Origin of the sequence: Desulfuribacillus alkaliarsenatis (assembly GCF_001730225.1) — a bacterium.
Lineage (GTDB): Bacteria > Bacillota > Bacilli > Desulfuribacillales > Desulfuribacillaceae > Desulfuribacillus > Desulfuribacillus alkaliarsenatis.
The window spans coordinates 1-115,343 of record NZ_MIJE01000011.1 but is presented as its reverse complement, the minus strand read 5'-3'; the positions used below and the strand labels follow the sequence as shown (position 1 = coordinate 115,343).

General features: G+C 37.3%; 108 protein-coding genes, 2 tRNA genes and 1 rRNA gene (1 of these 111 running past the window's edge). 22 read left to right on the top strand and 89 right to left on the bottom strand.

What is annotated here, in order from left to right:
* The 23 genes from BHF68_RS06315 to msrB form a co-directional block, all read right to left on the bottom strand.
* Positions 1-837, bottom strand: partial view of a FecCD family ABC transporter permease gene (locus tag BHF68_RS06315; RefSeq protein ID WP_069642795.1) — the 5' portion only. 210 nt of this gene lie to the left of the window's left edge; only the first 837 of its 1,047 coding nucleotides appear in the window; its start codon is at positions 835-837; the stop codon falls past the left edge of the window.
* Complete coding sequence (locus BHF68_RS06310) at positions 834-1,838, bottom strand: FecCD family ABC transporter permease (protein WP_069642794.1); 1,005 nt, start codon at positions 1,836-1,838, stop codon at positions 834-836. Before BHF68_RS06310 ends, BHF68_RS06315 begins: the two co-directional genes overlap by 4 nt.
* Before the next feature lie 33 nt (positions 1,839-1,871).
* Positions 1,872-2,873 (bottom strand): ABC transporter substrate-binding protein, encoded by a 1,002-nt coding sequence (locus tag BHF68_RS06305; RefSeq protein ID WP_176719891.1) that lies wholly within the window; start codon positions 2,871-2,873, stop codon positions 1,872-1,874.
* A 317-nt stretch (positions 2,874-3,190) separates the two neighbouring features.
* Complete coding sequence (locus BHF68_RS06300) at positions 3,191-3,631, bottom strand: MarR family winged helix-turn-helix transcriptional regulator (RefSeq protein WP_069642792.1); 441 nt, start codon at positions 3,629-3,631, stop codon at positions 3,191-3,193.
* Positions 3,632-3,759: 128 nt separating this feature from the next.
* Positions 3,760-5,952 carry a catalase/peroxidase HPI gene (katG, locus tag BHF68_RS06295; RefSeq protein WP_069642791.1) on the bottom strand — a complete coding sequence of 731 codons (2,193 nt, stop codon included), beginning with the start codon at positions 5,950-5,952 and terminating at the stop codon, positions 3,760-3,762.
* 128 nt (positions 5,953-6,080) lie between these two features.
* Positions 6,081-6,614, bottom strand: coding sequence for a ferritin-like domain-containing protein (locus BHF68_RS06290; protein ID WP_069642790.1), 534 nt, complete (start codon positions 6,612-6,614; stop codon positions 6,081-6,083).
* An 83-nt stretch (positions 6,615-6,697) separates the two neighbouring features.
* The gene (locus BHF68_RS06285; protein ID WP_069642789.1) at positions 6,698-9,871 is read right to left on the bottom strand and encodes an AAA family ATPase; all 3,174 of its coding nucleotides are present in this window, start codon (positions 9,869-9,871) and stop codon (positions 6,698-6,700) included.
* The gene (locus BHF68_RS06280) at positions 9,872-11,044 is read right to left on the bottom strand and encodes an exonuclease SbcCD subunit D (protein WP_069642788.1); all 1,173 of its coding nucleotides are present in this window, start codon (positions 11,042-11,044) and stop codon (positions 9,872-9,874) included.
* 160 nt (positions 11,045-11,204) lie between these two features.
* Positions 11,205-11,942 (bottom strand): DUF421 domain-containing protein, encoded by a 738-nt coding sequence (locus BHF68_RS06275; protein WP_069642787.1) that lies wholly within the window; start codon positions 11,940-11,942, stop codon positions 11,205-11,207.
* 103 nt (positions 11,943-12,045) lie between these two features.
* The gene (locus BHF68_RS06270; RefSeq protein WP_069642786.1) at positions 12,046-12,831 is read right to left on the bottom strand and encodes an ABC transporter permease; all 786 of its coding nucleotides are present in this window, start codon (positions 12,829-12,831) and stop codon (positions 12,046-12,048) included.
* Between the two features lie 13 nt (positions 12,832-12,844).
* Complete coding sequence (locus tag BHF68_RS06265; RefSeq protein ID WP_069642785.1) at positions 12,845-13,750, bottom strand: ABC transporter ATP-binding protein; 906 nt, start codon at positions 13,748-13,750, stop codon at positions 12,845-12,847.
* Positions 13,751-13,809: 59 nt separating this feature from the next.
* Positions 13,810-15,315, bottom strand: coding sequence for a sensor histidine kinase (locus BHF68_RS06260; RefSeq protein WP_069642784.1), 1,506 nt, complete (start codon positions 15,313-15,315; stop codon positions 13,810-13,812).
* Positions 15,308-15,991, bottom strand: coding sequence for a response regulator transcription factor (locus BHF68_RS06255; protein ID WP_069642783.1), 684 nt, complete (start codon positions 15,989-15,991; stop codon positions 15,308-15,310). Before BHF68_RS06255 ends, BHF68_RS06260 begins: the two co-directional genes overlap by 8 nt.
* A gap of 2 nt (positions 15,992-15,993) precedes the next feature.
* Positions 15,994-16,563, bottom strand: a complete 570-nt coding sequence (locus BHF68_RS06250; RefSeq protein WP_069642782.1) for a DUF4342 domain-containing protein — start codon at positions 16,561-16,563, stop codon at positions 15,994-15,996.
* Between the two features lie 189 nt (positions 16,564-16,752).
* Positions 16,753-17,625: a DegV family protein gene (locus BHF68_RS06245; RefSeq protein ID WP_069642781.1), complete on the bottom strand. Its 873-nt coding sequence runs from the start codon at positions 17,623-17,625 to the stop codon at positions 16,753-16,755.
* A gap of 100 nt (positions 17,626-17,725) precedes the next feature.
* Positions 17,726-18,991 (bottom strand): DNA (cytosine-5-)-methyltransferase, encoded by a 1,266-nt coding sequence (gene dcm / locus BHF68_RS06240; RefSeq protein WP_069642780.1) that lies wholly within the window; start codon positions 18,989-18,991, stop codon positions 17,726-17,728.
* A gap of 122 nt (positions 18,992-19,113) precedes the next feature.
* Entirely contained in the window at positions 19,114-20,526 is a 1,413-nt protein-coding gene (locus tag BHF68_RS06235) for a Sau3AI family type II restriction endonuclease (protein WP_069642779.1), read from the bottom strand.
* The gene (locus tag BHF68_RS06230) at positions 20,513-21,178 is read right to left on the bottom strand and encodes an oxidoreductase (protein WP_069642778.1); all 666 of its coding nucleotides are present in this window, start codon (positions 21,176-21,178) and stop codon (positions 20,513-20,515) included. Before BHF68_RS06230 ends, BHF68_RS06235 begins: the two co-directional genes overlap by 14 nt.
* A gap of 83 nt (positions 21,179-21,261) precedes the next feature.
* Positions 21,262-21,393: a hypothetical protein gene (locus BHF68_RS15695; protein WP_301553606.1), complete on the bottom strand. Its 132-nt coding sequence runs from the start codon at positions 21,391-21,393 to the stop codon at positions 21,262-21,264.
* A gap of 183 nt (positions 21,394-21,576) precedes the next feature.
* The gene (locus BHF68_RS15555; protein ID WP_176719890.1) at positions 21,577-23,058 is read right to left on the bottom strand and encodes a LuxR C-terminal-related transcriptional regulator; all 1,482 of its coding nucleotides are present in this window, start codon (positions 23,056-23,058) and stop codon (positions 21,577-21,579) included.
* Positions 23,059-23,168: 110 nt separating this feature from the next.
* The gene (locus tag BHF68_RS06220; RefSeq protein WP_069642776.1) at positions 23,169-23,774 is read right to left on the bottom strand and encodes a hypothetical protein; all 606 of its coding nucleotides are present in this window, start codon (positions 23,772-23,774) and stop codon (positions 23,169-23,171) included.
* Positions 23,764-25,002 carry an S-layer homology domain-containing protein gene (locus BHF68_RS06215; RefSeq protein ID WP_069642775.1) on the bottom strand — a complete coding sequence of 413 codons (1,239 nt, stop codon included), beginning with the start codon at positions 25,000-25,002 and terminating at the stop codon, positions 23,764-23,766. Before BHF68_RS06215 ends, BHF68_RS06220 begins: the two co-directional genes overlap by 11 nt.
* A gap of 180 nt (positions 25,003-25,182) precedes the next feature.
* Positions 25,183-25,665, bottom strand: a complete 483-nt coding sequence (gene msrB / locus BHF68_RS06210) for a peptide-methionine (R)-S-oxide reductase MsrB (protein WP_069642774.1) — start codon at positions 25,663-25,665, stop codon at positions 25,183-25,185.
* A gap of 155 nt (positions 25,666-25,820) precedes the next feature.
* On the opposite strand from msrB, the gene BHF68_RS06205 reads away from it, so the two are divergent.
* Positions 25,821-27,104 carry an L-lactate MFS transporter gene (locus BHF68_RS06205; protein ID WP_069642773.1) on the top strand — a complete coding sequence of 428 codons (1,284 nt, stop codon included), beginning with the start codon at positions 25,821-25,823 and terminating at the stop codon, positions 27,102-27,104.
* A 7-nt stretch (positions 27,105-27,111) separates the two neighbouring features.
* Here BHF68_RS06205 and BHF68_RS06200 read toward each other — a convergent pair whose 3' ends face one another.
* The 4 genes from BHF68_RS06200 to BHF68_RS06185 all read right to left on the bottom strand — a co-directional run bounded on the left by BHF68_RS06200 (position 27,112) and on the right by BHF68_RS06185 (position 33,200).
* Positions 27,112-28,929 (bottom strand): SLC13 family permease, encoded by a 1,818-nt coding sequence (locus tag BHF68_RS06200; RefSeq protein WP_084019250.1) that lies wholly within the window; start codon positions 28,927-28,929, stop codon positions 27,112-27,114.
* Positions 28,930-28,978: 49 nt separating this feature from the next.
* Positions 28,979-30,325 carry an aspartate aminotransferase family protein gene (locus tag BHF68_RS06195; RefSeq protein ID WP_069642969.1) on the bottom strand — a complete coding sequence of 449 codons (1,347 nt, stop codon included), beginning with the start codon at positions 30,323-30,325 and terminating at the stop codon, positions 28,979-28,981.
* A 133-nt stretch (positions 30,326-30,458) separates the two neighbouring features.
* Entirely contained in the window at positions 30,459-32,231 is a 1,773-nt protein-coding gene (locus tag BHF68_RS06190) for a glycerophosphoryl diester phosphodiesterase membrane domain-containing protein (RefSeq protein WP_069642772.1), read from the bottom strand.
* Positions 32,232-32,363: 132 nt separating this feature from the next.
* The gene (locus BHF68_RS06185; protein ID WP_069642771.1) at positions 32,364-33,200 is read right to left on the bottom strand and encodes an ion transporter; all 837 of its coding nucleotides are present in this window, start codon (positions 33,198-33,200) and stop codon (positions 32,364-32,366) included.
* 242 nt (positions 33,201-33,442) lie between these two features.
* On the opposite strand from BHF68_RS06185, the gene BHF68_RS06180 reads away from it, so the two are divergent.
* Positions 33,443-34,633 carry a coenzyme F420-0:L-glutamate ligase gene (locus tag BHF68_RS06180; RefSeq protein ID WP_069642770.1) on the top strand — a complete coding sequence of 397 codons (1,191 nt, stop codon included), beginning with the start codon at positions 33,443-33,445 and terminating at the stop codon, positions 34,631-34,633.
* 79 nt (positions 34,634-34,712) lie between these two features.
* On the opposite strand, the gene BHF68_RS06175 is transcribed toward BHF68_RS06180, so the two are convergent.
* Both BHF68_RS06175 and BHF68_RS06170 read right to left on the bottom strand, forming a co-directional pair.
* Positions 34,713-36,050, bottom strand: a complete 1,338-nt coding sequence (locus BHF68_RS06175) for a methyl-accepting chemotaxis protein (protein ID WP_069642769.1) — start codon at positions 36,048-36,050, stop codon at positions 34,713-34,715.
* Positions 36,051-36,209: 159 nt separating this feature from the next.
* On the bottom strand, positions 36,210-38,162 hold the full coding sequence (locus BHF68_RS06170) for an ATP-dependent DNA helicase (protein ID WP_084019248.1): 1,953 nt from the start codon (positions 38,160-38,162) through the stop codon (positions 36,210-36,212).
* A 200-nt stretch (positions 38,163-38,362) separates the two neighbouring features.
* Between BHF68_RS06170 and BHF68_RS06165 the strand changes: the two genes are divergently transcribed.
* Positions 38,363-38,863 carry an FAD-binding oxidoreductase/lyase gene (locus tag BHF68_RS06165; RefSeq protein ID WP_069642768.1) on the top strand — a complete coding sequence of 167 codons (501 nt, stop codon included), beginning with the start codon at positions 38,363-38,365 and terminating at the stop codon, positions 38,861-38,863.
* A 70-nt stretch (positions 38,864-38,933) separates the two neighbouring features.
* Here the strand turns inward: BHF68_RS06165 and BHF68_RS15225 are convergent, their stop codons facing one another.
* Both BHF68_RS15225 and BHF68_RS06155 read right to left on the bottom strand, forming a co-directional pair.
* Positions 38,934-39,116, bottom strand: coding sequence for a hypothetical protein (locus BHF68_RS15225; protein ID WP_141706240.1), 183 nt, complete (start codon positions 39,114-39,116; stop codon positions 38,934-38,936).
* A gap of 355 nt (positions 39,117-39,471) precedes the next feature.
* Positions 39,472-40,896, bottom strand: coding sequence for a hypothetical protein (locus BHF68_RS06155; protein WP_069642766.1), 1,425 nt, complete (start codon positions 40,894-40,896; stop codon positions 39,472-39,474).
* A gap of 133 nt (positions 40,897-41,029) precedes the next feature.
* Between BHF68_RS06155 and BHF68_RS06150 the strand changes: the two genes are divergently transcribed.
* The gene (locus BHF68_RS06150; protein WP_069642765.1) at positions 41,030-41,479 is read left to right on the top strand and encodes a hypothetical protein; all 450 of its coding nucleotides are present in this window, start codon (positions 41,030-41,032) and stop codon (positions 41,477-41,479) included.
* Between the two features lie 48 nt (positions 41,480-41,527).
* The gene (locus BHF68_RS06145; RefSeq protein ID WP_069642764.1) at positions 41,528-42,256 is read left to right on the top strand and encodes a hypothetical protein; all 729 of its coding nucleotides are present in this window, start codon (positions 41,528-41,530) and stop codon (positions 42,254-42,256) included.
* 61 nt (positions 42,257-42,317) lie between these two features.
* On the opposite strand, the gene BHF68_RS06140 is transcribed toward BHF68_RS06145, so the two are convergent.
* The 13 genes from BHF68_RS06140 to BHF68_RS06080 form a co-directional block, all read right to left on the bottom strand.
* Positions 42,318-42,671, bottom strand: coding sequence for a DUF2200 domain-containing protein (locus BHF68_RS06140; protein ID WP_069642763.1), 354 nt, complete (start codon positions 42,669-42,671; stop codon positions 42,318-42,320).
* An 18-nt stretch (positions 42,672-42,689) separates the two neighbouring features.
* Complete coding sequence (locus BHF68_RS06135) at positions 42,690-44,744, bottom strand: M56 family metallopeptidase (RefSeq protein ID WP_069642762.1); 2,055 nt, start codon at positions 44,742-44,744, stop codon at positions 42,690-42,692.
* Positions 44,745-44,746: 2 nt separating this feature from the next.
* Positions 44,747-45,106 carry a BlaI/MecI/CopY family transcriptional regulator gene (locus BHF68_RS06130; protein WP_069642761.1) on the bottom strand — a complete coding sequence of 120 codons (360 nt, stop codon included), beginning with the start codon at positions 45,104-45,106 and terminating at the stop codon, positions 44,747-44,749.
* Between the two features lie 120 nt (positions 45,107-45,226).
* Positions 45,227-45,955 carry a M48 family metallopeptidase gene (locus tag BHF68_RS06125; protein WP_069642967.1) on the bottom strand — a complete coding sequence of 243 codons (729 nt, stop codon included), beginning with the start codon at positions 45,953-45,955 and terminating at the stop codon, positions 45,227-45,229.
* A gap of 9 nt (positions 45,956-45,964) precedes the next feature.
* A complete protein-coding gene (locus tag BHF68_RS06120) occupies positions 45,965-49,120 on the bottom strand; it encodes a type I restriction endonuclease subunit R (RefSeq protein WP_069642760.1) in 3,156 nt (1,051 codons plus the stop codon).
* Between the two features lie 9 nt (positions 49,121-49,129).
* Positions 49,130-49,972, bottom strand: coding sequence for a DNA damage-inducible protein D (dinD, locus tag BHF68_RS06115; RefSeq protein WP_069642759.1), 843 nt, complete (start codon positions 49,970-49,972; stop codon positions 49,130-49,132).
* Positions 49,973-50,008: 36 nt separating this feature from the next.
* A complete protein-coding gene (locus BHF68_RS06110; protein WP_084019247.1) occupies positions 50,009-51,283 on the bottom strand; it encodes a restriction endonuclease subunit S in 1,275 nt (424 codons plus the stop codon).
* Positions 51,284-51,295: 12 nt separating this feature from the next.
* On the bottom strand, positions 51,296-52,825 hold the full coding sequence (locus BHF68_RS06105) for a type I restriction-modification system subunit M (protein WP_069642758.1): 1,530 nt from the start codon (positions 52,823-52,825) through the stop codon (positions 51,296-51,298).
* Positions 52,815-53,411 carry a restriction endonuclease subunit S domain-containing protein gene (locus tag BHF68_RS06100; RefSeq protein ID WP_069642757.1) on the bottom strand — a complete coding sequence of 199 codons (597 nt, stop codon included), beginning with the start codon at positions 53,409-53,411 and terminating at the stop codon, positions 52,815-52,817. Before BHF68_RS06100 ends, BHF68_RS06105 begins: the two co-directional genes overlap by 11 nt.
* A 635-nt stretch (positions 53,412-54,046) precedes the next feature.
* Complete coding sequence (locus BHF68_RS06095; protein WP_069642756.1) at positions 54,047-55,489, bottom strand: FecR domain-containing protein; 1,443 nt, start codon at positions 55,487-55,489, stop codon at positions 54,047-54,049.
* 41 nt (positions 55,490-55,530) lie between these two features.
* Positions 55,531-56,199 carry a hypothetical protein gene (locus BHF68_RS06090; protein ID WP_069642755.1) on the bottom strand — a complete coding sequence of 223 codons (669 nt, stop codon included), beginning with the start codon at positions 56,197-56,199 and terminating at the stop codon, positions 55,531-55,533.
* 212 nt (positions 56,200-56,411) lie between these two features.
* On the bottom strand, positions 56,412-56,831 hold the full coding sequence (locus BHF68_RS06085; protein ID WP_069642754.1) for a universal stress protein: 420 nt from the start codon (positions 56,829-56,831) through the stop codon (positions 56,412-56,414).
* Positions 56,832-56,872: 41 nt separating this feature from the next.
* Positions 56,873-58,333, bottom strand: a complete 1,461-nt coding sequence (locus BHF68_RS06080; protein ID WP_069642753.1) for a SulP family inorganic anion transporter — start codon at positions 58,331-58,333, stop codon at positions 56,873-56,875.
* A 302-nt stretch (positions 58,334-58,635) separates the two neighbouring features.
* Here BHF68_RS06080 and BHF68_RS06075 point away from each other — a divergent pair, with 302 nt between their 5' ends.
* Entirely contained in the window at positions 58,636-59,055 is a 420-nt protein-coding gene (locus tag BHF68_RS06075) for a universal stress protein (protein ID WP_069642752.1), read from the top strand.
* A gap of 105 nt (positions 59,056-59,160) precedes the next feature.
* Here BHF68_RS06075 and BHF68_RS06070 read toward each other — a convergent pair whose 3' ends face one another.
* The 4 genes from BHF68_RS06070 to rlmH form a co-directional block, all read right to left on the bottom strand.
* A complete protein-coding gene (locus BHF68_RS06070; RefSeq protein ID WP_069642751.1) occupies positions 59,161-59,871 on the bottom strand; it encodes a LutC/YkgG family protein in 711 nt (236 codons plus the stop codon).
* A complete protein-coding gene (locus tag BHF68_RS06065) occupies positions 59,871-61,298 on the bottom strand; it encodes a LutB/LldF family L-lactate oxidation iron-sulfur protein (protein ID WP_069642750.1) in 1,428 nt (475 codons plus the stop codon). Before BHF68_RS06065 ends, BHF68_RS06070 begins: the two co-directional genes overlap by 1 nt.
* A gap of 14 nt (positions 61,299-61,312) precedes the next feature.
* Positions 61,313-62,029 (bottom strand): (Fe-S)-binding protein, encoded by a 717-nt coding sequence (locus BHF68_RS06060; protein ID WP_069642749.1) that lies wholly within the window; start codon positions 62,027-62,029, stop codon positions 61,313-61,315.
* Positions 62,030-62,181: 152 nt separating this feature from the next.
* Complete coding sequence (gene rlmH, locus BHF68_RS06055) at positions 62,182-62,661, bottom strand: 23S rRNA (pseudouridine(1915)-N(3))-methyltransferase RlmH (protein WP_069642748.1); 480 nt, start codon at positions 62,659-62,661, stop codon at positions 62,182-62,184.
* 140 nt (positions 62,662-62,801) lie between these two features.
* Between rlmH and BHF68_RS06050 the strand changes: the two genes are divergently transcribed.
* Positions 62,802-64,772, top strand: coding sequence for an LTA synthase family protein (locus BHF68_RS06050; protein ID WP_069642747.1), 1,971 nt, complete (start codon positions 62,802-62,804; stop codon positions 64,770-64,772).
* A gap of 63 nt (positions 64,773-64,835) precedes the next feature.
* Here the strand turns inward: BHF68_RS06050 and BHF68_RS06045 are convergent, their stop codons facing one another.
* A complete protein-coding gene (locus BHF68_RS06045) occupies positions 64,836-66,044 on the bottom strand; it encodes a S1C family serine protease (RefSeq protein ID WP_069642746.1) in 1,209 nt (402 codons plus the stop codon).
* Positions 66,045-66,364: 320 nt separating this feature from the next.
* Between BHF68_RS06045 and BHF68_RS06040 the strand changes: the two genes are divergently transcribed.
* Entirely contained in the window at positions 66,365-66,583 is a 219-nt protein-coding gene (locus BHF68_RS06040; protein WP_069642745.1) for a hypothetical protein, read from the top strand.
* A 2-nt stretch (positions 66,584-66,585) separates the two neighbouring features.
* Here the strand turns inward: BHF68_RS06040 and BHF68_RS06035 are convergent, their stop codons facing one another.
* The 22 genes from BHF68_RS06035 to BHF68_RS05930 form a co-directional block, all read right to left on the bottom strand.
* Positions 66,586-67,386 (bottom strand): MBL fold metallo-hydrolase, encoded by an 801-nt coding sequence (locus BHF68_RS06035; protein ID WP_069642744.1) that lies wholly within the window; start codon positions 67,384-67,386, stop codon positions 66,586-66,588.
* A gap of 30 nt (positions 67,387-67,416) precedes the next feature.
* Complete coding sequence (locus BHF68_RS06030; RefSeq protein ID WP_069642743.1) at positions 67,417-68,052, bottom strand: histidine phosphatase family protein; 636 nt, start codon at positions 68,050-68,052, stop codon at positions 67,417-67,419.
* Between the two features lie 163 nt (positions 68,053-68,215).
* Entirely contained in the window at positions 68,216-69,028 is an 813-nt protein-coding gene (gene yycI / locus BHF68_RS06025) for a two-component system regulatory protein YycI (protein WP_069642742.1), read from the bottom strand.
* A gap of 13 nt (positions 69,029-69,041) precedes the next feature.
* On the bottom strand, positions 69,042-70,301 hold the full coding sequence (gene yycH, locus BHF68_RS06020) for a two-component system activity regulator YycH (RefSeq protein WP_069642741.1): 1,260 nt from the start codon (positions 70,299-70,301) through the stop codon (positions 69,042-69,044).
* Positions 70,285-72,084, bottom strand: coding sequence for an ATP-binding protein (locus tag BHF68_RS06015; RefSeq protein WP_069642740.1), 1,800 nt, complete (start codon positions 72,082-72,084; stop codon positions 70,285-70,287). Before BHF68_RS06015 ends, yycH begins: the two co-directional genes overlap by 17 nt.
* 9 nt (positions 72,085-72,093) lie before the next feature.
* Entirely contained in the window at positions 72,094-72,807 is a 714-nt protein-coding gene (yycF, locus tag BHF68_RS06010; RefSeq protein ID WP_069642965.1) for a response regulator YycF, read from the bottom strand.
* 150 nt (positions 72,808-72,957) lie between these two features.
* Positions 72,958-73,827, bottom strand: coding sequence for a peptidase MA family metallohydrolase (locus BHF68_RS06005; RefSeq protein ID WP_069642739.1), 870 nt, complete (start codon positions 73,825-73,827; stop codon positions 72,958-72,960).
* A 180-nt stretch (positions 73,828-74,007) separates the two neighbouring features.
* Positions 74,008-74,084, bottom strand: a tRNA-Asp gene (locus BHF68_RS06000).
* A 5-nt stretch (positions 74,085-74,089) separates the two neighbouring features.
* Positions 74,090-74,165, bottom strand: a tRNA-Lys gene (locus tag BHF68_RS05995).
* A gap of 151 nt (positions 74,166-74,316) precedes the next feature.
* Positions 74,317-75,600, bottom strand: a complete 1,284-nt coding sequence (locus BHF68_RS05990; protein WP_069642738.1) for an adenylosuccinate synthase — start codon at positions 75,598-75,600, stop codon at positions 74,317-74,319.
* Between the two features lie 211 nt (positions 75,601-75,811).
* Positions 75,812-77,146: a replicative DNA helicase gene (dnaB, locus tag BHF68_RS05985; protein ID WP_069642737.1), complete on the bottom strand. Its 1,335-nt coding sequence runs from the start codon at positions 77,144-77,146 to the stop codon at positions 75,812-75,814.
* Positions 77,147-77,175: 29 nt separating this feature from the next.
* The gene (rplI, locus tag BHF68_RS05980) at positions 77,176-77,619 is read right to left on the bottom strand and encodes a 50S ribosomal protein L9 (protein WP_069642736.1); all 444 of its coding nucleotides are present in this window, start codon (positions 77,617-77,619) and stop codon (positions 77,176-77,178) included.
* 2 nt (positions 77,620-77,621) lie between these two features.
* Positions 77,622-79,592 carry a DHH family phosphoesterase gene (locus tag BHF68_RS05975; protein ID WP_084019244.1) on the bottom strand — a complete coding sequence of 657 codons (1,971 nt, stop codon included), beginning with the start codon at positions 79,590-79,592 and terminating at the stop codon, positions 77,622-77,624.
* Positions 79,593-79,603: 11 nt separating this feature from the next.
* On the bottom strand, positions 79,604-80,557 hold the full coding sequence (locus BHF68_RS05970; protein ID WP_069642735.1) for a YybS family protein: 954 nt from the start codon (positions 80,555-80,557) through the stop codon (positions 79,604-79,606).
* 3 nt (positions 80,558-80,560) lie between these two features.
* Positions 80,561-80,869 carry a MazG-like family protein gene (locus BHF68_RS05965; protein WP_069642734.1) on the bottom strand — a complete coding sequence of 103 codons (309 nt, stop codon included), beginning with the start codon at positions 80,867-80,869 and terminating at the stop codon, positions 80,561-80,563.
* Positions 80,870-80,976: 107 nt separating this feature from the next.
* On the bottom strand, positions 80,977-81,213 hold the full coding sequence (rpsR, locus tag BHF68_RS05960; RefSeq protein WP_254006222.1) for a 30S ribosomal protein S18: 237 nt from the start codon (positions 81,211-81,213) through the stop codon (positions 80,977-80,979).
* Between the two features lie 17 nt (positions 81,214-81,230).
* On the bottom strand, positions 81,231-81,689 hold the full coding sequence (locus BHF68_RS05955) for a single-stranded DNA-binding protein (protein WP_069642732.1): 459 nt from the start codon (positions 81,687-81,689) through the stop codon (positions 81,231-81,233).
* 24 nt (positions 81,690-81,713) lie between these two features.
* Positions 81,714-82,001 carry a 30S ribosomal protein S6 gene (rpsF, locus tag BHF68_RS05950; protein ID WP_069642731.1) on the bottom strand — a complete coding sequence of 96 codons (288 nt, stop codon included), beginning with the start codon at positions 81,999-82,001 and terminating at the stop codon, positions 81,714-81,716.
* Between the two features lie 159 nt (positions 82,002-82,160).
* Entirely contained in the window at positions 82,161-83,261 is a 1,101-nt protein-coding gene (gene ychF / locus BHF68_RS05945) for a redox-regulated ATPase YchF (RefSeq protein WP_069642730.1), read from the bottom strand.
* Between the two features lie 79 nt (positions 83,262-83,340).
* Positions 83,341-83,550, bottom strand: coding sequence for a DUF951 domain-containing protein (locus BHF68_RS05940; protein WP_069642729.1), 210 nt, complete (start codon positions 83,548-83,550; stop codon positions 83,341-83,343).
* A 13-nt stretch (positions 83,551-83,563) separates the two neighbouring features.
* A complete protein-coding gene (locus BHF68_RS05935) occupies positions 83,564-83,815 on the bottom strand; it encodes a putative Se/S carrier protein (RefSeq protein ID WP_069642728.1) in 252 nt (83 codons plus the stop codon).
* Positions 83,816-83,827: 12 nt separating this feature from the next.
* Positions 83,828-84,322 (bottom strand): hypothetical protein, encoded by a 495-nt coding sequence (locus tag BHF68_RS05930; protein WP_069642727.1) that lies wholly within the window; start codon positions 84,320-84,322, stop codon positions 83,828-83,830.
* 137 nt (positions 84,323-84,459) lie between these two features.
* Between BHF68_RS05930 and yyaC the strand changes: the two genes are divergently transcribed.
* Positions 84,460-85,113 (top strand): spore protease YyaC, encoded by a 654-nt coding sequence (gene yyaC, locus BHF68_RS05925; protein ID WP_084019243.1) that lies wholly within the window; start codon positions 84,460-84,462, stop codon positions 85,111-85,113.
* A 93-nt stretch (positions 85,114-85,206) separates the two neighbouring features.
* Here the strand turns inward: yyaC and BHF68_RS05920 are convergent, their stop codons facing one another.
* The 4 genes from BHF68_RS05920 to BHF68_RS05905 all read right to left on the bottom strand — a co-directional run bounded on the left by BHF68_RS05920 (position 85,207) and on the right by BHF68_RS05905 (position 88,286).
* Positions 85,207-85,617, bottom strand: a complete 411-nt coding sequence (locus tag BHF68_RS05920) for a bactofilin family protein (RefSeq protein WP_069642726.1) — start codon at positions 85,615-85,617, stop codon at positions 85,207-85,209.
* Positions 85,618-85,634: 17 nt separating this feature from the next.
* Positions 85,635-86,546 (bottom strand): M23 family metallopeptidase, encoded by a 912-nt coding sequence (locus BHF68_RS05915; protein ID WP_069642725.1) that lies wholly within the window; start codon positions 86,544-86,546, stop codon positions 85,635-85,637.
* Between the two features lie 258 nt (positions 86,547-86,804).
* Entirely contained in the window at positions 86,805-87,680 is an 876-nt protein-coding gene (locus BHF68_RS05910; protein WP_069642724.1) for a DUF6612 family protein, read from the bottom strand.
* A 126-nt stretch (positions 87,681-87,806) separates the two neighbouring features.
* Positions 87,807-88,286 carry a DUF4446 family protein gene (locus BHF68_RS05905; RefSeq protein ID WP_069642723.1) on the bottom strand — a complete coding sequence of 160 codons (480 nt, stop codon included), beginning with the start codon at positions 88,284-88,286 and terminating at the stop codon, positions 87,807-87,809.
* 69 nt (positions 88,287-88,355) lie between these two features.
* On the opposite strand from BHF68_RS05905, the gene larE reads away from it, so the two are divergent.
* From larE to larC, 3 genes are read left to right on the top strand one after another with little or no spacing between them, the layout of a single operon-like run.
* Positions 88,356-89,174, top strand: coding sequence for an ATP-dependent sacrificial sulfur transferase LarE (larE, locus tag BHF68_RS05900; protein ID WP_069642722.1), 819 nt, complete (start codon positions 88,356-88,358; stop codon positions 89,172-89,174).
* A gap of 48 nt (positions 89,175-89,222) precedes the next feature.
* Positions 89,223-89,996 carry a nickel pincer cofactor biosynthesis protein LarB gene (gene larB, locus BHF68_RS05895; protein ID WP_069642721.1) on the top strand — a complete coding sequence of 258 codons (774 nt, stop codon included), beginning with the start codon at positions 89,223-89,225 and terminating at the stop codon, positions 89,994-89,996.
* A complete protein-coding gene (larC, locus tag BHF68_RS05890) occupies positions 89,989-91,251 on the top strand; it encodes a nickel pincer cofactor biosynthesis protein LarC (RefSeq protein WP_084019242.1) in 1,263 nt (420 codons plus the stop codon). The genes larB and larC overlap by 8 nt, the downstream gene beginning before the upstream one ends.
* 65 nt (positions 91,252-91,316) lie before the next feature.
* Here the strand turns inward: larC and BHF68_RS05885 are convergent, their stop codons facing one another.
* From BHF68_RS05885 to rpmH, 14 genes are all read right to left on the bottom strand, one after another.
* A complete protein-coding gene (locus tag BHF68_RS05885) occupies positions 91,317-92,045 on the bottom strand; it encodes a DUF3784 domain-containing protein (protein WP_084019241.1) in 729 nt (242 codons plus the stop codon).
* 51 nt (positions 92,046-92,096) lie between these two features.
* Positions 92,097-92,810 carry a DUF554 domain-containing protein gene (locus BHF68_RS05880; protein WP_254006221.1) on the bottom strand — a complete coding sequence of 238 codons (714 nt, stop codon included), beginning with the start codon at positions 92,808-92,810 and terminating at the stop codon, positions 92,097-92,099.
* 14 nt (positions 92,811-92,824) lie between these two features.
* Positions 92,825-93,985, bottom strand: a complete 1,161-nt coding sequence (locus tag BHF68_RS05875) for an aminotransferase class V-fold PLP-dependent enzyme (protein ID WP_069642720.1) — start codon at positions 93,983-93,985, stop codon at positions 92,825-92,827.
* A gap of 86 nt (positions 93,986-94,071) precedes the next feature.
* On the bottom strand, positions 94,072-94,932 hold the full coding sequence (locus tag BHF68_RS05870; protein WP_069642719.1) for a ParB/RepB/Spo0J family partition protein: 861 nt from the start codon (positions 94,930-94,932) through the stop codon (positions 94,072-94,074).
* A complete protein-coding gene (locus BHF68_RS05865) occupies positions 94,925-95,689 on the bottom strand; it encodes a ParA family protein (RefSeq protein WP_069642718.1) in 765 nt (254 codons plus the stop codon). Before BHF68_RS05865 ends, BHF68_RS05870 begins: the two co-directional genes overlap by 8 nt.
* A gap of 131 nt (positions 95,690-95,820) precedes the next feature.
* Positions 95,821-96,645 carry a nucleoid occlusion protein gene (noc, locus tag BHF68_RS05860; RefSeq protein ID WP_069642717.1) on the bottom strand — a complete coding sequence of 275 codons (825 nt, stop codon included), beginning with the start codon at positions 96,643-96,645 and terminating at the stop codon, positions 95,821-95,823.
* A gap of 82 nt (positions 96,646-96,727) precedes the next feature.
* The gene (gene rsmG / locus BHF68_RS05855; protein WP_084019240.1) at positions 96,728-97,492 is read right to left on the bottom strand and encodes a 16S rRNA (guanine(527)-N(7))-methyltransferase RsmG; all 765 of its coding nucleotides are present in this window, start codon (positions 97,490-97,492) and stop codon (positions 96,728-96,730) included.
* The gene (mnmG, locus tag BHF68_RS05850) at positions 97,476-99,377 is read right to left on the bottom strand and encodes a tRNA uridine-5-carboxymethylaminomethyl(34) synthesis enzyme MnmG (RefSeq protein WP_069642716.1); all 1,902 of its coding nucleotides are present in this window, start codon (positions 99,375-99,377) and stop codon (positions 97,476-97,478) included. The genes rsmG and mnmG overlap by 17 nt, the downstream gene beginning before the upstream one ends.
* Before the next feature lie 136 nt (positions 99,378-99,513).
* On the bottom strand, positions 99,514-100,887 hold the full coding sequence (gene mnmE, locus BHF68_RS05845) for a tRNA uridine-5-carboxymethylaminomethyl(34) synthesis GTPase MnmE (protein WP_069642715.1): 1,374 nt from the start codon (positions 100,885-100,887) through the stop codon (positions 99,514-99,516).
* A gap of 93 nt (positions 100,888-100,980) precedes the next feature.
* Positions 100,981-101,616 (bottom strand): RNA-binding cell elongation regulator Jag/EloR, encoded by a 636-nt coding sequence (gene jag, locus BHF68_RS05840; protein WP_069642714.1) that lies wholly within the window; start codon positions 101,614-101,616, stop codon positions 100,981-100,983.
* Complete coding sequence (locus BHF68_RS05835; RefSeq protein WP_069642959.1) at positions 101,616-102,356, bottom strand: YidC/Oxa1 family membrane protein insertase; 741 nt, start codon at positions 102,354-102,356, stop codon at positions 101,616-101,618. Before BHF68_RS05835 ends, jag begins: the two co-directional genes overlap by 1 nt.
* 51 nt (positions 102,357-102,407) lie before the next feature.
* Complete coding sequence (yidD, locus tag BHF68_RS15095; RefSeq protein ID WP_084019239.1) at positions 102,408-102,617, bottom strand: membrane protein insertion efficiency factor YidD; 210 nt, start codon at positions 102,615-102,617, stop codon at positions 102,408-102,410.
* A gap of 2 nt (positions 102,618-102,619) precedes the next feature.
* On the bottom strand, positions 102,620-102,967 hold the full coding sequence (gene rnpA / locus BHF68_RS05830) for a ribonuclease P protein component (protein ID WP_069642713.1): 348 nt from the start codon (positions 102,965-102,967) through the stop codon (positions 102,620-102,622).
* A 97-nt stretch (positions 102,968-103,064) separates the two neighbouring features.
* Positions 103,065-103,199 carry a 50S ribosomal protein L34 gene (gene rpmH, locus BHF68_RS05825; protein WP_069642712.1) on the bottom strand — a complete coding sequence of 45 codons (135 nt, stop codon included), beginning with the start codon at positions 103,197-103,199 and terminating at the stop codon, positions 103,065-103,067.
* A 540-nt stretch (positions 103,200-103,739) separates the two neighbouring features.
* On the opposite strand from rpmH, the gene dnaA reads away from it, so the two are divergent.
* From dnaA to BHF68_RS05775, 10 genes are all read left to right on the top strand, one after another.
* On the top strand, positions 103,740-105,089 hold the full coding sequence (gene dnaA, locus BHF68_RS05820) for a chromosomal replication initiator protein DnaA (protein ID WP_069642711.1): 1,350 nt from the start codon (positions 103,740-103,742) through the stop codon (positions 105,087-105,089).
* 176 nt (positions 105,090-105,265) lie between these two features.
* Entirely contained in the window at positions 105,266-106,402 is a 1,137-nt protein-coding gene (dnaN, locus tag BHF68_RS05815) for a DNA polymerase III subunit beta (protein ID WP_069642710.1), read from the top strand.
* 43 nt (positions 106,403-106,445) lie between these two features.
* Positions 106,446-106,661 (top strand): RNA-binding S4 domain-containing protein, encoded by a 216-nt coding sequence (locus BHF68_RS05810; RefSeq protein ID WP_069642958.1) that lies wholly within the window; start codon positions 106,446-106,448, stop codon positions 106,659-106,661.
* Between the two features lie 10 nt (positions 106,662-106,671).
* Positions 106,672-107,754, top strand: coding sequence for a DNA replication/repair protein RecF (recF, locus tag BHF68_RS05805; RefSeq protein ID WP_069642709.1), 1,083 nt, complete (start codon positions 106,672-106,674; stop codon positions 107,752-107,754).
* A gap of 4 nt (positions 107,755-107,758) precedes the next feature.
* Entirely contained in the window at positions 107,759-108,007 is a 249-nt protein-coding gene (gene remB / locus BHF68_RS05800) for an extracellular matrix regulator RemB (protein WP_069642708.1), read from the top strand.
* A 60-nt stretch (positions 108,008-108,067) separates the two neighbouring features.
* Positions 108,068-109,975, top strand: a complete 1,908-nt coding sequence (gene gyrB, locus BHF68_RS05795; RefSeq protein WP_069642707.1) for a DNA topoisomerase (ATP-hydrolyzing) subunit B — start codon at positions 108,068-108,070, stop codon at positions 109,973-109,975.
* A gap of 93 nt (positions 109,976-110,068) precedes the next feature.
* A complete protein-coding gene (gene gyrA, locus BHF68_RS05790) occupies positions 110,069-112,513 on the top strand; it encodes a DNA gyrase subunit A (protein ID WP_069642706.1) in 2,445 nt (814 codons plus the stop codon).
* Positions 112,514-112,685: 172 nt separating this feature from the next.
* A complete protein-coding gene (gene ablB / locus BHF68_RS05785; RefSeq protein ID WP_084019237.1) occupies positions 112,686-113,618 on the top strand; it encodes a putative beta-lysine N-acetyltransferase in 933 nt (310 codons plus the stop codon).
* Positions 113,619-113,697: 79 nt separating this feature from the next.
* A complete protein-coding gene (locus BHF68_RS05780) occupies positions 113,698-114,813 on the top strand; it encodes an HD-GYP domain-containing protein (protein ID WP_069642705.1) in 1,116 nt (371 codons plus the stop codon).
* 352 nt (positions 114,814-115,165) lie between these two features.
* A 16S ribosomal RNA gene (locus BHF68_RS05775) occupies positions 115,166-115,343 on the top strand; the annotation flags it as partial.

Genomic DNA, 115,343 nt, shown 5'->3' with positions numbered 1-115,343 from the left:
AAGACCTATAAAACCAATCCCCCCTGCAAAGGCTACTGAAATCCCTGCTAAGCAGGCAGCAATACCAATCGTTCCAAAACGAATAAACTGTAACCTCCCGCCAAGACTAACTGTAATATCGTCACTCACTTGCTGTAAATTCAATGATGAGACAAGGAATATTAGCGCCGGAATGAGAACTAGCATCCAACCAAATACAATCTGAACCTCATACCATTTCGTCGCATGCAAGCTACCCGTAAGCCATGTATAAGCGCTTGCTGATCGAGCAATATCACTCGAAATCATCAAAATTGTTTGGATAGCCCCTAGCATCGCCGTAATTCCAAATCCGACTAGAATTAAACGAAAAGGGGTGACGCCATTTTTCCATGCCAATGCATAGAGAGTCGCTACTACTAAGAGTGCACCAGCAAATGCAAACAATGGTAAAAAATGAATGTTAAGACGATCATACAATAGCGTTATAAAGATAACAGCCATCAACGACGCGCCACTGTTAACCCCAATCACATCAGGAGAAGCAAGGGGATTTCGTATCATCCCTTGTAATATCGCACCAGCCAAAGCTAGCCCGACTCCAACTAAAACCCCTAATAATATCCGTGGCAATCGCAGTGTTAATACCGAAAAATTCTCTACGGAGTTTCCATGCCCTAGTAAGATCCAAACTAACCGTTCGAAAGAGACATCTGTCGTGCCTGACTTCAAGCTAACAGTCATCAATCCTAGGAGAAATAGTGAAAGCGCAATCATAATCCATAGGGCTTTCGTTTGTACTTGAAAAGAAACTAACAGTCGTTTTAGCCGTAGTGTAGTGTATGTTGACTGACTCATCCTTTCATCACCCCTCTACGAACTAAATACATAAAGAATGGGGCTCCCAGGGCTGCAGTAGCAACGCCCACTGGAACTTCTGTAGGATACATTACAAATCGTGCGAATATATCGGCTGCTAAAAGAAGACTCGCACCGAACACAGCACAATATGGTAATACCCAGCGATAATCAATGCCTACCAGCCCTCTCACAACGTGAGGAACAATCAAACCAACAAATCCGATTGGGCCAGCCATAGCAACCGCACTTCCCGATAGAAAAACAACAACGATTAGACCCATCGCTTTTACAAGCCATGTTTTCTGACCTAAGCCTTTTGCCGCCTCTTCACCTATGAGCAGGGCGTTGATCTTCCCGCTAATAGCAAAAGATATAAACAGACCCACGGCGATAAATGGTAGTACAGGCATAACCATATCCAATTTCCTGCCTTCTACTGATCCTGCGAGCCAAAATATAATATTCTCCAAGCGACCTTCATTGATAATTAACAACCCCGTCGTAATGGATGAAAACAGGAATCCAAGTACAACTCCAGCCATCGTCAGCTTTAACGGAATCAATCCACTACTTCCCGTAGATCCTATAAAAAATACAGCTACAGCAGCCAAAAAGGCTCCAAGAAAGGCCATCCACATAAATCCTTGTAAGGAATAAATCGAGAACACCGTCATCCCAACAACTACACTCAAGCTCGCCCCTGCATTAATGCCGAGAATCCCAGGCGACGCCATTGGGTTCCTCGTTAATGCTTGCATAATTGCCCCCGATACAGCCAAGCTAGCACCTGCCAGAGCCGCAATTACGGCTCTTGGCATCCTCATCGTTTTAATAACTGTTTGTGCAGATGATCCATCGTATGCGAAGTACGCTTGATAGACTGTATGAACGTTCGTATTTGTATAACCATAAGCTAGGCTCATCAAAAACAGAAATGCTACAACCGCTAAAGAGATGAGAATACCTATGCTTTTGCCAATATGCTGTTGAATTACCATTCCCTTAGCTCCTTCTAAGCACTTTGTACTTTTCTACTCACCTAGCAGCATTCTTTCAATATCATCAAGTACATAGTCTGCTGATATAATTCCATAAGTCATATTCCAATACGCATCATCCACTTCATAAACTTGACCTTTTTGAGCCGCACGCAACCCTTGGAATAATTGATGACTCATCCATTCATCCGCAAATTTCAATCCTTCTCCATCTCCACTATCTAATACGAAATAGAATAGGATATCGGCATCCATCTCTGGAATACGCTCTTGGGTAATGTTTTCAGTCCAAGCATCATAAGAATCGTGGTTAGCAGGTCTAGCAAAATTAAGTTCTTTTAAAATACTACCGCTATAACTGTTATTATAGAAAAAGCGTCCCTGCCCTGCTGTAAAGCGAAGAACTCCAACTTCTTCATTAAGCTTGTCGGCAGCACCTAGTCTAATAGAAAGATTAGCCGCTCGTGCTTCCCAATCTTCTAGAATTTTTTTGCCTTCTTCAAGCTTTCCTACTGATTCAACATATAGTAGAAAGTCGTTTTTCCATTCACCATCTGTATGTGCCTCGTTAAAAATCGTCGGTGCGATCATGCTCAACAAATCGTAAGAACTCTCTGTTCTCGTCTTAGTACCAAGAATTAAGTCTGGCTCCAATTGCATTACCGCTTCTAAATCTGGCTCCGACATCGTTCCTACATTCGTCACACCATCCATATATTCTTCAAGGTGTGGATACCAAATGCGGTCACCCATTGCTTGTGTCGCTCCCACTGGCGTAATTCCCACTGCTAATAATGCTTCTAGTGCATCACCGTTCATTACAACAATTCTATGCGGGTTCGCTGGAACCTCTGTAGTACCCATTGCATGTTCTATAATTCGAGTACCTGGTTCTACAGCTTCGTTATTACCTTCATTTTCTCTCCCGACTCCGTTCTGATTTCCTTGATCGGATGAAGATTGGGTAGCTGAACCTCCGCATGCTGTCAAAACTAATAAAAGTGCAACAATACTAAATAACCATATTTTTTTCATTTGAATTCCTCCCATTATGTAGATAGTGTAAAACAATATTCTATTTGATAACGATTATCAACCGTAGTTGTAATTATAGTTTAATTGATAATGATTGTCAATATTAATTACAATTATATTTGTGCCGACACTTATATTTAATATAAAGCTCTTAACACATAAGTATTGTTAATTAAGGGGTTTTGTTTGCTTTTAAATCTCTGTATTTTTTATTTTTATCATTATTATTGTTTAGACAATCATTAAATCCGTTATAACTATATAAAAAAACACCAGATGAGTACTAATACTCACCTGGTGTTTTTTATTCATAATATCTAATTCAGGTTTTCATTTATCTTTTCTAATACATTTAAAAAAATTCTCATTTCTTCCTCATCAATTCCAGCAGAAATATCATCAATCGTTTTTTGCGCTTGTTCTATCAACCCAATTTGCAACTTTTTCCCTTGATTTGTTAGAAAAATCAGATTCGTTCTCTTGTCAACTGGATGAGGTACTCGTGTAACTAAATCCTTCTTCTCCATATTATTAATAAGTCTAGATACACTCGGCGAATCTTTTCCCGTCAATTCAGCTATTTTATTCTGAGTTAATCCATCCTCTTCCCATAAGCGTATCATAATAGACCATTGTTCATGGGTTACAGGATATTTTCTTCTTTTAAAATTCTGATTTAATCGGTTTGTAACCAATCTTGCAGTAGTTACAATTTTATATCCTATCGATTCTTCTAGAACGTATTTCTTGTTTGTCATAGCCCACCACTTCGCATCAAAATGGATTTACCTACCGCTATAACTATAACACGAAAATGATTAAGATTAAACTTCTTTTACATATTTTATGTTATTTTGTCTACTTTGGCCATTTACCCGAAACGACCTTAGCGTACATCATACCGATCCGCGTTCATAACTTTATTCCATGCGGCCACAAAGTCTTTAATAAATTTATCTCGAGAATCGTCGCACGCGTAAACTTCAGCAAGAGCGCGAAGCTGAGAGTTCGAGCCAAAGACTAAGTCCACTCTCGTTCCTGTCCATTTCAGTTCTCCTGAATTACGATCCCGCCCTTCAAACACTGCTTTGTCGTCTGTTGTTACTTTCCAAACCGTACCCATATCAAGCAAATTAACAAAGAAATCATTTGTTAGAGTTTCTGGTCTGTTAGTTAAAACACCATGCTGAGATTGTCCATAATTGATATTTAAAACACGTAATCCTCCAAGAAGTACTGTCATTTCTGGAGCTGTTAAAGTCAATAATTGCGCCCGATCAATTAGCATTGCTTCAGCCTTTGCAGAGCTGTTTCCTTTTAAATAATTACGGAACCCATCAGCTCTTGGCTCCATTACCTTGAAGGACTGGATATCTGTTTGCTCCTGAGTTGCATCAGTACGGCCAGGTGTAAAGGGAACAGTAATATCGTAGCCTGCATTTTTGGCAGCTTGTTCAATTCCCACATTCCCGCCTAAGACAATTAAATCAGCAATAGACACGCGCTTTTGACCAGCTTGTGATTTATTAAAGTTTGCTTGAATCTTCTCTAATTCTGCTAGCACTGTTGCTAATTGCTCTGGCTGATTAACCTCCCAATCCTTCTGTGGTTCTAGGCGTATACGTGCTCCATTGGCACCCCCACGCTTATCTGATCCACGGAACGTAGATGCAGAAGCCCAAGCCGTACTAACTAATTGCGGCACAGTTAGCCCAGATGCAATAATCTTCCCCTTAAGTTCACTAATATCTTGCTCATCGATTAACTCATGGTCAACAGCCGGTACCGGATCTTGCCAGGTCAATTCTTCTGATGGTACTTCAGGTCCAAGATAAAGGGCACGTGGTCCCATATCGCGGTGTGTTAATTTGAACCATGCACGTGCAAAAGCATCAGCAAATTCTTCTGGATTTTCAAGATAACGTTTAGCAATCGGTGCATACTTCTCATCATAACGTAGGGATAAATCTGCCGTAGTCATCATCGGACGGTGCTTCTTAGTTGGATCAAAGGCGTCTACAACCATATCTTCTTCCTCTACATCTTTTGCTAGCCACTGATGCGCACCTGCTGGACTCTTAACTAATTCCCACTCATACTTGAACAATACTTTTAAATAACCAGTATCCCATTTTATCGGATTTGGTTTCCAAGCACCTTCAATACCACTACTAATTGTATCGGCGCCTTTACCACTACCGTAGCTACTAATCCAACCTAGCCCTTGTTCTTCGATATCTGCTGCTTCAGGCTCAGGACCTACGTGTGATGCATCTCCTGCACCGTGACATTTACCAAAGGTATGACCACCAGCGACCAGAGCAACAGTTTCTTCATCGTTCATTGCCATTCTTGCGAAGGTATCTCTAACATCACGACCAGAAGCAACTGGATCTGGATTGCCGTTCGGTCCTTCTGGATTTACGTATATAAGCCCCATCTGCACTGCTGCTAGTGGGTTTTCTAGCTCACGATCACCAGAGTAACGCTGGTCATCTAGCCACTCACCTTCTGAGCCCCAATAAATGTCTTCTTCTGGTTCCCAAACGTCTACACGTCCACCAGCGAAGCCAAATGTTTGTAGCCCCATTGACTCAATAGCGCAGTTACCTGCAAGAATCATTAAATCGGCCCAAGATATTTTATTGCCATATTTCTGTTTTATTGGCCATAGCAACCGACGCGCTTTATCTAAATTAATGTTGTCTGGCCAGCTATTTAGCGGGGCAAATCGTTGCGTTCCGTTCACACCACCGCCGCGTCCATCAGCTAAACGATATGTACCTGCACTGTGCCATGCCATGCGAATGAAGAGTGGACCATAATGACCATAATCAGCTGGCCACCAATCCTGTGAGTCAGTCATCAATGCATGTAGATCTTTCTTAATCGCTTCTAGGTCAAGTTTTTTAAATTCTTCTGCATAGTTAAATTCTGCATCCATAGGGTTACTTAAATTTGAGTTTTGGTGAAGAATTTTTAGATTTAACTGGTTTGGCCACCAGTCTTTGTTAGAGGTACCCCCACCTGCATGTTGACTTTTAGAATGACCTGTTACTGGACAACGCTTTTCTTCCATAATTTAGTTCCTCCTTCAATAAAGTTTCTTTTTAGCATTTTCTTGAATCATCTATTATTTTGATTGAAAAGGACCTCACTATTGTGAAGCCCTTTGGTTTTTCTCAAATACCTTATTGCATAGTCTTATTAAGCGTTCCCTTTATTGATGAAACTTTTGCTTACACCACCAGTATCTGCAGACGTGCCTGCTTTTTGTGCCAAGAATGTTTTTCCAAGGTTGCTAATGTGTTCGTTGATGCTGTCGAAGTAATTAAAATGTTCTTGCTCTTCATCTATCATTTGCTCAAAAATCTTCATCGAAGTGCTGTCACCATTTTCTCGACAGACTAACAGGAATTGATTGTACGCATCAACTGCATCATCTTCTTCGCCAGCAGCATGCTCAAATATTTCTTCAGCACTTTGACCTTTGACGATTTTACCTGCCAATTCTGAGGTTGGTTCACCACCTAACTCTTTAACACGCTCAGCAAGCATCTCTGCATGACGCATTTCATCAATTGCTATTAGCTTCATGTTTGCAGCTAATTCACCGTAATCCATGTCATCTAAACTATAGTGTTGGTTCATATATTGGTGAATCGCTTGTAGCTCCATTGAGCGAGCTTTGTTCAATACCTCAATTACATTTTGTCTTCTTTCTTCCCTAGATTTCCCCATTATTAAGAGCTCCCTTCAAACTGTGTTTTCAAGAATTTCTGACTCTGTCCATAGAATAACAAAGGAGATAAATATCTTCCAGTTTAAATATGCAAATCGGTGAATTTAGCTTTACTTCCTTCCTTAGCTGGGGTAATTTCTAACCTTACATCAATGCGCTCCTTAAGCTCTGGCACATGGGAGATTACCCCGACAAGCCTTCCGCCCTTTTGCAGGTCAATCAAGCATTCAATAGCATAATCCAATGATTCTGGATCTAGTGTTCCAAAGCCTTCATCGACAAACATCGTGTCAATGCTGATACCACCAGCATAGGATTGAACAACATCCGCTAGCCCAAGGGCTAGCGCTAGGGATGCTTTAAAACTCTCACCACCTGATAGTGTTTTTACATGGCGTGCTTTTCCCGTATAGTTATCAAACACTTCTAGTTCTAAGCCTTCTTGTTTCCTGCCTTTGCCCCGTTCTTCCTTCCGTTGCAGTACATATCTGCCACCTGTCATTTTCATCAATCTGGTATTAGAAGCCGCAATAATTTCATCAAAATACGCTGCTAGCACATAGCGCTCAAAGGTGATTCGCTCTTCGTTGTCACCGTTTGCAATCTTCGATAAGTCTGCCACCAACCCATATTGCTGCTCATCTTCCTGAAATGCTTCGTTGATTATACCTATCCTGCTAAGGGCTTTTTTGTTGGTAGTAATCCGTGCGTAAAAATTCTTCGCATCGGCTTCCACTGTTGCTTTCTGTTTTTTTATCTCACTGATACATTCACTAATTTGTTCGACATCTACTGCTTGTAAATCCTTTGTATCGTCAATTGCTTTCGCAAGCTGGTCTTTAACAGATTTCAAATCCTGAAAATATGCTTCTATATCAGCATCTAGCCTGTGGATTTGTTCCTCTGACATTTTCATCTGTGCATAATGTGTATAGTCAGCAAAGCCCGATTCCTTGATTTTCATTGCTAGCTGCTGCTGCAATTCTTCTAACTCCTGCTGCTCCTGCTGAACCTGTTTTGTCAATTGTATGTGACTGGCATTTGCTGAGGATTGTTCAGATATTGAGCGATTGTACGCTTCCTGTACCTGCTTGTGGGCTTGTACAAGCTGTTCATAAGCAGATGTAAGCTCAGTGATTTTTCCATTAAGCTTTTGAAGTGAACGTAGCTCCTCTGGAACTTCCTGCTCCAAGCTGGCCACTAGCTCCTGCTCCGCTATTACAGTTCCATAGCTAGCTGTATATGATTTTTCTAGTTGCTCTATCGTTTCCTCACCTGTCATTATCTCATGCTGGCATTTCTTTAATTCTACTTCCAATGTGGACTTTGTTTTTGCTAATACAGCAGCTTGCTTTACTTGTTTCTGCAACTGAGCCGCTTCATTTTGCAATGAGTCTTTCAACTCTTTTAGGATTATTATTTCATTTTCTGGATCAATTTCGATTCCTTCTGCTTCTGAAAAGGTGGCTGCTACAAGCTTTGCACTCGTGTTGTTAATTGAATTGCGTAGCTTCACCGTCTCTTGTTCAGTGCTTATAAGCTTATTCTGTATGTTTACTAGCTCCTTAAAAACGACTTCCCTCTTAGCTTCAATTCCTGTAAAAGCTTGTTTTGCCGCTTTTAATTGTTCTTCCGTTGGTACACCGTCTACAATCACCGCTGGCTTTGGATGTTCAGTAGAGCCACACACTGGGCATTCTAATCCCACATGCAGCTGACTTGCCAGTAGTCCCGCCTGCCCTCTGCGAAAGCTATCATCCATTTGTTCATAGCTAGATTTTGCTTGCTTGTACTTCTGATCAATTGTTTCGTATTCTATTGTTATAGTAGCTTTATTTCTTTCGATTTCTATATATGCTTGTATACTTTCTACAAGAGCGTTTACTTCTTGAAACAATTGCTGCTGTTTAGTATAGGCTGCTGAGAGCTTTTGCTCTTCTACTTCAGCTTCCTGAGCTTTGTTTATATTGCTGATGATTTGTTCTTGCATTTGCTTGTTTTTTTTCAGTTGCTCTTTGACAGCAGCAAGTGTTTTTTCCTGTTTTTGCAGTTTTCCTTGCAGCTCTTGAAGCTGTTTATTTTTTTGTTCATAGGCTGCTACCTTTTGCTTCTGATTCTTTAGAGTTGTAATTTGCTCAGCTAGCCGTTTACGTTCATCCTCTTTTGCTTCTTGTTCCTGGAGCTGCTTTTGTAAGCTTTTAACCGCTTTCTCCGCTGCTTCCAAGTGCTGGGTCGCTTCTTGTAGTGCTTGCTGCTGCTTATCTAATGTAAGCTGTTGTTTATTACATGTGCTTTCACGTTCGATAATTGGTAATGTTTTGCGAGCGCTGTTTAGATGCTGGCGTCTATCTTCATAGTCGTTTTGTTTTTTTGCCAGCTCCTGATAACGCTCTTCTAGCAGACTTTTTGTTGTGAGCTTTTTGTTAATCTCTTGTCCTTCGATAAAATGTCCTTGTAATTTCTCCTGTTCCGAAGAGAGTTTATTTAACTGCTGTTCTATTTGTTGTAGGTGGGCGTAATCCTGTTGAACCTGACTATTTGTTTCACTGACAATTGCCGCTATATTTAATTGCTCGGTATGAATCAATTGCATTAAAAGCGTGCCTTCACGGGCTTCAATGCTCCTTGCAATAGTTTCCCTTTTAGTTTGCTTTTCGCCAATAATTCTAGCAGCAGACTTCTTTTGCTCCTCTAGCTTTTTCTGAATGGCTGCAAAGGCTTCCGTGCCAAATATCTTTCTAAAAATAGCTTCACGTTCGATACTGTCCGCTTCTAAAAGCTTTCGGAACTCTCCCTGGGGTAGCATAACAATCTGCCGAAATTGTTCTTTCGTTATCCCTAGTATTTCATTTATTTTCTTGTCTACGGTGTTTACCTTTGTGATGAGACTCCCGTTAGGCAGGTACAATTCAGCTTCAGCGTTCTGATTCATAGTCCCTTCTCCGCGAGCTTTTTTGCGCTCTTGCTGAGGAACTCGCTTAATCTTGTATTCTTTGCCTCTTAACTCAAACTCTAGTTCAACATATGTTAGTGTATCGATGGACGCAAAGTCACTTCTCAGACTATCCTTGCTCCGACTACTACCAGAGGCCTCGCCAAAGAGGGCATAGCTTATCGCATCGAATATTGTGGTTTTCCCTGCGCCAGTCGGTCCAGTGATTAAAAATATATTTTTACCTTTTAGCTCTAAGAAGTTGATTGTTTGCTGCTTTGCATAGGGTCCAAAGGCACTGATTTCTAGCTTTAGTGGCTTCATCTATTGTGCCTCCCTTTCAACTTGCTCTATTACAGCTTTTGCGATAATAAGTTTTTCACTGTCCAATGGCTTGCTAGAAATGGATTGGTAGAATTCCTGAAAGAGTTCAAGCTTCGACTTGTTTTTATGTCCCCCTACCGCTGCGGTACGGCTTTCCCCACGTATCGTTGTTGACTCTCTACTTAAGCCCATAATGTTAGGATATACGGCCCTGAGCTTTGATATAGGGTCGATAAGCTCTTGCTCGTCCGTTAAGATGGCATACACATAATCCTCTTGATTAGCCGTTTCATACACCTTAGGGTCAATTAGCTGATGCAAAGGCCCCTTGATAATGCGCATATCTCTACTGGGTAGAAGCTCTCTAAGCTCTATTGATACTTCACCATTTGCATCTATATCTACTATTGTAAAGCCCTTCTTCTGATTCACTTCTGAGAAGGAGTATTTCAGCAATGAGCCAGCATATCTCATTCTGTCACTACCTACCTTTTGTGGACTATGCAGATGACCTAATGCCGTATAGTGGAAGCAATCAAAATGCTTGCTATTAACTATCTCTGTTCCCCCTATGCTTAATGGTCGTTCAGAGTCGGAGATAACTAGCTTACACTGGTCTAGCTCCCTCATATGTGATACGTATCCATGGGCAATTAAGACATGCTTGTGATTTGCCTCAATATCTTTCTTAATCCGCCCTATCATTTTTTCCATGGCTGAATCATGATTTGTTATCTCTTCATCTTTAAGAATGTGGCGAATCTCCTTTGGATCGGCGTATGGGAGCATATAAAATGTCACTGGGCTATGTTCGCTATTGAACGTTACTTTTTTAATTTCCTTATCTAGGCTTCCAGCGATGTGAAGTCCGTTGCGAGTCAATAGTTTGCTGGCAAAAGACAGCCGTTCTCTACCGTCATGATTTCCAGCAATTGCAATAATCGGTGTTTTTAAATCTATTAAAATAGTATTAAACACCCTGTCCAGCAATTCCACAGCCTCAACTGGTGGAATGCTTCGATCATAAATGTCACCAGCTATGATAACTACATCAGGCTTCTCTTTTTCTATTACTGCGATTAATTGCTCTAGTGCAAACTCCTGGTCCTCTAGCATGCTAAATTCATTTACAATCTTTCCTATGTGCCAATCTCCCGTATGTAAGATTTTCATCAGACCAACCCCTTTGCCTTTTTTCATATAACCATTATACCTTTTTTCAGGGCATATGTTCGCTCCAATTTCACACAAAAATAAAAAAACACCGCAATTGTTATAACTGCTCTAACAAATGCGGTGCTCTATCAACGAATACTCCTGTATAGTTATTTAATTATATTCCGGTTGAATCGTCATCCTCAGTCCTCTTTACATCCTTTAGCTTATCGTCACGCAAATCAATATAAAGCTTCCCGTCGGCAGAGAATGTCGCTAAAAACACATCCTCTACCTTGGTAACGCCCTTCTCCATCAACTGATTGTACAGCCACTCATAGTTTTTGTTAAGTCCCTGGAGATTCAGCTTTTGAATTCTACCATCCCTTATAAGCTCGGTGGTAATTCCTTTATATTCCCGCGGAAGCTCTAGGTCCTTTCGTGCAACGGCTCTATACTCACTTTTTTTAATTATGCTTAAACGGCCATATGGCTCTAATATTGCATGCTCTACTTCGCTTATGTCAAAAACGCCCTTCTCGCGAAGTTGCATCAATAACTCGTCCTCATTATAGCGATTATCTGACATATTCTTTTCTAATATCTTTCCGTTTTGCACTACTATAACAGGCTCGCCTTCTAACAACTTTCTCGCTGTTACGTTCTTGAGGGTTATATAGCCAATCAGCATTACCATCAGACTAAACACTACGGCACTTAGTAGCACAAAATTTCCTTCCACCTCTGTCGTGACAAAGGCTCCACCAATTGTACCAAGTGTAATCCCTGAGACAAAATCAAAAAAGGTTAGCTGTCCAATTAGTTTCTTGCCAATTAACCTCGCTAGAATTATTAACACGAAAAAAACAATAATAGGGTTTATTATGGCCTGTCCTAATTCATGCAAATCAATCATCGGATGTCCTCCTGCAAATACATAGCTATACATGCTATAAACAGTATTTGATAGAAGTCCTATTTTTATGAAAATTCCTAGCGCTTACATTATAATGATTATTTTAATCGACTTTAATACCTACGCCGTTTTTCAATGTATACCAGGCAAATGCAAAAGCACCTACCAACAATACACCTGCAATCCCAGTGTGTATCAAGATATTTCCTTCACTAGCACCTAAGTACATGTAACGTGATAAATTAACCAGAGGATAAATCGGATTTAGGAACCTACTTAATGACAATACCCCTTCGAGCTTACTAATTTCAAAGAACACACCACCAAGAAACGTTAGTGGTGTAATAACAATTGCCAATACAAAGTTCATTTTCTCAAAATTGTTTAAATATAGCCCCGTTATTAAGCCAATGGACGCGAAAATACAGGATATTGCAAATATAGCTACAAAGAAAAGAATCGGATATTCAATTGTATATCCAACAAAAAAGATTGTCGCAACATAGGTTAGAACACCCACTAATACCCCGCGGAACGCTCCGCCAAGTACATATGCTAAGGTTTTCTCTGTATCTGAAATTGGGTAACTATTCAAATCCTGAATAGTATTTTGAAACTTTTGCGCTACGATTGAAAACGAAGGATTCTGAAATGATGCAAAAATTGCACCCATGGTCACAAGGCCTGGTACAAGAAACTGCAGATAGCCAACCCCTTCTAGCCCAATGTCCCTCGATTGCAATATGCCACCAAAAATCCCTAAAAACAAAATATTTGAAAGCAGCGGGGCGAGTATCGTCTGTATATATACTTTCATAAACCGGTGCACTTCTCGATTTAACAGTGTAAAAAAGCCTGTACGGTTATAAAATATAGCTCCTTTTCTCATTACAATCTCCCCCCTATTGCTTGATAAGCTGTAGATAAACATCTTCAAGCTTTTGTCGCTCTACGTTTAGATCCAAGATTTTCATATCGTTTTCAATAAGTAATTGCAATATGTTTGTTAATTCCGCCTTATCTATTAGCAAAACAATAGTGTCTAGGTCTTTAATTGTCGGATTGAATGCCTGCAAAAAGCCGATATTCTCTTGCTCTATTTTCCCGTCCAGTTTAATTTCTACATTTATTTCCTGGGAAAAGTCTTTTAACAATTTATCCTTAGGCTCATCAGCGACAAGCATACCATTATTTATTACAACCACTCGCTCACACAGCCGCTCTGCTTCCTCTAGGTAATGGGTCGTTAATATGATTGTCGTTCCCGCTTTATGTAGCTGCTCTAGAAACTCATACAGGGTGTGTCGAAGGCCAATATCTACACCAGCTGTAGGCTCATCTAGAACTAATATTTTTGGTTTGTGCACAAGAGCTTTAGCAATTAGTAGTCGACGCTTCATCCCACCAGAAAGCTCCCTTGCCAGGGATTTCTTTTTGTCTTTTAGGGCTAGGGACTCAAGTAACCAATCAATATATTCTTTGTTATCCGTGATTCCGAAATATCCTGATTGCTGTATTAGGATATCTTCCACAGAAAAGGTGAAATCAATCGCTACTTCCTGGGGAACGATACCGAGAATCCATTTAGTATCTAATTCATTAGTGTCTAAATCATAGCCCGCAATCGTTACTTTGCCACTACTCTTTTTCACATTTCCTGCTAGTATATTGATGAGCGTTGTTTTGCCAGCGCCATTTTGACCTAAGAGCGCTGTAAACTCTCCCTCTTTAATCTCTAAATTTATATTTTTCAATGCTTGTTTTTGGTCTCTACTGTATATCTTTGAAACGTCCTCCAGCTTAAGCATATACTTCCCTCTTTTCAATATTTAGCTGCGCATAAGAATATATTAAGAACCTACCATTGTCAAATTTCAATGGTAGGTTTATTTTCAAGCGGTAAAACAATTGTTGTCCGTGTTCCAATTTCTTGACGACTGATTACTTCGAAGTGTCCATCATGCTGCTCTACAATTATTCTTGCAATCGCTAGACCTAAGCCCGAGCCTCCTGTTTTCCTGGCGCGAGACTCATCCGAACGATAAAAGCGATCGAAAATACGTGGAACATCCTCTGGCGGTATACCAATCCCATTATCCTGTACGACTATGTGTAATTTATTATTCTCTGAATAGGTCTTTAAGGATATAACCTCACCTGCTGGAGTGTACTTTATACTGTTATCTAGCAAAATGCGAATTGCTTGCTTCATTAACTGGCGATCTGCTTTTATCGCTATCACGGTATTACATTTCGTTTTAAATACATGGGCTGAATCTATCATTTGTGCTTCTCGAACAATTTCGTCTATTAAAGCCTGTACGTCAAAAGATTGTTTGTTAAGCTGCATAGTGCTATTATCTCCCCGGGCTAAAAAAAGTAATTGCTCGACAAGGGTTTTCATGCTCTCTGTCTCGTCTTTGATTGCGTCTATTGACTCTTGTAGTGTTTTTTCATCTTTTTTTCCCCATCGGTCAAGTAGGTTTACATAGCCTTGGATGACGGAAATCGGTGTGCGCAATTCATGGGAGGCATCAGAAACAAACCGCACCTGTGATTGATAAGAAGCATTAATTCTGTTCAACATATGATTAATGGCCTGTGCCAGCTCCTTGAGCTCCTTCTGCGATTCATCGACTGCTATGCGCTTGTCAAGCTGGCTAGCGTCAATACTACTAATGGCGCCAGCTAGCGATGTGATATCTTTTCCTCCAGCACCTATATTCGCGACTTGTTCATTGAGTGCTTTTGCCGTTTCTGCCATTTCAGAAATAGGCTTTAAGGTTTTACGGATGGCTGTTGAACCTTTGAATAAGCTGCTTATTAGTAACAGCAGCTCCACCGCTAGAACAATTATCGCAATAACCGTTATGCGCGCAAGATCCTCACCTATATTATACACAACCAGAAAGGTTTGATTCTCAACAGTAAATCTAAGCTCGTAATCTATTTGACGTATCCACTCGGCAACCATCATATCTTCTTGCCAATTAACTGTTAGTATATTTCTTGTCGTGCTTGCATCTTTAATTGGTGTTCTTTTTTGGATTGCCCATGGCAATTGATAACCTTCGCCTTCTGTTTCCTGTCCAGTAAGCACATCCAATCCCGTAATTCGATATCCTAGGACTTCATAAGATTCTACTGCTATAGCGTTTTCAGTAGCTACGACATCTTGAGCTAGTTGTATCGCGCCTTTTTCAATTTGATAGATAGTGCTTGTCGACACTATAATTAACAACAATGTATTAATAGACATAAAAGCAGACAGCAAAATAGCAAGCATCCGCAGATTTAACTTTATAACTAGCGATGAGCGTATCTTATCAGATATACTTACTCCCTTTGCTTTATTGCTTTGCTGTTCATTCATCTCTAATCACGTACCCTACACCCCTTACGGTATGTATAAGCTTTAGGCTAAAAGGCTCCTCAACCTTAGCACGCAGGTAGCGTATATACACATCAACTGCATTAGAGCCTCCGTCAAAATCATAACCCCATATTTTCTCTAAAAGTACTTCCCTCTGTAATACTATGTTTTTGTTCTCTAATAAACATTGAAGTAAATCAAACTCCCGTTTTGTCAAATCAAGTACAGTATCATATACGCAAGCCCTTCTACGACTTGCATCTAATTCTAGCGGCCCTGCCCTTAATACGTGCGATGTCACTGCAGTATTATTTGCTGAAGCCTTCCTTAGAGTTGCGCGAATCCTTGCTAGCAATTCTTCAATTGCAAATGGCTTAGTAATGTAATCATCAGCTCCGCCGTCCAGTCCTGTCACTTTATCCATTACGGAGTCACGTGCCGTTAGCAGGATTACTGGTTGATTGGAGAATTGTCGAATCCGACGCAGCACCTCTATGCCATTAAGGCCTGGTAGCATTAAATCTAGCAGAACGAGGTCAAAGGGCTGAGCCTTAACCATCTCAAGCCCATCCCTTCCATTTAAAGCTTTTTCTACTTGATAACCCTCGTATTCTAGCTCAAGCTGAATAAAACGGGCAATCTTTTCTTCATCTTCAATAATTAGTATTTTCTCCATTTTTACTCACCTTTTTTGTCGTTCATTCCGTTAGTGAAGTCTTTTTTTAAGCTTTCAGCAGCGTCTGCCACTGAATCCATAGCTCGATTGACTGATGGATTACTCACCTCTGGTCCTTCAAACCAATATCTATAGCCGAAGAACAGCCCAATAATCACCAATGGAATGACAAGCCAGAATGCAAAAATAAGCAGTAGCACCATAGCCGTTAATGGTATGGCCATAATTTTTTCGTTATCTTTCATTACTTTAAAACTGTTAGTATTTCCTTTGTGTACAATTTTCCCAAACCATCTGAAAAAGCGTCCAATCATTTCTCCAAAGCTCGTTGAATTAGAGTTGCTTTGATTTTCATCGCTAGTTTCATTAATCTTACTATCACTATTCTGTTGTTGCCCTGAGCTGGATTGATATTGTCCTCCTTCATTAGGCGGTTTAATCCGATTTTGCTTCTCTAAATTAATGACCGCCTCTAAGACATCACCGTTCGTCTCCTCTAACGCCTTTTTCGCTTCTTCATAAGATACTCCCGTATGCTTTCGTAGCTTTTCTACTTGTTCTATTGTAACCATAATATCTCCTCCTTTAACTTTCATTATGGTTAGTATAAATAGAAATCCTTTATATGCCATTGGTAAAACATTAGAAATACATTAGAAATTCTTAAATTTCTTTTAATCCGTTCTCATTTCAACCTTAAATCTATTTAAAGGGACATCTAGCGATGTCCCTCCAATACGTTGTATTCTAAATTAGATTATTTAGTTGCGATTCTTTTCAATAAAAAACAGAGAAATCGCCCCAGGTCCTACATGGGTACTAACGGCAACCCCCATCTGCATAATAAATATCTCACCATTATAGCCCGCTTCTTGAATTAACTTCTCTTTTAATACTTCAGCTACTCCGATTTCATTCGAGTAGCCAATGATAATGAAATCCGTAAGCTCAGGATTGTTTCTTTTTAAGAATTCACTCACATAGTGGTTTAGAACCTTTTTGCGGCCTCTTTCCTTAGCAACTATGGCGCCTTTACCGTCTTTCATGGACATTATCGGCTTTAACTTAAGTAACTTCCCAATAAAGGCACTTGTATTAGTCAAACGACCACTGCGAATTAAATGATCTAGATCATCTACGGATAAATAGTGCTTAACATTCTTCTTATAAGCTTCGTTAAACTTAACTAGCTCATCAAAGCTAGCACCTTCATCCCTTAGTCTAGCGCTTTTTAGTATTAGCCAGCCACTACCATGACTCATGCTTTTAGAGTCTACAACGTGTATTTTAATTTCTGAATTAGGATTTTCATCATAAAAAGTATCTTTAGCTATTTCTGCAGCCTGATAGGAAGCACTTGTCCCACTAGACATACATATACACAATATAGATGTATGTCCTTTGTCTACGGCCTCTTTCATAATGCTTAGAAATTCTGTAGGACTTGGCATCGACGTTGTAGGGTGCTTTTCTATATTTGGAAGCAATTCAAATAATTCATCTGTTTTAATATCTATTTTGTCACTGTAGGTTTTTCCATCGATATTAATTTTCAGTGGTGCAACGCCTATGTCGTACTTTTCTAATATATCCTGTGATAAATCGCAGGTAGAGTCTGCCATTATTTTTATCATCATTTCCCTCTTCCCTAAGGCTATAATAACCTCTGTAGTAGGTTTATTATACACTAAACAAATTAGATGCTGCGTTTTTATAAATATTAATTATTACAACTTAGGATACTGCTGTTAGTTGATCTTCCTTTTCGCTACTAGAGCTGGTTTCGCCATCGATAATTTCACTTAATGTAATTCCCATTTTTTCAATTAAGCCTACTACTAAGGCATTGCCCATGCAAAAATATCTAAATCGCTCTGACATACCCGTGTTTGTCCAGTTATCTGGAAAGCCGTTTAGCCTTTCACACTCAATAGGTGTTAGCTTTCTTTTTCTGCCAGTTAGCGGGTCTTCTATTATGTGTGTGCTTCTATTCTTCGACGACTCACTAGTTAGCATTGTTCTAGCAGGCTTGTCTACAGGGTCAGGAAAGGCTATTCCACCCTCTGCAAAAATGTATTTATGTCCATTCTTGTTAGTGCGTTCAATCCGCTTCGGACCTTTCATGTAAAGCCAATCATCCAGTTCGCCATTTAAGTAATATCTTTCATCAACATTACTTTCTAAAATATCCTTAAGCGTCTGTTGTTCAACTGTATAACATTCTGAAGCACATAATTGTTGTGTATGTATTTCATTTCCTCTCATAATGCCTGCATTTGAAAACTCTAATGTGAAGTTATCTGATACTTCTATTAAATCTTCAAAAATAAAATCAAATGTGCTCTTACTCTTATTGCTTAACTCTAATGATATTGGCTCAGCTGGAAATCCCTGCTGAAAGAAGCCTGTGTGTTCAATTATTTCATTAAGATTATATTCTTTTAATCCTTTGGCATAGCTTGTATTATTTTTATAAGCGAAAATAAAAATTCTTCTTCTTCGCTGAGGGAATCCATAATCTGCTGCATTTATAACACGCCATTCTACTGAGTAATCTAATTCCTTAAAACACCCTAAGATGACACCAAAATCCTTCCCCCTTTGAGAACTTGGAGACTTTAGTAATCTATCGACGTTTTCTAATATCACAAATGGCGGGGTTTTAGCCTTTAGTATTTCATAGATGTCCCACCACAATACACCTTTTTTCCCCTTAATGCCTTGGGCGCCAGTTCTTGCCACACTGTAGTCCTGACAAGGAAAGCCCCCAACTAATACAGAGTGCTGTGGTATGTCGTTTTTATCAACCTTATTTATATCTTCATTGCTATGTATATCTGAATTTCCGAAGTGGCTAATATAGCATTCGTAGGCATCCTGCGCCTTTCTACTAGGCTCCCATTGGTTTGCCCAAACGAATTTGAACTCTTCCGAAGCCTGTCCGAGCCCTAGACGAAATCCCCCAACACCCGCAAATAATTCAACTACTGACTTTTCCATATGTACCTCCAGGTATCTAGCTTGTACATATTATATCAAACTAATGCTCCCATAATAAGTACTAATCCCATTTTTAATTAAAGTACTAACCGTATTTTTTATTAAATAGGAATCCCAATTTTTCATTTAACTCTACTTACATGTTTCTCGATTTGATTAGCTATATAGCGCGCATTTAACCAAAAAGCTTTTTTAGGAACTAGCACACCATTAAATATATCTTTATCCTTAGAGTTTTTTGCTTTTGGTCTTATATGGCCTACTGGATTATCTTTTGACGTTAAGAAGCTATCAAAATCATTTTCCCTTATTTTTTGTACAGTATCCTCCCATAGTGCTTTATAATCCACCTCGAGGTCTTTAGCTGGCATGTTCCAAAACATGCACTGATCAAATATTATATCTTTAAAGCTCAAATCCTTTTGTTTCTTGTAATGTATCTGCGCTTTAAAGACTATCCATAAATGCTTTTTGGACTCAAAGCGACTTCTAATATTTGAGTCATCCCAGCTTTCATTGATTATTTCACTATAATTAATTTGTTCAAATGACATTCCTTCCTTTGGGATGCCATTAATCTGTAAGCATATAGTTTTTAGCTCTATTCCCGCTTTCTTAATCTGACCAAAGGATTCAAATGTATCGCCTAATTCTGCTAAAAGTAATTTTCTGCAAATAAGATTTAACCAGTTTTTAGCCGTTGATACTTCTATATTTAGCTTTTCTATAATTTCAGCAACAGTCTGTCCTTTATAGCGCGTCATAATCTCATGAATTATTACATCGATAGGTTTTTCTGCTACATTTTCTTCAGATTGATTAGTAATTAATTCTTCAAAAATGTTTTCTACATAACTTCTTTTTAGCGAAAAAGCCCTTTGCATGGCTTGCACCGGGGAGCATGGCTGTGCTCGTAATGATTTTGACGATGCCCCCTTTGTAGCTGCACCCAAGTAAAAAGTATCTCCTTCTGATAATTCATGTGCTAACCCATTTTTAATTTTATCGATAATGGTATTCCAATCTTTTTTAATAATTGCTAAATCTGTAGCTGATGGCTCCCATTTATCTACTAATTCAAAGGTGTAATCTAATAAATTAACGTCTTTTTCATAAATATAAAAAATCAATAATATTTTTGACAGCTTACTTGCTAATGAGTTTGTTTCCCAATCTTCGTTAACAATTGTCATATAATCTATTATTGATAGCACCATGCGTTCTTTGACTGCTAAGCCTCGCTGCTTGCAGACTAATTTACTGCTTTTCACGGGTCTAACCCTTTTCAGCGGCACAACTTTAAGCTCCATATTCACATCATGGAAGTCGGCTTGTTTTGCAGAATTGATTTTATAACCAAAAACTAGTTCTTCAACAAGCTGCCCCAGTGACCCTTTACCTGAATTAAAAGCAGAGCTTTTTCTCACAATCACTGTAGGATTTAGGTTTTCATCTAAATACTGTTTAAGCGTCTTAGATTCAAGCTTTTTCCCATGCTTAATTATTGATTCCTCACAATATTTATCGTATAGCATACGCCATCACCGCACTAGCAGAATAAACTGCCACTCTTTCTTTTTTTTGTGTTTGTGCAATCCGATGCATTGCTTCGGCTACAACGCTGGCTTCTATGGCAAGCTTCGGCATTGGCTTCCTGAAGATTATATTTATAGCTTTATATAGCTTCGTAGCCAACTCTTCACCAAATCTATGCTCCTTGCGGTTTCCTAACAATAGTGATGGGCGTAATATAGAAATTCTTTCATAAGGAATTCTTTGTAATAGTTCTTCTAGCTGTCCTTTTATACGGGAATAGAATATTCGCGAATTCGGGTTAGCATTCATAGAGCTTACAAGCAAAAAGTGCTTAGCGCCGCATAATTCTGCTAGCCTTGCAATCTCCAGTGGATACTCTACATCGATTTTGTACATCTTTTCCTGGGTTTTGGCTTTCTTAATTGTTGTTCCCAAGCAACAGAATACGTCGTCTACAGCAAAGTAATCCTTCTCAGCTTCAAGATTTTCAAAGTCACTAACTATTTCTCTGAGCTTGGGATGGTTTATAGTTAGTGGTCGTCTGACTATGGCAATCACCATTCCGTATTCGCTAGAATTTAAAAGAATCTTTAATAATTCATTTCCCACTAAGCCAGTAGCTCCTAAAATGAGTGCTTTTTTCTTTTCCATTTTGCCGCCCCTTTCTCTAACTAGATAAAACACCCCCATTTGGAGGTGCCTTCCACCATCTACTTCATTCCTATTCGTAGTGATTAAATTCTGTTTGACTTTCTCAATTTTCTCCACTTTGACCAGGCCACTAATTGGTAAACATTCTTTTTATTAGGTACAATCGTGACCGTTTCTTTGATTTCTTGCTTAGGTAACTTTTCGCTTTGCTGCATTAGGTTGCCTCCATTATATATGATTAACGACTTATACTAATTTTATTGCGTGCTTATAGTTACAATATCTATTTTTAATCAATTCCAACACACACAAAAAGGGTGGGATTTTAATAAAACCATCCCACCCATATAAATATATTGCTAATACCATTAGCTTTTCTTTTGTAGGCCTGCTAAACGCTACTGCTTATTCTCGCTGTTACTGTTTCTTGATAATAATCTAATTAACTCCATTTTGCTTTTTACGTTTAATTTTTGATAAATATTTTTCGCATGATATTTCATTGTGTTTTCACTAATGAACAGGGTCTTAGCAATTGCTTTATATGTATATCCACGAACTAGTAATTCAGTAATCTCCATTTCTCTGTCTGTTAATTTGTAGTCCTGTTTGAAATCTAGCATATTACTTTCCTGTAATATCTCTTTTTCATTAGTTAGCGCCATTTCCTTAGTTAGCGCTATTTCTTTAGCCATTTCCCTATCTGGTGCAAAATCATAAAGAAACACATGTCCTTTTAAAGTATTTGCAAGCTGATTGTTTAAGATAGGGAGTATCAATATCGCTGTACAAATTACAGCTAAGGCTACAATGGAAGCATGAATATATTCGCCCTCTCCTACATATACAGCACCAACATATCCACCTATTAAAATCCCAAGCACATTCATCGACAAACCAATTCCCCACACTTTAATTGGGTTCTTATAGTGCTCTAGGAATTTTCCTAAAATACTCCACCAAAACAAATCAAAAACTCCAAATGCGCCTAACATGAACGTGTTAATCAAAAGATAGCTTGCAATAGAAATATCTAAAACCATAAATAAAATATACGATATGCCCAGCATTGCTAGTGCAACATATAGAATGTACGCCATATTTGTCTTAGGGGCTATATTTCTGATAATAAGGATTACTAATATGTACGGAAGTGCCCAGAAATAGCTTGTAAGCAGCGTAAAGTGTGAGAATGCTGGATTTACTACTTGATACATTAACCCAGAATTAATTGTTATTATAAATATAAATAACCCTAATATTACAATTGGCTTTAACCCTATTGTAGATTTGTTTTGGTTAATATTGTCGAAATCAATATTAACCTTTTCCGAGCTCCGCTCCTGATCATCCAAACTAAATGTTACTAGCAATGCCATAAGTAATCCAACTATCGCGACCGATAAAGCTAAAACTGCTGACACATTGTTAGCTATAACGTTGATAAATATCATCATTACATTTGACCAAATTAATACCTCAGCAGCAATTGCTAACCGTTGTCCTGGACGGGTGTAATATTTGAAAAACCAGCCCCAACAAGCAACAAACATCCCTGAAAAAAATGCAACATTAATCAAAGCTAAATTCCATAGCATAGAAAATGATAGGAAAAAAACTAAACTGCCTAAAATACAAATAACAGTAGCAATAACCATAGTCATTTTAGCGACATATTGTCTGTTAATTAAAAATCCGCTGACAATTAAGCCTAAAAAGTGTGCAAAAACTGCTATCACAGTGTGCATAGACCCTTCAATGTCAGAAAGTTCTAATAGCCGATACAAAACCTGCCCCTCAAATGGAACAGCCAATAACCAACCGAAGAACAAAGAAAAGCTAATTAATTTAATCCGATCATTTCGCAGGAGAGCTATCAAGTTAAGCACCCCTTTCATTTCGTCGTTCGTTATCTAAGTGTGTATATTATACACATTATTTTTATGCTTTTGTATGTTTTTACAGAAAAAATAGCAATACATGCCTTATTTTATTGGCATGTATTGCTATTTTTTGTTAACCAACTGCTATTTTCCACTAATAATTCTTTAATTCTAGCATAACTATCTTTCTGACAGAACAGGGCAACTGACTCAGTCCAGCCACCTCTAATGATAATTGTATGTTGCTTGGGATAGTAACGAATTGAACGTATCCTCCTCCATGGTATATAGGTTTTCTCACGTGTCTGTGCTAATACTGCAATACCTACAGCCGTTGGATTCAGATTGATTATCCCTAAAAAAGCTAACAATCCTTGCATTTTTCTGTTTGTTTTTGCTTGTTTATCCTGTGTTAAAGAATAAACTCCTTTTCTATCTATTCTAAACTTAACTGAGTATTTATCACGATAAGCTACTAATATCAACACTACTGCTAGAAAAAACGCCAATCCAATAATCCCAAACGCATATTTTGCATCCTGGAAATTGTTCGTTTTCCAAGCCAAAACTAGTAAAGCTGCGAAAACTATTATAAAAGGTAGACCCACTGCTAGAACTAGTTGTTTTAATATTAACCGATTTTTAAAAATCGGAACTTCCATTTTCCATTCTATTGGCAGTATCTCTTTACATTGCTTGTCTTTACATTGCAACTTTTTCTCTATCTCCTGCCTCTTTAATAATCCGTGAAAGTAATGCACAGGCTTCTGCCCTTGTTAGCGCCTTCTGCGGTTCAAAGCCTATGTTTGTTCCTCGCATATATCCATACTCTACAGCTATAGCTACATGATTTCGTAATGCTGGTGAAATCTGCCCTTGATCAGAAAATTGGTTTAATAGAGTTAGATTTGGATTGACATTTCCTACCCCTTGAGCTTTTACCATTGCAACGGCAACATCTTCACGGACGGCAACACTATTCGGCTCAAATGTTAACTGTCCTGTTCGTCCATCTCGATAACCCGTCAGATATTCCTTAGCTGCTTCTACTACTCCATGCGCCCAATGGCCTGCTGGTACATCTGCAAATGTAACTGTTCTTACTGGGGCTTGGTTCAGATCTAATGCCCTTACCATAATGGTAGCAAATTCAGCTCTCGTAACTGTGTTGTTTGGGCGGAATGTACCATCTGGATATCCGCTGAGGATACCTAGCTCTACCATTTCCATAATAGTCTCATACGCCCAATGACTTGGAGCTAAGTCTGAAAACCGATCAGTAGCTCTTACTGACCTTGATTCATAAACATAACGCTCTTGTACGAGTTCATTGCCATTAGATACTTCAACAGTAATTGCACGTCTTGTACCCTCACTTGCAACAGCCCATACTTCTGTAGAGAATGTTACAGAGCCAGATCCTTGCATTTCATAAGTCGGGTGCGCAGATGGTCCACCAAAGCTTACGGTACGATATTCTTTGCCTTGCAAATCAGCTGGTCCTGATAGATATACATGTCCCGTTGAAGTAGGATAATTAATCATAACGCGCATTGAAAATCTTGTGTTATAAAAGCCTGGTACATTACTAACTACATTCTGATTAGCTGTAATTGAAAATGTCCCGCTCGGTTGTATTTGTGATTGCGGAGCACCCCAGGTATATATCCCACGCATATCCATAGCCGGCTGCCCACTTCGAGCAGGCCCTGAAGCGCGTATTTCAACTTTCCTAGGCTCTTGATTTGCGTATCTGCTAAACCCTGAAGGTACATTTGTTGGGTTATAGCTACCCAAAGGTGAGTTCTCCCACTGCCCTCCAATTCTGTACTGGGTTTCGACTAGTACCCACGCATATTGATCACTAGCTATGCTCGCCGAAGGTGGTACCACTTGAAATAGCATTATCACAACAATAAACAAAGCTATCTTTTTTCTCATAGTTCACATCCCCTTCTTTGCAATATTTCAATTCAATAATAGATAATGTCATATTAAGGTGCCTGTAAAAATTTAACCACACACAAAAAGGGTAGTACTTAGGCTGTTGAGCATAAAAAAACCTACACAAAATGGGTAGGTTTGTCAGTATAATATTTATTTCTGCTACTTATTTCTAACTTATTCGAATAACGACTTATATTCTCCGTACCCTTCCTCTTCCAGCTTATCATTCGGGATAAAGCGTAATGCTGCAGAATTTATACAGTATCGTAGACCCGTGGGCTGTGGCCCATCGGCAAATACATGCCCTAAGTGCGAATCTCCTACTTTACTTCGAACCTCTGTCCTTGGCTGGATTAGCTTATTGTCTTTATGCTCCGTTATATTATCTGGCGATAATGGCCCCCAAAAACTTGGCCAGCCAGTACCAGAATCATATTTCTGTACCGAGCTAAACAATGGTTCCCCTGAAACAATATCCACATATATTCCCTCTTGTTTATTATTCCAATACTCGTTGTTAAAAGGCTGTTCCGTCCCATCTTCTTGCGTAACACAATACTGAATTGGTGTCAGTCTGTGTTTTAGAATTTCTTTATTTTCTTTATTTTCTTTATTTTCTTTATTTTCTTTATTTTCTTCAGTTTGTTTTTTATCCATAATGCTACCTCCCTAAATAATTACTCACAATTTTTTCAAATTTTCTGTTTATTTATTATGAGCTTTACGTTATAATTGTTTACTATAACAGTTTTTGTTTTTATGCTACTGACTTATAACAGTATGTTAAATTTTCTAGCTGAAGGAGCGTTTACATGGAAACCAATAAGAACAGATGGCTTATAGCCCTGTCTGCTATATCAATCCATATATCTATCGGTGGTGCTTATGCTTATAGTGTTTATACTAATCCCATTCGTGATGCAATGGGCTGGTCAGTGACTGGTATCACATTGTCTTTTACAATTATGATGGCACTTGCTGGGTTCTCAGCTGCTTTCTTTGGTAGGTTCGTCGAATACAGTGGCCCTCGCAAGTCAGCAATTATTGCGGCTTTACTGTTCGGTGCTGGTCAGGCTGGATCTGGAGTTGCGATTGCTATTGATTCTTTACCATTATTTATCTTTATGTACGGGATAGCAAGTGGCCTAGGTTTAGGAATTGGTTATATATCTCCTGTGTCTACCCTAGTTAAGTGGTTCCCCGACAGAAGAGGTTTAGCTACAGGAATGGCCGTTCTCGGTTTTGGTATGGGTGCTTTGTTAACTGGTCCAGCAGCTGCACGCTTAATGGATGTTGTCGGCATATCCAGTACCTTTTATATTCTCGGTGCTTGTTATCTAGTATTAATGATTCTTGGTGCTTCATACATTGCTCCGCCACCTAAGGATTGGATGCCAGAGGGAATGCGTCAGGATATCGCATCTGGCAAAAGGGCTGTCATCAAGGACTTATCTCAATTAACAGCAAGGGAAGCCGTGAAAACACGACGCTTCTGGATGCTCTGGACAATTATGTTTATCAATACGACGGCAGGAATAATGATGATATCAGTAGCATCGCCAATGTCGCAAGAGGTCGTTGGATTATCTGCAGCCGCTGCTGCTACAATGGTTGGTCTTATGGGTATTTTCAACGGAGGTGGCCGACTGCTGTGGGCTGCTGTTTCAGATTACATCGGCCGCCCTACAGTATATATAATCTTCTTTACCTTACAGTTAATCGCGTTTATATCGATGCCGAACATTACTAGCGTTTTAATGTTCCAAGCATTCATCTTTATCATTGTTAGTTGCTATGGTGGCGGCTTCTCAAATTTACCTGCATTCATTGGTGACATGTTTGGTGTAAAACAGCTTGGCGCTATCCATGGATACCTATTAACCACTTGGTCACTAGGTGGGATTTTTGGACCTCTGTTAGTTTCACGAGTATTCGAAAGTACAGGTAGCTATATACCAGTATTTTATATCTTTACTGGTATGATTATGCTCGCCTTTGTGGTCGCGATTTTATTACAGCTTGATATTAAACGTATTGAAAAAGAGAACCAACAAACACAAAAAGTAGAAGCTGAAGTAGCCTATTCATCTAATTAGATTCTACTTAGAACGGGAAAAACACCGGTATCAATAACACAGCAATAATAGCAATTGTAATTTGGAGCGGAACTCCTACACGTACAAAATCTAAAAACGTATACTTCCCTGCTGCCATTACCATTGCATTTGGCGGCGTAGCTACCGGGGTAGCAAAGGCCATGCTTGCAGAATACGCAACTGCCATAACCATCGGCATTGGGCTTACGCCCATCTGCTGCGCCGTTAAAATAGCAACAGGGAATAGTAATACGGCCGTCGCGGTATTGCTTATGAACTGACTAAATATTGAAGTAACTACATATAAACCTGCTAGTACTGCCAATGGACCATATATACCCAGTGAGCCAATAAGGGTTTCAGATAAAAATTCGATACCACCTGTTTTCTCTAAGGCTGTAGCCATCGGTAGCATACTGGCTATCAAGACAACGGTTTGCCAGTTGATTGACCTATAAGCTTGATCTGTATGTCTAACACAGCCCGTAAGAACCATAATCATTGCCGCAATAACAACCGTAATAACAACAGGAAATACTTCAAACACCATTAATACTAACATTCCTAATATGATTAAACCTGCAATCGTAGACTTGTCAGGTTTTTTCTTTTCTACGGCTGGTTCAGAAGCATTTTTAAGCACTACCATATCGCTTTTTTCTTTCGATAATAAATCAATATCATCCCACTTACCATACACCAGTAAAGCGTCACCGTATTTAAGCTTCTCCTCATAACTATGCCTTCTGGCTTCTTCATACTGGTGCCTTAACGCTAAGACTGTAAGGCCGTACTTCTCTCGAAAACTAATATCTTTAAGGGATTGATTTGTAAGCCTTGATGTTGGGGTTAATATTACCTCTGCCAGGTTTGCCCCTTCTAACAAGTGTCCATCCAGTGTGTTATGTGACAACTTCTCCAAATTAATACCTTCTACAAACCTTGCAACTGCCTGTTCATCTGCATAAATAATCAACACATCGTTAGCTTCAATTGTGTAACTCGGCCCTACCGGTAGCCTGCGTTTTTTTGACTTTATAACTTCTAGTACGGTTACATCATATTTACTAGGCCACTGTAATTCTTTAATAACCTTGCCAACACTTTCATTTTCTGCTGGAACTCTTATTGGATGAATATATTTTATCGCTTGATATTGCTCAAGTAACTCTTCTACATTAAAAGGCTCAGCCCCGCCCGTCTCTTGCTCATGTGGTTTATCTAAGCGCTTTCTGCCAAAAAACCATAGAAATGCAATTCCAGTAAAAAGAAAAATTAATCCTAGTGGTGTAAATGAGAAAAAGTGCAGTCCTTCAAACCCGCTATCAATTAAACTTTGTCTAGCTATTAGGTTTGGTGCAGTACCTATTAATGTTAATGCTCCACCCATACTACTGGCAAAGGCCAACGGCATTAATAACCTACTAGGGTGAATTTGTAACTGCTGACATAGGCTAACGACAACAGGAAGTAAAATTGCAACCGTGCCTGTATTACTTATGAAGCCGCTAAGTACGGCTACTAAAACCATCATGAAAATCGTTAACCGAAATTCACTGTTACCTGTGCCTTTCAAAAGTGTGGTACCAGCTTTCTGAGCTAAACCCGTCTGAAATACACCTTCCCCCACAATAAACAACGCAGCAATCATTATGACAACACTATTAGCAAAGCCTGCAAATGCTTCTGGCACAGTTAAGAGCCCTGTCAAATAGAGGGCCAACAATGATGATAAGGCTACTAAATCCGCTCTAAACCTCGGGATTAAAAACCCGACAATTGTAGCTGCTAATATAAGAAACACTAGTTGCATATCTGTTAGCATTGTAACAACCCCACTTCCAAGCTACTTCTCAATTGAATTATATTCCAGCTTAGTTTGTCCAACCTTTCGCTACATTAAGCACATCATCAGGTATACTTCCTGCAATATATTCTTGAATCGATGCTTCAATACCATCTAGGGCAGTGTCTATTTGTTCTTTCGTTATTACTAGTGGAGGTTGAATTCGTAAAACTCCACCAGCAATAAACGCAATGATTACACCTTTCTCCCAGCTTCGATAACATATTTTAGCTGCTGCTTCTTTGTTTGGCTCTTTAGTATTTCTGTTCTTTACTAGATCAACACCAACAGACATGCCTTTGCCACGCACATCTCCTATTATTTCATACTTTTCTCGCATTTGTTCAAAGCGCTTTTTCATATACGCCCCTAACTCTTCAGCCTGCTTAATTAACTCTTCATTTTTGATTACATTTATAGTTGCCAATGCCGCCTTGCAACAAACTGGATTGCCCATAGTTGTAAATAAATGCGCAGGGGCTTCTAAAGAATGCATAATCTCTTCCCTCGCAACAATCGCACTCATTGGCATTCCCGATGCTATCGCTTTACCCATTACAATAATATCTGGCTCTATGCCAAAGTGTTCGATACTGAACCACTTTCCAGTCCTTCCGAAACCTTGTTGTATTTCATCTACAGCAAATAGCACTCCATTTTCTTTGCATAGATTATATAGCTTGTCTAAATACCTTTGTGGAGGCTCATTAACTCCGCTATCTCCAGCAATAGGTTCTATCAATATTGCTGCCACGTTATCTATAGGTATATAATTACTCAATGCTTCCTCTAGTTCTTTAAAACACTCTAGGTCACAGGTGGTATTATCAAGATTATATTTGCATCGATAACAATTAGGATAATTAATGTGATGCATATCTGGAACAATCGGCCCTATTTTCCTACGCATATTTAGGCTTATAGCTGAAAGCGACAACGACCCATAGGTTGCACCGTGGTAAGCGCCTACGAACGATATAATAATACTTCTACCCGTATAAGCCCTTGCGTGTTTAATCATACCGTCAATGGCGTCTGATCCAGAAAGGCCAAACACGACCCTTTTTTCAAAACTGCCTGGCGTTATATCTATTAGCTCTTGAGCGAGCTCAACTAATGGCTCGTGAAACATATATGCAGGTGTATAGTGTATGAACTTCTGTGCTTGTTGAGTGATTTCAGCAACTATATGAGGATGGGCGTGGCCCGTGTTTAAAGCTGCAGCGCTGGCTAACATGTCTATATATTGATTACCATCTACATCCTCTACTAAAGCACCCTGCCCCTTAGCTATTACTAACGGATAGTACGGCATTCTACCTGCCGACGAATATACTAGCTTGTCCTTCTCAACTATATCATTACATTTATCAATGGTTTTTTTCACATAATCACTTCCCGAAAGGTTTTCTAGTAGTTGAAATCTACGATTTCATTATATAGTCATACCTTTCTGATTGCCAGACCAATTTTGTCTCATTATAGCTAGACACCATAACCTCATCGACTTATATATTAGGTTCGATTAGTGCTCTAACTCGCTCTGGATAATCAGTTATAATCCCATCTATGTCATATCTAAGTACTTCTTTAATGTCTTGTTCGTGGTTGACAGTCCACACCCATATATCTCTGCCATCCCTACGGGCATTTTTGACAAATTGATTTGACAGCATACTTTGTTCTATAGCATAGTAGTCGACGTCTAGGGCTGACAAATTTCCTATTGCAAAAAACATAATTTGCCCCACTATAATATCTTGATTTAGGCTTCTCACATGCTGCAATACCTCATATTGAAATGATTGAACATAGGCTTCCCCTACCATGTTATGTCGCTCAATTTGTTCAACAATCCCTTCTGCTAATGCTCTGTTGGGACCATAAGGTTTTACATCTACTATGAGCTTCGCTTTTCCCTTAACCTCTAAAATTGCTTCTTCTAAGGTCGGTATCTTCTCCCCAGAGAATTCTTGTGAAAACCAGCTTCCAACCTCTAATCTGGTTAGCTGTTCATATGTCAAATCAGCTACCCGATACGGAACTCCAGCTACCCTTGTGAGGGTATAATCATGGTGCAATACGACAACTCCATCTCTCGTAATCTGCACGTCAATTTCAACAAAATCTACATCTTGATCTAGAGCCGCTCGGATACTACTAATTGAATTCTCTGGTGCATTAATAGGGTCTCCCCTATGGGCCGCTATCTCCACGCTTCTTCCTAAGTTTATAACGTCGCTACTGACATGATAATTCAACACAAAGGTTCCTACTAAATTAAAGATAACAATGAATATGAGCAGTTGCTTCCTCTTGCCGAAGAACCTGAACATTCTTTCTTCCATATTTGCAAGTCTAGTACTCTCGTATGTTTGCACGCTGCTATAAATCATAGGTGCTTGATTAATCGTTTTAGCTTGATAGAAGAGTCTCGTAATTACAATAATGTTGATTGGCGTCAGCAAGAGCGCAAGGATAAATGTTAAAAAACTCGATAGGGTAATTAAGTAGTTCTCTATAAAATAGTTCCTATCAATCACCCCTATTAGAGATGGCGCGAAACTTAATACAGCTATTAATAATATACCCAGAGCAGAAATAATGACGTTTAATGCCAATAGCGCAAATAGGATTCGTGTTTTATTGCTACGAGTTAGCTTATGGCTGGCTTTTATTGCATCAACAGTTGATTTGTTCTCAATAATGATGAAGTGCAGCGTAAAGAGCCACCTTATGAAAAAGTAGATTATAAGTATAAACCCAACAACATATAAGGACAATAACAGATAGGAGTCTACAATTTGATCCATTAAAAATGCTGGCATTTCTATACCTTCCATTAGCGTAGGAGAGAGTGACAAATCTATAAAAGGGATTAAGATTACTAAGAACAGTATCAATTGTAAAACACTAATCCTTAGAATTTTAGGAATGTATTTAACAGTAGTGATAACTGCTTCAATAATAGATACGCTCTTTTTAAGATATTGCTGATTGGCAATTACAATCAATACACCAAACTCTATAAATATTACAGTTACTGCTATCAACCCTATCACAAGCAACCCTATAACGCCTTCAATACTTAATACTATTTTGAAAACATCACTGTTTAACAGTGAGCTTGAACCCATAGCTATTAATGCTCTATTAAAGATATATGCTATTAATGGAACAAACAAAAAACTCGTTAATAGTAAGTATATAAATTCAAAAACTATATATTTTTTATATGTATATTTAAAGTCCTTATAGCTACTAGCCAGCAAACTTAGCATACATTAACCCCCTCATATACAAAGTATGCATGTACATTATTAATTTGCTTGCGTTTTTCCAAATAAAAAAGGATGCCTAGTTTTACCTTAGCATCCCTTAGATTATGTCTCAATTTTAAAAGTACTTTCACCTTACATATTGCGCTTGTTGTTATTCAAAAGTATTTGTTTTATTTCTTTGATATCATTCCTAAGTTCCAGGTTCTCTTTATAGAGCCGCTCCATATGAATCTCACGATTAGCCTCATCTTCCTGACCTAAGTAGCTAAGAATAACAGCTATTACAAGATTCAAAATAACGAGTCCTCCAATAACAATAAATGATACGAAGTACATCCATGCCCAAGGTATCTCGTTAATAACTGGTCTAGCGACCTGGCTAGCCCATGATTCGAAGGTTACAACTTGCATCAACGTAAAGAGCGATGTATGAAAGCTACCAAAAAACTCATACGGTAAAATATTCTTAAAATATGTTGTGCCAATAATTGCATAAATCGAGAAAATTAATGCCGACAACCCTACAATTCCGCCTAATGCTGGCAGGGACTTAAGCAAAGCGTCAATGATTTTACGTAGTGCAGGTATTGCAGGTATCATTCTTAATAAGCGTAGCACCCTTAATAGTCGGAGCGCACTGATGAACGGAGTTGTGTAAAAAATTATACTTCCTGATACAACGAAGAAATCAAAGACATTCCAGCCGTTTTTCGCATACCTTTTAACTCCGAGACCATATACTTTAACTACTAGCTCGACTACAAATATCCAGACAATGATTCGATCTAAATAGAGTAGGAATCGATTCCCCGTTAAATATGTCTCGGTAATAATAATCAGCCCATTAAGCACTATTATTGCTATTACTATTTTTTGAAATACTTCGTTTTCAACTAACTCTCTTATTCTATTTTTAAGATTAGGATTACTACTATTGCTATCTACTTGTGTAGATTTCTCTGTCTCCATATAGTTATTCACCAGTCCCCGCACGTCAATTATAACTATTTTAATAATTCTATTCTACCAGCATCCTAGCTTTCTGTCATTATTTTTTCTTATTTATCACATAGGAAAAGTTAGCATTAACCAATAATGTCTTAGAAGTTTAATAAAAATTATTTTTTTCTTATATAAGTGCACAAAGTATAGTAAAATAAGACTTAAAATTGTACATACATAATTATGTATACTCGTAAGGAGAGATAATATTGGACAGAGTAGTTGGAACAGTGGTACGCGGCCTCCGCGGACCCATAATTAACAGAGGAGATAACATTGAGCAAATAGTAGTTGATACAGTTTTAAATGCAGCCAAAATCGAAGGCTTTTCTATTGATGACCGTGATATTGTAACTATTACTGAATCAGTTGTAGCCCGTGCACAAGAAAACTATGCGACGATTGACGACATTTCAGATGATATTAAATCCAAGTTTGCAGATGATACTATAGGTGTGATTTTCCCGATTCTAAGTCGTAACCGATTTGCAACCTGTCTACGAGGTATTGCTAGAGGGGCAAAGAGTATAACCTTAATGCTCAGCTATCCATCTGATGAAGTAGGTAATCACCTAGTTGACATCGATGAGTTAGATATAAAAGGTGTAAACCCATGGACTGATGTTTTAACAGAAGCTGAATTTCGTGAGCATTTTGGTTATAAAAAACACACTTTCACTGGTGTGGACTATATCGAATATTATAAAAGCTTAATTGAAGCTGAAGGCGCCACCTGCCAAATCATCTTCTCAAATAATCCGAAAACAATACTTGATTATACGAAAAGCGTGTTAGCCTGTGATATTCACACACGCTTTAGAACAAAACGAGTTTTAAATGCTAATGGTGCTGAGAAAGTATTTGACCTTGCAGATATTCTTTCCGAATCAATCAACGGCTGTGGCTGTAATTATGCATATGGTTTGCTCGGTTCAAATAAAGCAACAGAGGATAGTGTAAAACTATTCCCAAATGACTGTCAGCCTTTAGTTGATAATATTCAAGCCAAAATCAAAAAAGCAACTGGTAAAACAGTTGAAGTCATGATTTATGGAGACGGTGCATTTAAAGATCCTGTCGGAAAGATATGGGAGCTGGCTGATCCTGTGGTATCACCTGGCTACACTGCAGGCCTTGACGGAACTCCCAATGAAGTAAAACTAAAGTATTTAGCAGATAATAACTTCTCTCACCTTCGTGGAGACGAGCTAAAACAAGCAATTTCTGCTTATATTGGCAACAAAGAGGATGATTTAGTCGGGAAAATGGAAGCCCAGGGTACCACACCTCGTAAATTAACTGATTTAATTGGCTCTTTATCTGATTTAACATCAGGTAGTGGAGATAAAGGTACTCCGATGATTTATATTAAAGGATATTTTGATAATTATACTAAGTAGAGCTATTCATGCAAAAGGATGCCTCCCAAATATTAGGGGCATCCTTTTATGTTTACATTAGCAAAATATAAACTATATTTTAAGTTTTCACCTGTACAAGACCTTCTATTGCAATTACTTTTCCTTTATCATCAAATACGGGAAACTCTGTTATTTCCGCCATGCACTTTGTATCATCTTTCTTAAGCAGTTCTAAATTATATTTAGGTTGTTGGACGCCCTTTATTGATAGCTCCGTATGTTCCAGGCCTTTCGCATTAATTGGATTATCGGTTATAAAATCTTCAAAATTCTTCATGAATTCTTGAACAGTATAACCAAGTACACCTTCAACAGATTTTGTTACGTATTCAAAAACTCCTTCAACATTATGTTTGTAGAAAATGTACCCATATTCACCGCTAGTACCAGCAATATTTTTCATTTGAGTTACTATATGCGTTGCAGCATTGTTTGATTGTTTAGACAAACGTTCGGCGTTATCTGAAACCATCTTACTGTTATCCAGAGTTCTTAACGCCATAACGTCAACACTTTCTGATGCTGCTAAAATCTCTTCCGATCCTGCCAACTGTTCTTCTGTAATACTAGCAATATCATGTGTAAATTCATTAACTGATTTTATTTCATTTACAATTACATTCAGTTGTTGTTGCACTTCATTTATAGAAATTATCATCTCTTCAAAAACAGTATCTGTTTCCTTTACCGATGTTTGAACGTGCTGCATACTTTGTTTGTTTGATACTGTATCATTTAATGCTTTTTTTGTAGTAACTTCTACATCTAGTATTAACTTTTCTATATTTTGTGTCGCTTTTGTAACATCTTCAGCTAATTTTCTAATTTCTTGAGCTACTACCGAAAAACCTTTTCCATATTCTCCTGCTCTTGCTGCTTCAATTGACGCGTTTAAGGCTAGTAAGTTTGTTTGCCTTGCTATGTTTTCTATTACTTGTATTATACTCTTAATCTCTGCTGTAGAGGCATCCACCTCTTTCATAGATTCTGATAGCTGAGCAATTGATTTCATAACAACGCTAACATAGTTATCCGTATTTTCCATTGATTTTTGACCTTGTTGAGATATATTTACCATATGAGTTGTTTTACTTCTAACAATCTCACTTTTTTCTGAAGTGCTAGCTATATTATCAGAGAGCTTCATTATACTAGTAGTAATTTCTTCAGTTCCTTTAGTAAATTCCTTTATCGTAGCTAGCAATTCCGCCATAGCTGTAGATTGATTTCGAGCAGTTTCACCCATTTCTTCCGTAGATTCTATTGTGGAATTTACTATTTGATTGATTTCTACTATTATTAGTGTCATTTGATCTAATAATTCTTTAATCCTAGTATCTTTTTCCTTTATCACTAGTTTTTCTTCGGCTTTATTTCCCTTAATAAACTGTATCATTAGCCACCTCTTTTCTTTCATTTTGCCTACATATCATGCTTGTAGACATAGGCTTGTCTACTATACATTTAGTTTGTTAATTATACTATATTTATCGTTTATTATAGTAGTAATATTAGGCAGCGTACAGTAATTGTCTGCCAATTTTATGAGTAGAGTTTAAATACCACTTAATTTTTCAATTTTAGCTCCTGGGGGTAAAGCACCTAGAACAACTTTTTCCCATGGTGTTCCGATAACTGGTTCCATAATAACTATTGAACCTCGATCATCCTTTGTTCTAATAAGTCTGCCGCAGCCTTGTTTAAGTTTAAGCCCCATTTCAGGATAGTCTACTGAAATCAGTGGATTCAATCCTTCTTCTACTGCATCTTTACGTTGAGCCTCAACCAAAGGATCTAATGACGGAAATGGGAGCTGCCATACTACGACTAAAGATAATGATTCACCAGGTACGTCTATTCCTTCCCACAAGTTAGCACCAATCAGTACTGATGATACTTCCTCTCGAAATTTTCGAACTATGTATCCCCGTTCTCCTTTATCCTCCCAAAAAACTTCAAAAGGCAACTCATAACACTTTAATGCTTTCCTAATTTTCCGAACTTCTTTTATGGAATTGGTTAGTACTAAGGCTCGTCCTCCATTTTGTTTCAGCAAAGATACTAACTGTTCTATGCCACGAGTAAACCTAACATCTTCAGAGGTCTCTGACATTGCATCAGATAAATAGACAACAACCTGTTCTTTGAGGTTAAACGAGCTTCCAACAGTTGAACTTGATGGATTTTTCAAACCAAGTGTACGTGAAAAGTAACTAAAATCCCCTTCATTACTTAAAGTTGCCGAAGTAAATACTACAGGTATTTTCTTTTGAAACAAGTGTATATCTAGCAACTCACTTAAATTACGGGGAACTACCCAAAAACTTTCATCAAGTTGATCTACCCATGTGATTACATCTCTACTATCATTTTCGCCAAACCAATCTAATGCCATCATTGCCTTTTCTATTTGATTTTCATATGTTTGCAACATCCTTATTGTTAGTGATTCTGTATATAGTTCTAGTTCAACTTGTAGCTCCATTAGCAATCGATCTAATAGCTTATGGAAAGCACCTGCTGCTTTAAGCAGTTTATTGTCTACTTTAATTGGCAAACGATGTGAAAGGTCATCTTCAACTACACAGCTATTAAGTGCTTCGAAAAAATCTATTGAAACATTCTCTAAAGCAACTACAGTCGAAATTAAAGAATCTCTTGCTCCCTGTATTTGTTCTAACGAATAGATAATATTATCGATTACTTCTTTATTAATTTGTTGTCCTGCCATCATCGCTGCAGGAAGTATAACTTTATGCCCCTCATCAAAAATAACTAAAGAATAATTGGGGAGTAGCGGTAATTTGCCATCTGCAATACGATCGTCTCGAGTCCATAAATCTTCAAAGAAGATCCCACGGTCAGCAATAATCAAATCCCTAGCTGGCCGATATTTTTCTCTAGCCTTTACAAGCTTGCAAAACCCGCTGCTAGAGCACGTGTCACACGCTACATTTTCATCCCATGCGATCTGCTTCCAAACTCGGTCAGGTATAGAAGGTATCTCTGTACGTTCACCAGTTTTTGTTTTCGCTATCCATTGGTTAATCTCATTAGAGTACTTATTATCTACAATAATATTTTTAGAGTCATTAAATCGCTCATCACAAATATATTGACGTTGGTCTTTTGCCATTCGCACATCAACATCTAACTCTAGTGCGTTTGAAAGTGTAAAAATATCACCATTTGGTCCTGCCAGTTGTTCTTGAAGAGCTGCTGAAGCACTTACAATAACTGCCGGTTTTCCGCTAAAACGAGCATAGGCTATTGCTGATAGTAAGTAAGCGTATGTCTTCCCTGTGCCTAGTCCAGCTTCCGCTAAGTGAACTTTTTTATTACTAACTGCATCTGCAATTTGAAAAGCAGTATATATCTGTTCTTCACGCACTTCGTATCCGTGGTCTGGGAGAATATCATAAAAAACATCCCCAATCCAATTGGCCAATTCAGTTGGAAAATCTTCTTTGCCCCGATATGCAAAAGGTACTTTCATTCTTACAGACAAACTTTATTCCTCCTACTGTAACTAAATATATTAACGATCTCCTAAGAGTGCTGTTCTATCATACTATAGAATAACCATTTAGTAGCCATTTATTTTCTAGGATCTTGATTTGGCCAATGTACTTTTTTGAATTCTAAATAACGGATTGGAAATATTATTAGTATGTAACTTAAGACTAGGGGGACTCAAATGGCGAGAAAATGTTTACAAAATTGATCAATAGTTTTGGGAAAGATTATATCGATCGACATTTGCAGTTACTTAGTGGAGCCATTAATGAAATCGAGTCAGCCTCAACGACCGTAGAAATCGATTACGAATTCTCTCGACGGGATACTCTCTATTCCGCTAGCTGTGAAGAGGATGTCGCAAGCTTACTAGCAGAGTATAATTTATTAAAGCAACATGGCTTTGAACTATCTTTTTTAACTAAAAAAGACATCGAGTCTAAATATCCATTTAGTAGACCTGCAGCAACCTATGGGCTTCCTATCATCGGTATTTACGATGAATATCCTAATTGTTATTTCCTGTTTGGATTTGGCGACAACGGGACTGTATATAGCCAACTGCTGTCAAAAATAATTGTTGAGGATATAGTCGAGGGTAGCAGTCCTGACATAGTTCTGTATTTGCAGGACCGCCCATTACTTGCGAAAAAATTTAAGATGCAACCTTATTTGAGCCAAGTGTTTGGATAATCAATCCATACTGGTAGCTTTGTATTAGCAGTCAGTCCATTTCTTTATTATAATACGAAGATTATTATTTCTAATGAATTCCATTACATTCGCGATAAACTTCAAGTACGGCCTTATTCACAATAGTCCCGAAATACGCTGTAAAAACACTAGCTATGAAAATACCTACTATACCAATCTGTACAAGCATGGAAATGCCAAAACTAATTAGAGAAAATAGTAGCCCAAAGAAGAAAGCCATTTTTATCGTCAATCCTAGATGCTCCCAGAGGAACTCATGCCCTTTTTTAAAGTTTTGCAGGATACTCCCTTTATCAAGGATTATCGAAAATTTCACATAAAATAAGAGAACTGTCAAAAAAGATAGATAGTACAGACCTTTTTGAACAAACATTAATACAAAGGGAATCATCAATACACACTGTAGAACAAAAAATTTGAACCAATAGCGGTTGCCCAATACAAAGAAGTCTCGAATCGTAGCTTCTGCGGAATCTACTTTACTTAGTGCGCCAAGATACCCCCCCCACGAACAAAGCTAACAAGTAGAATGACTGATATCGTTAGGAATATAGTAAAGGGATTCATAATTTATATAATGTATGAACCTATGAGCTATTAATTAACACTGATTTAACCGTAATAACTACTCGATATTCCTCGCTTAAAGGCTGGTTTAAATTAATTGCTTTAGTAATTCCTTGTACTATATTATCTCCACTGCTACTAATGGCTATCTCCGTATTCTTATAGTCACCAACATTACCAATAAGCTGTTGCTGTTGATTATACACTTCGGCAAAATAATGGAATGTTACAGTTTGCGTGCTATCGACAAAACGTGTAGTTAGCAGGTCAAAATAAATTTGTAATTGATTATTCGCACTGGAGTACCCCACCACTTGAATATAAGTTGGATAAGACTTTTCTAAGGAAGTATAGCTTCCATGTCCATCAATCTTAGGTGTGGCTTTTATCATTAATGAATTGCTGGTTGCACTAGATGCGCTCTTAATGCCCGATGATAATACAGTTACCGAAAAGAATACATCGCCATCTAGTGAGTAGTTATCGTTATTAAAACTCAGAATAGCTCGCGCCTGAGTAGGTGTATCCCTTACCACTGTTCCTATAGATACACCATGCGGCGCATTGTTTAACTGTATGTCGTATGAATTTAAAGTAGATTGAAAAAATCCTTCATTAATAGTTAAGTTGATGACAGAGCCTTGAAGGTTTTTCTCATACAACAGACTTGGATTTGTTGTAGCATAGATATTTATATTACCATCAACTAGATAAAAAATAGGGATTGCATTACTATTCAAATCGAGACTTCCCCTAGTGGCTTCTTTTAGTACTGTAATCGTAAAGTCTAGATAATGCTTATCAATTTCTCCTGTAAAGGCTAACTCGAGAAAACCCATATTTCTATATGAGTTATTCCTGTTGAAGCCAACAACCGTTAAAACTGGGGGCGCATTATTTAATATGAATGAGTTGAGTGAAGCATTTGGGACAAACTCTTCGTTAGTTAAAGTGAGTCTAAGCATGGCACCATGAATGTTGTTTTGGGTCAAGGGCGAGTCAATAGCTTCTGCTGATAAAGTGATGTCTGAGCCAAGTGTCTGCTCGTCTACAGTCTCAGTATCCTCATATTCTTTATTTTCTTCAGGTTCTTCCATCACCTGTATATCCTCTTTCTCGATGTTCTCCGCTTCTTTTGTACCCTCAACATCTTCGACATTCTCCGCTTCGTCTATTCCCCCATTGTCTTCAGTACCACCAGTGTATTCAGCATCCTCGTTGTTCTCGATTTCATCAGTGTAACCTGTGCCTTCGCTACCTCCACTATTTCCATCATCACTATTATATCCATTATCTTCATATGCTTCAGTAGTTACAGTTTTTCCTTCGTCAATATAGGTAGTATCTGGTGAGTCTGCACTTCCTGTAGGTGCTTTAATAGCATGCAGCGGTATAGCTAAAAAGATAATTATTATATAGATAATTACTCGTCTTTTCCATAGCATAGCAAGCATTCCTTTCTTAAAAACTCTTATTAGTAATATATTGTGCGGATTTTACGTGGCAACTGACAAACAAACAGTCAACATAATAATTCATGAATAAGCTATTAGAAAGAAAGATTGGGAGGTGAAAGCGGTGAAGAGAACATATAAGCTTTGCATAGCTGCTTTGATAGGAATCGTCGTTTTTGCAACCGTATTTGGTCAAACATATACTAAGGCGACACCATTTAATGAAACAGTAGAAGGAGCAGGTAACTACTTTATACTGGGGACATCTTATCCTACTAGCATACAAATTGCAGGCTATGATGCTAGAGCTGACATGATATATTTGAATTTCCGCTTGGAAACGACAAAATCAATAGGTATCAATGAAACACCGACATTCTATTATTTTGTAGAAATATTTGATAATGAGAGTAGATTGCTAGCTAATTTAGGTAGCTTTTCTGATTTAGAAGAAGCACCTGCTTATGAAGCAGGCAATGACTTTGTAAGCTTAGAACATATCAATTTACAGCTATCTAGTCCATTGACGACTTCCTATAGAGTTGTTGTAACAGTAGAGAGTATAGCAACATAGTAGCGGTATATTTAGAGTGATTAGATATAGCTAGAGTTGGAGGATTGTATGTATACACAAAAAACTTTAATAATGCTAGTGATTGGCTTGAGCCTAGCCTTGTTAGTATTAGCTTGCGTTGGGTGGTTGTTAGAGCTTAGGGCGATTCCAGAGCCTGTAGTTTACTTTAGTGACGAGTTCCAATCACTGGATAATTGGACCGTAATTGACACCACATGGCTGACAGAGTTCTCTGAGCGTCAAGGAGTAGCGGCATTAAGCAGACATCTATATGTTGCTCCGAATATACATCGTGATATCCAGCTAGAAGAATCGCCACCAGACAATGTGGTGTGGCACTTTTCAACTAGGATAGATTCGTTTACAGAAGAAGCATTCACACTTGGTGGAATTTACTTTCCTACGGAATCGGTAGTGATAGTGATGGATAGAAAAGGGAAGATTGGAGTTGCCGGAAATATATTTGAAATACCAAAGTACACTAGTACTAGAAGACATGTTATATCGAAAGAAAAATGGCACGAGGTATATGTGCATATAAATAACAGCGACAAAGCAATTAATATTTACCTTGATAATGCTATAGTTTATAGAGGGGAGTGGAATAGCCCGAGCTATCCTGTGAAAGAGCTAAGGCTAGGAACTGTATGGTTAAAAGGGGCAGGTGAATACGGAGCGCCAACAAGCGTTTATTACGACCAAGTGAGTATTGCTAACGAGGGGATTCTGCCACGTCCGACACTAGCTAGTTATATACGCAGCCTACTAAACGGATAGTCATAAAGAAACACCGCCCTTCTAATTTTTTATCTTAGAGGTCGGTGTTTCTTTGTTATTCTTATCGTTTTCTCAAAATCTTCTCCATCGCTTTTCCCTTTGCTAACTCATCAATCAGCTTATCTAGATAGCGAATTTCCTGCATTGTTGGCTCTTCGATGTCTTCCACTCGGACACCACAGACAACACCTTTAATCATAGTTCGAGAAGGATTTAACTGAGGAGCTTGTGCAAAGAAAGTCTCAAAGTCTGTCTGATTCTCCAGTTGCTTTTCCAACTCTTCCCGACTATAGCCTGTCAACCAATAGATAATTTCATCAACTTCTGCCTTCGTGCGTCCTTTTTTCTCAGCCTTCGCAATATACATTGGATAGACTTTTGCGAAACTCATTGTATAGATGTGATGTTTGGTCATAATATCCTCCTTAGCTTATTAGGGTACATATACCTCTGTAATACTTATAACATATCCATCCTTAGTAACAACTGTATATGGAGGTGCATAATTCGAATATTGTTCTAGACTCTCGATGAACTGCTCCATATTAACAGATTTATGATAAATCTCTGCACCCCAGTCTATAATCTTGTATTCCGTTTCCTCTGTTACCTGATGAAACATTGGATAGCTGTTAGGGTTTTGGTAGATGTAGAAGCCGTTAGGCATCATATAGTTAGGATCAATATCTAACTCTCTTAGCCTATCCGTATCCCCTAATGTCAGCCACTCAATTTGCTCCAAATGAAAAGAGGATTTGGTGAATTCATCTACTGTAAAATTTGATATATATCCAATATAACTACTTTCTGGTGTTTGATAGAAATCCTCTATAGTAGCATTGTTAATTGGTTCTAATTTATCAAGTGTTACTCTTTGACCTAGTTCATTGTTTATGAAATCAAGCGCCACCTGTAATGGGTCTAAAAGCGACATATCAATGCCAGCATCTACCCGCTCTTGTAGCTCCCTATAGTAATCTGCTTTAAAACCATCCGTGTTTGGCATTTCATAATACAAATTACCGTTCCCATCCATCCAGCGTTCTACACACCACATGCCTTCGTCGCCTTGCAATACTGGCTGTGATAACAATAACTGCGATGTTTCTCCTGATGATAATGGAAATTTCACAACTATATGATTTCCGCTATAGGTAACCCTAGGCAATATACCTTTCCCCTCTAAGAATCTCTGGAGAGCCATTTCTTGACCAGATATTTTAGTAAAATCTGCTTCGCCACTTCTCATCATGCCTAAATACTGAAGCTTAGAGCCTTGATAGGAAAACACAAGCATCGGCTTACCCATGCTTTCATCTTCTGTAATCCAACCATCAATTTCATTCATGCCGCCTGCTAGTAAAACATTGTTAATATCATCAGGCTGCAAACGATATTCAAGACGCCAGATTTCCACAGTTGATGGAAGTATATGATCAAAGGAAGTAACTTTTTCAAGTCTAGTAATTTCACGATTAATAATGCTATAAGCACCTGCTAGAAATTCGATACGCTCATCAATAACTTTATTTGCATAATCTTCTATAGTCAGTGAGCTATCTTGAGGATTACTCATAAGCCCAAAACTCATAACCACTACTAAAATACCCACTATTATAACAACCCAAAAGGCTGGCTTTTTATAATGCAAAACATTCATTATGCGACCCTTAGTATTGTTCTCTCCAAATGCTAGCGGACACCCACCAATAATCCTCCTGCCCGTAGATAGGGCTAGTAATGAAGTGGAATAATCCTTTTTAATCCCATTGCCCATTTGTTTGATGACACTTTCATCACAGGACATCTCCATATCCTCACTCATTAGTATGAAAGCAACCCAAACCAGGGGATTAAACCAGTGAATACTAAGCACTAGAAAAGCAACGGGCTTAAATACATGGTCAAACCTGCTAATATGTGTCTGTTCGTGCCTGATAATATACTCTTTTTCTTTTTCTGATAGTCCTGTTGGAAGATAAATCTTCGGGCTAATTATACTGAATATAAATGGTGTCTTAATCCAATCCATTTCGTAAACATTATCATAAACATGTGTTGCTGCCTTCAGCCTGTTGGACAATTTAATCGCAGTAAAAATACTATAAGTAAGCAAAGCAACAATACCAATAATCCATATCACTTCGCCCAAGGCTATCCAGACCTGCATAGGATTCACACTTGCCTCTACCGCTGGTGCAGGCAGGGCTCTATTTACTGCTTGGTCGATAACCGTTATGCCACTATCTATGCGCGGTGCTTGTGAAGTAGCTATATCTGTGTTAAAAGTCTGAGTGTTACCAGGTAAAAGGCTAAATACACTTTCGAAGGAAAAAGGGCTCACAAGCCGAAATAAAACTACAGACCACAGAGCATAGGAGAAAATCTTAGGGAGCTTTTTAAGAAACAGCCTTGCTATGATAACAAACAAGATAACATAGCTAGCTGTAATACTCATATTTAAAACCTGCAAAAACAGCGTATCCACAGCTACTCCTCCTTATGCTGATCAATTAGTTTTTGTAATTCATCAATTTCCTGGTCACTTATTTTTTTGCTTCGAGTAAATGCCGCTAAAAACTTTGGCAAAGACCCGTCAAATGCATCTTCTACAAATTGTTTGCTTTGACCAGCATAAAAATCTTCTTTAGTAATTAGCGAACTCACAGTACCATTATCATTTGCAAAGATTTGTTTGCCCTCAAGACGCTTCAACATCGTGTACGTGGTCGACTTCTTCCAGTCAAACTCCTGCTCGCACAGCTTAACTAATTCTCCCGACGCAATAGGCTCTTTCAACCAAATCAGATCAGCAAACTTCGCTTCCGCATCCGTAAATCTATATTCCATAGCATAGCACTCCTTTTGGTCTACAAGTTATAGACCTTTCATGGCTTCAGTTTACAACCTGTAGACCACTTTGTCAAGAAACAAGCATACGAAAAGTTAGCTTGAATTTTTTCACTCTAGTTATAACTCTCTCACTACCTCTTCATCTAAAATCGCTTTCCTCTGTTTCCAATCAGGCATAAGCAATGTCAATAATTCATAAAAAGTTGCATCATGGTTTTGATATTTAAAGTGAATCAGTTCATGTAGTACCACATAGTCAATGCAAAACTTTGGTGCCTTTATTAATTCAAAATTCAAGACTATAATATTTTTATCCTTTATGCAGGATCCCCATCTTGCTTTCATCGTTCTGATTTGTATTTCTGGCTTTGGCACACCTTGTTTTTCGATTATCGGATACACACGATTAAGACTGTCCGCAAAGTTAAGTTCTGCCTTTTCTTTAAACCATGCAGTTACTAACTTTTCTTTTTTTGCATGATTCTTTTTGTCTTTAACTTTTAACTCTATAAACCCTCGATAATACTTTACTGACTCAACTTCTGCATCTGACTCAATAACTTTTAAGCGATATTGTTTTCCTAAATATTTGAAAGATTCTCCACTGACATACTCTTTAATAGAAGTATGTTCTGCTTGCACTTCTTTAAAAAACCCGACATTTCGAACAATCCAAGGTGCTTTTTCTTTCACGAACTGGTATATATAGTCTAAAGGTACTTTACCGCTTGCCGAAATAGAAATGCTCATATCTGGTTTCACGTTAAGGTTGATATTCTTTATATTCTTTCGTATCAGTTGAAATTGTATCTCTTTTGTTCCATATGTGACTGAATGTTTCTCCATATACTTCACCTAATACCTTCTTAAAGCTACAGTTTTAATGTTTTCAATAATCCTGTCGATTTGATCATAATTTAAATCAGGAAAATGTTTTTTCTTAACCATGTAAAGGAGATCATCTAATGACCTTGTGATTGCTTTATGAACATCTGGGTTATCATGCCAATCTACTTTACTATGTTTGCCGATAATGGTGTCTGCATCAATAGCTATGTCTGACAGTATGTTTTCATAATTATATACCTCTTTCATCTCCTGTACTACATCGCTATCGCACGCACTGTATAAACTTTCATCTTCGAACGCTTCTTTAATTACTCCATAGAAAGCTTGAGCATGAAGATTGTGCTTAATTTTTTCTGGATAGCTTGTGCCAGAATAACCTTTTCGGTAATCCTCTTTTACCTCATTCATACGCTTAAGATAATCCGCATCTGATATCCGCTTTTCTTTATATGCCGCAAGAATTTCTTCTATGCGTTGCGAGAATTTCTTGTAATAGGTTGGATTTTCATCCCACTTTTCAGTAATGCTTTTTGTCATTCTTGTTTTGATAGCATCCGCTTTTGCTCTAGGAGAACCGAGTCGCAAGATTTCTTCTTCAAATTCTTCTTCATTCAAAATATCCACAGGTGCCGTTATTTGTATGACATCTTCAGCAGCAATATATGTGTCCATTAGATTTCTCATCTTTGATTCATACTCTTTATGATCGATTGCATCAGAATACCGCAATTTAACAGATGCCCTCAGTTCTTGGAAAAATTTAAGTTCTCTTTTATAATGAAGAATCTCATTTTCCCCAAGCGCATTATATACGTGCTCTGATTCCAGCGCTATGCCAAAATATTTAGCAAACTGACTTAGTTCCTTATAAAAATCATTACGAATCTCATCGTTAGCAAGAAGTAACTCGAACTCTTCTTTATCATTTTTGTTCTTTACCATACGGAAGATTGCCACAAGATTCGAATAGGCTTGTTTCAGAGAACCTATGGTGCCTATAACATCTACAAGTGCTCCTGCAATATCCTCGCCGTCAAAGTTTTCGAGACCCGCACCCGAATAGTTTTTCAATGCCGAATCCAATTCATCAATCAGACCTCGATAATCGACAATAATACCAAAATCTTTGCCTTCATAGAGTCGATTTACTCGGGCGATTGCTTGCAACAATGTGTGCTCTTTCATCGGTTTGTCTATATATAATATCGTCGCCCTCGGCGCGTCAAATCCAGTTAACAATTTATCTACAACAATCAACATATCTATGCTTTCACCATCGATAAATTCGTTCTTTACGTACTCTTCATACTTTAATGGGTCAGCATATCCAAGTATCAGCTTATTCCAGAATTTAATGACTTTGTCCTCTGGTTCTTCGTTAACATCTTCATATCCTTCTCGTTGGTCAGGTGGAGATATTACGACTGCTGTTCTCATATCTCCATACTCTTGAAAAGCATCATGGTAACGGATAGCGTCAAACTTAGTATTCGTTGCTAGCATCGCTTTCGCAAATGTCCCTTTATAAAACGTTTTGAAGTGCATATAAATATCATCTGCTATCAATCGTATGCGTTGCTCAGAAGATGCTATTGCTTCAAATTTGCTCCATTTTGCTTTTAACATTTCTGCTTGCTTCTCATTCAAGTTTCGAATAATCATATCGATGCGTTTATCGATTGCCGCGCGATTGACTGTTTGTTCAACTAGTCTACCCTCATATAGAAGTGGAACAATCGCTCCATCTTCAACACCATTTTTTATAGTGTATTTATGAATCATCCGACTACCAAACTTGTTCAATGTGCTTTTGTCTTTTTTCATCAGTGGCGTTCCAGTAAAGCCTAAATAACAAGCATTAGGAAATACATTCTTCATTTTGATATGAAGTTCACCGTATTGCGTCCGGTGCGACTCGTCTATCAATACAAAGATGTTATTAGACTTGACGGGATCTTGATGTTTAGCTGCTGTATCAAATTTATGAACAAGTGATGTGATAATATCAGCACTGTTGTCATTGATTAATTTTACTAGATTTCTACCACTGCTAGCTTTAGCAGCTTTAAGCCTGGAATGATTAAACGTCTTATGAATTTGTCCATCTAGTTCTACTCTATCAGTAATAACGAGCACTTTAGGGTGAAGGTCTGCCATCTCTGCTAGAATATATCTCGCAAGCATGACCATAGTCAAAGATTTTCCTGAGCCCTGCGTGTGCCAAACAACACCTGATTGCCTATTTCCATTTTTATCAGTCTCAGAAATAGTATTAACTATTTCTTTAATTGCAAAGTATTGCTGATATCGTGCAATTTTTTTCACGTTTTTATCAAATAGTGTAAAGTATCGAATCAGCTTTAATATACGCTCCGGATGAAACAATGAGACGATGCTTTTATCTTGAAATGTCGGAATTCTCCCAACAACTGCTTTTTCAAGTTCCGTGTTGTACCAACTATACTCACATGATTCCACATCTTCTTTCCAAGCTGACCAGAATTTTTTAGGTGTGTATACCGTAGCGTAATGCGTATCATTCTTATTGGTAGACATGACCACCTGCACATACTTAAAAAGCTGTGGTACATAGTCGTTACTTTGATTTCTGAGCATTTGACTAATACCTTGTTCCACAGAGATCGATGATTTTTTGCATTCTATAACACCTATAGGTATTCCATTTATGAATAGAACTAGGTCTGGTCGTACGGTTCCTTGCCCATCTTCCCTCTCAATAGAAAATTCTTCTATTACATGAAAAACATTATTCTCTAGATGCTTCCAGTCAATATAATTGACGTTAAAAGACCTGACTCCATCGACATCTGATATTTTTTCAGGGTAGCTTTTACCAAGAATTAAAGAATCATATATCTTTTCGTTGGTTTTTATAAGCCCATCGGTTAGTGCCTCATCAATATCTTGTATCGCTTGAAGAATATTCTTTTCAGAAAAATTATAGGTTTCACCTTTATATTCGAAACTGTTTATTGCTTTTAGGCGCTCGTAAAGGACTTCTTTCAGAACTACATTATAAAGATTGCCACGCATCAATTCAGCTTTCTCTGCAGCAATAGGAGTGTACCCAATATTGCTGAGCACTTCAAGTGCTGGTGATTGGGATATATTGAGTTCATCGTATTCTTTTGCTCTACTCATACCTTCACCTCACTTACGTTTTTCATTCAACTTTTTTTGTTGCTCCTTCTCAATTTGTTTGACACTTTTATCTGGTGTAGGTAATTCCTCTGGCATAGTTCCACCTAACTCTGCAATCGTTTGCCTCACCTTACGCCCAACTTCAAAGTGTGTTTTATTTGCATTGGCTTTGCCAACTATTTGTTCCCGTCTTAATTTTTCATCTGTTTGTGTGGCTCTAAATAAATTAGCTGCAAGCTCTGTGCTTCCCATATGATCAAGAATCTTATGGCTTCTTTTCAATCCTTTTCTCTGATGAATCTCTTTTACTCCCAACCCACCATATAAACCTTGGTAGCCTTTGTTTTGAAATATAGCATAGTCTTTCGGGTTAGCTATCCCTGCCATTTGAGCTGCTTCTGCTAACGATTTATTGTGCGCTATCATTTCGTTTCGAATAGCCAATCTTTTTTGGTCTTCTGATAATTGCTCATAATTCTGTTCATCAAGTTCCCTTTGTCTAGTTTTTATCGCAAAGTATGTCTGGCCAAGTGCAATAACTTCTTTACGCGGGTCACTGTTTTGAACGATTAGATAGCAAGCGTAACGTGATAGCATGATGTCTTCAACTTCTCTTTTGGCGCCTGATCCTAGTTGGACCATATTGTTGACGTCAACAAAATGGTCCGATATATCGTTTTCGCTGTTGATGCATGCACTCTTAGCTTTATCTATTACTTTCAAAAAATTTCGCCATTCAGTGTATTCCAGAATCTCTTGTAATTGTCTAGCATACCAAAATTCCATGCCTTCATCTGTAAACTGCTTTATATCTTCAAATATTGAGTTCTTATATGACTTTATATCGTTCATCAGCAATTCCCCCATTAAGAGTTAATGAATATTTATCTAGCACATAACCCTAACGATTCCAGTTAATAAAAGCTGCATCAGGCCCTTTTTTTGGATTTTTAGGGCTTCTAATTCTTGTTCTAGTAATTGCCTCTCTCTGTCAGCACACGTTAAAATTTCTGCTATTTTTACTTGTGTTTTATAACTAGGTATTTGTATTGGTAAGTTAAAAAAATCTTCAGACGATACATTTAGTAGTCCGTGAGCTCTTCCACCTTCATGTGCAATTTTAGTTATAGCTTGATTTAACAAACCTGATTCAAAATAATGTTCAAAATATTCTGCGTTGTTTTCTGAACTGTCAATTAATTTAAAGCAAATATACAGAGTAGTAACAACGCCACTATCATAATGATTAAGGCGTTTTATCGCACCCTTTGGATAACCGTTTGAATAGCTTTTATTATAGGCAAATTCACCTTTACGTAGAAGGTAATAATTATCCAAGATACTACTTGCAACAGATTTTTTAAAAAAGTCTTTTTGATTAATCAGGCCTTTTTGCGCTGATATCGTAAGAACATTTGTATTACCTATTGTATTCTTTCTCGTAACTCGCTTAAAAATATCTTTTAAGAGAACTTTCTCCCACTTCTCATCAAAACCTAGCAACCTAACTTCACTAGTTAATAGCTTTTGCATAAGTCCTTTCTTTTGCTTTTTCTTTTCTTCGATTAGCTGTTCTTTTAGCTCGATGGCTTTGTCCCAGGATGAAAGGATTTTAGCTATTTTTTGTTGTTCAGCCCTTTGTATATTGACAAACTTAATTTTATAGAAATCTCCATGATTTAAATCTGGGATAGTACTTGTTCCTGCAAATTTCATAATTATGTTTTGACAATACGAGGACATTAGATAGTGCACAATAAAGTTCTTATCGTACTTGCTTCGATCAAAGCTTATTTTAAAAAAATTATTATGGAATACTCCATTTACGTTTGTAACCACCATCCCTGTGTTACCTGTGCGTGTCATCAACACGTCATCTTCACAACAAATAACACTTTGACTAGGTGCTTCGATATAATATTTTTCACCTTCTGTATTCAAATTCTTAATAAATTGATTTGTAATATAATAATATCGGTTCTTTCCTTTTTCTAAAAACCTTTCAGAAATTGGGATTTGAAGCCCTTGATTTATTTTAAAAATTTTCCCAAAATCTACAATGGGCCAATCAACTGGCAATACACCACATTTTGTTTTTTTGTAACCGCAGGGAATTATCCCCATTTTAATCAATTTAATTATTTCTTTTACATCTTCTCTCAAACTCCTCACCCCTTACAAGCCTAGCTCTTTCAAATACTTCTCCATCTGCTCTTCCACTTCAGCTAATTCCGACTTAATCTTAGCTATATTCTCAGCTACTGCTTCCATATCGACCATTTCTTCTTCTTCAAACGTATCTACATAGCGAGGGATGTTAAGATTGTAATCATTTTCTTTAATTTCTTCTTTCGTTGCTACATACGCAAACTTATCTACTGTTTCATAGTTATCATAAGCATCTACAATTCTCTGAATATCTTCTTCGCGTAGCTTATTCTGATTTTTGCCTTTTTCATAAAAGCCTTCTTTCGAAGCATCTATAAATATAACATCATCTCTACTTCTATTTTGTTTAAATACTAGAACGCATGCTGGTATACCAGTGCCAAAAAACAAGTTTGCCGGAAGCCCAATGACTGCATCTAGTAGATTCATCTCAATCAGCTTTTGTCTAATCTTTCCTTCGCTTGCTCCTCTAAACAGAACCCCATGTGGTAGAACTGTTGCCATTCTCCCACCTTCTGCTAAGGAGTGAATCATATGCAGCACAAATGCATAATCGCCTTTAGAGATTGGGGGAACGCCAAAACCAAACCTCTTATACGGATCTAGACTTTCTTCCATTTTAAATGCTTTATCACTGCCTTCGCCTGCAAAGCCCATTGCCCATTTATCTAAAGAAAATGGTGGATTTGCAACCACTACTTGGAACTTCATAAGCTTGTCATTTTCCAGATGTAATGGATTAGACAGTGTATCTCCCCAGGCAATTTTCGCATCATCAATGTTATGAAGGAACATGTTCATGCGAGCAAGGGAATGAGTTTGCCCATTTCTTTCTTGCCCGTATATTTGCGCTTTTCCAGAAGGTATTTTATTAAATGCTTTAATCAATAACGATCCTGAGCCACATGTGGGATCATAAATTCGATCATTTTCTTCTGGTTTAACTAGTCTTGATAGCAGTTCAGATACTTCTGACGGTGTAAAAAATTCTCCGCCCTTCTTCCCTGCATCGGAAGCAAAGTTTGCAATCATATATTCATAAGCGTTGCCGATTACGTCTTCTTCAATGAGTCTAGAAGGTCTTAGATCGAGATTCTTGAAATCTTCCAGAAGATTCTTTAGCATTGAATTTCGTTCTTTGGTGTTACCAAGAACCGATTCTGAGTTAAAATCAATGTTCTTAAATACTCCTCTGAGTTTAGTTTTGTTTTCCTCTTCCACATGAGCTAATGATTTATTAATAATTTCTCCTATTTCTGGTTGGTTCCTTTTGCTATAGATATAATCAAAGGTTGAGATTTCGTCAAGCACAAAGCGCTCATAACGCATTTGTCTTTGTACCATTTCTACATCATTATCGTATTTCTCCATAAGTACTTCCTTATGCTCTTTATAGATATCACTAACATATTTGATAAAGAGCATGACCAACACGTAATCTTTATATATTGATGAATCAATTTTTCCTCTAAAGGTATCACAAGCTCTCCATAAAGTGCTATTTACTTCTTGCTGTGTATATTTCTTAATTTCCATTTTTGACTACCCCCTGTAAAATTTCACTTATTAGTTGCCGATTATACATGCTTTTTTGTTCTTTTAATTCATTTAAAAGTTTAGATTCACGTAACATCAAATCATTTAAAACGACCACTTCGTTTTGCATCTTACTATCAAGTACATTAATCTGAACTTCTTTTATTGATGACATCTTTATCATCTGGACAGCTGAACCGCTAGACTCTTTTGCATAATGCTTTTTCAACATTTCACTATTTAAATACACTGACAAATATTCTGGTGTTACATTACTATCTTTGATTCTCACAATCGCAAAAAGTGATGATACTAATAAGTTATCTTCTCCATCTTTAATTGTAATTGCTGTGAAAGGGTCACTTAGCCTAACTATTACATCTCCAACTTTAGTAAGGTATTTATCATCTATCTCTTCAATACTATAGAAGTTATCTAGTGCTACAGTATCTAAGTATCCTTCGTAGTTTATACTTTTAAGGGTAATTAATTTATAAGCTATGTTATTTACTCCTGGTGCGGCTTCCTTTCTTTTAACAACTAGCCCTGTTGTTATAGTAGACAGTTCTCCTAATTTAAAATACAAACTGGTTCACCTCGATTCAATAATAGGTTGTCATGCAAAGACATGTGTCTATGCATGACAATTAATTTACTTCAGAAGATTTTTAATCGCAGAATACCATTCTGCATTGTGGATTATTCTTTTTTCGTGCAGATTATTTTGAAGTATTTCTGACTTTGTTAACTTCGAGATGTTTTCCCAATCTCCTCTAATAACATAGGTAGCATTATTAACATCAATACTTTCTAAGACATACAAATCTTTTTCAATAAATCCGTGAACTACATAGCCATTAAATCCACCCGCTCCAATAGCTGTAAAATTCGGATTTATACTTATTTATAGTAGCATCTGTGTGGACTTTTTCACCAATAATACAACTGTCATTTTTAACATAGTGCATTTTTTATACACTCCACATCAGTAGAATAACACCCCGCCCATAAAATGTCAATAAATTTATTTTGTTATTTTTAATAAATGACTTTAATAGTTTTACTTGCTGGCTAGTCTCTCTGTAAATGGTCTTAAAAAAATTGCTTTTAGCATACATTCGCTTCATCGGCTTTCTAAAATATTGTCTAATCAAAAATAAAAGCACCGTCTTATGACAGTGCAATATAATTCCTTTCTCAGTAATTCAGTTTTGTGTTATGTTACTTCTTCGTATAAAAAATGTAACCAGCTATAGCTACTGCTAAAATTGGTATAGTAATTATAACAATAGGTATCCCTTTCTCACTATCTTGCTGTACTTCAACGTTAATTCCTTTTTCAATTAGGGTTGCTCTAATTTCTTCTTCAGTTTTAGTCGGCCAGTTCTTAAGTTCCTCATCAATTGAAAAACCTACTACACTGCCTGTTGCTTCCTCTGTTGCAGTTATCATCTGACCAGACTCTAATATAAAGGATTCATTCCTTATTGTTTTAAATTCTACTGTTCCTTCCAGCACCTTTAGCGTGGATGTATTTTCCGTCTCTTCCACAACAAATATTGTACCCCTTGCTCCTGCAGCAGCCACAGACATTTCTATATCCATAGAACCATCTCGAAGCATTTGTCTGACATTGATCATGACGTGCCCTACCAGCAGACCTAACCTACCATTTTCATCACTTTCGTCGCTAACTGTTACCATAGAATTGGGGCCCATTACAAAAATTGTTCCATCTCGCAATGACAATCTAGCTCCACTGTTCGGTCCAGTTACAATAACTGAATGAACATAGATCTCCGCGTTCAATCCAGCAGAGAAAGAATCTTCCCAATCATCAGTGTCCCAAACCATAACTTCTCCATACAAATCATCAAATTGTACCCCTGATAATATATTCTGTCCTGCGAGGGGGCCAAATTGATCAGGCCGAGGTTGCCTGATGCTACCTATATCGCGCTTTATTAGCTCATTACTCTCCTCTTCTATCATCTCTTCTTCTATTTCCGTTATATGCTCATCCTCTTCTGCTAAGACAGCGTATTGAAAATATACCATGTATGCTCGAGTATTTTCCTTTGTTTCCTCATGTACTTGAAGAAAATTACCAGTGCCTGAAGTAGTTGATGTGTAGAGTGTTTCTATTGCTGGATTATTCGTTATAGATGGTCCAATGTATAATATAGCCCTCTGATTATTGGGATTAATGTCAAAGATGAAATCTCCTTCTAATGTAATTTGATGTCTTTTGTGCCCGCCTGAATATAATTCTGCATTCACTTCTGCTGTATAAAAGAATGTTCCCGAAATTTCGGGCTGATTGCTCCCCTCAGGGATTTGGGCCACCCCTTTTAATACAAGTCTCCCTTCCCCAGACAAGTTAGGGTACATAGCTGTTTGTTCATTAGAGAAATGGTTCTCTTTATTAATTGTAAAATCTTTGTCAAGAGGTATCAATTCATCCAATAAGAGTAGCATATGCTGCAATGGAATATATTCTGGATTGGTTGTAATCGGCCCAGTAATATTATAATTCTCATCAAAATATATGTGAACTTTGCCATGTTCACTTTCACTAGCTTCTGTACTTAGTACTGGTTGCGCCACTACAACCATGATTATTATGAAAGAGATTAACGTAGCTACTACTTTATTCTTTATCATATATACACCACCGGTTTACAGACTCTTCTCCTTTGTTAACATTATCTTCTTACTCGGAAGTAATAATTTGCGTTGAAATTCTCTTCTTTATCGATAGCTACTACTTCTTTTCCAGTAAACCCCATCGTATCTTGTGTACCTATTAGCTTTGCAGTGCTACTTGCCTGCATAATTACAAGCTCTTCATCACTACCAGCCCAGGCCTCGGCGATTAGGTTATAGTCGCTATTGATTGTATGTGTAAAATCCTCAACATATTTTTCTCCACTTATATCTCTGATTATATTAATATTTATAACCGCATATATCGTACCTTCTCCTACACCCTCACCTGCATTAGAAAAATCCGTATTGCTAATTTGACCACTTATCTTAAGTTGATTCACCGTTGCTTTAGCAGTGTTACTCTCATAGACTACACCTGAGTAATCGATGGAGAATCTGCCGTCCTTATCAACTTCAATTTTTTCACCAGCTTCTTGAATTGCGCTAAGGATGATGTCGTTAACCCTTAAATTTGCTGGACTAAAACCTATCTCCCTAAGCTCTAACACTAGCCCTTCGGAAGCATTTGCAGATTGTTCAGTTGATGAAGCAGGATTACCAGTTTCCGATGTATTACCACACCCAGCAAAAACTAGCGTCAGCAGTAGCAATGGAACCACCAAATACTTTGTTTTTGTATAAAGACTTCTTTTTATTAAATTCATTACATTAACCTCCCCTTACACTTTTAATCTAAGTGTAGCGTTTTATATAAATACGCAATACACACGAAAGGGGTAGTATTTTTAAAATGTACCCACCCATAACGGGTGGTACTAAATGAGATTCAATACTCCCCAGATTGTGCTGCGTTACAAAAATAAGCCTAGATTAACTGTTTTAAATCAGTTAATCTAGGCTATATGTTGTTAGTGCATTATTTTACTATCATCACAGGACACTTTGCTCTTTTAGCAACTTTATGACTAACTCCACCTAGTACCATGCTTTGTAGGCGGTTAAGACCTCGACTGCCTATCACTAAACAATCGAAATATTGTTTGTTTGCATATTCTGTTATCGCCTCACCAGGATCGCCATGTATGATTTTCAGCTCATATTTTATATTAGCACTCTCAAGTACTCCAAAAACATTTTTAAGCTTTTCTTTACGACTGATGGCTATTTCAGTTTCACTATTGTTGTGCAGCACATCAGATTTTGACGTAGAGCCGTCTACGGCGTAGACAACCGTGACAAACCCCTCTGCTTGGCCAGCTATTAAACGAACTGTATGCTCTGCCGCTCTTACAGAATGCTCAGAACCATCTGCTGCTAGTAATATCTTCAGAAACATTTCGTTACCTCCATAATTTTTCATCTAAAATAACATTTAATCTAATGACCCGATTTTGTAGATAATCCACCTATGCGATTCATCAAGCGTGAGCTTTCCTTATTCATATTCGTCAACTGGACAGTGATCCCATTTTGCTCATAGCGCATTTTTACTTTATCTATCGCACCAATCGCCGAATCGTCCCATAGGTGAGATCGTGTAAAATCAATTTCGACTACTTTTACGTCATCTTTAAAGTCAAAAGCATCCACAAAATCAGTAACCGATACGAAAAACAACTGTCCTTCCACGTAATATATTTTCTTCTTTCCATTTTCAGCAAGCTCTGAATTAACATCAACTTTTGATATTTTCGCTCCGAAGAACAGCGCACTTAATACAACACCTGTAAGTACTCCAATGGCTAAGTTATGAGTAAATACTACAGTCAATACCGTAACTACCATAACAATAGCATCTGTTTTTGGGATTAGGTGTATCGTTCGTATAGAGTTCCAATCAAATGTTCCAATAGATACCATAAACATAACACCGACTAATGCTGCCATTGGAATTTGCACAACAACGGAACCTAGCATGATGATTAGAAACATAAGGACTACCCCAGCAACGAGACACGAAAGACGTCCTCTACCACCTGACTTGACGTTGATAACTGACTGACCAATCATCGCACATCCAGCCATTCCACCGAAAAATCCTGTAATAACGTTTGCAATTCCTTGCCCACGACTTTCTTTATTCTTATCACTGTCAGTTTCCGTCATATCGTCAACAATCTGAGCAGTAAGTAATGACTCTAATAGACCTACAACCGCTAAGGCCAATGAATATGGCAAAATAATCAATAATGTCTCAATTGTTAATGGTATGGATGGAATTAAGAAAACTGGTAAAGTGCTTGGTAGTGCTCCCATATCACCAACAGTACTAATTCCTAGCTTGCCAAAAATTGCAATTGCGGTTACAGCAACGATTGCTACTAAGGTCGAAGGAATCGCACTAGAAAACCTTGGTAAAATATAGATAATTGCTAGAGTTAATGCTACCATTGCATACATCACCCAATTTGCACCTACAAAATTCTCTAACTGCGCGATAAAAATCAAGATTGCTAATGCATTAACAAAACCAACCATCACCGACCTAGGTACAAATTTCATGTACTTTGCTAATTTGAAAACTCCAAATAGAATTTGAATAATTCCTGTTAAGACAGTTGCAGCTAACAAATATTGTAGCCCGTGATCTGCAACTAACGTTATCATCAATAAAGCCATTGCGCCTGTTGCGGCAGATATCATTCCTGGACGCCCACCTATAAAGGCAATTACTACGGCAATACAAAAAGAAGCATATAGCCCAACCATCGGATCTACCCCTGCAATGATTGAAAAGGCAATAGCTTCCGGAATTAGTGCTAACGCTACAACGATTCCTGCTAATGTATCTCCCTTTACATTACTAAACCACTCTTCTTTTATTGCTTGAACATTCAAGCTATCACCTCTCCTCTGTTTTAGTTTCAATTTTTAAGCAGACTACCTTTATCGTTCGCAATCAATAAGATTTTATTTTACCAATAACGACGAACTCAGTAAACTTTGATATATAGCTTTTATATATACAGTTCATCATTATACGTTGTTTTTCTTCTAAATACTAACTTTGCCGCACCTTATCCTTACCCTACCTAGTCACTTTCTCTAATGATTGATTTTGACTTTCCTTACTTATGAATGTAATGTATGATAAGTTCTGAAGATATCAGTTGTAGATGTAGATTCGGGGAGGAATTAAAATGTACCAAAAAATTCTACTCGCAGCGGACGGTTCGAAGCATTCCCTCAGAGCTGCTGATCGAGCAATTTCTTTAGCTAAGTTAAATGAAGGATCACACATTGATGTAGTCTATGTAGTCGATAGCAAAACATCAAAAGCTGATGCATTGAGACAGATGGACCAATTCGGCGTCTTAGAGAAAAGAAAAGAACGTCTAAAGGATACAATAGAGAGAGCTGATAATGCAGGAGTTTCATATGAGATAAAGTTTTTACGTGGAGATCCAGCAGCTTCAATTATAAAACACGCAAATGAGAATGAATTTGATGTAGTCGTTATTGGAAGTCGTGGACTTAGCTCTTTTCAGGAGTTCATGTTAGGTAGCGTAAGCCATAAGGTAGCAAAAAACGTCCAATGTCCAGTAATGATTGTAAAATAGTGACCGCCAGTGCCCCAACACTGGTGCCTGACATCACTTTGCAACAAGAAAATAGACCAATCTCCTTGTAAGAGACTGGTCTTCTAAAAAACGTTTGCTATATTTTTACAAATCAGAAACAATGAGGTATGTTAAACGGATAGGTCCATGTACGCCCCATACCTTGTTTAACTCAATGTCAGAGGAGCTACTTGAACCACAAATAAAGTTAATGGCTGCAGGATTTATTCCCTCTTTTGACATCTCATGAAGCTTTTGCATTGCTTGCGTTAAACGCGGAACAATTGTACTTTGCGGTACTATACATACATAATTTAAAGGCAAGAAGTTTGACGACCTTCCTTTTCCCAGCTTATCAATGACGGTGTAAGAAGCTGTTTCAGCAAGTGAAATATCACTAATACAGACGCCATAAGATGCTTCCAATGCTTTATCGACATTTTCACGGCCTTTTTTATCAGTCCAAACATATGCATCTTTCAACACTTCATTTAGGCCCCATTCTGCAAAACGCTCATCGTTCCATGCGATAATTGGCCCCGTTCCATGTTCAACTAGTTTCTCTGCTACTGTATTTGCAAGATCTTTTTTCTCGATAATTAAGGAATCAATCTTACCACCCGATCCAGCTTTGTTAACCTGGGCATTTTTATGGAATTCTTCAGCTAGTTGTGCTTGAGTATAGCCCTTATAAATTTCAAGATGAGGTTTGCTTGATAATCCAGGATGCACAACTTCTTTCGGCATTTCTCGACCTAGTATGTTTGAAAGGTTAGAAATAAATGACTCTCTATTTAAAATTTGTCCTTTTTTCATTATTTATTACCTCCTTTACTTCTAGAGGCATACCAATCTCTAAAACGTGTTTTCTCCAATGCTGGCATGTCACGTTTGTCAGTCCACCCTTTAAGAATACTGATACCTTTCTTAATTTTTCCATCTTCCATAAGTGGCTTTGTCATTAATGGAGCAATACCTGTTCCCAACTTATACATCCATGGACGACTGAACACCTTACCTGCTCCAGTCATACTCACACCCCAGAATGCAGAGTTCTTCTTGTCTTCCGCTAATACTCGCTTGTGCTCATGAATTAATGAATGTAACTTGATATTAGATGGACAAACCTCTGTACACGCCCCACAAAGTGAACACATATATGGAAGCTCTTCAAAGTCTTCATAGCCGGCAAGAAGTGGCGTCAAAACAACACCCAGTGGCCCAGAATAGATAGAATTATAAGAGTGGCCACCAACTTGTCGATATATTGGACAGATATTTAAACATGCTGCACAGCGCATACATTGCAATACTTCTTTAAATTGAGACTTCAATACTTTAGAACGTCCATTATCAACGATCACTACATGAAATTCTTTAGCACCATCCGCAGCGCCTTCTTCAGTAATGCCGTTTACAAATGTCGTATAGCTTGTGCTTTTTGCCCCTACTGCATTTCTAGCTAATAAGCTAATACAGATATCCGCATCTTCATAGGTAGCTAAGATCCGTTCCATCCCCATTACCGCTACCTGTAATTCAGGTGCTGATGTACATAGATCGATATTCCCTTCATTACTGATTAATGTAATCGCTCCTGATTCAGCGATAGCAAAATTACATCCGTAAATTCCCATGTCAGCCGTTAAGAATTCATTACGCAGTTGGGCACGAGCGAATGCAGCTAAATCTTCTGGAATATCTTTGCCAGAATATCCATTCTTGGCAAAAACATCGCGAATTTGCGTCTTGTTTAAATGTAAAGATGGCACTACCATATGTGAAGGTGGATTCCAATCATCTAATTGCAAAATGTATTCCGCTAGGTCAGTTTCTTTTACATCTACCCCTGCATCAATTAAATCATGGTTAAGTCCAATTTCTTCTGTAACCATCGATTTAGCTTTTACAACTTTTTTAACACCTTTTTCTATTGCTAGATTAGTAACATACTGAGAGGCTTCCTTTGCATCCTTTGCAAAAAATACGGTGCCTCCATTTTTGACAACATTTTCAGCGAATTGATTTAAGTAGAAATCTAAGTTTTCAATAGCGTGGGCACGAGCTTCTCCCGATAGTTTTTGCCACTCTTGGTAATTACCATCTCCCAATTGCGACAACACGTTAGCTCTGTTTTTATTAATTAAATCCTGGGCTTTCACCATTGCAGCACGCATAAAATCATCGTTTAGATTTTTTTCAAGGTTTTTCTTAAAGCTTTTGTCGTTAATTTTTATCCCCATTTTAACTCTCCTTTCTATTTAGAATTTAGTACTTCAGCAATGTGCATGACTTTGATATTTGATCCAATTCTACTTAAACGTCCACCTATATTCATTAGACAAGCGAAGTCTGCACCTATCAAATAATCAGGATTAGCTTCTTGGATATACCTTGCTTTTTCATCAGCAACCTCAGCTGAGATGTCCCCCATTTTAACAGAGAAGGTACCACCAAACCCGCAACACTTGTCCGAATTGTGGAAATCTACTAATTCTAAACCTTCTACTTTTGAAAGAAGTTGTAATGGCTGTTCTTTCACTTTTAAGAATCTAGCTGTATGGCAGTTGCTGTGGTATACAGCCTTTCCTGGTAATTTCGCAGAAAAGTCATTTATATTAATAACGTCTATTAAAAATTGAGATAGTTCATATGTTTTTGCTGCAACTTTCTCCGCTCTTTCTTTCCAATCTTTATCATCCGCTAGAACATGAGGATATTCTTTTACAAATGAAACACAAGAACCTGAAGGTGAAACAATTACTTCTGCATGTTCAAACGTTTCGATAAAGTGCTTGATTGTGCTTTTTGTTTTCTCTACGTATCCAGTGTTGTACATAGGTTGCCCACAGCATGTTTGATTCGTAGGATAATCGATCTCATGCCCCAAACTTTCTAGTAATTCAACAGTAGCTTTGCCGACATTCATTGCCATAAAATCGACAATACAGGTTGTGAATAATGTGACTTTCATTTCTTCTCTCTCCTTTATCCTATCTTTTTTATATTTTATTTATATCTATCTTCTATTATACTACGTTATTATTCGAAAAAAATAGTTTTTTTAGTGAATTCTGACTATGTGCCTCCTACTTTTTCTTGCATTGCTACTACTTGCATTTTGTGTCACTTATGATACGGTTCACCTTTATTTATCCTAAACGCCCGATATACCTGCTCGAGCAATATCAACCGCATAAGCTGATGGGGTAAGGTCATCTTCGAAAATGACAGCTTCTCGTCGGCTCTTTTTAATACATCATCACTTAACCCTAAGCTACCGCCAATAACCAATGTAATATGACTCTTGCCATAGGTGGCGAGCTTGTCCAGGTTTGCAGCTAGAGCTTCTGAGGACTGTTGTTTACCTTCGATTGCTAATGCAATACAGTGGCTGTCTGGTTTAATATTTCCTAATATCCGCTGTCCTTCCTTATCTTTAACCTGTACTTCCCCTGCTTCACTTAGGTTTTCAGGTGCTTTCTCGTCAGCTACTTCTATAATTTGAACCTTAGCATAGCTACTTAGTCGTTTCATATATTCATCGATACCTTGCTTGAGGTATTTTTCTTTTAGTTTTCCAACGACGACAATTGTTATCTGCATCGGTTTTCTCCTTTCAAAGCTGTATATATCTGTTAACTGTTGCTGTTATTTTTCTCATCATATATACGTATTATATCTAATTAACTGCATTTTGTGTGGTTGTATGTTAGAATCGGTATCTGAAAAGGGGGGACTATTTCATGAGTCGATTACCATTTTCAAATAATGTAAATTTATTAGTCTATTTTATGGGTACTTTGCTTTTTATGGAGTCGTTGTTGCGTTTTACTACTGTAGGGGGATTTCTGTCTATTGGGTTTCTGATATCAGTTGTATACTCAATAATTGTTGCTTTAATCTTCTTCATGGTAAGCAGCTTATTCGCTAGCCAAAAAGCTAACTACGTTACATCTGTAGTTCTATTAATCTTGGCTGCAATGATTTTCACTTCGCAATTTCTATATTATCAATTCTTCAGAACCTTCTATAGCGTTTACTCTATGACACAGTATTCTCAGGTGTTTGAATTTAGACAGGATATTGGTGCTTTTGTAATCCAGTATTTTCACTGGATACTATTATACTTTTTGCCTGTTTTTATTATCGTTGCTACGAGGAATCGTTGGTTTGTATTCATGCAATCAGCCATGAAGTTTCGAATTGCACTAGTTGCTGGTGTAGTCTTTCTTTACTTAATGAGCATAACAACAATTCACGCTGCTGGTAAAGGTGTTAATTCACCCTATGATTTGTATTTTAATAGCAGCAATCCTGCGCTATCAACGGATAGGCTTGGTATGATTACAACCATGCGATTAGACCTACAGAGGCTTGCAACAGGATGGACACCTCGCATAGATCCTGCAACTTTAAAAGTAGTTGCTGCAAATGGTAACAGTAACCCGAAAGATGATAATACTGAAGCAGAAATTGAAATAGAACGTTCATATAATGTTTTAGATATTGATTTTAACTCGCTCATTGAAAACGAATCTGATGAAGCCCTAAAAAGCATGCATCAATATTTTGCGAATGTAGAACCTACTGCTAAAAATGAGTACACAGGTATTTACGAAGGCTATAATCTAGTCTTAATTACAGCTGAGAGCTTTGCTCCTTACGCTGTCCATAAGGATGTGACACCTACCTTATATAAGCTTGTACATGAAGGCTATCATTTTACTGACTTTTATGTGCCGCTTTGGAATGTCAGTACTACCGATGGTGAATATGTAAAACTAACGGGGTTAATCCCTAAAAGTGGTGTTTGGAGCTTTTCTCAGTCTGCCAATAATGATTTGCCATTTGTTATGGGAAATCAGTTTAAATCTCTAGGGTATAACACTGTCGCATATCATAATCATACGTACACATATTATGACCGCGGAAACACACATCCAAATATGGGCTATGATTATTATGGGGTTGGTAGTGGCCTTGAGGTTACAGACGTCTGGCCTGCTTCAGATTTAGAGATGATGGAGCAATCAATACCTGATTATATAGATAAGCAACCATTTCATGCATATTATATGACAGTAAGCGGGCATATGCAGTATTCTTTCATTGGCAATAGTATGGCACATAAGAATAGACATTATGTCGAAGACTTGCCTTATAACGAACAGGGGCAGGCGTACCTAGCTACACAAATTGAGCTTGATAAGGCGTTACGTTATCTGTTAGATCAGTTAGAGGAAGCAGGTATAGCAGACAATACCTTAATTGTTTTAAGCTCAGACCATTATCCTTATGGGCTAAACGATGAAACTATAAATGAGCTTAATGGTCATACAGTAGAAGAGAATTTTGAATTACACAAAAGTCCATTGATTATCTACACAAAGGGTATGGAACCAAAGGTTATAGATAGACCCAGCTCAAGCCTAGATATAGTTCCTACGCTATCTAACTTATTTGGTCTGGAACATGATTCTAGGTTATTGATGGGGCGTGATATTTTTTCTGACTCGGACCCTTTAGTAATCTTTAATAATAGAAGCTTTATCACCGATAAAGGCAAATACAATGCTGTTACTAATGAATTTATTGCTAACGATGGACTCGAGGTTGATGAGGATTATATTGAAACGATGATGGCAATTGTAAACAGCAAATTTTATTTCTCAGCATTGATGCTTGACACTAATTATTATCAATATTTTGAATAGAAAAATGCTTGAGGTTGTAAAATTGTAACCTCAAGCATTTTCTTTTTACTTATTATTTTTGTTTTATGGTAGCTCTGGTAGTTCACCGAGGGTTATCTGTGTTTCTAATAACTGTGCACCTCGATAGTACACTATATTAATGGTATCGCCGACACGCTTACCATAAAGCACCTTTCTTAATGTAACGCTGTTGTCGATTGCTCTTCCTTGGATTTCTACGATTACATCATACATCTCTAAGCCTGCTTCTGCTGCAGGGCCAACTGGATTATCAGAAAGGATAACTCCTTCTCGTACAGGTACCTCAGGTCGATATTGCTCTGGAACTGTATTTAAGTCACGTGGAGCAATTCCTAAATATGGACGGATAACGCGCCCGTGCTCGATAAGGTCGTTAATTATAGGCTCTGCATCGTTGATGGGAATCGAAAAGCCAATGCCCTCTACACCTGCACGTGCAATTTTTGCACTGTTAATACCAATTAGTTCTCCATGGATATTTACCAAGGCTCCGCCACTATTACCAAAATTGATAGCAGCATCTGTTTGAATAACATTTACCTCGTATACTTTATTCCCGCCAATTCTTACTGGCAAGGCTCTCTGAGTAGCACTTATAACTCCTACGGTAACTGTTTGTGCGAATTCTAATCCCAGGGGATTTCCGATTGCGATTGCTGGTTCACCAGGTCTAAGGGCATCCGAATTACCAAAGGCAGCAATTGTCGTTACATGTCTAGCGTCAATTTCTAGTACAGCTAAATCCGTCAATTCATCAGAACCAACTAATCTAGCTTCTACTTGCTCGCCGTCTGCCAGTGTAACAGATAAACTCCTTGCTCCTTCAATTACGTGATGGTTCGTTACTATTAGTGCTCTGTTACCAGTCACCTCTATAATTACCCCAGAACCACTGCCTGCTTCATACTCTTGATGGTTGGAGAAAAATCCCTGTCCACCTTGAATATTTACTATACCAACAACTGCTGGTTTAACGCGGTCAACCGCATCCACTATTGCAGTAGTAACTTCTAGCTGCGTCTGCTGACGTTCTAACGGGTCACGGGTTTGAACTATTGGTGAATTCCCATAAAAATTCGCATTCTGCGCGCCGTTTATATCTATCACCCCTGCTTGTATCATTGATGGTACTAGCATTGCTACCGTACCGCCACCAATCAAGGACGCAATTAACACAAGTACAATTACCGTAAACCCACTGAAGCCTTTTTTACGACTTTTTCTTTCATGAAAATCTTCTTCATAGCTCATTTCTCAGCACTCCTTTGGTTACGACTATACTTAATATTCCCATCTATACCTATTAATTATACTGATAAACTATTTTCACATCAATAAATTGGCTGTTGACAAATATGTGACAGATGTGTGGTGTTTATTTGCATATTTTGCCGTGGACAGGCATACAGTGAATTAAGTAATTTTATAACCGTCACTGTAAGTTAGGTATAAGTTCTTGCCGTTGGTCTATACTTCTAATACTACGTAAAATTAGCGTGACTTATTCACACTGTGTATAAGCTCATACGCACTATGTTTCTTTATTAAATGTTTAAGGAGGTTGATTTTTCATGAGTGGTTCAAGTGAAACTAGAAAGCTTTTTGAGATTTACGGTCAATTAGCCGATTTAAAGGAGGTTGATTATAAAAACACGTTAGTCATTACCGCAATCATTGAATTGTTAGTAGAAAAGGGTATTATAAATCGTTCTGATATAATAGAAAAAGCCCAAGAATTAGATCTTGAGCAGGATAATTTAATCCTTCGCCAGCGCTTAGACGTTCAATAGTACTAGCGCCGTTTAACCGCACGAAGCTTAGTTGGCTTGTCTGGGTATGTAACCTCTAGGTCGAACTCTTGTCCAACTTTAAATTGTTCTTCTTCTAGAATTGATTTGACAGTTAGGTGCGCAAGCTGTGGAAGATTGTTCTCTTTACTTAAGTGCGCTAGATGTATACATTTAGTGTTCGCAGAAATAATCTCCGTTAACAACTCCCCTGCCGCTTCATTAGATAGATGGCCATGGTCGCTTAGAATTCGTTGTTTTAGATGCCAGGGATACGGTCCTACCCGCAGCATGTCTATGTCATGATTTGCTTCAATTATTATTGCATCGGAATCCATTAGAAAGCCCTTAATTTTGTCGTTCACATAACCCATATCAGTACCGATAGACAGCTTGGTATTGCCACAAAGGACGCAATAGCCTACAGGTTCATTGCTGTCATGGGATATAGGAAAGGATTTAACTGCTAGATTGCCTATTTCTATTTGATCATTTGTAGTAAAGCGTTCATAAAAACCCGCTTTGATCTCTCCTATTGACCTTTCCATACCGTCCCATGTTCGCTGATTTGCAAAAACAGGCACCTTATACCTTCTAGATAATACTCCTACACCTTTAACATGATCCTGATGCTCATGGGTAACAAAAATTCCACTAAGACTGTCAGCACTTACACCGATCTCTGCCATAGCTGCTTCTATCTGGCGCCCACTTAAGCCCGCGTCAATTAAAATTGTAGCCTTGTCTGATTGTACTAAAATTGCATTTCCTGAACTCCCGCTTGCTAGGACGCTATATTGAACCATGGTTTATCCTTTCCCTCTTCCTGCATTTACTTACTTGAACACATCGTCGTATCCCTTCATGCCACTTAAATGGTTGGTATCATTGAATAACCGCACCTTTGGCTTACGATTATGTGTAAAATCTATTATTGTAACGGACGTATTTACAAATGTAAACGCCCATATCGTTTCCTCTTTAACCTTTAGAATCCTAGTCATTAAAGCATTTAAAAATCGCCCATGACTGACTACTAATACCCGCTTACCCATGTGCTTTTTAATTAATAGCTGAAATGCTTGGTCAGCACGCTTTAGAAATTCTGAATAAACTTCCTTCTCGGGAATATCGACCATACCCCAGTCTTCAACATTTTTCTTAACTACGTGCGGGTAGTGAAACTCCGCATCCTCTAATGTTAGCCCATCGAAAACACCCCAGCTATACTCGCGAAAAAGTCGATTTTGCTGCACCTGTTTGCCATGTGGCTTAGCAATTACTTCTGCCGTCGTCACAGCCCGCCCTAGGTCACTAGCATAAAAACAATCTATCGGCGTATTCTCTAAACGCTCGGATACCCGTCTAGCCTGTTCTTCACCAATATCTGATAGCGGAAAATCTTTATGTCCTTGAAACCTCCGTTCGGCATTGGCAACGGTTTGCCCATGTCTTACTAGATATAGTCTCACTTGTCTCCTCCTATCTATCACAAATGTATAACTTAATAGCTCAATATACTATTAATTTTATTACTGAGCCTACTATTAAAATATTATTATAATATTCAAAATCTGTGCCTACACAATATCATAATATTATGGTTAACATTATACAAGTCCTGTGAACACCATATCACTCGTTATGCTCCTGTAATCCTTCTAACTCACCAGTAAATGCGTTAATATAAAATTCTTCTCCCGTTGATAGGATAATTCCCCATACAGGGGGTAACAACCAGGAATCCGATTCTGTAAAACGGCTATAGTATCCTAGCTCTATCTTTTCTATGGTAGCTGGGTGTGATTCAATTTCACCAGTAATCCTACGCAATGCAGTTGCTGCCGTTAAAATAGGTCGCACCGTGTCCTCTGCCTCTATGTTTCCTGCAAATTTCTGGCGCCAGCTGGTGATTTTGTTCTCCTCTACGTATGCCGTCGCTGTTATACCAAATAACGGATAGTCCATAAAATATTGCAGGTAAACAATATGTCCATTTCCATTTTCTATGGATGAGAAATGTGGTCGGTAGCTCGCTCCTTCAAATAACAGCTTTCTAGGAAGCTCTGTGTAGCTATGACTAGAAACGTCGTATGCAAAGCTGTCATTTGCATCCTGCTTAATCCATTGGTATTCTATGTGATTGTCTTCAATAATTCTAACTATTAACTGATTATTTTCTACATCAATAGCATCCCTAATCTCGGATACAGAGTGTGATTCACGATTAATCCGCAAAAAAGGACGATCTCTAATATCAGTTGGTATTGGCTGATTGAGATAGATTTGATTATCAGCCAGTAATTGCTCAACCTCATTAATCTCTTCTAGAATCAGCAATGAGTAATCAGTATTAATCTGCTGCTTTAAATATAGCTGATACACCAGAATAGCATTAAGTACTAAAAATGCAATGATAAGTATTGTCTTAGCTCTAGCTAAATCCATATTATCCTACCACCTAAATTCGGATTTCTTGCCCCGTAACAGCATCAAAGACGTTCCTTGTTACACTTCCATGCGTGAGCACCCATACCGGGCGCAGTTGAATAGTCTCTTCATCAACATTGACAGGGTAATAGCCTAAGTAGATATCATGCGTATTATCTGAGATATCAATTCGCCGTTCAATTATAGTTTTAATATCTTCGGCACTTATGACATTTACAACGCTCCGCTCTAGCTCTTGGCCTAAGTAGATGGAGGCATGGTTCATTCTAATAACACGATTATTCTTCATTTTTAAGCTAATCTCTGAGATAGCTAGCTCCCGTGTTGATAGTATTGGATAGCCATTGTACTGCTGCTGAAACACTAACGTATATTCATTATTCTCTCGAGATACTTCTATGGCCTGGGCAAGAATATAGTTACCAACTAGGCTGTGGTGTCTGTTTAAGAACTTAATCGCTTCCTGGACCATTGTCGCAAAGTCTACCTCTCGATAGCGATACTCTGCTGTCGGATCGGTGTAGTCTAATGTCTGCAGTCTATGATTTATTCGTAGGCCTCTACTACCGTCAGTATATATAACGGACTGTCCAACCTCCTCAATTTGCCTGATAGCAGTCGGATCAGGGAATAACGAGTTGCTCAGCTCCGTAACACGGATTGTTTGCTTGGCAAAATCCGTAGCCTGTAATCTTTGAGCGGCTGTGCTAGAAGCTAAATTAATAATTTCAGCCAAGCGTCCCTCTGTAATATTTGTGTTTGCAATATATATCTGGCTACCTTCGAACAATATACGAGAACGGTCTTCATCATTATCATAGAATAAAGTTACCTTATGAACTAATGTATCTAGCTTATTTAGCTCATTACTGTCAATTCGAAATACTAGACCTAAATATTCTACTGGCATTTTATTAAAGAAACGCATTTCTATTGCTCGGTTAGACGTTATACCATCTAATTGATATGCTTCTTCCACCAGCTCGACATTAGTTATATTTAAGCTTTTTATGCGATCGTAAATAGTATTAAAAACATTGCTACTTGGATGTACTCTACTGTACTCTACACCTTCTTCAATGGCTACAAACTCCCTAGGTATTACAATATCATCTAGGTTATATTGTGTTGATGATGTCTGTGTTTGCTCAATATTCATTACCGTTAATAGAGGAGCATAGCTAGGAGCTGAATACCATAGCATGCTTGACATTAAAATACTTGTGATTACTAATATTGATAGAATTCCTGTTTTAATCTGCTCTATCATGCAACCCCTCCTCATGTAAAGGTAAGGTGAATTTAACAGTTGTTCCTTCATCAACTTTACTTTGAATCTCTATAAGCCCATTATGCGCTAGAATGATTTGTTTAGATATCGATAGTCCTAAACCTGTGCCTCCAAAATCTCTGGAGCGTGCTTTGTCTACTCGATAAAAGCGTTCAAATACCCTTTGGGTATCCTTTGGCGGTATACCAATTCCCGTATCCTTTACTCGCACTTGGACATATCTTTTCCCTTTACTCCAGATAATTTCATTTTCTATTTTAACGACTCCACCACTACTTGTATATTTGACAGCATTAGATAATAGGTTGTTAAGGACTTGGTCTATTCGATCTCTATCTACTAATACAACCACTTCTGATTTAATCAAGGATAGGTTTCCCTCTATACCTTTATTATTAAATTGCACGTGAAAACGGTCAAACACATCCTCGATTACTTCATTCAAGTCTAATACTCTGAAGTTCCAGCTAATGTTTTTAGCATCTAACTGTGATAGCTCCAATAAATCCGTAACTAGTCGTATCATCCGTTCAGTCTCATTCTGGATAACTCCAGTAAATCTTTGTCTAATTTCTGGATCGCTGTCTGCCCCTTCCACAAGCGCTTCTACATAGCTGCGGATTGTTGTAAGTGGTGTTCGAAGCTCGTGGGATACGTTTGCTACAAATTCCCGGCGCTGTTGATCTAATTGTTCTCTTTCTGTAATATCGTGTAGGATGACTAGCATTCCATAGGCTGCTGTCTCCGTAGTTTTGAGCGGACTTACGACAACCTGATATAATGAAGTCTTATGATTAATAATTGTTTGAAAGGCCGTGCGTTCTTTTAAATCAAACCAATCCTTTTTAAGTTCATCAATTTCTAGAATATCAAGGATATTTTTAATCATAGCCTTTTCTTCTGATATGCCAATCATTTGCTGAGCAGTTGGGTTAATCAGAAGAATTTTGCCATCGGAGCTTGTGGCGATTACACCGTCACTCATATTGTTCAAAATAGCTTCAAGCCGCTGCTTTTCTTTTTTATTATCCTCTAAGGCGCTCTTCAGTCGTAGGGTCAATTGATTAAACGCTAAGCCTAACTTACCTATCTCATCATCACTATAAATCGTAACCTGCTGATTAAAATCACCGTTAGCCATATCAGTGGCTTTGCCCGTTAACTCTACAAGCGGCGTCGTAATCGTTCGAGCAAGAATGATGACTAATGCTGACGATATTACTAGCACTAAGACCGTTGCTGTAGATATCAGCGTATTAACTTCCTTAAGTGTGTTATAGATTGGCTCTAATGAAGATGTAATATATACAGCTCCAACAATTTCGTTTTGTGCACGTATAGGTGTGGCAAAGATTTTAACACGAAAGCCTGTCTCTGGCTCTGATCGAATCGCTTCCCCTCTTGCACCTAAAAGAGCTCTCGTAACCTCAAGCTGAACGTTTCTCTGTCCTATATACTGTGAGCCACTTGAATCGCTAATGATTATTGCATTAGCATCTATTATCTGAATATCAGCACGTATCTGTTTTGCGAAATCTCTAACCAGTGTATCTAAGTCCCGGTTCTCTTGTTGTTCTCCTTCTATAAAGTAGCGCTCCAAAAAATCAGCCAAAACATTTGCCTGAGAGTAGATATTCTCTGAGTGATTACGTAGATGGTAATCTTCTAAGGATTTCATAAAATATAAGCCGATGAGCTGCATTGCAAATAAAATCATTAGCAAATAAACAACCATCAGCTTCCAGCGTATGCTTTTAAACATTTTCTCACCTTATATACTGTCTTTTTTTTGCTCAGGAGATTGGAGCTTATAGCCAATTCCTCGCTTGGTAATTACATAGTCAGGGTTGCTCGGATCTGTTTCAACTTTTTCCCGCAATCGCCTTACAGTAACATCAACGGTACGCACATCGCCAAAGTAGTCATAGCCCCAAACTGATTGCAATAGATGCTCTCTAGTGAAGACCTGTCCTTTATGCTTCGCTAAGTATGTTAAAAGTTCAAACTCCCTATGTGTTAGCTCGATTACCTGCTGCTTCTTCTTAACCTGATACATAGATAAATCTATTACGAGGTCTGCTATTTGTAGTATATTAGCTGCATTGCTGCTACCATTTCCCTGGTAGCGACGTAGATTTGCCTTCACTCTAGCAAGTAACTCACGCGTGCTGTAAGGCTTAGTGATATAATCGTCCGCGCCTAATTCTAGCCCGAGCACCTTATCAACCTCTGCGTCTTTAGCTGTTAACATGATGATTGGCAGACTACTAACCTGTCTTACTTCTTTGCAGACCTGAAATCCGTCCTTCTCTGGTAGCATAATGTCTAAAAGCACCAAATCATACTGGGTCGCCTTAAGCTTGCTCAATGCGGAAGCACCATCATAGCTAACATCAACCTGATAGCCCTCTTTCTCCAGCGAAAACTTCAGTATATCTGCAATTGGTTTCTCATCATCTACTACTAATATATGAGCCACTATAATCCTCTCCAATCTAATTAATACAATTTCCAAGTCTATACCTTAATAAGCCTGCTAGTTCATTACAATCAATTTATTAGATACCTACGTTTAATTTCTCTATTAAAGTATAAAACCCTGCAAGCAATGTTTACATTTCCATGACTTTTTAATCTATCGCAGCTTGTTCGCAACCACATGCTGCTCCCACTCCTGCCATACGTCACTAATATCTATACCATATACTTGGGCAAAAGCCTGTTCAAATAGAAACCTATTCTCTATTTTGCCCATGAAATCCCAATACTTTTCTTCGCCATATTTATCAATTTGATATTTAAGAAACATAAATCCTTGGCGATAAGAAAGTGCTTGGTTTGGCAGGTTGTCGAAGTCTCTTTGCATTTCTTGATAGCTATAGAGCTGTTGATTGAGTCTTCCATAGGGTTCTATCCACTCAAAGCCTTGATACAGATATTCTTCATATTGTGCTACAGCTTCGTTGTACCAACGCGGTACATTGTTATGGTATTTATGATCAATGATAAAGTGTGTGTATTCGTGGGCAATTGGACCAATTTTAAGATATTTATCTGTTAATTGTTCAATAGAGTCAGCATCAACCCACAGGGAAGGAGCTAAAAGGTATATGCGCTTGCCATAGTATACTCCTACAGCACTAGCACTTTCTCCCCAGCCAAAAAACTCACGCATCTCTTCTCTCGTTGGCTTAATGACAATATTTACAGGCTTATTATAATGAAATTGATAGCGGTCATCGAGGGATTTTCTTATGTCTGTTGCAATTTCAAGAACCATTTCTATTTCTTCTTCATCTACACTATGATACCGAATAACTACTAGTTCGTTCTCAATTACGCTCCAATCGCTCAGGCTATTCATATTAGCTACATCAATAGCAGACCTTATAACAGGTTGTGCATATGTTGTTAAGTTAACTTGATTGTTAAAATATAAAGCTATAAGACTAATAAACAACAGCAACGGCGTGGCAACAACTAAGATGACTTTCATTATACGCATAGCCACTTCTTCCTCTCTAATTAGCTAATTATCTATATCAATGCCTTATGCCAGTCTACACTTCATTATAGCATATCGTATATATGTTATTGCTTGTTATTATTTACTAGAAAGCGCCGTCACTGCTTTGCTATAAATAAAGAAGCTTCAGAAATCAATGATTTCTAAAGCTTCTTTATTTGGCGGAGCTGACGGGATTCGAACCCGCGATCTCCTGCGTGACAGGCAGGCATGTTAGGCCTCTACACCACAGCTCCGCAGATGGTGAGCCATACTGGATTCGAACCAGTGACACCCTGATTAAAAGTCAGGTGCTCTACCAACTGAGCTAATGGCTCACATTAGAGTGAGTAATCTTGTATTGCTTTTTTGACGACAAAAACTACTATAGCATGAATTAAAGTTAATTGCAATGTTTTTTTTGATTATTGCTTACAGGAAAATTTAGTGTATTAATATAGCTAGGGCAGTCAGAAGACTGCCCTAGTATTAAAATATTTCTTTTAACTGTATTGTCTGAACTCGGTTTGGTCCTACCGAGAAGATTGCAATCGGAATTTTGATAAGCTCTTCAACTTTTCTTAAGTAGTTCTGTGCGTTTACTGGTAGCTCCTCAAAGCTTGTTACTCCAGTAATATCTTCCGACCAGCCTGGCATTTCTTCATAGATTGGTTTACATTCTGCAAGCACCTTTAAGCTTGATGGATAGCTTGTGATAACTTCGCCTTTATACTCGTATGCTTTACAAATCTTGACTGTTTCAAGACCCGTTAGCACATCTATAGAGTTAAGTGATAGGCCTGTAATACCGCTTACGCGGCGAGAATGGCGTAATACTACGCTGTCAAACCAACCGACACGGCGTGGTCTACCAGTTGTTGTTCCATACTCTTTACCAACCTCACGAATTCTATCACCAATCGGATTGTTCTGTTCTGTTGGAAATGGACCGTCACCCACACGTGTTGTATATGCCTTAGCTACACCAATTACCTGGTGAATCTTTGTTGGCCCTACTCCTGAACCTATACATACTCCGCCAGCTGTAGGGTTTGAGGACGTAACAAATGGATATGTTCCTTGGTCAATATCTAACATAACCCCTTGTGCACCTTCGAATAGTACTTTTTCTTCAGCATCAATAGCGTCATTTAAAACAACACTTGTATCAGTTACATATTGACGAAGTTCTTCAGCATAGCCTAGGTATTCTTCTAGGACACTTTCAACTGAGAATCCTTCAGTGTTGTAAACTTTCTCCAGCAATGGATTCTTCTCTGCTAAATTACGTTCTAGCTTTTCTTTAAATGTATCAGCGTCTAATAGGTCAACTATTCGAATACCAACACGGGCTACCTTATCCATATAGGCAGGTCCAATACCCTTTTTAGTTGTTCCAATCTTGTTATCGCCTTTACGCAGCTCATCCATCTCATCAAGCTTTATATGGTATGGCATGATAACATGTGCACGATCACTAATGCGTAAGTTATTTGTCGTGAATCCTAGGTCATGCAAATAAGCTAATTCTTTAATTAATACTTTAGGGTCAATTACTACACCATTACCAATAACACAGGTTTTTTCTGAATAGAAAATCCCAGAAGGAATGATATGTAATTTATATTTGTTTTCACCGATGCAAATCGTATGACCTGCATTATTACCACCTTGGTATCTGGCAACGACGTTAGCCTTTTCTGCTAAATAGTCTGTGATTTTTCCTTTTCCTTCGTCGCCCCATTGAGTACCAACAACTACTACTGTCGCCATTGGCGAACACCTCCAACATACTGGTTTTAGTACAACCACCGTTCCTAGTTTAGCATTGGAAATTACTGCTGTCAATGTGGAAATCCGAACATTTTTTGACATAGCTTAATATTTGTTCGTAAATCTACGCTATCGCTTTTTAGCGTTAAAGCGTGCGCCGATATATAAAGCACAGGCTGTCTTACTATGCACTGTGCTCTAAAATGATTGACTAATGATTTCTGTCTAGGTTTACGAATTTATTAAATTGCTTTAAAAATACTAGCTCAGCACTACCAACTGGTCCGTTTCTTTGTTTAGCAATTATGATTTCGATAATGTTTTGTTTTTCAGTTTCCTTGTCATAGTAGTCTTCACGGAATAAGAAGCCAACTATATCAGCGTCCTGCTCGATACTTCCCGACTCACGAATATCAGACATCATTGGACGCTTGTCCTGACGCGATTCAACGGCACGACTAAGCTGCGACAAGGCAATAACTGGTACATCTAATTCCCTAGCTAATCCCTTCAATCCTCTAGATATCTCAGAAATCTCCTGCTGACGATTGTCACTGCGTCGGTGTGAGTTAAGTAGCTGTAGGTAATCAATTAACACTAGCCCAAGGCCGTGCTCAGCTTGCAGCCTTCTAAGCTTTGCACGCATTTCTAGCACAGTCAAGTTAGCGGAATCATCTATAAATATCGGCGCATCAGCTAGACGCCCCATGGCCATTGTCATCTTTGGCCAATCGTCTTCCTGTAAATTCCCTGTACGTAAACGATTAGCATCTATATTAGCTTCAGCACAAAGCATACGCTGCACCAGCTGATCCTTTGACATCTCTAGGCTAAAGATTGCAACTGGAACCTTGGAGTGAATTCCAATATTCTGGGCAACATTTAAGGCAAAAGCGGTTTTACCTACAGACGGTCTGGCAGCTATTATTATTAAATCTGACTTCTGAAAACCTGAGGTTAAGCGGTCTAGTTCTGTATAGCCTGTCGGCAAGCCCGTAACTTCACCACGCTGACTATGCAGCTTCTCAATGCGATTAAATGTATCCATTAAGACATCTTTGATTTCCGCGAAGGCTTTACCCATTTTTCTTTGGGATACTTCAAAGATTTTACTCTCAGCTAAATCTAGTAGCTCCGCAATTTCATCGCCACCATCATAGCCTTTTTTAGAAATTTCATTGGCAGCACCAATTAATCTTCTAAGAATAGCCTTTTCTTCTATCTTTCTAGCATAAAATTCAGCGTTTGCTGCCGATGGCACACCATTAGCTAGCTCCGTTAAATAGGTTATTCCGCCAGCTGCTTCAATTAGCTGCTTGCTCTGTAAATGCGTCGTCAAGGTTACTAAGTCGACTGGTTCATTTTTTTCATATATATCTATTGCTGCTCTATAGATAATCTCATGGTTCTTTCGATAGAAATCCTCTGGCTGTAGAAATTCACTGACAGTTATCAGTGCGTTATTATCTAAGAGTATTGAACCTAAAACAGCCTGCTCCGCTTCTACGTGGTGGGGCGGAACTCTGTCATAGATAAGCTCGTCCATTATGTTTGCCTCCCATTAGGCTTTTTTGTCTATTCTTCGATGACTTGAACTGTAAGAGTACCTGTAACCTTTGGATATACTTTAACTTCTACCTTTGTAGTTCCTAGGGTACGTATAGCATCCGCAAGGTTTATTTTTCTTTTATCTATTTTAAGGTTTTGCTTCTTTAATTCATCAGCGATATGCTTTGTTGTTACTGCTCCATATAAACGACCGCCTTCGCCAGCCTTTGTTTTTATTACTATAGATACCTCATCTATTTTTTTAGCTAGTTGTTTGGCCTCTTCCAGCTCTCGCTGCTGTTTTTTCTTTTCGCTATCCTTTTGCTGTTCGAGCTGGCTAACGTTTGCTTTATTAGCCTCAACTGCTAGGTTCTTAGGAAATAAAAAATTGCGTGCGTATCCTTCTGCTACTTCTTTTACTTCACCTTTCTTACCTTTACCTTTAACATCTGCTAAAAATATTACCTTCATCGTTATAAGCTCCCTTCTTCTTTCAGTTGTCTTAGAACTGCCTTAAGCTGATCCTCGGCTTCTTCAATTGTTACGTCCTTAACCTGAGCCGCTGCAGTTGTTAAATGCCCGCCTCCGCCCAGCTTCTCCATAATAATCTGGACATTTACTTCACCCTGACTTCTAGCAGAAATGGCTACTCCGTAATCCACTTCCTGAAGTACAAAGGAGGCGCGAATTCCATCTAAGGTAATTAGTGTATTAGCTGCTTGAGCTATTACTACTGTACCATATCTATCACTTGCCTTTGCCTTTGCAATAGCTATTCCATTCTCATACCGTTCAGCATTTCTAACTATCTCCGAACGCTCTACGAACAAATCAAAATCGTCTGCAAGTAACTTCTGCATTGTCATGCTATCTGCACCTTCACGTCGTAAAAATGATGCCGCTTCAAATGTCCTAGAACCTGTATGTAAAACAAAGTTCTTTGTATCAACAACAATTCCCGCCATTAAGAGGGTGGCAACAATCTGCGAGAGCCTTACACTATTGTATTGATATTCTATTAATTCTGTAATTAACTCACAGGTAGATGAAGCATAGGGTTCAACGTATAATAAAGATGGCTTGTCAAACACTTCCTCGCTTCTTCGATGATGATCAATTACCACTATATTGTTCGTTTGACCAAGGATACGTTTATCCATTGTTAGGCTTGGTTTATTATGATCTACACAGATTAGCAGGCTCTTTTTTCGAATACCGTTAAGGGCCTCCTCAGGTGTTATAATATACTGACCCATGCCATGATCCTTTAGATATTTTACTATCTTTCTTATCGAAGGATTTACCTTATCTAATAAAACATAGCCAGTCTTTCCGACACTTTGTACTATCGATAATGCTCCCAATGCAGACCCGAAGGCATCTGGATCAGGCTGAGTATGTGGCATAATATACACCTTATCACTACTTACAATAAGCTCACGCAAGCTATGGGCCATAACTCGGGCTCTTACCTTTGTCCGTTTCTCAACAGCATCAGTCTTGCCACCAAAATACGTGATTTTGTCACCACGTTTTATTGCAACCTGGTCACCACCACGGGCTAATGCTAAGTCTAAACTTTCTTGCGCTTGCTGGCCTTTTATTACAATTGTATCACTTGTACCTGCTGCTATTCCGAGACTAACAGTAATAAGTATGTCAGTTCTCTCTTCAAGCTTTTTAACTTCATCTAAGATTGAGAAGCGATCCTGCTCTAGGTGATCTAGGATGCTTTGGTCGAATATTAGCATATAGCTCTCTTGCTGTAGTCGTTTAATTAAAATTTTATGACGATGCGCCCATTCGAAAATAATTGTCATTACTTCAGCAAGTAGCATTGAAGAGTCATGCTCGCTCAGCTCTTTGCTCATTTCAATGAAATTGTCTAGCTGTAGCATTCCCACTACAACATTTGAATCCCGAAATTGCTTCTCTAGTGTTAGAATGGCAGTTTCTTCTATGAAATAGACGAGTCCTTCTTCCTTTACATACTGTACTTTAAATACCCGTCCTTCAAATTTAAAATTAGCACTTTCTAGGATTTCCTCATCCTTATTTAGTAAATTAAACTTTGGTGCCCATTCTGCTTGAAAATCGTCACCAACATGTAAGTCCAGCTTGATAGTTTCGCTTATATAGTTATTAAACCAGGCAATATCACCATCGCCGTCTATAACGATAACACCAATAGGCAAAAAAGACATAGCGTGATTTTCGCTACGCTTAATTCTTCGCGCCATTGTCAGGACATATTCTTCCATGCTTTCTCCATACTGAAGCTCTACCCGCTTAAAGTAAACGACTAGAATCAGCCATGCTATCAAAGCAACTAGCGCTATTATGTTATGAAAGAAATATAGCACCGCAATTAAAATACCTGATAAAATCATTGAATAATAAGCAAAAAATCGCGGTCCACGGTTATATATCGTGGAAACTTTCAATCTATTCACCCCTAACGCTGTTTAGGAAGCTTGCGCCAATTGAAGAATATATCAAACATACCTACCCAAGTCATGATTTGTAGCAAAATAGGATGTAATAATATGATTACTATTGGATATTTAATGACTTTAGACCAATTTTTCTTATTCATATAGTACCACACAAGTCCAATTCCCTGCACAGCTAATACTAAAGATAAAATTTGCACTATATTTAACAGTAATGTGTACATGAAATTATCCATACTACCTGTTAAAGTTAGATAAATCATCCCTATAGTCGCAAATATATAGTACCAGAGTATTTTCTTAGGCAACTGAATTTCAGCTATAGATGGCAGTGTAGGTAATGTCTCTTGTTCTCCAAGCCTTCTAATTGTATAACGAGCTGTATGATAATATACGTATGCTATCAGTACTGATACCGCAATTAGAATTGTTGGTAGTAGCAGTCTTATAACCTCAAGTATTGCTTCAATGTCTGCTTCTGTAATAGTTGCACCTAATCCTATTGCACCTAAAAGAGATTCAGAGTCTACAAATGCCTCTTGAATCGTATTGCTTAAATCCGCGAAGATATTATAATCAGTTAGGAATCCGATAATTAATATCGTTAGCAAATTACTCCCTAGTACTGCTAGAACCATTGATGTAAAGGTTACGTTCGCTTGTTTTTTCTGCTGGAAGCAATATCCGCTTGTTATACCTAACAGAATACTATAAATTACTAAGCTAAAGCCAATCACTAATAGGTTAAACAAAATTGACAAAATAACAGCCACAAAGGCTGAGATTAAGGCAATTCGTATTCCTCTGCGATAGGCTATGATTGTAAACGGAATAGGTAAAATTATAAAGCCAATCAGAAATAGTGGTGTGTAAATAGAAGCTATTAGCATTACGAGCCATATAGCTCCTAATATAGCTCCTTCAATCAATCCTCGCAGATTTTCTTGCTTATCCATGGGTCACCTCTTATCTATATGCTGCTGGAGGGCCGACAAATCCCCAAACCACTCCTCTAGTTGATGTCCTGTTTCTTTATTATGTTCAATCTTACTAAGAACCTCTTGGTCAAGCTCCCTAAAGGATAGACCTAGTCTTCTACCTAATATATATGTTAATACGATTATATTTGCCAAAAAATCTACAAAAATTTGTTCACTACCCTTTTGTAATCCTTTAAATAGCCCGGCTACACTGTCTAATAGCTCTGTTTTTAACCAATCAATTATTTTTACATTTTTAGCAATATTAAAGTCTCTTCCATTATCCATTTATAATACACCTCCTATAACATTATACTTTCAACATTGAGGTATATATATCCTGCTTTAATCGTACAAAAAAAGCGGACGATGTAATCATCATCCACTTTATCTTTTTACTCGTTAGTGTATGGTAATAAAGCAAGCTGACGAGCGCGTTTAATCGCTGTTGTTAGCTTACGCTGATGCTTCGCACAGTTACCTGAAATACGACGAGGTAAAATTTTTCCACGTTCTGTTATAAACTTTCCAAGTTTATTTAGCTCTTTGTAGTCAATAGCCGTATTAGACTTGTCTACGCAAAAAGCACATACGCGACGTCTCTTAGTTCCACGTTGTTTACGCAAGAGAATCCCTCCTTACTGTTTCGTTAAAATGGTAAGTCATCATCTGAGATATCGATAACTTTGTCGTTGTTAGCAAAGGGGTCTTTATTACTTGAACGATTCGTATTGTCTTGACCTTGTGATTGGAAGCTCCTTGGTCCCGAAGAACCTTGTTCCCCATCACCAGCACGATCTAAAAATTGGACATTCTCAGCTACTACTTCAAAGGTTCTCACTCGCTGGCCGTCTTTATTTTCATAACTACCAGTTTGAATGCGACCTTCTACGGCAATCTGACTGCCTTTTTTTAGATATTGGGCACATAGCTCTGCTTGCTGCTGCCAGGCGACAATTGTAATCCAATCTGTCTCCCTAGAGCCGTCTTGCTTTTTCGTGCGACGGTTAACAGCTATATTAAAGGACGCTACAGCTGTTCCTTGTTGTGTATAGCGAAGCTCTGGATCTGCTCCTAATCGACCAATTAATACGACTTTGTTAATCATAATACGTTCCCCTCCGTCTCAATTTTACTCGTCAACTCTGAATACTAGGTAACGAATAACTTCGTCACTGATTCTAGTTACACGCTCAAGCTCTGCTACAACTTCAGGTGTAGCATCGAAGTTCTTTAAGAAGTAAAAACCTTCTCTTAAGTGCTTGATTTCATAAGCGAGACGACGTTTTCCCATTTCTTTGAACTCAGTAATTTCTCCGCCTTCGTTAGTAATAACACCTTTTAACTTCTCAACGATTGCAGCGATGTTCTCTTCAGTCAAATCAGGGCGTAAAACGTACATCATTTCGTATTTACGCATTCTTTCACCTCCCCTTGGACTTAGCGGCCTCTGCCAATTAGCAGAAGCAAGGATGGTTGCCATAATTATTAAAATTACAGCTACCAGTTGTACATTATATCAATACCAGCATTAACTTGCAAGTGTTTTTCTTAGATATCTCGCTTTTTGTTATACTTGTTATACATTAAAGCGGAAATGCATTACATCTCCATCTTTCACCACATATTCCTTACCCTCTAATCGAAGCAGGCCTTTTTCCTTAGCGGCAACCATAGAACCAGCGGACATAAGCTCATCGAAGTGTATGACCTCTGCCCTGATAAAGCCTCGTTCAAAGTCTGTATGGATTACTCCTGCCGCTTGTGGAGCTTTAGTGCCTCTACGAATTGTCCAAGCACGTACTTCCTGCTCCCCTGCGGTAAAGTAAGTGTCTAGACCAAGCAGACGATAAGCCGCTTTAATCAATTGATCAAGTCCAGACTCTTGTATGCCCAGTTCTTCAAGGAACATCTCTTTATCTTCGCCATCTAGCTCAGCAATTTCTGATTCTACCTTAGCACTAATAACTACTACCTCAGCACCTTCAGCTTCAGCTAAGTCTACTACTCGTTTGACATATTGGTTATTAGTAAAATCCGTAATCTCGTCTTCACTAACGTTGGTAACATATAGAACTGGCTTTTGTGTGAGTAGGTGAATTGTTTTCATAATCACCTGCTCTTCTTTTGTCAGCTCAACACTTCGAGCTGGTTTTTCATTTGCCAACGCTTCGTGTAGCTTCTCTAACAAGTCATATTCTTCCTTGACTTTTTTATCTTGTGTTTTTAGCATTTTCTTAACCCTGTCTAATCGTTTCTCCACTGACTCTAAATCAGCAAGAATCAACTCCAGGTTAATTGTTTCAATATCACTGATAGGATCTACTTTGCCAGCTACATGGGTGATATTTTCATCTTCAAAGCAGCGAACTACATGGGCAATCGCATCTACTTCACGGATATTGGCTAGAAACTTATTGCCTAAACCCTCTCCTCTACTAGCACCTTTAACGAGGCCAGCGATATCTACGAATTCAAATGCCGTCGGTACTACGCTTTTAGGCTTAACTAGCTCCGTTAGCTTCGTTAATCTCTCATCTGGGACTTGTACAACACCTACGTTAGGATCAATTGTACAAAATGGGTAATTAGCAGATTCTGCACCTGCTTGTGTTATAGCATTAAAAAGAGTAGATTTACCTACGTTCGGCAAACCTACAATACCTACTGAATGTGGCATCTAACAAAACCTCTCCTTACATAAAATAATGGCATTAATAGCTTGTATTATCATACAGTGATTATGGTATAAAGGCAAGCTACTCTTCTGCGCTGCCTTTGCTTAATATCTTTCTAATTCTTCTGTTGAATTTTAACCTTGGAATTAGCACACTACGCCCGCAGTTTTGACATTTGAGACGTATGTCCATTCCCAAGCGAATAATTTTCCACTCATTAGCACCACAAGGGTGGCCTTTTTTTAGCTCTACCACGTCATTAAGCCCATACTCTATATTTCCCTGCGTCAATGCTTATCCCTCCCTATAGCTCAATATATTGCTTGTCCACTTTTTTATAAAAGCTTTTACTAACAACCTGGTGTTCAGTTATTGCTTGCTTCACAGTATCTATATCCTCACTTTTAAATTCTATAGCAAGTCCACAGCCAGCATATAGCGCTGGTGGTATTGGTCTAATATCGAAGTCTATATCCATTGTATCTAATATTGTTTCTAATTGTAAGGCTTGATGGGTCGAGTCGAAGGTTAAAAGTCTATTATAGTTTCTATTCATCTTTAAATTCCTTTAACGAAAAATTTTAATAATAAATGAATCCCTAGAAAGCTCTAACAGCCAGTATGTATCAAATATCGCTTCTGGCAATAAGATGACAGCAATATACAGAAGCATGATAGAACGCACACAGCCTAAAGCTGCATTCAATGTTGTACCTCGAAGCTCGTAGCTATTAAAGGCGGCAACCACATTTCGGACAATTACTATTACTGCAGCTAGTAACATAAGCAGTAGAAAATACGAAAATAAGTCAATGGCGGCTGTTATTAAAGCTTCCCTATGCAACTGTGTTGTATGTATTGGGTCTAGCCATAGATAAAATGCTATTAAATTCTCTTTAATACTGCCAATGGGTAGTTGAGTTATATTTAATGGTTCAATAGTTAAGTAAAATAAGACGACAAAACAAATAGCAATAATGTCTCCTATAAGATAATACAAGTTTGTTTCTTTGCCTATGATTATACCCCAAATTATTAGAGCAAATATTATTATATCAATCATAGTAGTTTTTTTCCATGAGCCTCCTTCAACAAAATCCCTACATACAAAGAAAATCCTGTGAGTATAGTTTTGATACGTATAAAATATTTGTTTCTTCTACATACTGATATTACTTTTTGAAATGGGAGCGATAAACTATGTTCAGAAGAAACAAAGATTCAGATAATACTAGAGCTTTAGATAACTCTACTGTTACTAAAGATTCTAGCGAAGTATATAAAGTCGATTACACAACGCCAAATGCTACATTTAAAGTTGTTGACGGGCTAAAGAAGCTTTTAACAAATAAAGATGCTAATCAAGATATCGTTATCGTATGTATTGGTACTGATCGTTCTACCGGTGATTCGTTAGGACCCTTAGTCGGTACTAGGCTACAATCCTATCATGTTAAAAATGCTCATGTGTTAGGTACTTTAGATGAACCAGTTCATGCAATGAATTTATCAGAAACTATGCTGAAAATAGAAAATTTATACCATAAACCTTTTGTCATAGCTATTGATGCCTGTCTAGGCAAGCTTAATAGTGTTGGTAATATTACAGTCGGTATGGGCTCATTAAAGCCTGGTGCTGGAGTTAATAAAGACCTTCCTGAGATTGGCGACGTATATATTACAGGAACTGTTAATGTAGGAGGCTTTATGGAATATCTAGTTCTTCAAAATACGCGCTTAAGCATCGTGATGAATATGGCAAACATGATAGCTAGATCAATTAGTATAGCCCTCATTAGTCCTAGTATTAATAAGCATATTCAGGAACGTGTTCCATCATATTCACTGTCTTAAGGCAATAATAAAAGCTACCTAGATGAGTTTTTAGCTCAACTAACGTAGCTTTTTTTGGGATTCTAATTATTATCTTTTACTAAGGGGCTGAGATTAGGAAGCTTTAGATTTGCCACCCTTATTATTTTGATTGTTCTGATTGTTGCTAGAATGCTTTCTTTCCTCACCCATAACACATTTTCCTTTAAATGTTGCCCCTTCTTCTATAACTATTGACTTCGTATCTATATCTCCTTCAACTACTCCTTTTTGAAGGATTGTCGTTTTATCTTTTACGCTTATGTTTCCACGGATTTTTCCTGCGATTGTAATGTTACTAGCATCTACATCAGCAGTAACCTCACCCTGGTCTCCAATTATAATATCTCCAGTTGTTTCTATGCTGCCTTTCAGCTTGCCATCTATTCGAACTATCCCTGTCGCTTTAATACTACCTTCGAATTCTGTCCCTGGACCTACTACTGTATCTACTTTGTCTACTCTCTGTGCTGCCTTCTTAAACATAGTGTCCCTCCTAGGAATTATGGTAAATATTTGTATGGATCAATTGCATTACCGTTTACTATTACTTCGTAATGAAGATGAGGCCCCGTTGCTCTGCCTGTTGCCCCCATATAACCAACTAGTGCACCTTTCTTAACATGCTGTCCTGGCTCAACTGTATAACGTGATAAGTGTGCATATCTAGTTGAGATTCCATTACCATGGTTTATTAGTATACTACGACCGTACCCACCGTCAAACTTCGCAAAAACTATTCTTCCATCTGCTGTTGCGTAGATTGGTGTCCCCGTCCGATTTGCAATATCAATACCTGTATGGAAGTCAGGACGATATGTAAAAGGGTCTGTACGCATTCCAAAACCTGAAACCATATTACCACTGGTTGGCCAAATTGACGGAATAGCTGCTAGCTCTTGATGTCTTTCCTGTAGTAAAGATTGAACCTCCTGCAAACTTTCTTCACGCATTGGCAGTGAGTCTTTAACGGCCTGAACAGCACCCTGCGCCTCTGTCGCAAGCAATGAGCTCGCAGTAACCCTCGACTTCTCATCAGGTTCTTCTTCAACTAGTGCCAGCCTGTTTTGTTGTGAAAAATAAGATTTAGTTGGATCAAACTCATTTGCTTTTCTAATTTGTTGATCTAACTCTTCAATTCTAGCTACCTTTTCGCGAAGTTCAATAGCATCCCTAGCTACAACAGCAAACTCTCGCGTCAATGATTTGTTTTCAGCAATGCTTCTTTGAGCGTATTGAGCTTCTTCTCGATAGTCATAATACTGCTTAATAAACATTATTGCAAAAATGGAAGTCATTACTAATGCAATTGATAGAATTTTAAATATATATACTGGCACATTCAGTACAACTGATTCCTTTTCAGAGTGCGGGATAATCATGATAGTAAAGTGCTTGTTATTATCCTTGCTCACGTTATCTCTCCTCTTTAAAACTAATTTTCAACCTAGATTTTCCACTTGTAATTTGTGAGAAAAATCACGACCCTATACATATTCAACTAAATATTAAAAAATCCTGCCTAAATTAACAATTTTTCTGATTTTTTTAAAATTTTTGTTGAAATTTGTCGAAACTTCTTTTAAATTATAAAAAAAGTTGCTACAAACAGAGCTTTAGTCCTCGTTTGTCAGCAACCAAAAATTTCATTTAGATATTCAATTTTTTAGAACTTAATAGCTTGTAACAGGAATGCTATTCATCAAAAATTCATCAAAGCTTACAGCTGAGGAAAGCACATTCTCTGGTATTTCTATAGCTGCAAATTGACCAAACTGACTATAGTGAGCAGCTATATTTTGTTCTACTGCCATTATATGTCCATCATAGTCTATCTCAATTTTGATATCCAGTTCTATGCGCTCTTGATAATTTGTCTCTTTGTCTACCCATAGTTTCAGGGATAGTTGATTTATATTTAAGCTTTGAAAAATATCTTCGGAGGCGTCTGCTAGGTTAGCTCCTATATTTTCAACCATGTCTATAATAATATCAGAAAATATACTTCTAATCTGTTCTTCTTCAGATATGTCTATTGTTAGTACATAGTACCTGTCTTCTTCAACTACCGTGGCTAGCTCTTTCCCATCATTAAAGCTTTGTACTAAGTAACTCGGATTTAATTCAAAGCCTAGATTTCCTAAGTTAGCAATCGGCTCTACCAACCACACTTCACCCAACAAAGGGTTTTTCATGTAAAGTTTATCATCCACCAGGTAATACAACAGCTTGTTATTCTTTAAGTCTGATAGCTCTGGTACCAGTGCATCCCCTAATTCCATGCCTAATGCCATTTCTATACTTAAGGGGTTCTCAATAGTTCTGCCTTCCATATTCATTTGCATTTCTATAACATCACTGAATTCATCCGATGTTAGATACATCTTTTGTTTAATGTCCATTGTAAACGCATAGGAATTAGCTTGTTCCATGGCGATAATAGAATCTCCATATATAGCCATTGTTTTACTGTCCTGACTAGAACTACAGCCTGCCAAAGTGCTAAATATCAACATGCTAGCGAAGAATATGATAATACATCTTTTCATCGGCTTTTCTCCCATCTATACTAGTCCAATTAATATGTTTTTATCATTGTATTAAAGCATTTCATTAATATGATTACAATTTGATAATATCATAATATAGATTTCATATATCTTCTTTCCGAATAACTATTTGGTTAATTTAGCCAACACTTCTTGCTCTTCATCTGTTAATGGGTACCTCGATTCGCCTTTAATAATTGGTTTAGCATATACTCGCTGATCATGGCGGTTATATAGACTCGTGATAACAAATCCTTCTTTGTTATCATTCAATACTGCAATCGTAAAGCTTAAATCATTACCAGATTCCTCATAGGCGTTATATCTAATCATACGGATATTAGCAGCTTTAGCCTTCAACAGTAGACGTAAATCTTTGATTTCCTGCTCACAACCAAGCAACCGTTCACCAAAATGGTCTACTCGATCAATGTATTTTAATAAAATTTCCTCTAAGTTTTCTTCTTTCATACCGCGCATTAGCTTATTCTGATTCTTTTGTATTTTTGATAATCTTACAGCTTGCAAAATTGTTACAAATATAAGTATAGTAATACCTATAATTAAACCTATAAGAACATATTCTAATTGTTCTGGAGTAAACATGGCTAGCGTACATCCTTTCTATGTATATAACTTATTGTGTTATTATCAAGTAAAAATTAGGAGGTTCTAATGAAAATAAATGTGGAACTATTTAACAAATTAACGGCACTAGATAATATCCTTAAGGAAATGGGCTCTGTTGTAATTGCCTTTTCTGGAGGTGTAGATAGTACATTCCTGCTCGCAAGGGCAAAGCATATACTTAATGATAATGTTATAGCTGTAACAGCAGCCTCTGAAACCTTTCCAGCTAAAGAGGTTGAGTTTGCAAAGAAAATTGCAGACCACTTATCAGTAAGCCATATTGTAACACAAATAGAAGAACTAAAAAATGAACATTTTGTTAATAACGATAAATATCGATGCTACCATTGTAAAAATGGTCTTTTTTCTCATATATTGGAAATTGCCAGTGAGCATAATGTTACTGTAGTTTCAGATGGCTCTAACTTAGATGATTGCCAGGATTATCGACCTGGACTTAACGCGTTAAAAGAGCTTGGTATTCGTAGCCCTTTAATTGAAGCAGAGTTCACTAAGGATGATATCCGTATAATATCCAAAGAAATGAACTTAGAAACCTGGAATAAACCATCCTTCGCCTGCCTATCTTCTAGAATTCCATATGGGGTAGAAATTACACAGGAAAAGATTAATCAAATTGAGGCCGCAGAAGAATTTTTAAAAGCTTTAACATTAAAACAGGTTCGTGTACGCTATCATGATACTATCGCACGCATTGAAGTCTTGCCTGAAGACTTTACTACACTTATTGCTAATGCCGAAGAAATTAATCAGTACTTAACTAGCATAGGCTTTAATTACGTTACAATGGATCTTGCAGGCTATAAATCTGGTAGTATGAATAGGATTTTAAAGAAACCTTAGGTATTATGTAGTTTAGGTATTATGTAATTGAAGGGGGCTAACCTAGCAATGGATAAAAATAGGAATAAACTTGCAGATATTCTTAAGCAGGTACAGGAAAACAACTTACCTGTAGATGAAGCCGTGGAATTATTATCTTTTGAAAATTTAGATTTTGTTAAGGTTGATCATAGTAGAAATTTAAGAAATGGCTTTCCAGAGGTTGTTTTTAGCCTAGGCAAAACACCAGATCAGGTAGCCACTATTATGCAAGCTATAAATAAACATTCAGAAATTGTATTAGCAACAAGGGCAACTCTCGAGCATTACAATGCTGTCAAAAAGCTAATACCCGATGCTAATTATTTTGAGCAGGCAAGATGTATTACCGTAGGACAACCTTCTACAGCTTTAAAAGGCTATCGAGTAGCTGTTGTAGCTGCTGGTACTGCTGATATTCCAGTAGCTGAGGAGGCGGTTGTTACCTTGCAGGCAATGGGAATTACGGTAGAGCGCGTTTATGATGTCGGTGTTGCTGGTATCCATCGGCTTTTTTCCCACGTTGATCTGTTAAGGGAGGTACAGGCTACAATTGTAATAGCTGGCATGGAAGGAGCACTTCCAAGTGTTGTAGGCGGATTGGTATCAAGTCCAATCATTGCAGTTCCTACAAGTGTTGGATATGGAGCGCATTTTAATGGCCTTGCTCCATTATTAACAATGCTAAATAGTTGTGCAAGTGGTGTCACTGTTGTTAATATAGATAATGGCTTTGGAGCTGCATTTGCTGCAGGTTCTATATGCAGGACTATAAATAATTTCAGGAGGACTCCTAATGATTGAAGCACAGGCTAGCTCAAACTCTGATGACAGCATTAAATCTATAAATAAAATTTTGTACATAGACCCTATCTCTGGTATCTCAGGAGATATGTTTCTTGCTGCATGTGTCGATTTAGGAGTTAACCCAGATACACTAAAAGCTAAGCTTCAAAACCTTACCTTAGACTCATTTCAATTAAATTTCAACACTGTATTAAAAAATGGTATCAGAGCTATCTCAACAGATATTTCAATTATAGAACGCCCTATGACGACCGATGCTGACGCTAGCTCTAATGGCCATGTACACCGGCACTTGCATCACATTCAAAGCATAATTAATTCTAGTAGTCTTTCAGATAATGCTAAATCTATAGCTAATAAAATATTTTTAATAATTGCTGAGGCCGAGGCTTTTATACATAATACTACCGTTGAAAAAGTCCATTTCCATGAGGTAGGAGCTATGGATTCTATTATAGACATAATGGGGGCAGCTATATGTATAGACGAGCTTAAAGTCGATACAATAATATGTGGCCATGTACCAACTGGATATGGATCAGTTTCTTGTGAACATGGAGTTTTTCCAGTTCCAGCTCCTGCTACCCTAGAAATATTACGGGATATACCTATTAAGCATAAGCCTATAGAAGCAGAGCTTACTACACCAACAGGAGCAGCAATACTTAAAGCAATTACCTCAGCATACTCGGCTTGCATTCCTGATATGAAAGTGACAAAAATAGGCTATGGCGCTGGCAATAAAGATTTTGCACACCCTAATGTTCTTCGTCTACTATTAGGCACTATAGATACAGATTACAAGCATAACAATTCATTAACCAATAAAAAACTAGTAGCTATAGAAGCAACTATTGATGATATGCAACCTGAATTTTACCAACATATTATCGATAGAATGATGGCTGCAGGAGCTAAGGAAGCATTCTTCCTTCCAGCTATTATGAAAAAAGATCGTACTGGGACACTGTTAAAGGCATTGGTCGATATGGACAACCTACAGCAGGTGAAAAATATTATATTCCATGAGACCTCTACACTCGGAATTCGTTTATGGGGCGTAAATCGAGAAGCTTTAGAGCGTAGATATGACAAAGTTATTGTACGTGGCCATGAAATCTCTGTAAAAGTAGGGTTGTTAAACAATCGAGTCGTCAATATTGCCCCAGAATACGAAGATTGCAAGCGTGTCGCATTAAAGACAGAAGCTCCTATAAAGTTAATATATCAAGAAGCTTTGAAGCAAATATAATAAAGGGAGCTTACGAGGGCCATTAGGCTCCAGTAAGTTCCCTTTAAATTAATTATAGACCATAATTATTTTAATTTAGTTGTGATTTCTAAATATAGCTGCTCAGTAGTTATAGATTCACTATCATTTATAAATATATGATGTCTATCTGAAACTATCTCTATAAACGGTGGGTTATTTACATTTACAAAAAGCTTTGCAGCACCGATATTTTCTAATCTAAAATTTCCTTTGCGTATGCTACCAACTGAAGAGCCGTTTGTTCTTCTTTCAATGTTTGGTAAGATATCAACCAGCTCTACACTTTGTATCATTTGGTATTCTAACGTTAAACCGTACATACCTGTTATCTGAATATAATCATCTTCTATTACAATTTCTGATGACTGCGAGCTCATATACATCAGGGCAGCTACTCCTATTAAAGGAACTGCAATCACGCTTCCTACAATCCATTTAACACTTTTTTTCATCTCGCCCTGTTCATTATAATTGTTGCCATCATAAGACTGAGCCTTAATTAACAGCATAATAGTTGCAATACCATATAACACAATTGCAGCTAGAACAGCCCAGGTAATTTGGAAATGTAGTAGTATACCTGCTAGCAAGAATACACCTGCACCAACAAAGCAGTATAAACCCATTAATCGGCTTAAGCCTTCTATATCTACTTTCTTTTTCTTTTCTGCGGTCATGGTATTGTAACCAGCAATTAGCCAATACCATTTCAAATATCTAATCATAATTCCCATTACTAAAAAAACTATCGCGACTAATAGCAAACCAAGCAAAGAAAATCACCTCCAGTTATCTGTAATGGTCTAACTCTCAAGCTAAAACATTTAAAACATTGATATTATAATCATTATTATTGCTGCAATGAAAATAGACGGCAGCATATTAGCAACTCTTACGTTTTTAATTTCTAAAAGATTCAAACCGATCCCCATTATGAGCAGTCCACCAACTGCCCTAATTTCATATATTACACCATCATGCAAATAATCAGCCAAAGAGCTTGCAAGTAAAGCGATTGCCCCTTGATAAATAAAAACTGCCGCTGCCGATAACATAACACCTATACCCATAGTTGATGCGAATATAATAGCGCTAAAACCATCTAACGTTGCTTTTGTATATAATACATCGTGGTTATATAGTAAGCCGCTGTCTAATGCGCCGACTATAGCCATTGATCCTACGCAATAGATAAGGGTTGCAAATACAAATCCTTTAGCAATTTTCCCTTCTGATTTACCATCTTTCTTTCTTGTAAATAGCTTTTCTACCCTTATTCCAACTTGATTTAATCGATCTTCTAATCGTAGTATTTCGCCAATTAATCCACCTATAACAGCACTTACTATTAGTACCAAAGCATTTTGTGTACCCATAGCCATATCTATTCCAATAACTATAACTGCCAGTCCAATAGCCTGCATGACTGTTTTCTTGAATTGTTCAGGTATTTTAGGTAGTAAGACTCCAATTAATGCCCCTATAATTATTGCTATTGTATTTACTATTGTTCCTTGTAGTACGATTAAGGTCCCCATGATCTCTTCTCCTATTACATTTCTTCAGTAATTTCTTCTATTGCATCAATAAACCTTTCAACATCCGCTATGGTATTAAAATATCCAGGACTTGCCCTGATGATTCCTTGCTGTAAGGTGCCTATTGCTGTATGACCAGCAGGAGAGCAATGATGTCCTGCTCTTACGGCTATGTTATATACTTTATCTAACATATAGGCAGCTTCGTTACTTTCAATGCCAACTATATTAAATGCAACTACTGCTGCTCTCTCTATGCTTATCGGTGGTCCGTATACATTTACCTTATCTAGCCCTTGCAGCTTCTCAAGCATAGTGCGAGTGATCATCCATTCATGCTCTCTAATTAAATCGATGCCCTGCTCATTTATAAAAGAAACGCCCGCATTCAAACCAGCAATACCTGGTGTGTTTGGAGTGCCACTTTCATAACGATCAGGACGTACAGTGGGCATCTCCTTAGATTCAGAGTTTCCACCTGTGCCACCATATAATAAAGGCTCTAATTCAATATCTGGGCTAATATAAAGTCCACCTGTGCCTTGAGGTCCAAATAAACCCTTATGACCTGGAAAAGCATAAAAATCAATGCCCCATTCTTCAACAGGAGTATCAAATACCCCTGCAGTTTGTGCGCCATCAACAGCTACTCTAACACCGTTCCTTTTTGCAATTTTACAAGCTTCCTTCAATGGAAATAGAGTGCCGACAACATTGGATGCATGAGACACAATCAGCAGCCTTGTATTCGGATATTGTCGTATCTGTTCTTCTATCCGCTCAACATCAGTTTCACCAAAATTATTTACAGGAAGAGCAGAATACGTTATTCCTTTGCTTTTTAAAAATTCGAGGGGTCTAATTACCGAGTTGTGCTCTAAACTAGATGTTATAACATGGTCTCCCGTTTTCAAATACTGCAATAACGGTATATTTAATGATTCCGTAGTATTTTTTGTGAATATGATATTACTTGGATTGTCTACATGAAAAAGCTTTGCTAGGTTCTTACGACAATTAAATATAATTCGTCCAGCTTCTAGAGCCATGGAATGAGCGCCTCTGCCTGGATTTGCACCAATGTTTAAAATAGTCTCATAGGTTGCCTTAGCTACCTCGGGTGGCTTTGGCCATGAAGATGCTGCATTATCTAAGTATAATATGTCATCTGCCATTACATATCACCTCACTTTAATATTGAATAGCTTATACAATATACACATCCATATTATTTTGTCTCATTACTAAAGAAAAAACAACCTTATTGGTTGTTCGGATGAATAATATTAATTATTCGTTCTAAATCTTCACTAGAAAAGAAGTCAATTTCAATTTTACCCTTACGCTTGCCTTCGACAATTTTTACGCCTGTACCTAATAATTCTTCCAATTGACTTTCTAAATTAGTAGTGTCAGTACTATAATTCTTCTTCTTTTTTTGCTTTGTTTCACGTGAAACATTAACTAGATTACTAACTATTTCTTCTGTTTCACGTACACTCAGTTTGTCTTTGATAATTCTATCTGCAAGTAACTTTTGACGTTCTTTACTCTCTAAACCTAGTAATGTTCGGGCATGTCCATATGAAAGTGTTCCACGTGAAACATAGTCTTTAATTTCATTTGGTAGCTGCAGTAACCTTAGGAAGTTAGATATTTGAGGTCGACTCTTTCCGACACGCTTTGCAAGCTCCTCCTGGGTGTAGTTGAGCTCTGTGATTAGTTTATTGTAAGCATCTGCAACTTCTATCGGATTTAAATCCTCACGTTGTAAATTTTCAATCAGTGCAACTTCTCGCATCTGTTGATCATTTAAATCCTTCTCAATAGCTGGTATTTTCTCAAGCCCAATAAGCTTTGCTGCGCGCAATCTACGCTCACCAGCTATTAATATATAACCTCTGATGTTTTTCTTAACTACGATTGGCTGAATTATGCCATGTTCACGAATAGATTGTGCTAATTCGTTTATAGCTTCTTCGTTAAATTCCTTACGTGGCTGATACGGATTTGGCCTGATTTTTTCTACATCTACCTGTAGAATTTGATCGTTATCTGATACTAAATCATCTCCACTAATTAATGCACTCAAACCTTTACCTAATCTATTCTTATTACTCATTATTATCTATCACTTCCTTTGCAAGCTCAAGATACATTTCAGCGCCTTTAGATTTACCATCGTATAATATAATTGGTTTTCCATGGCTTGGGGCCTCGCTTAAGCGTACGTTTCGTGGAATGATAGTAGAATATACCTTATTTTGAAAATACTTTTTAACTTCATCTATTACCTGTATTCCAAGATTAGTTCTAGCGTCAAACATTGTAAGTAATACTCCCTCTACCTCTAATGAAGTATTTAGATGCTTTTGAACTAATCTAATGGTGTTTAGAAGCTGGCTTAAGCCTTCAAGCGCATAGAACTCACATTGTATAGGTATTAGAACAGAGTTTGATCCTGTTAATGAATTGATTGTTAATAGTCCAAGGGAAGGTGGACAATCTATAAGTACATAATCATAGTCATCTGATATTTGCTGGATAGCTCGTTTTAATCTTATTTCCCTAGACATAATCGGTACTAATTCTATTTCTGCGCCTGCAAGCTGAATAGTAGCAGGTAATAAATAAAATCCTGGTGCACTTGTCTCTAAGATGGCTTCAGATGGATGAATTTCTTCAATTAAAACATCATAGATGCAGTTTTCTATATCTGCTTTATTGATTCCTAAGCCACTAGTAGAGTTACCCTGCGGATCTGCATCAATTAAAAGGACTTTTTTGCCTAGCTCTGCTAAACATGCACCTAAATTAACCGCAGTTGTAGTTTTACCTACTCCACCCTTTTGATTGGTTATGGCAATTACTTTAGCCAATCATTTCACCTCATTTTACTGAACACAAACTGTTGTTCGATTATAAGAACATATTATTGCATTCTATTATAGTAAATCTAATTATCTCATATGATAGAAACAATTTACAGTCTTGTTTTACTTAAATTTATCTATTTTTTTGGTAGTTTAATAGTTATTTGGTAATATTCGTCCATATCCGTTTCTTCTACATCTATATTCATACCAATTTTTTTAACCATCTCTATTGATTGGCTAATTGTATTTCTTGCTATCCGAATGTCTTTAGAAATTCCAACCCTCTTAGGTTTTTTTGGTTTGTTCTGACTTTCCTTATATTGCTTAATTCTATCTTCAACCTGTTTAACAGTTAAGTCCCTAGTAATTATATCGTTGTAGAGCCTATGTAATATTTCTTCCTCTGTACAAATTTGGAGTAATGCACGTGCGTGACGTTCAGTCAGCTTGCGCTGCATAAGTCCTTCTTGTACAAGCTCAGGCAAATTAATTAAGCGTAGTTTATTAGCAATTGTAGATTGCCCTTTACCTAGTCTTTGGGCAAGGGCTTCCTGGGTTAGTCCATGTATATCTATTAATTTTTTATAGGCTATTGCTTCTTCAATAGAAGTAAGGCCTTCCCTTTGCAGGTTTTCTATTAACGCTACGGAAGCAGCCTGGGTATCGTTCATATTTTTTATTATTGCTGGAATAACCTCTAGCTGTAGTTTTTTGACAGCTCGTAATCTACGTTCTCCAGCTATTAGTTCATAGCGTGGACCGTTTTTTCTTACTACTATCGGTTGAATAATACCATGTGTTTTTATTGTCTGGCATAATTCATCTAATTTATCATCCTCAAAAACAGACCTAGGCTGATAAGGACTTGGGTCAATTAAATGTACTGGTATCTCTGTGATACGCTCAGACTGGTCTTCTTGCCATTTCCCGCCCAAAAGGCGTGTTATAGGTTCTTTCAACGGTTACCACTCCCAAATAATCTTATCTTCTTTATTCGCTATAAATGAAGATAATCCTGCTATCATTTATTTCGATTGTTCTCTAAATAATTGGTGATTTAGCTGGTGTACCAGCTTTTCTTGGATATTTTTTTGGCATATTAGCGATTTTTTGAATTTCTATAATTGCTCTATTTCCATATTGATATGGTAGTTCTAGGGCTATCGTCTTCTTTAATTTAGCGTTGAAGACATTCAATGACTTTTTCGCTTCGATTATCTCATTTTCAACATCTGGACCTTTCATCGAGTAAAATTTACCATTATTCTTTACAAACGGTAGACAATACTCATTTAATACTGCTAGTCTTGCAACGGCCCTAGCAACAGCATAATCGAATTGCTCTCGATATTCTGGCTTGTGACCAAGCTCTTCAGCTCTTCCATGGACAAAGCTACAATTTTTAAGTCCTAGCTCATTAGCAACAATTTGTAGGTATTTAATACGTTTATTTAACGAATCCATAAAGGTAATTTGCAGTTCTGGCAGTAATATCTTAATCGGTATACCTGGAAATCCTGCACCACTGCCAATATCTATCATAGTCTTACTACCTTTAATTGTCGGGTAAGATATTAGTAAAGTTAGAGAGTCATAAAAGTGCTTATAAAAAACTTCCTCTGGTTCAGTTATGGCAGTAAGATTAATTTTTTCATTCCAGTCGATTAATAATTTATAATAGTTATTAAACTGCCCTATCTGCTCTGTGGTCAATTCAATACCCTGCTTAGATAAATCATTTTTAAATTTAGTATTTAATTCAGTTAGATTATCTACTACCTGAAGCTCATCATTGGCTCTGCCCATTATTAGCATTGCCTCCTCTTTTAAGTTGCTCTAAATATATAAGTAAAATTGAAATATCAGCTGGATTTACTCCTGAGATTCGAGCTGCTTGTCCTACAGAACGAGGTTGAATTTTATTAAGCTTTTCCCTTGCTTCTAAAGCAATACCAGGTATTTTTAAATAGTCAACTCCCTCAGGTATAAGCTGGTTTTCTAGCTTTTTATTCTTTTCTACCTGCTCAAGCTGTTTTTTGATATAGCCTTCGTATTTCGTTTGAATAACAACCTGTTCAATAACTTCCTTAGGTAACTGTGTCTCTGTCGGTGCCAATTGTTGTATGTGCTTATATTCTATCTCTGGACGCTTTAATAAGTCCTTCAATGATGTGAGATTGACTATTGGTACGCTTCCTAATTGTACTATCTTGTCATTTGTTTCTTGATTTGGTCGTAATTTATACTGCCCTAACCGTTCCAATTCAAGTTCAATCATTTGTTTTTTACTAGTAAATCTTTGATATGCTTCTTCTGATACTAATCCGACACCATAGCCAATCTCAGTTAAACGTAAATCAGCATTATCATTTCTTAATAATAATCTATACTCTGCCCTAGAGGTAAGTAGTCTATAGGGATCCATCGTGCCCTTTGTTACTAAATCGTCAATCATTACACCGATATATGCATCAGAACGTTTTAAAATCATAGGCTCTTTATCCAAGACCTTTAGTGCTGCATTAATGCCTGCTATTATTCCCTGCCCTGCTGCCTCCTCATATCCAGACGTGCCATTTACTTGACCCGCTGTAAAAAGACCCTGCATATGCTTATGCTCTAGCGTTGGATGTAGCTGTGTAGATATAACTGCATCATATTCGATTGCATAGCCTGGTCGTATCATTTCAACATTTTCTAAGCCGCTAATGGAGCGTAGCATTTCAATCTGTAAGTCCTCGGGAAAGCTTGTAGAAAAGCCCTGTACATAATATTCTATGGTGTTTTCTCCTTCAGGCTCAATAAAAATCTGGTGAGTTGGCTTATCATTAAAACGAACCATTTTATCCTCAATAGAAGGACAGTAACGAGTACCAGTACCCTCAATTGCTCCTGAATACATAGGTGAACGATCAAGGTTGTTCATTATAATATCTTTAGTCTTTTCGGTCGTATATGTTAGCCAGCAATCGAAACGTGGTCTATTATAGTCACATAGTGCATGGGAAAATGAAAGAAATTCTTCATCTCCTGGCTGAATAGTCATTTTTGAAAAATCGATTGAGTTTTTATTTACCCTTGGCGGAGTGCCCGTCTTATAGCGAACAAATTCGATTCCGTGCTCCTTCATATTTTCAGATAGCTTCATAGATGCTAGCATACCATTAGGTCCACTATTAAAGTTTACATCTCCAATAATAATTTTGCTTCTTAAATATGTACCTGTTGTAACTACAACAGCCTTGGCATAGAACTGGGCTCCTGTTTGTAGCTCTACTCCTTCGACTTTGGCGTTGTTTACTATAAGTTTTTCTACAAGTCCTTGACGTACCGTTAAGTTGCTTGTGCTTTCTAATACCTGCTTCATTGATGCCGAATATAGATGTCTGTCAGCCTGTGCCCTTAGTGCATGAACAGCTGGCCCCTTTCCAGTATTGAGCATACGAACCTGGATATTGGCACGATCTATGTTATTAGCCATTTCCCCGCCTAATGCATCAATTTCTCTAACAACATGACCCTTAGCAGGGCCACCGATAGATGGATTACAGGGCATATGAGCAACATCATCGAAGCTTATAGTTATAATTAAAGTTTTTAAGCCCATTCGAGCGCTCGCTAATGCAGCTTCACAGCCAGCATGTCCACCACCTACAACAATAATATCGAATGTTCCAGCTTTGTATTGCATTTTTACACCTTCTTACAATTTATTGAATCCTAAGATTCTTACTATATTATAAAATTGAACAACAACGATTCTTACTAGCAGTAGCATATTAATTATCTTTTACTTACTCTATATTACTTATAGACTCATCAATTGTCTATTTACCTAAGCAAAATTGTGCAAATAGTTGATCCAATAGACCTTCAGCTACAGTATCCCCTGTAATTTCACCTAAGCTCTCCCAGGCTGATGTAATGTCTATTGTAACCATATCCATTGGAACATCAAATTGGACACCATTTAGTGCTTCATTTAATTGAGCTTTGGCTGTCTTTAATAGTGCTGTGTGTCGTGTGTTAGTAACAAATGAAAAATCTGTTTGTTTAATTGATTCTTCTATAAATAGTCTTTCTATTTCACTGTATAAATGCTCAATTCCTTCTTCCTCTTTTGCTGATAAGGATATTATTGATGTATTATCTACGTATTGTTTTATATTGTCTTCTGTGAAAACGGCAACTAAATCAGTTTTATTCAATATTACTATTGCTTGTTTTCCCTGAAGCTCTTTCAGTAGTGTAATGTCATATTCAGTAAGCTCTTCGGCAACGTTAAGCATAAATAAAATCAAATCTGCATCCTGCATTACAGCTCTTGAGCGTTCAACACCTAGCTGTTCTACAATATCTTCAGTCTCTCTAATTCCTGCTGTATCAATAATTTTGACAGGAATTCCTTTAACATTTATGTATTCTTCTAGAATGTCTCTTGTAGTTCCTGGTATATCGGTAACAATAGCACGATTTTCTTTTAGCATCGCATTTAATAATGATGACTTACCAACATTTGGCCTACCTATTATTGCAGCTGATATTCCGTCTCGTATTATTTTACCTTGATCAGCTGTAGCTAGTATTTTATCAATATTATCAATAGCTTGTTCAGTAGTATTTATTACAAGCTCTTTTGTTACTTCCTCTACGTCGTGCTCAGGATAATCTATAGTGACCTCTATATGAGCCATTAACTCTACTAATTGCTGTCTTATAGTATGTATTTGTTTAGATAGTGATCCCTGCACCTGAGACATAGCAGCCTTCATCGATAAATCAGTTTTTGAACGAATTAAATCTATAACCGCTTCTGCCTGACTCAAATCAATTCTGCCATTTAAAAAAGCTCGCTTAGTAAATTCACCAGGTTCTGCTAATCTGGCTCCTGCATCAGTTACTGTAGCTAATACTCTTCTAAGGGGCATAATTCCACCATGGCAATTAATTTCTACTACATCCTCCATGGTATATGATTTTGGTGTTCTAAAAACAGAGATTAAAACCTCATCTATAATAGCCCCTGAGCTATCGATAATATGCCCATAATGAATAGTGTGTGTATCCACAGTAGATAAGCTATTCTTACCTTTATATATTTTGTCTACAATTGTAATTGCATCTGGGCCACTCACCCTTATAATTCCTATTCCGCCTTCTCCAAGTGCAGTAGCAATTGCTGCAATAGTGTCAAATTTCATACAAACCACCTTATATACTATATTTCATATACTTTACATTACCCATATATAGCTAAAAAAAAACCACAACTTATGCTGTGGTCATAGTTATAGCTATTTCCTTGAACCATTTGTCTTTTTCGTTCCGATTACTATTTTTCTATATGGCTCTTGGCCTTGACTTCTTGTAAATATTCCTTGCTCATTTTGCAAATGAGTATGGATTACTTTTCTCTCATATGGTGACATTGGTTCTAATACAACATCTTTTTTAGATTTTCTTGCTTTATCTGCTAATCTATCTGCTAGGCTTTCTAAGGTTTTCTTTCTACGGTCACGATAATTCTCGGCATCCAATAAAAACCTTACGTTATTGTCTGTATCACGGTTTGCAGAGATATTAACAAGATACTGGAGAGCGTCAAGGGTCTGCCCTCTTCTACCTATTAACACACCTAAATTATCTCCTACCAAGTTCAATACCTTCTGATTATCTAGCTCATATTCTTCAATTTCTACCTGCAAATCCATAGCATTAAAGACATCAGTCAAAAATTTCTTACCTTCAATGACAGGGTTATTTTTAACTATAAGCTCAACCTCAGCGTCTTTAGCACCAAAACCAAGGAACCCTTTTGTAGGCTCCACTAAAACATTAATCTCAACATCGTCCTTAGTTACTCCTAGTTTAGCTAAGCCGGCTTGTATTGCTTCATCAATTGACTTGGCAACCTCAACAATTTTCTTCATTACTTTTTACCCTCCTGTTGACCGTCTTTATCTCTATATAGGAAATGGTTTTGTACTACAGAGAATAAGTTACTGTATACCCAATAAAGACCTAATGCAGATGGTAAAGTAGCACTAATAAACAAAATCATTGCTGGCATTAAATATAATAACATCTTAGTTTGTGGGTTATCCATATTAATAGACATTGTTTTTTGCTGCCAGTACGTAGTAGCTGCCGCTAATATTGGTATAATATAGAAAGGATCACGCTCGCCTAGCTGTAAATATAAAAACGATGCTTCACGAATATCAGGATTGTACATAATTGCCTGATAGAAGGCAATTAATATCGGCATCTGAATTAATAATGGTAGACAACCAGCTAGTGGATTTACATTATGCGTTTGGAAAAGCTTCATTGTTTCCTGATTAAGCTTCTCTTGATTGTTTTTATATTTTTCTTTAATTTTATTCATTTCAGGCTGTAGCTTTTGCATAGCCCGCATACTTTTAATTTGTTTAATCATAAATGGAAGTACAATAAAGCGAATTAATACAGTTACTATAAGGATTGATATTCCATAACTACCTATTACATCCTCAATATCGTCCATTAATGTTGATAATAATTTAACAAAAGACCACCATAGACCAGTGCTTTCTGATAAATCTCTATTTTGCATCTCTTCAATAGAACAACCCGAGATAAAAACAGTGAGTGCTAAAACTAAAAATAAAATAATAATTTTCTTTGACACTTTAAATGACAAAACTCTTCCTCCTCGCAATATCCTTCTTTCAAACATCCATTATGGCACAGGATCAAAACCACCTGGGTGAAATGGATGGCAACGAACAACACGTTTAAATGTTAAATAAGTTCCTTTGAAAAACCCATACTTTATATAACTTTGTCTGCTATATTCTGAGCAACTCGGATAAAAACGACAAGTCGGCCCCTTTAATGGAGAAATGACGTTTTGATAAACGAATAATAGACCTAACATGATTCGCTTCATTATCACATACTCCTAATTATCTTACTCTTTTTTAGTAAAATTTCAATAGTTTCATTCGTTTTTTGATAATCAATCGTACTAGCAGCGTTTCGAGCTATAATTACAAAATCATAACCTGTCGGTAAGCTATCCTTTTTACTTAGAAATACTTCCTTTACTAAACGCTTAATACGATTTCTTACAACTGCATTACCTACTTTTTTACTAACTGATACTCCTAATCGAAACGGGTCAAGACTCTTTGCATGCTTATATATGTACAAAACAAAATATCTATTTGCAAAAGATTTACCCTTCTTATATATAGTAACAAAATCTTTATTATTAGATAATCGATGCTTACTATGCAATTATGCCACCTCGATTCCGTCACTCATCATTATATCAAAGTTCATCAGGAATTAAACTATCTTTTCAAAAGAAAAAAAGACCACATTATCGGTGGCCTTATGCTGATAAAACTTTTCTTCCCTTTTTGCGACGACTAGCTAATACTCTGCGACCAGAACTAGAACTCATACGCTTACGGAAACCATGTACTTTTTTACGCTTACGTGTATTTGGTTGAAATGTACGTTTCATTGATTTAAAACCTCCTTATTGCCAGTAATAATGTCAAATGACCTGTGTCATCTATAATCCAATTTATAAAGACATTCTTTAAAATTATAAAAAAATTTGTCCAAAATGTCAAGAATTTTTCGTCTGTGGATAATTAATTTTTCAATTCGACAGATAATAACAACTTTTTCACAGGTTATATACAAAATGTAGTGTTGTTGATAACTATTTTATACTAAGTATGGATATTGTGGATAAGTCTTAAGAAACCATTGCAGACAAGCAATTATTTTGATATAGTATATTTGTTTCCTAGTGGATAATATTCTAATAACTTATAATATCCACAGTTTGTGTATAACATTGTGGATATTATTTTGTCGTTTGTTAATATACTTTGTCAACAGCTGTTGATAAGGCTATTTTTTTCTCGGCTTTTTCTCCTAAATACTAATAAATAATTAGATTATCTAATCTATTTTATCCACTTTTTAATGTTATTAACTTCCTAAAAAAAATTTTCCACACATTTTAACCACTTACATCAAAGGAGGTTTTCTTATGTCTGATGAATTCACAGACCTCTGGAACCGAGTACTAAATCTTATTGAAAAACGCATAAGTAAACCAAGCTTCGACACTTGGTTTAGATCAGTAGATGCAAAACTAGATAATGATACAGTTTTAATTAGTGTACCTAATGATTTTGCCCGTGATCATCTTAAAAGAAAGTATGCAAAATTTATTAAGGAGTCTATATATCATTTATCTGAAAAAAATATTGATATTCAGTTTGTTATTCCTAACAAAACTACTGAAGCTACCCCTAAAAAAACAGAAGCTATCCCAACAAAGCCTGTACATATAGGAAATTCTTCAATTGACGAATCAAACCATAAACTAAATGAAAAATATACATTTGAAACATTTGTAATAGGCTCTGGTAACAGATTTGCCCATGCAGCATCACTTGCTGTTGCTGAAGCACCAGCCAAAGCCTACAACCCGTTATTTATATATGGTGGCGTTGGTTTAGGAAAAACTCACTTAATGCATGCTATTGGTCATTTTATATTAGAGCATAATTCATCTTTAAAGGTTGTCTATCTTTCATCAGAGAAATTTACTAATGAATTTATAAATTCAATTCGTGATAATAAGACAGTTGATTTTAGAAACCGTTATCGTAACATCGATATTTTATTGATAGATGATATTCAATTTTTAGCAGGAAAAGAACAAACTCAGGAAGAGTTTTTCCATACATTTAATGCACTACATGAAGATGGCAAACAAATCATTATAAGTAGTGACAGACCTCCAAAAGAGATACCTACACTAGAAGATCGTCTAAGATCACGCTTTGAATGGGGATTGATTACAGACATCCAGGCTCCAGATCTTGAGACAAGGATTGCAATTTTAAGGAAAAAAGCAAAGGCCGAAAATTTAGAAATTGATAATGACGTTTTAGTCTATATAGCAAATAAGATTAGTACTAATATCCGCGAATTAGAAGGTGCATTAATCCGTGTCGTAGCTTATTCATCATTAATTAATCAGGACATAGATGCTGAGCTAGCAGCAGAGGCGTTAAAGCACATAATATCTGATGAAGGTCCAAGGATAATTAATATACCTAGAATACAAGAAATAGTGGCGGCCTATTATCATTTACCTATATCTGATTTAAAGGCGAAGAAAAGGACTAAATCCGTTGCTTTTCCAAGGCAAGTAGCTATGTATCTATCAAGGGAATTAACAGATTGCTCCCTTCCTAAGATAGGAATGGAATTTGGTGGCCGTGATCATACAACAGTCATACACGCCCATGAGAAAATTACGAGACAGGTTGCCGAAGATACAGAGCTACAAAAATCTATCGAAATTATCTGCCAAAAGCTTCAATAACTTATCCACCTGTTGATAAGTTATTAATTACTAAGAAGCCTATACACATGTTATTAAATCGTGTATAGGCTTAATAATTCAATCCTGAATAGGATTATCCACATATCCACTGGCACTACGACTATTAATACGACTTTAATTAATTATATATATGTATAACCAGGAGGTTTTATTCCATGAAATTTTCAATTTCACGAGAAGAATTAATTCATGCAACTCAACATGTAGCTAAAGCAGTAGCTTCAAAAAGTACTATGCCTATTCTAGAAAATATGAAATTAGATATTTCCTCTGAGCTGTTACAGATAACAGGTACAAACTTAGAAATTGGTATAGAATATACGATACCTAGGGTAAAAAATGACGAACAGGTTTTTACAGTTGAGCAAGAAGGGTCTATCTGCTTAAAAGCAAAGTACTTTAACGAAATTATCCGTAAATTATCTAACGAGGTTGTAGAAATTGAAGTTACTAATAATTACTTAACACTAATTAAATGTGGAAAATCAGAGTTTAACTTGCACGGTTTAGACAGCGACGAGTTCCCTAAGCTACCTAAAATTACTGAAGATAAGGTCTTTAGTATTTCAAGTGACCTAATGAAAAGTATGATTAGACAAACAGTATTTGCAGTCTCAACCGAAGAAACAAGACCAGTATTAACAGGTGTTAAGCTTAGCTTAGAAGAAGGCTTGTTAAGTCTTGTAGCAACGGATAGTCATAGATTAGCAAAAAGAGAAGCATTAGTGGAAGCAGAAGCTGAATTGGCATTTCAGAATATAATAGTGCCTGGAAAGAGTTTGATTGAGCTAAATAAAATATTAGAAGAGGATCAGTCATTAATTGATATTTTAATAGCTAGTAATCAGATTTTTATAAAAATGGAGAACATCATATTTTATTCTCGACTTATAGATGGGCAATATCCTGATGTATCAAGGATTTTACAACAAAATTCTAAAACAACAGTAAAATTAAATAAAAAGGAAATACTAGATTCATTAGAACGTGTTTCATTAATAGCTAGAGAAACAAAAAATAACGAAGTTAAATTTAGTGTTAAGCCAGATATCGTATCAATTAGCTCTAACTCACCAGATGTAGGAAAAGTTAATGAGCAAATCAACCCTTTACAGGTAGAGGGCGAGGATTTACTAATTGCATTTAATACAAAATATGTTCAGGATGTCTTAAGAATTATTGATGAACAAGAAATTGAAATACATTTTACAGGTGCTATGAGCCCGTTCATTATTAAACCAAAGGATTTTGACAAATACTTATACTTAGTATTACCTATTAGGATTTATTAATAGGACAAACTTAAAAAGGGTGAATGCTGTGTCATTTGAGAATATCAAAGAAGTTCACATTAAGGATGACTATATTACATTGGGCCAATTATTGAAAAAGGAAAGTATACTGGGCTCAGGTGGCGAGGTTAAGATTTTTCTTGCTGAGGTACCCGTTTATGTAAACGAACAACCCGCAAATCAGAGGGGTAAAAAATTATTTATCAATGACATTGTAGAAATTGAAGGCGAAGGAAGCTTTATAATTAAGAAAGCTTAAGGAGATATAGATGCGATTACACCATTTATCTTTAGAAAACTATCGCAATTATAAAGATTTATCAATATCTTTTACAGGAAATATACATTTTTTTATAGGTGATAATGCGCAAGGTAAGACAAATCTATTGGAGGCTATATATCTATTAGCCCTAACTAAATCACATCGAACTAATAAAGACCGAGAATTGATTATGTGGAATAAAGATCAGGCAAAGGTAAGATGTGAGTTAACGCTTTTTAAGAGGAATATTGAATTAGAGGTTGAAATAGATCAGCAGAAAAAAAGGGTTTTAATCAATAAAATAGAAAAGAGTAAATTTAGCGAATTTGTAGGTAACCTGAAGGTAGTATTGTTCGCTCCAGAGGACTTACAGTTAATTAAAGGTAGTCCATTTCTTCGAAGAAGATTTATGGATCGAGCCCTAGGTCAGCTACGCCTAAAATATGTAAACGATTTGGCTATGTATCAAAAAGTAGTGCAGCAAAGAAATCAGTTATTGAAGGATACACATCGGAAAAAATCATTGCTACAAACCTTAGACCTCTGGGATATGCAGTTAATTGAATATGGTACAGCAATTATTAATATACGTGAACAATTTATAAAAGATATAGAAAAATATGCTGAAAACATTCATAATGAAATTACAGACGGTAAAGAACAATTAAAATTGATTTATGATGCTAGCTGTTTAGCTGGTAAATTTCAGGAAAAACTAGAAAAGAGTAGAGATAAGGATTTACAATTTGGAACAACAAATATAGGTCCGCATCGAGATGAACTCCAATTTATAGTAAATAATAAAGATATTAAAATCTATGGATCACAGGGGCAGCAACGAACAGTTGCCCTATCCATCAAATTAGCTGAACTTGAGTATATGAAACAGCAGATGGGCGATATGCCAATATTATTATTAGATGATGTATTATCAGAGCTTGATTTAAAACGTCAAAAAAAACTATTAGATACAATAGGTGAAGATATACAAACATTTGTTACAACAACAGATGTAGATGGGATCAAACATAACATCATTAAAAAATCAGATTTTTTCCATATTAAAGATGGGAATCTAATAAAGGGGTGAACGGATGTTTATTCACTTAGGTGCCAACGTTCTAATACCAATTAAAGACGTTATTGCAATCATCGATGTTAAGATGAAAGATACAGCTGATAGTATGAAGGAATTTTTAGACGTTGCTGATGAAGAAGGCTTTGTTGTTAAAATTGAAGATGGTGAAATAAAGTCCTATGTTATAACAACAAAGAATGTATATTTTTCACCAATTTCTTCAGTAACACTAAAAAAACGCTCTCTATATATGGGTAGTTTGTAAAAATATAAAACTATAGTAAAATATATAGTTAGAATGAATGATGATAGAAGGAGATAGTCTATGAACGTAAATCCAAATGTTTATGATGAGACACAGATACAGGTATTAGAAGGGTTAGAAGCAGTTCGTAAAAGACCAGGTATGTATATAGGTTCTACTAGCGAAAGGGGCTTACACCATTTATTATGGGAGGTACTAGATAATAGTATTGATGAAGCCTTAGCTGGTTATTGTGATACTGTAGATATTACTATACATAATGATAATAGTATAACAGTTGTAGATAATGGCCGTGGTATCCCAGTTGGACTACATCCTAAGCTACAAAGACCTGCCGTTGAAGTTGTTTTAACGGTTCTTCATGCTGGAGGAAAATTTGACGGTAAAGGCTATAAGGTTTCAGGGGGATTACACGGTGTTGGTGTTTCCGTTGTAAATGCATTATCTGAGTGGTTAGTAGTTGAAATTTGCCGTGACGGTAAAATTTATACACAAAGATATGTTAAGGGCATACCGCAAGCAGACCTTGAAGTTATAGGTGAAACTGACATTACTGGAACAAAAATTATATTTAAGCCTGATGTGACAGTATTTACGGAAACTCAGGAATATAACTACGATACAATTATTGCTAGAATGCGCGACATGGCCTTCTTAAATGGTGGTATTAATTTAAAAATCCATGATGAGCGCACAGATAAGAAAGAAAGCTTTAAATATGACGGTGGTATAGTAACCTTCGTTGAATATTTAAATAAAAATAAAACAGCTATTCATGAACCGCCTTTTTACCTTGAGGGTGAAAAAGACGATGTAATTTGTGAGGTAGCACTACAGTATAATGATGGCTATACAAGTAATATATATTCCTATGCAAATAACATTCATACCCACGAAGGTGGAACCCATGAGGCTGGATTTAAGAGCGCATTAACACGTGTTATTAATGACTACGCACGCAAAAACAACCAATTAAAAGATAATGATTCAAATTTAACTGGTGACGACGTTCGTGAAGGCTTAACAGCAATAATAAGTGTTAAAATTCCAGATCCACAGTATGAAGGGCAAACGAAAACTAAGCTTGGAAACAGTGAAGTGCGTGGTGTAGTTGACTCCTTCTTCTCAGAAAGATATATGGAGTTTCTTGAGGAGAACCCAAGCGTCGCTAAGAAAGTCGTTGAAAAAGCTATTACGGCCAGTCGTGCTAGGGAAGCAGCGAGAAAGGCTCGCGAGCTTACAAGACGTAAAAATGCACTGGAATTTAGTGCCTTACCAGGAAAATTAGCAGACTGTTCAACCAAGGATGCAACAATCAGTGAATTATATCTAGTAGAGGGTGACTCTGCCGGAGGATCTGCTAAGCAAGGAAGAGACCGAAACTTCCAAGCAATTTTACCTTTAAGGGGTAAAATTATAAATGTTGAAAAAGCTAGATTAGATAAAATTCTATCAAATAACGAAATACGCGATATTATAACGGCACTTGGGACAAGCGTCGGAGATGATTTTAATATTGAAAAGGCCCGCTATCATAAACTCATTATTATGACAGATGCCGACGTTGATGGTGCACATATTCGTATTCTCTTATTGACCTTCTTCTATCGATATATGCCAGAGTTAATAGAAAAAGGCTATGTTTATATAGCGCAGCCTCCTTTATACCAAGTTAAAAAGGGACGAGTTATTCGCTATGCGTATTCCGATAAAGAAATGCAGGAAATTTCTAAAGAACTAGGTAATCAAGGAATTGTATTGCAAAGGTATAAAGGTCTTGGTGAAATGAATCCGACGCAGCTATGGGAAACTACAATGGATCCTGAAAGCCGTACGCTACTACAGGTTAGCCTAGATGATGCAATTGAGGCAGATGAAATATTCACAACATTAATGGGTGACAAAGTAGACCCTAGAAGAGACTTTATCCAAGAGCATGCTAAGTATGTACGTAACCTGGATGTATAATATAAAGTGTTAACACTTCAAAATTTAATGTTCTTTAATACAGTTAACGATTAATTTTAGAGTGATAGTGTATAGAAATGAGGGAATAAGTTGATGGAAGAACAAAGCTCGAAGGTCATGCCAATCAATATTAGTGATGAGATGCGTACTTCTTTTATGGATTATGCGATGAGTGTTATCGTGAGTCGTGCGCTACCAGATGTACGAGATGGATTAAAACCAGTACATCGTAGAATTCTCTACGCTATGAATGATTTGGGCATGACGCCAGATAAACCATATAAAAAATCCGCAAGAATAGTCGGTGACGTAATCGGTAAGTATCACCCACATGGTGACCAAGCAGTATATGATACTATGGTGCGTATGGCACAGGATTTCTCATATCGTTATATGTTAGTAGATGGCCATGGTAACTTCGGTTCCGTTGATGGTGATGCAGCTGCGGCAATGCGTTATACAGAATCAAGAATGTCGAAGATTGCCGTAGAATTACTCCGTGATATCCAAAAGGAAACTGTTAACTATGGTAGTAACTATGATGATACCCTTAAGGAACCACTGGTATTACCATCAAGATTTCCAAACATTTTAGTAAATGGTGCTTCAGGAATTGCCGTAGGTATGGCGACAAACATTCCACCCCATCAGCTAGGGGAAGTTATTGATGGGTGTATTGCTTATATAGATAATGAAGAGATATCCATAGATGAGCTGATGGAATTTGTAAAAGGGCCAGATTTTCCTACTGGCGCACAAATTTTAGGCAAAGAAGGAATTCGTTCAGCCTACCATACTGGTAAAGGCTCCGTTATTATGCGTGCTAAAACGCACTTTGAAGAAATGAGTAATAACAAGCAACGAATCATCGTTACGGAAATCCCTTATCAGGTCAATAAGGCTAAGTTAATTGAAAAAATAGCTGAGCTTGTCAGAGATAAGAAGCTAGAAGGCATAACTGATTTACGGGATGAATCGGACCGTGAAGGAATGCGGATTGTAATCGAATTACGCAGAGATGCTAATGGAAATGTAGTCCTTAATAATTTATATAAGCAAACACAATTACAAACATCATTCGGTGTAAATATGCTTGCTTTAGTTGATGGAGCTCCAAAGGTATTAAACCTTAAGCAGATTATCCATTACTACATTGAGCATCAGAAGGAAATTATCCGCCGCAGATCAGAATATGACTTAAAGAAAGCACGTGCAAGGGCCCATATATTAGAGGGATTACGCATTGCACTCGATAATCTAGATGCTGTAATTAAGTTAATTCGCGCTTCCGATACAGTTGAGAATGCAAAGAATGGCTTAATGGAGAACTTTAAGCTATCGGAAGAGCAGGCTAAAGCAATCCTAGATATGCGTTTACAAAAGCTAACAGGCCTTGAGCGTGAGAAGATTGAGGAAGAATATGCAGAACTCCTAAAACTAATTGCAGAACTAGAGGCAATTTTAGCTGATGAAGGTAAAGTATTAACAATCATCAAAGAAGAGCTATTAGAAATTAAAGATAAATTTAACGATAAACGTCGTTCAATTATCACTCTTTCAGCAGATGATATTGATATCGAAGATTTAATACCAGAGCAGGATGTTGTTCTTACATTAACCCATCAGGGCTATGTGAAACGGATTCCGCTAACAACATATAAGAGTCAAAAGCGTGGAGGTAAAGGGGTATCGGCATTAGGTACGAAGGAGACTGATTTCCTTCAACACCTATTTACCATGAGTACACATGACTATGTGTTGTTCTTTACTAATCGTGGTAAGGTGTACCGCATAAAAGCCTACGAAATTCCTGAAGGAAGTCGTACAGCAAGGGGTACAGCAATTGTAAACTTATTACCAATTGAACCTGGTGAAGTAATCAATGCAATGATCCCTGTCCGTTGCTTCAATAATGAGTGCTCCTTATTCTTCGCAACGAAGAAGGGACTAGTAAAGAAAACTGCGTTAATGGATTTCCAGAACATCAGAAAAGGTGGAATTATTGCAATTACACTACGTCCTGAGGATGAACTGATTGGGGTATTCATGACAGATGGAGACCAAGAAGTTATCTTAGGATCGAAGGATGGCAAAGCAATACGCTTCCATGAGCAGGAAGTTCGTGTTATGGGTAGATCTGCTGCAGGAGTAAAAGGAATCACATTACATCCTAACGATAATGTAGTAGGTGTCGATGTTGTTAAAGAGAACGAAGATGTTATCGTAATCACTGAAAATGGCTATGGTAAACGAACTAAAATTGAAGAATACCGTGCACAATCTAGAGGCGGTAAAGGAATAGGTACTATTAATGTAACTGATAAAAACGGTACTGTAGTTGGATTGAAAGTAGTAAATGAGGAACAAGAAATTATGGTAATTACGCAATCAGGAGTAGTTATCCGCCAAAATGTTAAGGGAATATCACAACTAGGCAGACGTACACAAGGTGTTCGAATTATTAGAGTAGGCGATAAAGATCGAGTATCCACGTTTGCGAAGTTTTTAACAAATGAAGAAGTGGAAAATATAGAATAGTAGCATGCTACAATTTTTATACTAAACAATAAACAATAAACAATAGGATATCTCAAAATCATGAGATATCCTATTGTATTTAAAAGTTGTTTCGTTTTTATCTATAAGGGAACATATACTAAGTTGTAGAATGTAATTTAGTAAATAAGGAAAGTGGTGAAGGTGACTAGTGATGGATAAAGAAAACAAAAAATATAGCATTTATATTGATGACAACAACATAATTGAATTAGATAAGGCAGTACAAGGGAAAACAGTGAAATTAACAGACAGTGGTTTTTCAATCACTATATACGTTGATGCCTCTAATAGCAGAATCGTTACTAAAGATTATCAAGTAAGTGATTATAAAGCTTTAGTAGATAAATTAGATTATATATGTAAAAAGAATAAACTCACTAAGTTATTCTTTAAAGCAAAAGCACCTGATTGGATACCATTGCTTTCATATGGATTTATACTTGAAGGTGTAATTAAAAACTTTTTTAATGGTCAAGATGCTTATAGCTTAGCTAAATACTATTCTTCTGAGAGAAGATACAGTAAACTGACTGAACAAGAGGATGAGATTATTAAAGGAATTATTGAAAAAGGTGCTAGTGAAATAGATACCGATTTAGAAGCTGATTATAAATTGCGTAAAGCTGATAAAAACGATATAGAGCAACTAGTAAAATTGTATGATCAAGTATTCGAAACTTATCCAACTCCGATTACTGATAAAAATTATGTAAGTGAAGCAATGGATGATAATGTACTATTCATGATTATTGAGCATGACGGTAAAATAATAAGTGCTGCTTCAGCAGATATAGATAAGAATAATAAAAATGCTGAAATGACAGACTGTGCTACAAATCCTGCTTATAGAGGCAAGGGTTTAATGAGTGCTTTAATATGCGCTCTTGAACAAGAAATGCTTAAAAATAATATCAATTGCTTATATACGATAGCAAGGGCTAAATCATTTGGAATGAACGCTGTCTTCTTTAAGCATGGATACACATATACAGGAAGATTGATTAACAACTGTGACATATCTGGTCAGTTTGAAGATATGAACATATGGACTAAGTCTTTAAGTAAGGAGCTTATAGAAAATTAGTATGGTTTAGGTAGCAAAGTATTGATATAATTAAATAATATGATATGGCAATATATACTGTTCTAGGGAGGGCTAATATATGATTGAAGTAAATATAAAAGACTTAAAAGCAGGAGCCCTTTTAGCTGAGGATGTTAAGAGTTCATTAGGTGGAGCCATATTATATAAGGACACAAGAATAGAAGAATATCATAAAGAATTATTAAATGCATTCACTATTTCATCTGTTAAGATTGTAGAAGAAAAGAAAACAGAAACAAAATTAACAAAAACAAAATTGTCAGAAAATAAAAAACAGAAAAGTAATACTTCTGACAATAATGAACCGACATTAAAAAAACCAGCATTCAAATACGAGGAGTTCGAGAAGCAATATAATAAAGCAGTAGGATTATTGAAAAATGTAATGCTCGAGGTTGAATACACTAGAAAAGTTCCATTACTAGAAATTAGATCTGCTATTAAGCCTATGTTGGAAAATATCTGCGACCAACCTAATATAACACTAGTTCTGGATCAGATTAAGAGTAAAGAGGCATATACATATCAGCATCTTGTCGGTGTAGGCGTGTTATCAACTTTAATCGCTCGCTTTATGAATTATAAGGAAAACGAGTTAATGCAAATAGGACTTGCTGGGACACTGCATGATATAGGTAAGGCAAAAATATCAGATTCCATACTTAGAAAGAAAGGTCCTCTAAACCATATTGAATATGAAGAGATAAAAAAACATCCTATCTATAGTTATGAGATATTAGAAAATGTAACAGGTATTAACCAAGGAGTTGTCTTAGCAGCATTAGAGCATCACGAGCGAGACGATGGTTTTGGGTATCCGTATAAAAGAAAAGGCTTTGAAATGCATCCATATTCAAAAATAGTAGCAGTAGCAGATATTTTTCATGCAATGACCTCTAATAGAGAATATAAAAATGCAGAAAATATATATCATGTACTTAAACAAATAAATCAAGATGCATTTGGAAAACTTGATCCTAAGGTAGTTACAAGCTTGATTAACGGTTTATTAAATTACTGTATTGGAAAATCAGTAGAACTTAACAATGGCACAAAAGGTGAAATTATATTTATAAATAGTACTGTTCCCTTAAAACCTTTAATTAAAGTAGGTAATGAATTTATAGATTTAAATAAAAGAACAGATATAGCAATAGAGAAATTGACAATATAACACTCCCTGAATTTACGGGAGTGTTTCTATATTAGAAAAAAATAACAGTAATAATTTTAGTAAATAGTGTTGACCATCTAGATAGTAATGTGATACTATATAAAAGTCGCCGATAAAAACGGCTGACAAGCTGCGATTGAGTAAATCGTAGCACTAAAGTTCCTTGAAAACTGTATAGTGCAATCAAAACAACGTCAATTCGGATTCTAAGGAATCCAAAGCGCTTTTGATGAAAATCAAAACGGACAACGTCAATGAGAGAAATCTTGATTGACAAAATTAAAAGTCAGTGACTTTTGAGCTTAATCCGATTTAATCTAGCCATTAAATCGATAAGGATATAAACAAACATTTATTGGAGAGTTTGATCCTGGCTCAGGACGAACGCTGGCGGCGTGCCTAATACATGCAAGTCGAGCGGACAGAGATGAGAGCTTGCTCTTATCAAAGTTAGCGGCGGACGGGTGAGTAACACGTGGGCAACCTGCCTGTAAGACTGGGATAACTTCGGGAAACCGAAGCTAATACCG

Excerpts from the sequence above, each read along its gene's own strand:
- BHF68_RS06260 (WP_069642784.1), bottom strand. The coding sequence starts at position 15,315 with ATGAATGAACAGCAAAGCAATAAAGCAAAGGGAGTAAGTATATCTGAT.
- BHF68_RS06035 (WP_069642744.1), bottom strand. The coding sequence starts at position 67,386 with ATGGTTCAATATAGCGTCCTAGCAAGCGGGAGTTCAGGAAATGCAATT.
- ablB (WP_084019237.1), top strand. The coding sequence starts at position 112,686 with ATGGATAAAGAAAACAAAAAATATAGCATTTATATTGATGACAACAAC.
- BHF68_RS06300 (WP_069642792.1), bottom strand. The coding sequence starts at position 3,631 with ATGACAAACAAGAAATACGTTCTAGAAGAATCGATAGGATATAAAATT.
- BHF68_RS06265 (WP_069642785.1), bottom strand. The coding sequence starts at position 13,750 with ATGCTTAAGCTGGAGGACGTTTCAAAGATATACAGTAGAGACCAAAAA.
- BHF68_RS06050 (WP_069642747.1), top strand. The coding sequence starts at position 62,802 with ATGAGTCGATTACCATTTTCAAATAATGTAAATTTATTAGTCTATTTT.
- dcm (WP_069642780.1), bottom strand. The coding sequence starts at position 18,991 with ATGGAAAAGTCAGTAGTTGAATTATTTGCGGGTGTTGGGGGATTTCGT.
- recF (WP_069642709.1), top strand. The coding sequence starts at position 106,672 with ATGCGATTACACCATTTATCTTTAGAAAACTATCGCAATTATAAAGAT.
- BHF68_RS06165 (WP_069642768.1), top strand. The coding sequence starts at position 38,363 with ATGTTTACAAAATTGATCAATAGTTTTGGGAAAGATTATATCGATCGA.
- BHF68_RS05910 (WP_069642724.1), bottom strand. The coding sequence starts at position 87,680 with ATGAAAAGATGTATTATCATATTCTTCGCTAGCATGTTGATATTTAGC.
- msrB (WP_069642774.1), bottom strand. The coding sequence starts at position 25,665 with ATGGATAAAAAACAAACTGAAGAAAATAAAGAAAATAAAGAAAATAAA.
- rsmG (WP_084019240.1), bottom strand. The coding sequence starts at position 97,492 with ATGGGCAGAGCCAATGATGAGCTTCAGGTAGTAGATAATCTAACTGAA.
- dnaA (WP_069642711.1), top strand. The coding sequence starts at position 103,740 with ATGTCTGATGAATTCACAGACCTCTGGAACCGAGTACTAAATCTTATT.
- dinD (WP_069642759.1), bottom strand. The coding sequence starts at position 49,972 with ATGAACGATATAAAGTCATATAAGAACTCAATATTTGAAGATATAAAG.
- BHF68_RS05955 (WP_069642732.1), bottom strand. The coding sequence starts at position 81,689 with ATGATTAACAAAGTCGTATTAATTGGTCGATTAGGAGCAGATCCAGAG.
- BHF68_RS06190 (WP_069642772.1), bottom strand. The coding sequence starts at position 32,231 with ATGCTAAGTTTGCTGGCTAGTAGCTATAAGGACTTTAAATATACATAT.
- BHF68_RS06145 (WP_069642764.1), top strand. The coding sequence starts at position 41,528 with ATGTATACACAAAAAACTTTAATAATGCTAGTGATTGGCTTGAGCCTA.
- BHF68_RS06270 (WP_069642786.1), bottom strand. The coding sequence starts at position 12,831 with ATGAGAAAAGGAGCTATATTTTATAACCGTACAGGCTTTTTTACACTG.
- BHF68_RS15695 (WP_301553606.1), bottom strand. The coding sequence starts at position 21,393 with ATGCAGCAAAGCGAAAAGTTACCTAAGCAAGAAATCAAAGAAACGGTC.
- BHF68_RS05870 (WP_069642719.1), bottom strand. The coding sequence starts at position 94,932 with ATGAGTAATAAGAATAGATTAGGTAAAGGTTTGAGTGCATTAATTAGT.
- ychF (WP_069642730.1), bottom strand. The coding sequence starts at position 83,261 with ATGCCACATTCAGTAGGTATTGTAGGTTTGCCGAACGTAGGTAAATCT.
- jag (WP_069642714.1), bottom strand. The coding sequence starts at position 101,616 with ATGAAGAAAATTGTTGAGGTTGCCAAGTCAATTGATGAAGCAATACAA.
- larE (WP_069642722.1), top strand. The coding sequence starts at position 88,356 with ATGAAAATAAATGTGGAACTATTTAACAAATTAACGGCACTAGATAAT.
- dnaB (WP_069642737.1), bottom strand. The coding sequence starts at position 77,146 with ATGGACGAGCTTATCTATGACAGAGTTCCGCCCCACCACGTAGAAGCG.
- BHF68_RS06245 (WP_069642781.1), bottom strand. The coding sequence starts at position 17,625 with ATGATAAAAATAATGGCAGACTCTACCTGCGATTTATCACAGGATATA.
- BHF68_RS06155 (WP_069642766.1), bottom strand. The coding sequence starts at position 40,896 with ATGCTATGGAAAAGACGAGTAATTATCTATATAATAATTATCTTTTTA.
- BHF68_RS06070 (WP_069642751.1), bottom strand. The coding sequence starts at position 59,871 with ATGAAAAAAGGACAAATTTTAAATAGAGAGTCATTTATTTCTAACCTT.
- BHF68_RS06280 (WP_069642788.1), bottom strand. The coding sequence starts at position 11,044 with ATGAAAATCTTACATACGGGAGATTGGCACATAGGAAAGATTGTAAAT.
- rplI (WP_069642736.1), bottom strand. The coding sequence starts at position 77,619 with ATGAAGGTAATATTTTTAGCAGATGTTAAAGGTAAAGGTAAGAAAGGT.
- BHF68_RS06060 (WP_069642749.1), bottom strand. The coding sequence starts at position 62,029 with ATGAAAGTCACATTATTCACAACCTGTATTGTCGATTTTATGGCAATG.
- BHF68_RS06045 (WP_069642746.1), bottom strand. The coding sequence starts at position 66,044 with ATGAGCTATGAAGAAGATTTTCATGAAAGAAAAAGTCGTAAAAAAGGC.
- BHF68_RS05875 (WP_069642720.1), bottom strand. The coding sequence starts at position 93,985 with ATGGCAGATGACATATTATACTTAGATAATGCAGCATCTTCATGGCCA.
- BHF68_RS06275 (WP_069642787.1), bottom strand. The coding sequence starts at position 11,942 with ATGATTGATTTGCATGAATTAGGACAGGCCATAATAAACCCTATTATT.
- katG (WP_069642791.1), bottom strand. The coding sequence starts at position 5,952 with ATGGAAGAAAAGCGTTGTCCAGTAACAGGTCATTCTAAAAGTCAACAT.
- BHF68_RS05990 (WP_069642738.1), bottom strand. The coding sequence starts at position 75,600 with ATGGCGACAGTAGTAGTTGTTGGTACTCAATGGGGCGACGAAGGAAAA.
- BHF68_RS06125 (WP_069642967.1), bottom strand. The coding sequence starts at position 45,955 with ATGGAGAAACATTCAGTCACATATGGAACAAAAGAGATACAATTTCAA.
- dnaN (WP_069642710.1), top strand. The coding sequence starts at position 105,266 with ATGAAATTTTCAATTTCACGAGAAGAATTAATTCATGCAACTCAACAT.
- BHF68_RS06205 (WP_069642773.1), top strand. The coding sequence starts at position 25,821 with ATGGAAACCAATAAGAACAGATGGCTTATAGCCCTGTCTGCTATATCA.
- BHF68_RS06310 (WP_069642794.1), bottom strand. The coding sequence starts at position 1,838 with ATGGTAATTCAACAGCATATTGGCAAAAGCATAGGTATTCTCATCTCT.
- BHF68_RS06015 (WP_069642740.1), bottom strand. The coding sequence starts at position 72,084 with ATGTTTAAAAGCATACGCTGGAAGCTGATGGTTGTTTATTTGCTAATG.
- yyaC (WP_084019243.1), top strand. The coding sequence starts at position 84,460 with ATGTTCAGAAGAAACAAAGATTCAGATAATACTAGAGCTTTAGATAAC.
- rpsF (WP_069642731.1), bottom strand. The coding sequence starts at position 82,001 with ATGCGTAAATACGAAATGATGTACGTTTTACGCCCTGATTTGACTGAA.
- BHF68_RS05880 (WP_254006221.1), bottom strand. The coding sequence starts at position 92,810 with ATGGGGACCTTAATCGTACTACAAGGAACAATAGTAAATACAATAGCA.
- BHF68_RS06090 (WP_069642755.1), bottom strand. The coding sequence starts at position 56,199 with ATGAATTTAATAAAAAGAAGTCTTTATACAAAAACAAAGTATTTGGTG.
- BHF68_RS06095 (WP_069642756.1), bottom strand. The coding sequence starts at position 55,489 with ATGATAAAGAATAAAGTAGTAGCTACGTTAATCTCTTTCATAATAATC.
- BHF68_RS06230 (WP_069642778.1), bottom strand. The coding sequence starts at position 21,178 with ATGGAAAAGAAAAAAGCACTCATTTTAGGAGCTACTGGCTTAGTGGGA.
- BHF68_RS06255 (WP_069642783.1), bottom strand. The coding sequence starts at position 15,991 with ATGGAGAAAATACTAATTATTGAAGATGAAGAAAAGATTGCCCGTTTT.
- BHF68_RS05935 (WP_069642728.1), bottom strand. The coding sequence starts at position 83,815 with ATGAATAGAAACTATAATAGACTTTTAACCTTCGACTCGACCCATCAA.
- BHF68_RS06140 (WP_069642763.1), bottom strand. The coding sequence starts at position 42,671 with ATGACCAAACATCACATCTATACAATGAGTTTCGCAAAAGTCTATCCA.
- yycI (WP_069642742.1), bottom strand. The coding sequence starts at position 69,028 with ATGGATTTAGCTAGAGCTAAGACAATACTTATCATTGCATTTTTAGTA.
- gyrB (WP_069642707.1), top strand. The coding sequence starts at position 108,068 with ATGAACGTAAATCCAAATGTTTATGATGAGACACAGATACAGGTATTA.
- BHF68_RS06235 (WP_069642779.1), bottom strand. The coding sequence starts at position 20,526 with ATGCTATACGATAAATATTGTGAGGAATCAATAATTAAGCATGGGAAA.
- gyrA (WP_069642706.1), top strand. The coding sequence starts at position 110,069 with ATGGAAGAACAAAGCTCGAAGGTCATGCCAATCAATATTAGTGATGAG.
- BHF68_RS06185 (WP_069642771.1), bottom strand. The coding sequence starts at position 33,200 with ATGGAGACAGAGAAATCTACACAAGTAGATAGCAATAGTAGTAATCCT.
- BHF68_RS06175 (WP_069642769.1), bottom strand. The coding sequence starts at position 36,050 with ATGATACAGTTTATTAAGGGAAATAAAGCCGAAGAAAAACTAGTGATA.
- rpmH (WP_069642712.1), bottom strand. The coding sequence starts at position 103,199 with ATGAAACGTACATTTCAACCAAATACACGTAAGCGTAAAAAAGTACAT.
- larC (WP_084019242.1), top strand. The coding sequence starts at position 89,989 with ATGATTGAAGCACAGGCTAGCTCAAACTCTGATGACAGCATTAAATCT.
- BHF68_RS06250 (WP_069642782.1), bottom strand. The coding sequence starts at position 16,563 with ATGGTTACAATAGAACAAGTAGAAAAGCTACGAAAGCATACGGGAGTA.
- BHF68_RS06290 (WP_069642790.1), bottom strand. The coding sequence starts at position 6,614 with ATGGGGAAATCTAGGGAAGAAAGAAGACAAAATGTAATTGAGGTATTG.
- BHF68_RS06105 (WP_069642758.1), bottom strand. The coding sequence starts at position 52,825 with ATGGAAATTAAGAAATATACACAGCAAGAAGTAAATAGCACTTTATGG.
- yidD (WP_084019239.1), bottom strand. The coding sequence starts at position 102,617 with ATGAAGCGAATCATGTTAGGTCTATTATTCGTTTATCAAAACGTCATT.
- rlmH (WP_069642748.1), bottom strand. The coding sequence starts at position 62,661 with ATGCAGATAACAATTGTCGTCGTTGGAAAACTAAAAGAAAAATACCTC.
- larB (WP_069642721.1), top strand. The coding sequence starts at position 89,223 with ATGGATAAAAATAGGAATAAACTTGCAGATATTCTTAAGCAGGTACAG.
- remB (WP_069642708.1), top strand. The coding sequence starts at position 107,759 with ATGTTTATTCACTTAGGTGCCAACGTTCTAATACCAATTAAAGACGTT.
- BHF68_RS06215 (WP_069642775.1), bottom strand. The coding sequence starts at position 25,002 with ATGAGAAAAAAGATAGCTTTGTTTATTGTTGTGATAATGCTATTTCAA.
- BHF68_RS06120 (WP_069642760.1), bottom strand. The coding sequence starts at position 49,120 with ATGAGTAGAGCAAAAGAATACGATGAACTCAATATATCCCAATCACCA.
- yycH (WP_069642741.1), bottom strand. The coding sequence starts at position 70,301 with ATGATAGAGCAGATTAAAACAGGAATTCTATCAATATTAGTAATCACA.
- BHF68_RS06085 (WP_069642754.1), bottom strand. The coding sequence starts at position 56,831 with ATGTTTCTGAAGATATTACTAGCAGCAGATGGTTCTGAGCATTCTGTA.
- BHF68_RS05970 (WP_069642735.1), bottom strand. The coding sequence starts at position 80,557 with ATGGATAAGCAAGAAAATCTGCGAGGATTGATTGAAGGAGCTATATTA.
- BHF68_RS05920 (WP_069642726.1), bottom strand. The coding sequence starts at position 85,617 with ATGTTTAAGAAGGCAGCACAGAGAGTAGACAAAGTAGATACAGTAGTA.
- mnmE (WP_069642715.1), bottom strand. The coding sequence starts at position 100,887 with ATGAAATTTGACACTATTGCAGCAATTGCTACTGCACTTGGAGAAGGC.
- BHF68_RS06130 (WP_069642761.1), bottom strand. The coding sequence starts at position 45,106 with ATGGAATATAGATTTACGGATGCGGAAGCGAAGTTTGCTGATCTGATT.
- BHF68_RS06285 (WP_069642789.1), bottom strand. The coding sequence starts at position 9,871 with ATGAAGCCACTAAAGCTAGAAATCAGTGCCTTTGGACCCTATGCAAAG.
- BHF68_RS05965 (WP_069642734.1), bottom strand. The coding sequence starts at position 80,869 with ATGGATAATGGAAGAGACTTTAATATTGCTAAAAATGTAAAAATAATT.
- BHF68_RS06075 (WP_069642752.1), top strand. The coding sequence starts at position 58,636 with ATGTACCAAAAAATTCTACTCGCAGCGGACGGTTCGAAGCATTCCCTC.
- mnmG (WP_069642716.1), bottom strand. The coding sequence starts at position 99,377 with ATGCAATACAAAGCTGGAACATTCGATATTATTGTTGTAGGTGGTGGA.
- BHF68_RS06305 (WP_176719891.1), bottom strand. The coding sequence starts at position 2,873 with ATGAAAAAAATATGGTTATTTAGTATTGTTGCACTTTTATTAGTTTTG.
- BHF68_RS06200 (WP_084019250.1), bottom strand. The coding sequence starts at position 28,929 with ATGCTAACAGATATGCAACTAGTGTTTCTTATATTAGCAGCTACAATT.
- BHF68_RS05930 (WP_069642727.1), bottom strand. The coding sequence starts at position 84,322 with ATGATTGATATAATAATATTTGCTCTAATAATTTGGGGTATAATCATA.
- BHF68_RS05905 (WP_069642723.1), bottom strand. The coding sequence starts at position 88,286 with ATGTTTACTCCAGAACAATTAGAATATGTTCTTATAGGTTTAATTATA.
- BHF68_RS05780 (WP_069642705.1), top strand. The coding sequence starts at position 113,698 with ATGATTGAAGTAAATATAAAAGACTTAAAAGCAGGAGCCCTTTTAGCT.
- BHF68_RS06005 (WP_069642739.1), bottom strand. The coding sequence starts at position 73,827 with ATGCGTATAATGAAAGTCATCTTAGTTGTTGCCACGCCGTTGCTGTTG.
- BHF68_RS06040 (WP_069642745.1), top strand. The coding sequence starts at position 66,365 with ATGAGTGGTTCAAGTGAAACTAGAAAGCTTTTTGAGATTTACGGTCAA.
- BHF68_RS06065 (WP_069642750.1), bottom strand. The coding sequence starts at position 61,298 with ATGGGGATAAAAATTAACGACAAAAGCTTTAAGAAAAACCTTGAAAAA.